The organism is Tardibacter chloracetimidivorans, assembly GCF_001890385.1.
Lineage (GTDB): Bacteria > Pseudomonadota > Alphaproteobacteria > Sphingomonadales > Sphingomonadaceae > Tardibacter > Tardibacter chloracetimidivorans.
This window is the reverse complement of the sequence record NZ_CP018221.1, coordinates 391,851-504,451: the sequence shown is the minus strand read 5'-3', so window position 1 is coordinate 504,451 and position 112,601 is coordinate 391,851. Positions and strand designations below refer to the sequence as shown.

General features: G+C 63.0%; 121 protein-coding genes, 1 tRNA gene, 2 pseudogenes and 1 riboswitch (2 of these 125 cut by a window edge). Of the genes and pseudogenes, 85 read left to right on the top strand and 39 right to left on the bottom strand.

The features are described from left to right. On the top strand, positions 1–30 hold the 3' portion of the coding sequence (locus BSL82_RS02605; protein ID WP_072595907.1) for a methyltransferase domain-containing protein. The gene continues 738 nt to the left of window position 1, outside the view; only the last 30 of its 768 coding nucleotides appear in the window; its start codon lies off the left edge, out of view; the stop codon is at positions 28–30. A 9-nt stretch (positions 31–39) separates the two neighbouring features. Further along, positions 40–726, top strand: a complete 687-nt coding sequence (bioD, locus tag BSL82_RS02600; RefSeq protein WP_072595906.1) for a dethiobiotin synthase — start codon at positions 40–42, stop codon at positions 724–726. Between the two features lie 31 nt (positions 727–757). Here bioD and BSL82_RS02595 read toward each other — a convergent pair whose 3' ends face one another. The 4 genes from BSL82_RS02595 to glmU all read right to left on the bottom strand — a co-directional run bounded on the left by BSL82_RS02595 (position 758) and on the right by glmU (position 5,598). Beyond that, on the bottom strand, positions 758–2,002 hold the full coding sequence (locus BSL82_RS02595) for an adenosylmethionine--8-amino-7-oxononanoate transaminase (protein WP_072595905.1): 1,245 nt from the start codon (positions 2,000–2,002) through the stop codon (positions 758–760). Beyond that, positions 1,999–2,319: a heme-degrading protein HmuQ gene (gene hmuQ, locus BSL82_RS02590; RefSeq protein ID WP_072595904.1), complete on the bottom strand. Its 321-nt coding sequence runs from the start codon at positions 2,317–2,319 to the stop codon at positions 1,999–2,001. Before hmuQ ends, BSL82_RS02595 begins: the two co-directional genes overlap by 4 nt. Before the next feature lie 5 nt (positions 2,320–2,324). Next, positions 2,325–4,148 (bottom strand): glutamine--fructose-6-phosphate transaminase (isomerizing), encoded by a 1,824-nt coding sequence (gene glmS / locus BSL82_RS02585; RefSeq protein ID WP_072595903.1) that lies wholly within the window; start codon positions 4,146–4,148, stop codon positions 2,325–2,327. 91 nt (positions 4,149–4,239) lie between these two features. Further along, a complete protein-coding gene (glmU, locus tag BSL82_RS02580) occupies positions 4,240–5,598 on the bottom strand; it encodes a bifunctional UDP-N-acetylglucosamine diphosphorylase/glucosamine-1-phosphate N-acetyltransferase GlmU (protein ID WP_072595902.1) in 1,359 nt (452 codons plus the stop codon). An 88-nt stretch (positions 5,599–5,686) separates the two neighbouring features. Between glmU and BSL82_RS02575 the strand changes: the two genes are divergently transcribed. The 8 genes from BSL82_RS02575 to phoB all read left to right on the top strand — a co-directional run bounded on the left by BSL82_RS02575 (position 5,687) and on the right by phoB (position 13,777). Continuing rightward, entirely contained in the window at positions 5,687–6,385 is a 699-nt protein-coding gene (locus BSL82_RS02575; protein WP_072595901.1) for an HAD family hydrolase, read from the top strand. Continuing rightward, positions 6,366–7,598, top strand: coding sequence for a sensor histidine kinase (locus BSL82_RS02570; protein ID WP_226998592.1), 1,233 nt, complete (start codon positions 6,366–6,368; stop codon positions 7,596–7,598). Before BSL82_RS02575 ends, BSL82_RS02570 begins: the two co-directional genes overlap by 20 nt. Positions 7,599–7,733: 135 nt before the next feature. Continuing rightward, positions 7,734–8,780: a substrate-binding domain-containing protein gene (locus tag BSL82_RS02565; protein WP_072595900.1), complete on the top strand. Its 1,047-nt coding sequence runs from the start codon at positions 7,734–7,736 to the stop codon at positions 8,778–8,780. A 72-nt stretch (positions 8,781–8,852) separates the two neighbouring features. Then, complete coding sequence (gene pstC / locus BSL82_RS02560; protein WP_072595899.1) at positions 8,853–10,241, top strand: phosphate ABC transporter permease subunit PstC; 1,389 nt, start codon at positions 8,853–8,855, stop codon at positions 10,239–10,241. 73 nt (positions 10,242–10,314) lie between these two features. Continuing rightward, positions 10,315–11,541 carry a phosphate ABC transporter permease PstA gene (pstA, locus tag BSL82_RS02555; protein WP_193408602.1) on the top strand — a complete coding sequence of 409 codons (1,227 nt, stop codon included), beginning with the start codon at positions 10,315–10,317 and terminating at the stop codon, positions 11,539–11,541. A 14-nt stretch (positions 11,542–11,555) separates the two neighbouring features. Then, positions 11,556–12,350, top strand: a complete 795-nt coding sequence (gene pstB, locus BSL82_RS02550) for a phosphate ABC transporter ATP-binding protein PstB (RefSeq protein ID WP_072595897.1) — start codon at positions 11,556–11,558, stop codon at positions 12,348–12,350. 16 nt (positions 12,351–12,366) lie between these two features. After that, on the top strand, positions 12,367–13,077 hold the full coding sequence (gene phoU / locus BSL82_RS02545; RefSeq protein ID WP_072595896.1) for a phosphate signaling complex protein PhoU: 711 nt from the start codon (positions 12,367–12,369) through the stop codon (positions 13,075–13,077). A 7-nt stretch (positions 13,078–13,084) separates the two neighbouring features. Then, on the top strand, positions 13,085–13,777 hold the full coding sequence (gene phoB / locus BSL82_RS02540) for a phosphate regulon transcriptional regulator PhoB (RefSeq protein WP_072595895.1): 693 nt from the start codon (positions 13,085–13,087) through the stop codon (positions 13,775–13,777). A gap of 36 nt (positions 13,778–13,813) precedes the next feature. On the opposite strand, the gene ychF is transcribed toward phoB, so the two are convergent. The 4 genes from ychF to BSL82_RS02520 all read right to left on the bottom strand — a co-directional run bounded on the left by ychF (position 13,814) and on the right by BSL82_RS02520 (position 17,173). Beyond that, the gene (gene ychF, locus BSL82_RS02535; protein ID WP_072595894.1) at positions 13,814–14,914 is read right to left on the bottom strand and encodes a redox-regulated ATPase YchF; all 1,101 of its coding nucleotides are present in this window, start codon (positions 14,912–14,914) and stop codon (positions 13,814–13,816) included. 1 nt (position 14,915) lies between these two features. Then, a complete protein-coding gene (gene pth, locus BSL82_RS02530; protein WP_072595893.1) occupies positions 14,916–15,494 on the bottom strand; it encodes an aminoacyl-tRNA hydrolase in 579 nt (192 codons plus the stop codon). A 43-nt stretch (positions 15,495–15,537) separates the two neighbouring features. Continuing rightward, complete coding sequence (locus BSL82_RS02525; protein ID WP_072595892.1) at positions 15,538–16,167, bottom strand: 50S ribosomal protein L25/general stress protein Ctc; 630 nt, start codon at positions 16,165–16,167, stop codon at positions 15,538–15,540. Between the two features lie 118 nt (positions 16,168–16,285). Beyond that, a complete protein-coding gene (locus BSL82_RS02520) occupies positions 16,286–17,173 on the bottom strand; it encodes a TraB/GumN family protein (RefSeq protein WP_072595891.1) in 888 nt (295 codons plus the stop codon). A gap of 153 nt (positions 17,174–17,326) precedes the next feature. Here BSL82_RS02520 and BSL82_RS02515 point away from each other — a divergent pair, with 153 nt between their 5' ends. From BSL82_RS02515 to ppdK, 3 genes are all read left to right on the top strand, one after another. Further along, the gene (locus tag BSL82_RS02515) at positions 17,327–18,211 is read left to right on the top strand and encodes a glycine--tRNA ligase subunit alpha (protein WP_193408592.1); all 885 of its coding nucleotides are present in this window, start codon (positions 17,327–17,329) and stop codon (positions 18,209–18,211) included. Continuing rightward, the gene (glyS, locus tag BSL82_RS02510; RefSeq protein ID WP_072595890.1) at positions 18,204–20,525 is read left to right on the top strand and encodes a glycine--tRNA ligase subunit beta; all 2,322 of its coding nucleotides are present in this window, start codon (positions 18,204–18,206) and stop codon (positions 20,523–20,525) included. The genes BSL82_RS02515 and glyS overlap by 8 nt, the downstream gene beginning before the upstream one ends. 94 nt (positions 20,526–20,619) lie before the next feature. Beyond that, complete coding sequence (ppdK, locus tag BSL82_RS02505; RefSeq protein ID WP_072595889.1) at positions 20,620–23,283, top strand: pyruvate, phosphate dikinase; 2,664 nt, start codon at positions 20,620–20,622, stop codon at positions 23,281–23,283. Positions 23,284–23,293: 10 nt separating this feature from the next. On the opposite strand, the gene BSL82_RS02500 is transcribed toward ppdK, so the two are convergent. Then, positions 23,294–23,809 carry a helix-hairpin-helix domain-containing protein gene (locus BSL82_RS02500; RefSeq protein WP_072595888.1) on the bottom strand — a complete coding sequence of 172 codons (516 nt, stop codon included), beginning with the start codon at positions 23,807–23,809 and terminating at the stop codon, positions 23,294–23,296. Positions 23,810–23,963: 154 nt separating this feature from the next. Here BSL82_RS02500 and BSL82_RS02495 point away from each other — a divergent pair, with 154 nt between their 5' ends. The 4 genes from BSL82_RS02495 (at position 23,964) to BSL82_RS02480 (ending at position 29,058) form a co-directional block, all read left to right on the top strand. Continuing rightward, entirely contained in the window at positions 23,964–24,503 is a 540-nt protein-coding gene (locus BSL82_RS02495) for a superoxide dismutase family protein (protein WP_072595887.1), read from the top strand. Positions 24,504–24,598: 95 nt separating this feature from the next. Further along, positions 24,599–26,155, top strand: coding sequence for an OpgD/OpgG family glucan biosynthesis protein (locus BSL82_RS02490; RefSeq protein WP_226998589.1), 1,557 nt, complete (start codon positions 24,599–24,601; stop codon positions 26,153–26,155). Continuing rightward, positions 26,152–28,095, top strand: a complete 1,944-nt coding sequence (gene mdoH / locus BSL82_RS02485; protein ID WP_072595885.1) for a glucans biosynthesis glucosyltransferase MdoH — start codon at positions 26,152–26,154, stop codon at positions 28,093–28,095. Before BSL82_RS02490 ends, mdoH begins: the two co-directional genes overlap by 4 nt. Positions 28,096–28,188: 93 nt before the next feature. Then, positions 28,189–29,058 carry a 3-hydroxybutyryl-CoA dehydrogenase gene (locus tag BSL82_RS02480; protein WP_072595884.1) on the top strand — a complete coding sequence of 290 codons (870 nt, stop codon included), beginning with the start codon at positions 28,189–28,191 and terminating at the stop codon, positions 29,056–29,058. Positions 29,059–29,101: 43 nt separating this feature from the next. Here the strand turns inward: BSL82_RS02480 and BSL82_RS02475 are convergent, their stop codons facing one another. Together BSL82_RS02475 and BSL82_RS02470 are read right to left on the bottom strand one after the other, a co-directional pair. Then, the gene (locus BSL82_RS02475) at positions 29,102–29,515 is read right to left on the bottom strand and encodes a DUF3775 domain-containing protein (RefSeq protein WP_072595883.1); all 414 of its coding nucleotides are present in this window, start codon (positions 29,513–29,515) and stop codon (positions 29,102–29,104) included. A gap of 75 nt (positions 29,516–29,590) precedes the next feature. Next, complete coding sequence (locus BSL82_RS02470; RefSeq protein ID WP_072595882.1) at positions 29,591–30,820, bottom strand: NAD(P)/FAD-dependent oxidoreductase; 1,230 nt, start codon at positions 30,818–30,820, stop codon at positions 29,591–29,593. A gap of 115 nt (positions 30,821–30,935) precedes the next feature. On the opposite strand from BSL82_RS02470, the gene BSL82_RS02465 reads away from it, so the two are divergent. Next, positions 30,936–31,012, top strand: a tRNA-Met gene (locus BSL82_RS02465). Here the strand turns inward: BSL82_RS02465 and BSL82_RS21685 are convergent. The 12 genes from BSL82_RS21685 to BSL82_RS02420 form a co-directional block, all read right to left on the bottom strand. After that, a complete protein-coding gene (locus BSL82_RS21685) occupies positions 30,969–32,609 on the bottom strand; it encodes a recombinase family protein (protein ID WP_072598555.1) in 1,641 nt (546 codons plus the stop codon). The two genes, BSL82_RS02465 and BSL82_RS21685, sit on opposite strands and share 44 nt — an antisense overlap. 105 nt (positions 32,610–32,714) lie before the next feature. Further along, positions 32,715–33,182: a DUF4326 domain-containing protein gene (locus BSL82_RS02455; protein ID WP_072595881.1), complete on the bottom strand. Its 468-nt coding sequence runs from the start codon at positions 33,180–33,182 to the stop codon at positions 32,715–32,717. Further along, positions 33,179–33,505 carry a hypothetical protein gene (locus tag BSL82_RS02450; protein WP_072595880.1) on the bottom strand — a complete coding sequence of 109 codons (327 nt, stop codon included), beginning with the start codon at positions 33,503–33,505 and terminating at the stop codon, positions 33,179–33,181. Before BSL82_RS02450 ends, BSL82_RS02455 begins: the two co-directional genes overlap by 4 nt. Next, a complete protein-coding gene (locus tag BSL82_RS02445; protein WP_072595879.1) occupies positions 33,502–34,488 on the bottom strand; it encodes a DUF5131 family protein in 987 nt (328 codons plus the stop codon). Before BSL82_RS02445 ends, BSL82_RS02450 begins: the two co-directional genes overlap by 4 nt. Beyond that, complete coding sequence (locus BSL82_RS02440; RefSeq protein ID WP_072595878.1) at positions 34,481–34,714, bottom strand: hypothetical protein; 234 nt, start codon at positions 34,712–34,714, stop codon at positions 34,481–34,483. The genes BSL82_RS02445 and BSL82_RS02440 overlap by 8 nt, the downstream gene beginning before the upstream one ends. Next, positions 34,711–34,863 (bottom strand): hypothetical protein, encoded by a 153-nt coding sequence (locus BSL82_RS20270; RefSeq protein WP_158010632.1) that lies wholly within the window; start codon positions 34,861–34,863, stop codon positions 34,711–34,713. The genes BSL82_RS02440 and BSL82_RS20270 overlap by 4 nt, the downstream gene beginning before the upstream one ends. 11 nt (positions 34,864–34,874) lie before the next feature. Further along, positions 34,875–35,042: a hypothetical protein gene (locus BSL82_RS20265; protein WP_158010631.1), complete on the bottom strand. Its 168-nt coding sequence runs from the start codon at positions 35,040–35,042 to the stop codon at positions 34,875–34,877. Between the two features lie 2 nt (positions 35,043–35,044). Beyond that, positions 35,045–36,226, bottom strand: a complete 1,182-nt coding sequence (dnaN, locus tag BSL82_RS02435) for a DNA polymerase III subunit beta (protein WP_072595877.1) — start codon at positions 36,224–36,226, stop codon at positions 35,045–35,047. Positions 36,227–36,229: 3 nt separating this feature from the next. Continuing rightward, positions 36,230–36,703 carry a hypothetical protein gene (locus BSL82_RS02430; RefSeq protein ID WP_072595876.1) on the bottom strand — a complete coding sequence of 158 codons (474 nt, stop codon included), beginning with the start codon at positions 36,701–36,703 and terminating at the stop codon, positions 36,230–36,232. Next, positions 36,703–37,137, bottom strand: coding sequence for a hypothetical protein (locus BSL82_RS02425; RefSeq protein WP_226998586.1), 435 nt, complete (start codon positions 37,135–37,137; stop codon positions 36,703–36,705). The genes BSL82_RS02430 and BSL82_RS02425 overlap by 1 nt, the downstream gene beginning before the upstream one ends. Positions 37,138–37,172: 35 nt before the next feature. Then, positions 37,173–37,325 (bottom strand): hypothetical protein, encoded by a 153-nt coding sequence (locus tag BSL82_RS20260; protein ID WP_158010630.1) that lies wholly within the window; start codon positions 37,323–37,325, stop codon positions 37,173–37,175. After that, on the bottom strand, positions 37,322–37,534 hold the full coding sequence (locus BSL82_RS02420) for a hypothetical protein (RefSeq protein WP_158010629.1): 213 nt from the start codon (positions 37,532–37,534) through the stop codon (positions 37,322–37,324). Before BSL82_RS02420 ends, BSL82_RS20260 begins: the two co-directional genes overlap by 4 nt. Positions 37,535–37,553: 19 nt before the next feature. On the opposite strand from BSL82_RS02420, the gene BSL82_RS20255 reads away from it, so the two are divergent. After that, on the top strand, positions 37,554–38,303 hold the full coding sequence (locus BSL82_RS20255) for a hypothetical protein (RefSeq protein ID WP_158010628.1): 750 nt from the start codon (positions 37,554–37,556) through the stop codon (positions 38,301–38,303). Here BSL82_RS20255 and BSL82_RS02415 read toward each other — a convergent pair. After that, the gene (locus tag BSL82_RS02415) at positions 38,261–38,830 is read right to left on the bottom strand and encodes a LexA family protein (protein ID WP_158010627.1); all 570 of its coding nucleotides are present in this window, start codon (positions 38,828–38,830) and stop codon (positions 38,261–38,263) included. The two genes, BSL82_RS20255 and BSL82_RS02415, sit on opposite strands and share 43 nt — an antisense overlap. A gap of 96 nt (positions 38,831–38,926) precedes the next feature. Here BSL82_RS02415 and BSL82_RS21680 point away from each other — a divergent pair, with 96 nt between their 5' ends. Both BSL82_RS21680 and BSL82_RS02410 read left to right on the top strand, forming a co-directional pair. Next, complete coding sequence (locus tag BSL82_RS21680; RefSeq protein ID WP_418361269.1) at positions 38,927–39,190, top strand: carph-isopro domain-containing protein; 264 nt, start codon at positions 38,927–38,929, stop codon at positions 39,188–39,190. Beyond that, positions 39,187–39,654 carry a hypothetical protein gene (locus BSL82_RS02410; protein WP_072595872.1) on the top strand — a complete coding sequence of 156 codons (468 nt, stop codon included), beginning with the start codon at positions 39,187–39,189 and terminating at the stop codon, positions 39,652–39,654. Before BSL82_RS21680 ends, BSL82_RS02410 begins: the two co-directional genes overlap by 4 nt. On the opposite strand, the gene BSL82_RS20250 is transcribed toward BSL82_RS02410, so the two are convergent. Beyond that, complete coding sequence (locus BSL82_RS20250) at positions 39,614–39,823, bottom strand: hypothetical protein (RefSeq protein ID WP_158010626.1); 210 nt, start codon at positions 39,821–39,823, stop codon at positions 39,614–39,616. The genes BSL82_RS02410 and BSL82_RS20250 overlap by 41 nt on opposite strands. 86 nt (positions 39,824–39,909) lie before the next feature. Here BSL82_RS20250 and BSL82_RS02405 point away from each other — a divergent pair, with 86 nt between their 5' ends. The 37 genes and pseudogenes from BSL82_RS02405 (at position 39,910) to BSL82_RS02250 (ending at position 73,337) form a co-directional block, all read left to right on the top strand. After that, positions 39,910–40,398 (top strand): hypothetical protein, encoded by a 489-nt coding sequence (locus tag BSL82_RS02405; RefSeq protein ID WP_072595871.1) that lies wholly within the window; start codon positions 39,910–39,912, stop codon positions 40,396–40,398. A 65-nt stretch (positions 40,399–40,463) separates the two neighbouring features. Next, complete coding sequence (locus tag BSL82_RS02400) at positions 40,464–40,970, top strand: hypothetical protein (RefSeq protein WP_072595870.1); 507 nt, start codon at positions 40,464–40,466, stop codon at positions 40,968–40,970. Further along, on the top strand, positions 40,967–41,131 hold the full coding sequence (locus BSL82_RS20245) for a hypothetical protein (RefSeq protein WP_158010625.1): 165 nt from the start codon (positions 40,967–40,969) through the stop codon (positions 41,129–41,131). The genes BSL82_RS02400 and BSL82_RS20245 overlap by 4 nt, the downstream gene beginning before the upstream one ends. Then, positions 41,128–41,622 (top strand): annotated as a pseudogene (locus BSL82_RS21675) (DNA cytosine methyltransferase); the annotation flags it as partial. The gene BSL82_RS20245 and the pseudogene BSL82_RS21675, both read left to right, overlap by 4 nt. Before the next feature lie 121 nt (positions 41,623–41,743). Next, a complete protein-coding gene (locus BSL82_RS20885) occupies positions 41,744–42,304 on the top strand; it encodes a hypothetical protein (protein WP_226998725.1) in 561 nt (186 codons plus the stop codon). Between the two features lie 43 nt (positions 42,305–42,347). Next, on the top strand, positions 42,348–42,968 hold the full coding sequence (locus BSL82_RS02390; RefSeq protein ID WP_072595868.1) for a hypothetical protein: 621 nt from the start codon (positions 42,348–42,350) through the stop codon (positions 42,966–42,968). Next, positions 42,965–43,255, top strand: coding sequence for a DUF4031 domain-containing protein (locus BSL82_RS02385; RefSeq protein WP_072595867.1), 291 nt, complete (start codon positions 42,965–42,967; stop codon positions 43,253–43,255). The genes BSL82_RS02390 and BSL82_RS02385 overlap by 4 nt, the downstream gene beginning before the upstream one ends. Next, positions 43,252–43,422 carry a hypothetical protein gene (locus tag BSL82_RS20240; protein ID WP_158010624.1) on the top strand — a complete coding sequence of 57 codons (171 nt, stop codon included), beginning with the start codon at positions 43,252–43,254 and terminating at the stop codon, positions 43,420–43,422. Before BSL82_RS02385 ends, BSL82_RS20240 begins: the two co-directional genes overlap by 4 nt. After that, the gene (ssb, locus tag BSL82_RS02380; protein ID WP_072595866.1) at positions 43,401–43,868 is read left to right on the top strand and encodes a single-stranded DNA-binding protein; all 468 of its coding nucleotides are present in this window, start codon (positions 43,401–43,403) and stop codon (positions 43,866–43,868) included. The genes BSL82_RS20240 and ssb overlap by 22 nt, the downstream gene beginning before the upstream one ends. Positions 43,869–43,880: 12 nt before the next feature. Continuing rightward, positions 43,881–46,571 (top strand): phage/plasmid primase, P4 family, encoded by a 2,691-nt coding sequence (locus BSL82_RS02375; RefSeq protein WP_072595865.1) that lies wholly within the window; start codon positions 43,881–43,883, stop codon positions 46,569–46,571. A gap of 274 nt (positions 46,572–46,845) precedes the next feature. Continuing rightward, positions 46,846–47,310, top strand: coding sequence for a DUF6362 family protein (locus tag BSL82_RS02370; RefSeq protein ID WP_158010623.1), 465 nt, complete (start codon positions 46,846–46,848; stop codon positions 47,308–47,310). 368 nt (positions 47,311–47,678) lie between these two features. After that, positions 47,679–48,239, top strand: a complete 561-nt coding sequence (locus BSL82_RS02365; RefSeq protein WP_158010622.1) for a DUF1441 family protein — start codon at positions 47,679–47,681, stop codon at positions 48,237–48,239. Between the two features lie 63 nt (positions 48,240–48,302). Further along, entirely contained in the window at positions 48,303–48,704 is a 402-nt protein-coding gene (locus BSL82_RS02360; protein WP_072595862.1) for a hypothetical protein, read from the top strand. A gap of 15 nt (positions 48,705–48,719) precedes the next feature. Continuing rightward, positions 48,720–51,368: a hypothetical protein gene (locus tag BSL82_RS02355; RefSeq protein WP_072595861.1), complete on the top strand. Its 2,649-nt coding sequence runs from the start codon at positions 48,720–48,722 to the stop codon at positions 51,366–51,368. A gap of 13 nt (positions 51,369–51,381) precedes the next feature. Further along, the gene (locus BSL82_RS02350) at positions 51,382–51,678 is read left to right on the top strand and encodes a hypothetical protein (RefSeq protein WP_072595860.1); all 297 of its coding nucleotides are present in this window, start codon (positions 51,382–51,384) and stop codon (positions 51,676–51,678) included. Position 51,679: 1 nt separating this feature from the next. Then, positions 51,680–53,692 carry a terminase gpA endonuclease subunit gene (locus BSL82_RS02345; protein ID WP_072595859.1) on the top strand — a complete coding sequence of 671 codons (2,013 nt, stop codon included), beginning with the start codon at positions 51,680–51,682 and terminating at the stop codon, positions 53,690–53,692. 10 nt (positions 53,693–53,702) lie between these two features. Then, the gene (locus tag BSL82_RS02340; protein ID WP_072595858.1) at positions 53,703–54,290 is read left to right on the top strand and encodes an ABC transporter ATP-binding protein/permease; all 588 of its coding nucleotides are present in this window, start codon (positions 53,703–53,705) and stop codon (positions 54,288–54,290) included. 4 nt (positions 54,291–54,294) lie between these two features. Continuing rightward, a complete protein-coding gene (locus BSL82_RS02335; protein WP_083578997.1) occupies positions 54,295–55,854 on the top strand; it encodes a phage portal protein in 1,560 nt (519 codons plus the stop codon). Positions 55,855–55,883: 29 nt separating this feature from the next. Beyond that, positions 55,884–57,884: a phage major capsid protein gene (locus BSL82_RS02330; protein WP_226998583.1), complete on the top strand. Its 2,001-nt coding sequence runs from the start codon at positions 55,884–55,886 to the stop codon at positions 57,882–57,884. 72 nt (positions 57,885–57,956) lie between these two features. Beyond that, entirely contained in the window at positions 57,957–58,220 is a 264-nt protein-coding gene (locus tag BSL82_RS02325; protein WP_072595856.1) for a hypothetical protein, read from the top strand. Positions 58,221–58,224: 4 nt separating this feature from the next. Further along, positions 58,225–58,536, top strand: coding sequence for a hypothetical protein (locus BSL82_RS02320; RefSeq protein WP_158010621.1), 312 nt, complete (start codon positions 58,225–58,227; stop codon positions 58,534–58,536). After that, a complete protein-coding gene (locus tag BSL82_RS02315; protein ID WP_072595854.1) occupies positions 58,533–58,961 on the top strand; it encodes a hypothetical protein in 429 nt (142 codons plus the stop codon). The genes BSL82_RS02320 and BSL82_RS02315 overlap by 4 nt, the downstream gene beginning before the upstream one ends. Before the next feature lie 30 nt (positions 58,962–58,991). Beyond that, positions 58,992–60,227, top strand: a complete 1,236-nt coding sequence (locus tag BSL82_RS02310; RefSeq protein WP_072595853.1) for a hypothetical protein — start codon at positions 58,992–58,994, stop codon at positions 60,225–60,227. A gap of 11 nt (positions 60,228–60,238) precedes the next feature. Next, positions 60,239–60,916, top strand: a complete 678-nt coding sequence (locus BSL82_RS02305; RefSeq protein WP_072595852.1) for a hypothetical protein — start codon at positions 60,239–60,241, stop codon at positions 60,914–60,916. Between the two features lie 158 nt (positions 60,917–61,074). Then, positions 61,075–61,770: a DUF6441 family protein gene (locus tag BSL82_RS02300; RefSeq protein ID WP_072595851.1), complete on the top strand. Its 696-nt coding sequence runs from the start codon at positions 61,075–61,077 to the stop codon at positions 61,768–61,770. 21 nt (positions 61,771–61,791) lie between these two features. Then, positions 61,792–64,995 carry a tape measure protein gene (locus BSL82_RS02295; protein ID WP_072595850.1) on the top strand — a complete coding sequence of 1,068 codons (3,204 nt, stop codon included), beginning with the start codon at positions 61,792–61,794 and terminating at the stop codon, positions 64,993–64,995. Further along, positions 64,992–65,141, top strand: a complete 150-nt coding sequence (locus BSL82_RS20235; RefSeq protein WP_158010620.1) for a hypothetical protein — start codon at positions 64,992–64,994, stop codon at positions 65,139–65,141. Before BSL82_RS02295 ends, BSL82_RS20235 begins: the two co-directional genes overlap by 4 nt. Then, a complete protein-coding gene (locus tag BSL82_RS02290; protein ID WP_072595849.1) occupies positions 65,128–65,502 on the top strand; it encodes a hypothetical protein in 375 nt (124 codons plus the stop codon). Before BSL82_RS20235 ends, BSL82_RS02290 begins: the two co-directional genes overlap by 14 nt. 3 nt (positions 65,503–65,505) lie before the next feature. After that, the gene (locus BSL82_RS02285; protein WP_072595848.1) at positions 65,506–66,294 is read left to right on the top strand and encodes a hypothetical protein; all 789 of its coding nucleotides are present in this window, start codon (positions 65,506–65,508) and stop codon (positions 66,292–66,294) included. Further along, complete coding sequence (locus BSL82_RS02280) at positions 66,291–68,690, top strand: hypothetical protein (RefSeq protein ID WP_072595847.1); 2,400 nt, start codon at positions 66,291–66,293, stop codon at positions 68,688–68,690. The genes BSL82_RS02285 and BSL82_RS02280 overlap by 4 nt, the downstream gene beginning before the upstream one ends. Continuing rightward, positions 68,687–69,934, top strand: a complete 1,248-nt coding sequence (locus BSL82_RS02275) for a hypothetical protein (protein WP_072595846.1) — start codon at positions 68,687–68,689, stop codon at positions 69,932–69,934. Before BSL82_RS02280 ends, BSL82_RS02275 begins: the two co-directional genes overlap by 4 nt. Positions 69,935–70,003: 69 nt before the next feature. Beyond that, positions 70,004–71,392 carry a right-handed parallel beta-helix repeat-containing protein gene (locus BSL82_RS02270; protein ID WP_072595845.1) on the top strand — a complete coding sequence of 463 codons (1,389 nt, stop codon included), beginning with the start codon at positions 70,004–70,006 and terminating at the stop codon, positions 71,390–71,392. A gap of 26 nt (positions 71,393–71,418) precedes the next feature. Next, positions 71,419–71,778 carry a hypothetical protein gene (locus BSL82_RS02265; RefSeq protein ID WP_158010619.1) on the top strand — a complete coding sequence of 120 codons (360 nt, stop codon included), beginning with the start codon at positions 71,419–71,421 and terminating at the stop codon, positions 71,776–71,778. Next, entirely contained in the window at positions 71,771–71,899 is a 129-nt protein-coding gene (locus tag BSL82_RS21520) for a hypothetical protein (RefSeq protein ID WP_257786816.1), read from the top strand. Before BSL82_RS02265 ends, BSL82_RS21520 begins: the two co-directional genes overlap by 8 nt. Next, positions 71,883–72,434, top strand: a complete 552-nt coding sequence (locus BSL82_RS02260) for a glycoside hydrolase family 108 protein (RefSeq protein ID WP_072595843.1) — start codon at positions 71,883–71,885, stop codon at positions 72,432–72,434. Before BSL82_RS21520 ends, BSL82_RS02260 begins: the two co-directional genes overlap by 17 nt. Further along, on the top strand, positions 72,431–72,895 hold the full coding sequence (locus BSL82_RS02255) for a hypothetical protein (RefSeq protein WP_072595842.1): 465 nt from the start codon (positions 72,431–72,433) through the stop codon (positions 72,893–72,895). The genes BSL82_RS02260 and BSL82_RS02255 overlap by 4 nt, the downstream gene beginning before the upstream one ends. Before the next feature lie 94 nt (positions 72,896–72,989). Further along, on the top strand, positions 72,990–73,337 hold the full coding sequence (locus BSL82_RS02250; protein ID WP_158010618.1) for a hypothetical protein: 348 nt from the start codon (positions 72,990–72,992) through the stop codon (positions 73,335–73,337). Positions 73,338–73,618: 281 nt separating this feature from the next. Here BSL82_RS02250 and BSL82_RS02245 read toward each other — a convergent pair whose 3' ends face one another. Beyond that, positions 73,619–74,344 carry a TetR/AcrR family transcriptional regulator gene (locus tag BSL82_RS02245; RefSeq protein ID WP_072595840.1) on the bottom strand — a complete coding sequence of 242 codons (726 nt, stop codon included), beginning with the start codon at positions 74,342–74,344 and terminating at the stop codon, positions 73,619–73,621. Between the two features lie 337 nt (positions 74,345–74,681). On the opposite strand from BSL82_RS02245, the gene BSL82_RS02240 reads away from it, so the two are divergent. The 10 genes from BSL82_RS02240 to BSL82_RS02195 all read left to right on the top strand — a co-directional run bounded on the left by BSL82_RS02240 (position 74,682) and on the right by BSL82_RS02195 (position 86,645). Beyond that, positions 74,682–75,680, top strand: a complete 999-nt coding sequence (locus BSL82_RS02240; RefSeq protein WP_072595839.1) for an alpha/beta fold hydrolase — start codon at positions 74,682–74,684, stop codon at positions 75,678–75,680. 106 nt (positions 75,681–75,786) lie between these two features. Continuing rightward, positions 75,787–76,407 carry a nuclear transport factor 2 family protein gene (locus tag BSL82_RS02235; protein ID WP_072595838.1) on the top strand — a complete coding sequence of 207 codons (621 nt, stop codon included), beginning with the start codon at positions 75,787–75,789 and terminating at the stop codon, positions 76,405–76,407. Between the two features lie 110 nt (positions 76,408–76,517). After that, entirely contained in the window at positions 76,518–78,848 is a 2,331-nt protein-coding gene (locus BSL82_RS02230) for a TonB-dependent receptor (RefSeq protein ID WP_072595837.1), read from the top strand. A gap of 129 nt (positions 78,849–78,977) precedes the next feature. Next, the gene (locus BSL82_RS02225) at positions 78,978–80,153 is read left to right on the top strand and encodes a cytochrome P450 (protein ID WP_226998581.1); all 1,176 of its coding nucleotides are present in this window, start codon (positions 78,978–78,980) and stop codon (positions 80,151–80,153) included. A 27-nt stretch (positions 80,154–80,180) separates the two neighbouring features. Continuing rightward, entirely contained in the window at positions 80,181–81,200 is a 1,020-nt protein-coding gene (locus BSL82_RS02220) for a Rieske 2Fe-2S domain-containing protein (RefSeq protein ID WP_072595835.1), read from the top strand. 75 nt (positions 81,201–81,275) lie between these two features. Continuing rightward, complete coding sequence (gene kce, locus BSL82_RS02215) at positions 81,276–82,205, top strand: 3,5-dioxohexanoate:acetyl-CoA acetone transferase (protein ID WP_072595834.1); 930 nt, start codon at positions 81,276–81,278, stop codon at positions 82,203–82,205. A 57-nt stretch (positions 82,206–82,262) separates the two neighbouring features. Then, entirely contained in the window at positions 82,263–83,141 is an 879-nt protein-coding gene (locus BSL82_RS02210) for a fumarylacetoacetate hydrolase family protein (protein ID WP_072595833.1), read from the top strand. A gap of 55 nt (positions 83,142–83,196) precedes the next feature. Then, positions 83,197–84,081 carry a VOC family protein gene (locus BSL82_RS02205; RefSeq protein ID WP_158010617.1) on the top strand — a complete coding sequence of 295 codons (885 nt, stop codon included), beginning with the start codon at positions 83,197–83,199 and terminating at the stop codon, positions 84,079–84,081. An 85-nt stretch (positions 84,082–84,166) separates the two neighbouring features. Continuing rightward, complete coding sequence (locus BSL82_RS02200; RefSeq protein ID WP_083578994.1) at positions 84,167–85,600, top strand: sulfatase-like hydrolase/transferase; 1,434 nt, start codon at positions 84,167–84,169, stop codon at positions 85,598–85,600. A 190-nt stretch (positions 85,601–85,790) separates the two neighbouring features. Beyond that, positions 85,791–86,645, top strand: coding sequence for an alpha/beta fold hydrolase (locus BSL82_RS02195; RefSeq protein WP_158010616.1), 855 nt, complete (start codon positions 85,791–85,793; stop codon positions 86,643–86,645). A gap of 9 nt (positions 86,646–86,654) precedes the next feature. Here the strand turns inward: BSL82_RS02195 and BSL82_RS02190 are convergent, their stop codons facing one another. The 3 genes from BSL82_RS02190 to BSL82_RS20230 form a co-directional block, all read right to left on the bottom strand. Next, positions 86,655–87,230 (bottom strand): helix-turn-helix domain-containing protein, encoded by a 576-nt coding sequence (locus BSL82_RS02190; RefSeq protein ID WP_083578993.1) that lies wholly within the window; start codon positions 87,228–87,230, stop codon positions 86,655–86,657. A 66-nt stretch (positions 87,231–87,296) separates the two neighbouring features. After that, positions 87,297–88,319 carry an IS1595 family transposase gene (locus BSL82_RS02185; RefSeq protein ID WP_048575010.1) on the bottom strand — a complete coding sequence of 341 codons (1,023 nt, stop codon included), beginning with the start codon at positions 88,317–88,319 and terminating at the stop codon, positions 87,297–87,299. Between the two features lie 75 nt (positions 88,320–88,394). Then, positions 88,395–88,703 (bottom strand): cupin domain-containing protein, encoded by a 309-nt coding sequence (locus BSL82_RS20230; protein ID WP_226998577.1) that lies wholly within the window; start codon positions 88,701–88,703, stop codon positions 88,395–88,397. Between the two features lie 206 nt (positions 88,704–88,909). On the opposite strand from BSL82_RS20230, the gene BSL82_RS02180 reads away from it, so the two are divergent. Next, positions 88,910–89,458: a Rieske 2Fe-2S domain-containing protein gene (locus BSL82_RS02180; RefSeq protein WP_072595828.1), complete on the top strand. Its 549-nt coding sequence runs from the start codon at positions 88,910–88,912 to the stop codon at positions 89,456–89,458. Positions 89,459–89,493: 35 nt separating this feature from the next. Continuing rightward, positions 89,494–90,251: pseudogene (locus tag BSL82_RS21670) on the top strand (IS5 family transposase). Positions 90,252–90,485: 234 nt separating this feature from the next. Here the strand turns inward: BSL82_RS21670 and BSL82_RS02165 are convergent. Beyond that, entirely contained in the window at positions 90,486–91,211 is a 726-nt protein-coding gene (locus BSL82_RS02165) for a TetR/AcrR family transcriptional regulator (RefSeq protein ID WP_072595827.1), read from the bottom strand. Positions 91,212–91,541: 330 nt separating this feature from the next. Between BSL82_RS02165 and BSL82_RS02160 the strand changes: the two genes are divergently transcribed. Further along, the gene (locus BSL82_RS02160) at positions 91,542–92,864 is read left to right on the top strand and encodes an MFS transporter (protein WP_072595826.1); all 1,323 of its coding nucleotides are present in this window, start codon (positions 91,542–91,544) and stop codon (positions 92,862–92,864) included. 116 nt (positions 92,865–92,980) lie between these two features. Here the strand turns inward: BSL82_RS02160 and BSL82_RS02155 are convergent, their stop codons facing one another. Next, complete coding sequence (locus BSL82_RS02155; RefSeq protein WP_072595825.1) at positions 92,981–93,475, bottom strand: hypothetical protein; 495 nt, start codon at positions 93,473–93,475, stop codon at positions 92,981–92,983. Between the two features lie 87 nt (positions 93,476–93,562). On the opposite strand from BSL82_RS02155, the gene BSL82_RS02150 reads away from it, so the two are divergent. Next, a complete protein-coding gene (locus BSL82_RS02150; RefSeq protein WP_226998575.1) occupies positions 93,563–93,739 on the top strand; it encodes a type II toxin-antitoxin system RelE family toxin in 177 nt (58 codons plus the stop codon). Positions 93,740–93,800: 61 nt separating this feature from the next. On the opposite strand, the gene BSL82_RS02145 is transcribed toward BSL82_RS02150, so the two are convergent. The 6 genes from BSL82_RS02145 to BSL82_RS02120 form a co-directional block, all read right to left on the bottom strand. Next, a complete protein-coding gene (locus tag BSL82_RS02145; protein WP_072595824.1) occupies positions 93,801–94,565 on the bottom strand; it encodes a DUF5131 family protein in 765 nt (254 codons plus the stop codon). Then, a complete protein-coding gene (locus BSL82_RS20225; protein WP_158010612.1) occupies positions 94,565–94,972 on the bottom strand; it encodes a hypothetical protein in 408 nt (135 codons plus the stop codon). Before BSL82_RS20225 ends, BSL82_RS02145 begins: the two co-directional genes overlap by 1 nt. A 49-nt stretch (positions 94,973–95,021) precedes the next feature. Continuing rightward, a protein-coding gene (locus BSL82_RS19855; RefSeq protein ID WP_193408578.1) for an IS5 family transposase occupies positions 95,022–95,779 on the bottom strand; the annotation gives its coding sequence in 2 pieces (ribosomal slippage) (positions 95,022–95,446 and positions 95,446–95,779; 759 coding nt in all). Between the two features lie 35 nt (positions 95,780–95,814). Beyond that, positions 95,815–96,318 (bottom strand): three-Cys-motif partner protein TcmP, encoded by a 504-nt coding sequence (gene tcmP, locus BSL82_RS21665; protein WP_072595823.1) that lies wholly within the window; start codon positions 96,316–96,318, stop codon positions 95,815–95,817. Positions 96,319–96,376: 58 nt separating this feature from the next. Continuing rightward, the gene (thiC, locus tag BSL82_RS02125) at positions 96,377–98,299 is read right to left on the bottom strand and encodes a phosphomethylpyrimidine synthase ThiC (protein ID WP_072595822.1); all 1,923 of its coding nucleotides are present in this window, start codon (positions 98,297–98,299) and stop codon (positions 96,377–96,379) included. A gap of 48 nt (positions 98,300–98,347) precedes the next feature. Further along, a riboswitch (TPP riboswitch) is annotated at positions 98,348–98,460 on the bottom strand. 118 nt (positions 98,461–98,578) lie between these two features. Next, positions 98,579–98,815 carry a hypothetical protein gene (locus tag BSL82_RS02120; RefSeq protein ID WP_072595821.1) on the bottom strand — a complete coding sequence of 79 codons (237 nt, stop codon included), beginning with the start codon at positions 98,813–98,815 and terminating at the stop codon, positions 98,579–98,581. A gap of 244 nt (positions 98,816–99,059) precedes the next feature. On the opposite strand from BSL82_RS02120, the gene BSL82_RS02115 reads away from it, so the two are divergent. The 3 genes from BSL82_RS02115 to BSL82_RS02105 all read left to right on the top strand — a co-directional run bounded on the left by BSL82_RS02115 (position 99,060) and on the right by BSL82_RS02105 (position 103,019). Further along, positions 99,060–101,339 (top strand): glycosyltransferase family 4 protein, encoded by a 2,280-nt coding sequence (locus tag BSL82_RS02115; protein WP_072595820.1) that lies wholly within the window; start codon positions 99,060–99,062, stop codon positions 101,337–101,339. A 54-nt stretch (positions 101,340–101,393) separates the two neighbouring features. After that, the gene (locus tag BSL82_RS02110) at positions 101,394–102,647 is read left to right on the top strand and encodes a glycoside hydrolase family 130 protein (protein ID WP_418361268.1); all 1,254 of its coding nucleotides are present in this window, start codon (positions 101,394–101,396) and stop codon (positions 102,645–102,647) included. A gap of 174 nt (positions 102,648–102,821) precedes the next feature. Beyond that, positions 102,822–103,019 carry a hypothetical protein gene (locus BSL82_RS02105; RefSeq protein WP_072595818.1) on the top strand — a complete coding sequence of 66 codons (198 nt, stop codon included), beginning with the start codon at positions 102,822–102,824 and terminating at the stop codon, positions 103,017–103,019. Between the two features lie 34 nt (positions 103,020–103,053). On the opposite strand, the gene BSL82_RS02100 is transcribed toward BSL82_RS02105, so the two are convergent. Further along, on the bottom strand, positions 103,054–103,458 hold the full coding sequence (locus tag BSL82_RS02100; RefSeq protein ID WP_072595817.1) for a MerR family transcriptional regulator: 405 nt from the start codon (positions 103,456–103,458) through the stop codon (positions 103,054–103,056). 47 nt (positions 103,459–103,505) lie between these two features. On the opposite strand from BSL82_RS02100, the gene BSL82_RS02095 reads away from it, so the two are divergent. From BSL82_RS02095 to BSL82_RS02050, 10 genes are all read left to right on the top strand, one after another. Beyond that, positions 103,506–104,270, top strand: a complete 765-nt coding sequence (locus BSL82_RS02095) for a MauE/DoxX family redox-associated membrane protein (RefSeq protein ID WP_083578992.1) — start codon at positions 103,506–103,508, stop codon at positions 104,268–104,270. An 85-nt stretch (positions 104,271–104,355) separates the two neighbouring features. Next, on the top strand, positions 104,356–106,038 hold the full coding sequence (ettA, locus tag BSL82_RS02090; protein ID WP_072595816.1) for an energy-dependent translational throttle protein EttA: 1,683 nt from the start codon (positions 104,356–104,358) through the stop codon (positions 106,036–106,038). Between the two features lie 89 nt (positions 106,039–106,127). Then, positions 106,128–107,933, top strand: coding sequence for a TadE/TadG family type IV pilus assembly protein (locus tag BSL82_RS02085; protein WP_072595815.1), 1,806 nt, complete (start codon positions 106,128–106,130; stop codon positions 107,931–107,933). A gap of 10 nt (positions 107,934–107,943) precedes the next feature. Next, the gene (locus BSL82_RS02080; RefSeq protein ID WP_072595814.1) at positions 107,944–108,447 is read left to right on the top strand and encodes a TadE/TadG family type IV pilus assembly protein; all 504 of its coding nucleotides are present in this window, start codon (positions 107,944–107,946) and stop codon (positions 108,445–108,447) included. Further along, on the top strand, positions 108,444–108,875 hold the full coding sequence (locus BSL82_RS02075; RefSeq protein WP_083578989.1) for a TadE/TadG family type IV pilus assembly protein: 432 nt from the start codon (positions 108,444–108,446) through the stop codon (positions 108,873–108,875). Before BSL82_RS02080 ends, BSL82_RS02075 begins: the two co-directional genes overlap by 4 nt. Before the next feature lie 89 nt (positions 108,876–108,964). Next, a complete protein-coding gene (locus BSL82_RS02070) occupies positions 108,965–110,236 on the top strand; it encodes a pilus assembly protein TadG-related protein (protein ID WP_072595812.1) in 1,272 nt (423 codons plus the stop codon). Beyond that, the gene (locus tag BSL82_RS02065; protein WP_072595811.1) at positions 110,226–110,675 is read left to right on the top strand and encodes a TadE/TadG family type IV pilus assembly protein; all 450 of its coding nucleotides are present in this window, start codon (positions 110,226–110,228) and stop codon (positions 110,673–110,675) included. The genes BSL82_RS02070 and BSL82_RS02065 overlap by 11 nt, the downstream gene beginning before the upstream one ends. Then, positions 110,672–111,109, top strand: coding sequence for a TadE/TadG family type IV pilus assembly protein (locus BSL82_RS02060; protein WP_072595810.1), 438 nt, complete (start codon positions 110,672–110,674; stop codon positions 111,107–111,109). Before BSL82_RS02065 ends, BSL82_RS02060 begins: the two co-directional genes overlap by 4 nt. 175 nt (positions 111,110–111,284) lie before the next feature. Next, a complete protein-coding gene (locus BSL82_RS02055) occupies positions 111,285–111,965 on the top strand; it encodes a squalene/phytoene synthase family protein (RefSeq protein WP_158010610.1) in 681 nt (226 codons plus the stop codon). Between the two features lie 18 nt (positions 111,966–111,983). Continuing rightward, positions 111,984–112,457: an EF-hand domain-containing protein gene (locus tag BSL82_RS02050; protein ID WP_418361267.1), complete on the top strand. Its 474-nt coding sequence runs from the start codon at positions 111,984–111,986 to the stop codon at positions 112,455–112,457. Positions 112,458–112,479: 22 nt separating this feature from the next. On the opposite strand, the gene trmFO is transcribed toward BSL82_RS02050, so the two are convergent. After that, positions 112,480–112,601, bottom strand: partial view of a methylenetetrahydrofolate--tRNA-(uracil(54)-C(5))-methyltransferase (FADH(2)-oxidizing) TrmFO gene (trmFO, locus tag BSL82_RS02045; RefSeq protein WP_072595809.1) — the 3' portion only. 1,222 nt of this gene lie beyond the right edge of the window; only the last 122 of its 1,344 coding nucleotides appear in the window; its start codon lies off the right edge, out of view; the stop codon is at positions 112,480–112,482.

Here is a 112,601-nt window from a genome sequence, read left to right as displayed (position 1 = left end):
GCGGTTTGCACCTTCCGCAAGCTGGCGTAAGCCGTGCCGATGGCAGGGCTGTTTATCACCGCAAGCGGAACCGACATCGGCAAGACCGTAGTCACCGCCCTGCTTGCGCGCCAGTTGAGGGCGAGGGGCCAGACACCGGATGTGCTGAAGCCCGTGCTGAGCGGTTTTGATCCGGCGACGCCCGCAACCAGCGACGCAGGCGTGTTGCTCAGCGCACTGGACCTGCCGGTGACAGCGACCGCGCTTGATCGCATCTCGCCGTGGCGCTTCCGCGCCCCGCTCTCGCCCGACATGGCGGCGGCGAGGGAGGGGCGGACGGTGCCTTTCGATGATCTTGTCGATCATTGCCGCGATAGGTTGGCGGCGGCGGCCGGGCCGCTGCTGATCGAGGGCGTCGGGGGTGCGATGGTGCCGCTTGACGACTGCCACACCGTGCTTGACTGGATGGCGGCGCTCGCCTTGCCCGCGCTCCTCGTGTCGGGCACCTATCTGGGCGCGATCAGCCACACGCTGACGGCGCTGGCAGCACTTGATGCGCGCGGCATCAGCGTGAGCGGGATCGTTCTCAGTACCTCGGCGGGAAGTTCGGTCGATGCGGGTGAGACCCGGGAACCGATCGCGCGGTTCGCGGCCGTGCCGGTTATCGTCCTGCCACGTCTTGCGATCGGCGCGGACGGTGTGCCCTCCTCGGTTGAAGCGCCCGATCTAACGGGGTTGGTTACATGAACCGAACGGCTCTGGATCAGACTCTCTCGGCCTACTCTCGCGTCACCCTCACCATAACGTCGGCTATTCGTGCAACGTCGTCCAGATCGGTCGTGAGCGGCGGCGTGGTGTAGATGATGTTGCCGAACGGGCGCAGCCATATGCCTTCTTCGATAAACCGCGCCTTCAGCCAGTCGGAATCGCGCATCCGCGTCAGCTCTATGACGCCGAGCGCGCCCTTGGTACGCACATCGGCGACTCCCGGCGTGCCCCGCACGGCCTCAAGCCGCTCCGCCAACAGCGCCCCGATGGCGCGGGCTTGATCCAGACGCGGTTCCTGCTCGAACAGATCGAGCGAGGCATTGGCGGCGGCGCAGGCCAGCGCATTGCCCATATAGGTGGGGCCGTGCATCAGCGCCTTTGCCGGATCGTCGGACAGGAATGCGTCGAACACCCGGTCGCGGGCGATGGTGGCCGATAGCGGCAGCGTGCCGCCGGTCAACGCCTTTGAAAGCGTGATGATATCTGGTGTTACGCCTGCTTCCTCGCACGCAAACAAAGCCTCGCCCAGCCGCCCGAAGCCGACGAATATTTCATCGAATATGAGGAGCGCGCCGTGCCGGTCGCACGCCGCCCGCAGATGGCGGAGCATCTCGGCGTCGTGAAACCGCATGCCGCCCGCACCCTGCACCAGCGGCTCCACCAGCACGGCGGCAATCTCAGCGCCATGCTTCTCAAGCGCGGCATCCACGGAGTCAGGGGTCAGATCGACGACGAACTGATCGGGCACCACGCCGCGAAACATGCCGTGCATGCCCTCGTCGGGGTCGCACACGCTCATCGTCGCCAGCGTGTCGCCATGATAGCCGCCGGTAAAGCTCAGGAAGCGGGTGCGCCGTTCCCCCTGGTTCAGCCAATATTGCACCGCCATCTTCATCGCGATTTCGACGGCGACCGAGCCGGATTCGGAAAAGAACACATGGTCGAGATCGGCCGGCAGAAGCGCCGCCAGCCGTGTCGCCAGCCTGTAGGCCTGCTCATGCGCGAGCCCGCCCAGCATCACATGGGGCAGGGTCTTCAACTGCCGTTCGACGGTCGTTTCGATATGGGGATGGCGATAGCCGTGCGCCGCAGTCCACCAGCTCGCGATGCCGTCCACCAGCTCGCGCCCGTCGGCCAGTTTCAGCCGCGATCCGCTGGCAGATACCACGGGCAATTGCGCCCCGGCAGTCTTCATCTGCGTATAGGGCAGCCAGACATGCCGCTGCCCCGCCGCCAGCCAGTCGGGCGTCGTCACGCGCCGGACTTGACGGTCTGGATCACCTCGAAGCCTTCAAAACGGGGGTGCCCCAGATAGAGCGGCTTGTTGTCGCCCGCATTGCGATGGGCCTGACGGAAGGCATCGGAACGGGTCCACTCTTCGAAGTCCTCGCGCGAGCGCCAAATGGTATGCGACGAATAGAGCGTGTGGTCGTCGGCGCTTGGCCCCCGCAACAGGTGGAACTCGACGAAGCCCGGCACGCCTTCCAGAAAGGTGTCGCGGGAAAGCCAGACATTCTCGAAGGCCTTTTCCTCGCCCGGCAGCACCTGAAAGCGGTTCATGGCGATAAACATAAGGGTCACTCCACGGTAACGCTCTTCGCCAGATTGCGTGGCTGGTCCACGTCCGTGCCTTTTGCGACGGCGACATGATAGGCGAGAAGCTGAACCGGGATAGCATAGACCATCGGCGCGATGAATGCGTCCACATGCGGCATTTCGATGGTGGCGAGACAGTCTTCGGCGGCGGCGCGAAGCCCCTCCGGGTCCGAGATCAGCACCACCTGGCCGCCGCGCGCCTGCACCTCCTGCATGTTCGACACGGTCTTTTCAAACAGCGGGCCGGAAGGTGCCATGACGATCACCGGCACATTCTCGTCGATCAGGGCGATTGGGCCGTGCTTCAGCTCGCCCGCCGCATAGCCTTCGGCATGGATATAGCTGATTTCCTTCAGCTTCAGCGCGCCTTCCAGCGCCAGCGGATAGTCCGGACCGCGCCCCATGTAGAGGACGTCACGCGCCTTGGCGATCACCGGGGCCATTTCCTCGATGGCCGCGTCATGGGCAAGCGCGGCGTTCATGGCGGCGGGAACTTCGGCCAGCAGATTGACGATGCGCTTTTCCTCGGCGGCGTCCAGACGCCCCCTGGCGCGCGCAAGATTGGCTGCAAAGGCGGCAAGCACGCCAAGCTGGCAGGTAAAGGCCTTGGTGGAGGCGACGCCGATTTCCGGCCCCGCATGGGTTGGCAGCACCAGATCGGCCTCGCGCGCCATGGAGGAGGAGGCGACGTTCACCACCACCGCCGTCTTCTGCCCGTTTTCCGCTGCGTGGCGGAGCGCGGCCAGCGTATCGGCCGTCTCGCCCGACTGGCTGATGAAGAGCGCCATGCCGCCTTCCTCAAGCACGGGCGCGCGGTAGCGGAACTCCGAGGCGATATCCAGTTCCACCGGCACCCGTGCGAGCTGCTCGATCCAGTATTTGGCGACCATTCCGGCATAATAGCTCGTGCCGCATGCAACGATGCTGATGCGCCGGATCTCCGCCAGATCGAACGGGAGCGCGGGCAGGGCGACCTGCTCCTCCAGCGGGCGGAGATAGGCGCCAAGCGTCTGCGCGACGACCACAGGCTGCTCGAAAATCTCCTTCTGCATGAAGTGGCGGTGATTGCCCTTGTCGATCAGCGCGCCGGTGACGCCCGACACGGTGATCGGCCGGTCCACCGGCTTGTCGTTGCGGTCATAGATGGACACCTTGTCGCGGGTGATCACCACCCAGTCGCCTTCTTCCAGATAGGCGATGCGCTGGGTGAGCGGGGCAAGTGCGATGGCGTCCGATCCGAGATAGGTTTCGCCGTCGCCATAGCCGATCACCAGCGGCGAGCCGAGCCGCGCGCCGATCAGCAGGTCGGGGTGCTGGCGGAACAATATGGCGAGCGCAAAGGCACCGCGCAGGCGCTTCAACGAACGGCTGACCGCCTGTTCCGGTGTCGCGCCCGCCTCGATCTCGCGGCTGATGAGATGGGCGGCCACTTCGGTATCGGTCTGCGATTCAAAGCTGCGCCCGCTGGCCTGAAGCTCTTCCCGCAATTCCTTGAAGTTTTCGATGATGCCGTTGTGGACCAGCGATACCTCAAGCGTTGCGTGCGGGTGGGCGTTGCTGGTGGTGGGCGCGCCGTGCGTCGCCCAGCGGGTATGTGCGATTCCGACCCGTCCGGTCAGCGGATCGGCGGAAAGCGTCTTCGCCAGATTATCGAGCTTTCCTTCGGCGCGCCGCCGTTCGATATGCCCGTCGACGATGGTCGAGACGCCCGCCGAGTCATAGCCGCGATATTCCAGCCGCCTCAGCCCTTCGACCAGCCGGTCGGTTACCTCGTCCTTGCCCAGAATGCCGATGATGCCGCACATGATTATTCCGTATCCGTTCGTGTCGAGCGAAGTCGAGACATGCTTGCTCCCGTCCCTCGACTTCGCTCGGGACGAACGGGAGCGGCCAACATCAACCCTTGGCCTTTTTCCGTTCCGCCATCGTTGCGCGGAACTTCGCGGCCCAGCCAGGCATATTCGCCTGCCGCGCGCGCGCGACGGCAAGCGCGTCGGCCTCCACGTCCATCGTGACGACCGATCCCGCGCCGACAACCGCGCCGTCGCCGATCTTGACGGGCGCGACCAGCGCGCTGTTGGAGCCGATGAATGCGCCTGCGCCTATTTCCGTGCGATATTTCAGGAAGCCGTCATAGTTGCAGGTGATGGTCCCCGCGCCGATGTTGGCGTTGGCGCCGACGCTGGCGTCGCCGATATAGCTCAGGTGATTGGCCTTTGCGCCCGCGCCGAGCGTTGCGGCCTTCACCTCCACGAAATTGCCGACGCGCGCCTTCTCGCCGATTACCGCGCCCGGCCTCAGGCGGGCATAAGGGCCGACCTTCGCGCCGGATTTCACCGTCGCGCCTTCCAGATGGCTGAATGCGTGGATCACCACGCCGTCTTCCACCTGCACACCGGGGCCGAACACCACATTGGGTTCCACAACAACATCTCGTCCGACAGCCGTATCATGGGAAAACCAGACCGTCTCTGGCGCGATCAGCGTAACCCCATCGGTCATGGCGGCGAGCCGGCGGCGGCGCTGCCATTCGGCTTCGACCAGCGCCAGTTCGGAACGGCTGTTGACGCCCGCCACTTCGTCCGCGCCGGTTTCCACGACCGCGCTTCGCCTGCCGTCGGCAGCGGCCAGCATCACGATGTCGGGCAGATAATATTCACCGGCAGCATTGCTGTTGCCCACGCGCGCGAGCAGGCCGAACAGATCGGTCGACCGCACCGCCATCAGGCCCGAGTTGCACAGATCGACCGCACGTTCGGCATCGGTCGCGTCCTTGTACTCGACCATCTTTTCGATGATGCCGTCTGGCCCTGCGATGACGCGGCCATAGGCCAGCGGATCGGTGGGGCGGAAGCCAAGCACCACCGCCGCAGGGCTGTCCGCCTCGTGCAGCCGGTCCAGCATCCGCCGCATGGTGGCCGTGGTCACCAGCGGAACATCGCCATAGAGGATCAGGACATCACCGTCGAACCCGGCCAGCACACCCTTTGCCTGAAGCACGGCATGGCCGGTGCCAAGCTGCGGCTCCTGTGTCACCAATTTGACATCCAGCCCGGCTAGCGCCGATTCCACCTGTTCGCGGCGCGCGCCCGCAACCACGACCTGGCGTTCGGGGTCCAGCGCCGCCACGCTGTCGAGCAGGTGAAACAGCATCGGCCGCCCGGCGAGGGGGTGGAGCACTTTATGAAGGTCCGACTTCATCCGTGTTCCCATTCCGGCGGCGAGTACGACGGCGGCGATCGGAGTGGACGGCATGAGTTTTCCCGTTGATGAAGCCCGTTCGAGGCGGCGATGCCACAGAAACCTTGCCAAAGCCATAGGATCACCGGCACAGCTGGCGCCCATGAGCGCATTTCCATTTGATCTCGTCGTTTTCGATCTCGACGGTACGTTGGTGGACACCGGACCCGATCTCACGGCGGCCCTCAACCATGTGCTTCATCGCATGGGTCGCCAGACTGTGACCGAAGCCGCCGTGCGCGATATGGTTGGCCTTGGCGCGGCGAAGCTGCTGGAACGGGGGCTGGACGCCACCGGCGGCGGCACGCCGGAGATGGTGCAGGCAGGGCTTGCGGATTTTCTGAACTTTTACGGCGATAACATCTGCGTCCACTCGCGCCCCTATGCCGGCGTGGAACAGGCGATGGACCATCTGGAGACGCTGGGCTGCCGCCTTGCGATCTGCACCAACAAGCCCGAACGGATGAGCGCCGCGCTGATCTCATCGCTTGGGTGGGACGGCCGCTTTGCCGCCAATCTCGGCGGTGACAGCCTGCCTGTGCGCAAGCCCGATCCGCTGCACCTGACCGAAACCATCGCCAGGGCAGGGGGCGGCAGGGTCGCCTTTATCGGGGACTCGATTGTGGATGTGCTCACCGCAAGGGCAGCGGCCGTGCCGGTGATCACGGTCGCTTTCGGCTTTGCGGATCGTCCCGCCGATGAACTGGGCGGGGATGTGCTCATCCACCATTTCGACGAACTGGTTCCGGCGTTGCGCGAAATACGCCTGCCGGACGAATTGAATGACAGACGCGGTGCGTGACGCCAGCCGATTCTGGCTTGGCCGGATGGCGGTCGCGGGGCTTGCGGTCGCGACCGCCGCGATCGCCATCGGATTCGGTCTCGCGCCCTGGTGGGCGGTCATCATTCCCGCGGTTCTGTCAGCCGTCGCCGGCGCCTTGCTGGTGCAGGACCCGCCGTCCTATTCCGCAGCCGAGGCGAATGTGCCGTCGAGGGACAGCTATGATCCCCCGGCGCATGAACTGATCGAACGGATCGAGCATCCCTTCATCGTCGTCGATGCAAAGCGCCGGGTGGAGCTTGCCAATGCGATGGCGCGCAAACTGCTGGGCGAACATATCGTGGGGCAGGACGTGCGACTGGCGCTCCGCAACCCGGCAGCGGCGGCGCTGCTGACGGAGGGCGCGCCGCCCGGCTCCAGAACCGAACTCCTCGATCTGGGCGGACAGGATCAGCGGTGGGAACTGCTTGCCGACCCCATCGGAAACGACAAGCAGGCGGTACGCATCGTCGATCGCACGGCCCTGCGCGCGGCCGAAAAGATGCGCGTCGATTTCGTCGCCAACGCAAGCCATGAACTTCGCACCCCGCTGGCGACGCTGATCGGCTTTATTGAGACGCTTGAAGGTCCGGCGGTAGAGGATGCCGATGCCAGGCGGCGCTTCCTCGCCATCATGCGCGGCGAGGCGCAGCGCATGATCCGGCTGGTGGACGATCTGATGTCGCTGTCGCGAATCGAGGCCGACAAGCACCGGCAGCCGACGGCCCCCGTCGCGCTCATCCCGCTGGCAGAGGAGGTGCGCGACGCGCTGGGCCACCGGCTGGCCAAGGGAGAGCGGAAGATGCTGATCGACGCCGAGCCGGGGCTGCCGCCGGTCGCGGGCGACAGGGATCAGCTTCTCCAGCTTCTGCACAATCTGGTCGGCAACGCGATCAAATATGGGCGGCCGGGCACGACGGTCAAAGTCCGTCTGCGGCGCGACGGCGCGTCGATGGTGCGGCTGACGGTAGAGGATGAGGGGGAGGGAATTGCGGCCGAGCATCTCCCCCGGCTGACCGAGCGATTCTATCGAGTCGATCCCGGAAGGTCGCGTTCGGTCGGCGGCACGGGACTGGGGCTGGCGATCGTCAAGCATATCGTCGAGCGGCATCGCGGACAGCTGTTGATCGACAGTGAAATCGGCGTCGGAACCCGCGTCACCGCACTGCTACCGACCGCCGCTTCGCTGGGCTGAACGCCCGCTTTGTCATCATAGTGTAATAAAGCTGTCACAGAAGCATAACTGCGGCGTCATCAGACGCACATGTTAAGTCTTTAGCGGAGCACTTGCGTGAAAGAAGCGCTGTTCAGCCCCTCAAGGGAGGTAATTTTGGCAAGCAAGCTCCTCGCGGCATCCGCCGCTATCGCCGCTATCGCGGCATGTCAGGGCGTAGGCGGTTCCGCCGAAGCTCGTACTCAGATCCGGGCGGTTGGTTCCTCCACCGTCTATCCGTTCACCACGGCTGTTGCTGAGCAGTTCGTTCAGAAGAATCCGAAGTTCAAGCCGCCGATCGTCGAATCGACCGGCACCGGCGGCGGGTTCAAGCTGTTCTGCGGCGGCGTCGGCGCACAGCACCCGGACGTGTCGAACGCCTCGCGTCGCATCAAGGCTTCCGAAGTCGCCCAGTGCTCCGCCAATGGCGTGACCAACATCATCGAGCTGAAGGTCGGCGTCGATGGCCTGGCGGTTGCGACCGGCAAGGCCACGCAGTTCCCCGGCCTGACCACGGCCGACATCTACAAGGCGCTGGCCGCCAACCCGTTCGGCAAGCCGCAGACCGCGAAGACCTGGAAGGACGTCAACCCGGCGCTTCCGGCCGTCGCCATCCGCGTCTATGGCCCGCCGCCCACGTCCGGCACCCGCGACTCGCTGCATGAGCTCCACCTGATTCCGGGCTGCAACTCCAACCCGGCTATGAAGGCGCTCGCCAAGTCGGACAAGAAGAAGCACGAGGAAGTCTGCACGAAGATTCGTGAGGACGGCGCCTTTATCGAAGCCGGTGAGAACGACAACCTCATCGTCCAGAAGCTGGCCGCCAATCCCAACACGCTCGGCTTCTTCGGCTACAGCTTCCTTGAGGAAAACGGCGACAAGGTGAAGGGCATCGCCATCAACGGCGTGGAGCCTTCGATGGAAAGCATCGCGAGCTTCAAATATCCGGCTGCCCGTCCGCTGTTCGTCTACATCAAGGGCGCGCACCTGAAGGCCGTTCCCGGCCTGAAGGAATTCGTGGCTGAATATACCCGCGAGTCCACCTGGGGCCCGCAGGGTTATCTGGTCCGTCGCGGGCTGGTTCCGATGGATACCGCGGAGCGTCAGCGCTACGCGAAGATCGCCGGTTCGCTCGCTCCGCTGGATCTCGCCAGCGTGAAGTAAGCTGTTGTGAGGCTTCCCGGCTTCGGCCGGGAAGTCTTCATCTGGTTCATAGGCTATCGATAGGTCCGGCCGGTGTCATTGCTCGTCATTGCGGTTCTCATCCTCGGGCTCGGCGCGATCGGCTGGATCACCGCTCGTATCCGCGCCACGGCCTTTGCCGGTCCAGGCAGGAAGACGCGGCCCAATTCCCTGCCCAACTATCATGGCTGGTATGTCGCGATCTGGGCTGCGGGACCTGCGTTGCTGCTTCTGGCGGCGTGGAGCTTTGTCCAGCCCTCGCTCGTCACCGCCGACATCCTTTCCTCCTATTCCGCCGCCGAGCGGCCGCAGACGGACATAGAACGTCAGGCGCTGCTCGCCGAGATAAACGGCCTTGTTTCCGGGAGCATCGAGGCCGCGTTCGATCCGCGGGCCGATCAGGGCGTGGAAGTTTACGAGGCGTCGTCCGCCCGCTGGGGCTGGATCGCCTTTGTCGTCGCGGCGCTGGTCGGCCTTGCTGGCGCGGCCTGGGCATTCTCGCGCGTCCGCCCCGATTTTCGCGCCCGCACCCGCGTCGAACGCGTGGTCATGGGGACGCTTCTGGTCGCCTCGCTGATCGCGATTGTCACCACCTTCGGCATCGTTGCGTCGCTGCTGCTGGAATCGATCCGCTTCTTCCAGTCCGTCTCGCCATTCGAGTTCCTGTTCGGGACGAACTGGAGCCCGCAGACCGCGATCCGCGCCGATCAGGTCGGGTCAAGCGGGGCATTCGGCGCGGTGCCGCTGTTCTGGGGCACGATATTCATCGGCGCCATCATTGCGATGATCGTCGCCATCCCGCTGGGGCTGATGAGCGCGATCTATCTCACCCAGTACGCCCGCCCAAAGGTGCGCAGCGTGCTGAAGCCGGTGCTTGAGGTGCTGGCCGGCGTGCCGACCGTGGTCTACGGCTATTTCGCCGCTCTCACCGTCGCCCCGGCCGTTCGCGAGTTCGCGGTCAGCATCGGCATAAGCAACGCCTCGTCCGAATCCGCGCTTGCGGCCGGCATGGTGATGGGCGTGATGATCATCCCGTTCGTTTCCTCCATGGCCGATGACTCGATCAACGCCGTGCCGCAGGCGATGCGCGATGGTTCGCTCGCCATGGGTGCGACGACATCCGAGACGATCCGCCGCGTGCTGGTGCCCGCAGCGCTTCCCGGCATCGTCGGCGGCGTGCTGCTGGCGGTAAGCCGCGCGATCGGCGAGACGATGATCGTGGTGATGGCCGCCGGTCTTGCCGCGCGCATGACCGCCAATCCCTTTGCTTCGGTGACCACGGTCACGACCCAGATCGTCCAGCTGCTGACGGGCGATCAGGAGTTCGATTCGCCCAAGACGCTGTCGGCTTTCGCGCTGGGCCTGGTCCTGTTCATCGTCACCCTGACCCTCAACATCATCGCGCTTCGCGTGGTGAGAAAATATCGCGAGGCTTATGAGTAAAGTGGCAAGTCTGAACGTGCCCTCGGACATCGTCGCCGCCGACCGCAAGCCGACCGACTGGTCGAGCGACGCGATGCGGTCACGTGTTCGCCGCCGTTACCGGTCCGAGCGGATCTTCCGGACGACGGGGTTCCTTGCGGTAAGCCTGTCGGTGCTGTTCCTCGCGTTCCTTCTGTTCGACATGCTGTCGAAGGGCGCGTCCGGCTTCCAGCAGGCGGAGATCGCCGTCCCGGTGACGCTGGACAGCGGGGAGCTGATGCTGACCAAGGCCCAGTTGCAGGGGCCTGAAGCGGACGCTGCCCTCGCCGCGGCCGACATTCAGGGCGCGGTGGTCCGTGGCGCGACCCAAGCCTATGGCGACAAGGGCATCCGCCTGCTGTCGGAAGGCGCATGGGTGCGCGTCCGCAACATGCTGGAGGATGATCCGTCGCTGCTCGGCAAGACGACCACCATGTGGCTGTCGGCCGAAAGCAATCTGGATCTCATCGCCAAGGGCAAGATGCCCGAATCCGCCGCGCCCGAAGCCGCTGCCTCCTATCAGCGGCTGATGGCGCAGGACCAGGTCCGCGTCGCCTTCAACTGGACCTTCCTGACGGGCGCTGATTCCACCGATCCGACCCTGGCGGGCATCTGGGGCGCGTTCAAGGGATCGCTGATCACGATGTTCGTGACCCTACTGATCAGCTTCCCCGTCGGTGTGCTGTCGGCGCTTTATCTTGAGGAATATGCCCCGAGGAATCGCTGGACCGACATGATCGAGGTTTCGATCAACAATCTGGCGGCGGTGCCTTCGATCATCTTCGGCCTGCTCGGCCTGGCCGTGTTCCTCAACTTCATGCACATGCCGCGATCGGCCCCGCTCGTGGGCGGCCTCACGCTGGCCCTGATGACGCTGCCGGTCATCGTCATCGCGGGGCGCAACGCCATCAAATCGGTGCCGCCGTCCATTCGCGACGCCGCGCTGGGCGTTGGCGCATCGCCGGTGCAGGTCGTGTTCCATCACGTCCTTCCGCTGGCTCTGCCGGGCATATTGACCGGCACGATCATCGGCATGGCCCGCGCGCTTGGCGAAACCGCGCCGCTGCTGATGATCGGCATGCGCGCCTTCATATCCGCGCCGCCGACCGGAATCACCGAACCGGCAACCGTGCTGCCCGTCCAGATCTTTCTCTGGTCCGACGAGGTAAGCCGCGGGTTCGTCGAGAAAACCTCTGCCGCAATCATTGTGCTGCTGGTCTTCCTGCTCGCGATGAACGGCCTGGCCATCTATCTCCGCAACAAATTCGAGAGGCGCTGGTGAGCGAGCAATTGACAATGGATGCCCCCGCGCATCGCACGGCGGGTGGTACGTCCCCGCTGAAGATGACCGCCCGCAACGTCAACGTCTTCTATGGCGACAAGCAGGCGATCAAGGATGTCTCGATCGACGTCGATCAGGACCATGTGACCGCTTTCATCGGTCCGTCGGGATGTGGCAAGTCCACCTTCCTGCGGACGCTGAACCGGATGAACGACACCGTTGAAAGCGCGCGTGTCGAAGGCGACATCACGCTGGACGGCGAGGATATCTACGGGTCCAGCATGGACGTGGTGCAGCTTCGCGCCCGTGTGGGCATGGTGTTCCAGAAGCCCAACCCGTTCCCGAAGTCGATCTATGAGAACGTCGCCTATGGGCCGCGCATCCATGGCCTTGCGTCCACCAAGGCGGATCTGGACCGCATGGTCGAAAAGTCGCTGCGGCGCGCCGGTCTGTGGGAAGAGGTGAAGGATCGCCTGCTTGACAGCGGGACCGCGCTTTCGGGCGGCCAGCAGCAGCGCCTTTGCATCGCCCGCGCCATCGCGGTCGATCCCGAGGTAATCCTGATGGACGAGCCATGCTCGGCGCTGGACCCGATCGCCACCGCCAAGATCGAGGAACTGATCCACGAATTGCGCGGGCGCTATGCGATCGTGATCGTCACCCACAATATGCAGCAGGCTGCGCGCGTCAGCCAGAAGACGGCGTTTTTCCATCTCGGCAATCTGGTCGAATATGGCGACACGTCGGAAATCTTCACCAACCCGCGCGAAACCCGTACCAAGGATTACATCACCGGCCGCTACGGCTGAGTGTGGAGGAAGGTTCATGGCCACCACGACCGGACATACAGTCAAGGCATTCGACGACGATCTCGACGAACTGCGGGCGCTCATCAGCCAGATGGGCGGCCTAGCGGAAGCCGCGATCGCCGATGCGGTGCAAGCCCTTGCCCGCAAGGACACCGACCTCGCGCTTCGCGTGATCGAGGGCGACAAGAAGATCGACCAGATCGAAGTCGATGTGGAACGTCTGGCGGTGCGGCTCATCGCGCTGCGCGCGCCGATGGCGGACGATCTTCGCGAAGTCGTCGCCGCGCTGAAGACGGCGGGCGTCATCGAGCGGATCGGCGACTATGCCAAGAACATCGCGAAGCGTGTCGCGATCTTCGCCGAATCCAATCCCATCGCGCCGATGACGATCGTGCCGGAAATGGCCCGGGTCGTGGCGCAGATGGTGAAATCGGCGCTCGACGCCTTCGTCGCCCGCGACGCTGAACTGGCCGCGCGGGTCCGCGAACGCGACAAGACGGTGGACGATTTCTACAACAGCCTGTTCCGCACGCTGCTGACCTATATGATGGAAAATCCGAACAACATCACCGCGTCGGCCCACCTTCTGTTCATCGCCAAGAATCTGGAGCGGATCGGCGATCACGCCACCAACGTCGCCGAGATGGTCTATTACAGCGCGACGGGCGTCTATCTGGACGAACGTGAAAAGGGCGGGGACTCGATCACCCCGGTGAAGGCGGGATAATCCGGCCATGGCCGCACGTCCCCGCATCCTCCTTGTCGAGGATGATCCCAATCTCGCCGAGCTGGTGCGCTACAATCTGGAGCGCGAGGACTTCGAGGTCGAGACCACGCCCGACGGGGAGGAGGCGCTGCTGCTTGCGCGGGAAACGCCTCCCGATCTGGTGGTGCTTGACTGGATGATCGAGAGCCTGTCCGGCATAGAGGTCTGCCGAAGGCTGCGCCGCTTGCCGGAAACTGCCAATGTGCCGATCATCATGCTGACGGCGCGGGTCGAGGAAGAAGATCGAATCCGTGGCCTGGAGACGGGCGCGGACGATTATATCACCAAGCCCTTTTCCCCGCGCGAGCTTGCAGCGCGCGTCTCGGCCGTGCTTCGCCGCGTGCGTCCCGCGCTTGCGGGCGGCAGCCTGAGCTATGCCGATATCGAAATGGATACGGCCGCGCACCGCGTCCGCAGGGGCGGAAAGGCGGTTCCCCTGGGGCCGACAGAGTTTCGCCTGCTCCGCCATTTCCTGGAACACCCCGGCCGCGTCTTCTCGCGCGAGCGGCTGCTCGACGCCGTGTGGGGGCAGGACACCGACATAGAGCTTCGCACCGTGGATGTGCACATCCGCCGCCTGCGCAAGGCGATCAACGACAATGGCGGGGCGGACGTGATCCGTACCGTCCGGTCGGCGGGATATGCGCTCGACGCGGATTAGGGACGGCTGAGACCGTCCTGACGAACGGCGGCCGCTCTATACGTTGAACCGGAATAGCATGATGTCGCCGTCATGGACGACATAGTCCTTGCCCTCCGAGCGAAGCCGCCCGGCGTCACGCGCGGCCGCTTCTCCGCCCAGCGTCACATAATCCTGATAGGACATGGTTTCCGCCCGGATGAAGCCGCGCTCGAAATCGGTGTGGATGGCGCCGGCCGCCTGCGGCGCCCTTGCGCCTTTTTCCACCGTCCAGGCGCGCGCTTCCTTGGGGCCGACGGTGAAGAAGGTGATCAGATCCAGCAATTCATAGCCCGCGCGGATAATGCGGGCGAGGCCGGTTTCCGACAGGCCCAGTTCGGCAAGGAACTCCGGCCGGTCCGCCGCGTCCATCTGCACGATCTCGGCCTCTATGGCGGCGGAAATGACGACAGCCTTTGCGCCTTCCGCCCCTGCCTTATCGAACACGCGCGCGCTGTGTGCGTTGCCCGAAGCGGCGGACGCTTCCTCGACATTGCAGACGTAGAGCACGGGCTTTGAGGTGAGGAGTTGCGCCTGGGCGAACAGCCGGGCTTCCTCATCGTCCTTTGGCCGGGTGAGGCGGGCGGGCTTTCCCTCCCGGAGCAGGTCAAGCGCCTGGCCGAGCACCGACGCCGCAGCCTTTGCCTCCTTGTCGCCCTGCTGGCCCTTTTTGAAGAGGTTCGGGACGCGCTTCTCAAGGCTGTCGAGGTCGGCGAGCATCAGTTCGGTCTCTACCGTCTCGGCATCGGCGATGGGATCGACGCGGCCCTCGACATGGGTCACGTCGCCATCCTCGAAGCACCGCAGTACATGAACGATGGCGTCCACTTCGCGGATATTGGCGAGGAACTGGTTGCCCAGCCCTTCGCCCTTGGAAGCGCCCCGCACCAGGCCGGCAATGTCCACAAAGCCAAGCTGTGTCTCGATGATCTTGGCCGAACCGCCGATCTTCGCGATCTCGTAAAGCCGGGGATCGGGCACGGCGACCTGGCCGACATTGGGTTCGATCGTGCAGAATGGATAATTCGCCGCCTGCGCCGCCGCCGTCTCCGTCAGCGCGTTGAAAAGCGTCGATTTGCCCACATTGGGCAGGCCCACGATGCCGCAGCGAAAACCCATCTCAGTCTCCCGGCGCCGCCAGCCGGCGCGCAATCTCGTTCATGAAGCGGGCGTCGTCGCCCGCCGCCAGCAACGGCGCTTCGGCCGCGATTGCCCCCAGCATGTCGGCCAGCGGATCGATCTCGGCCTTGGCGTAATTGCCCAGCACATAGGGGCTGACGCGATCCTTGTGGCCCGGATGGCCGATGCCGATCCGCACCCGGCGGAAATCATTGCCGATGTGCGCGCCCGTCGATTTCAGCCCATTGTGTCCCGCCGTGCCGCCGCCGGTCTTCACCTTCACGCGGAAGGGCGCGAGGTCCAGCTCGTCGTGAAAGGCGGTGACATCGCCCGGCTCCAGCTTGAAGAAGCGCATGGCCTCGCCCACCGAGCGTCCGCTTTCGTTCATATAGGTGGACGGCTTCAGCAGCAGGATCTTGTGAGCGCCGAGGCGGCCCTCGCTCGTCCAGCCCTGAAAGCGGCTGCGCCACGGATCGAAGCCGTGAACCTCGGCGATGGCGTCCACGGCCATGAAGCCGACATTGTGCCGGTTGAGCGCATATTGCGCGCCCGGATTACCAAGGCCGACCCAAAGCTGCATGGAAAGGAAATGGCCCCGAAGACGTGCTTCGGGGCCGGATCCGTCAGGCTTCGCCTTCGGCGGCTTCCTCGCCGGCGGCGGCTTCCTCGCCTTCGCTCGACTTCAGCGCCGAAGGCGCGACGATCGTCGCGATGGTGAAGTCGCGGTCGGTGATGCCGCTTTCCGCGCCCTGCGGCAGCGTCACATTGGAAATGTGGATCGACGCGCCGACATCGAGGCCGGCCAGCGAAATCACGACTTCTTCCGGAATGTTCGCCGCGTCGACGACCAGGTCGAGGTCGTGACGGACGATGTTGAGCACGCCGCCGCGCTTGATGCCGGGCGAGGTCTCTTCATCGACGAAACGGACCGGGATGTTGACATGGATGGTCGCATGCTCGCTGATGCGCAGGAAATCCACGTGAAGCGGGCGATCGCTCACCGGGTGGAACTGCACGTCCTTGGGCAGGGTGCGGACGGATGAGCCGCCGACATCGATCATCACCACCGTGTTCATGAAGTGGCCGGTGTTCAGCGCCCTCATCAGCACTTTTTCCTCAACGTGGATGCCCTGCGGCTCCTCGTTGTTGCCATAGATCACGGCGGGTACGCGGCCTTCACGACGCAGTGCACGGGAGGCTCCCTTGCCAGCCCGGTCGCGCGTCTCGGCCGTCAGCGTCAGCGCATCGCTCATCGCATTTCTCCAAAATCGCTTGGGTTAAACATTCGCCCTTTCCACGCCTCCAGGGATGACCATGAAAAAGGATGCGCGCGTGTAGCGGAGGGCTGCCGGGAAAGCAAGGCTCGCCGGGTTATTGCACCCGTTCAACGTCCAGCTTTTTGAGGCCGAGCATGTGCTGGACGGAATCGTCGCCCGCCAGATGCCCGGCCCCAACCGCGACGAACACGGTTCCGGGCGTATCCATCCGCTCGGCGATCCAGTCCGCCCAGCGGGCGTTGCGGCTCGTCAGGAGCACTTTGCGGACATTGGGGTTCGCCTTCAATTCATCATCGGCGAGTTCTTCCAGCGCAGCCACGTCGCCCCGCGCCCAGGCGGCGATCAATTGCTGGAATTGCTTCTTCATCGACCCTTCTTCCTCGATCACGGCGGAAAGGAGGGAGCGTTGATCGGCTTCGGGCAGCTTGTCGAAATAGCCGAGCTGCTCCTCGGTCGTCTCAAGGCCTACGACAGCGATGCCGCGCTTTTGCGCGGAGGCCATCAGCACGCGATCCGCGCCCGTCGCCGGGTCCAGCCCTGCGTCGGCAAGCGTCGGCGCGACGAGGAAAAGGGCGGCGAGCCATGTTTCGAACCTGTCCATCGCCTGTGGCGGGAAGGGCGTGCGCGCGATGAGGGCTTTCAGCGCCTCACGCTCTTTTTCGGGAACGCGCTCACTCAGCGGCGTCACGCTGCCCGGCTCGGCGAGTCCCAGCTTCAGCATGGGGGCGAGCGACGCCGCGTCCTTGTCATCCGCGACTTCCACCACCAGCGTTCCGGCGGAATCGAACGCATCGCGAACCGCGCCCGTATTCCAGGCAAGTTCCCTAGGCAGCGCATGGACGGTGCCGAACAGATAGATGGTGGTGTCCTCGTCCGCCAGCTTCCACAGCGCGGGTCGTGCCTCCGGCGCGCGCGCGCAGGCGGCGGTGGGCACAAGAGCGGCAAGGGCGAGGAGGAGGGAGCCGATCGTTTTCCTGAACATGGCAGGTATCTAGCCCATTGCGCGCCCGCGCCAAATCATTTCCGCCTGCCTCGCTGCACGGCGGCGGCGGCGGTGCAGCTATCCTTGCTTGACCAGCGGGCTACCGAACCGCTAACGCCCGCGTTCAGTTTTGCACGCGCGAAGGACATTGCGTTGAGCGACCCTCAACCGCTTAGTTTTCAGGATCTGATCCTCACGCTTCAGCATTACTGGAGCGAGCGGGGCTGCGTGATCCTGCAACCCTATGACCTTGAAATGGGGGCGGGCACCTTCCACCCGGCGACCACCCTGCGCGCGCTTGGACCGAACCACTGGAAGGCCGCCTATGTCCAGCCGTCGCGCCGCCCGTCCGACGGGCGCTATGGCGAAAACCCCAACCGGCTCCAGCATTATTACCAGTTTCAGGTGATATTGAAGCCAAGCCCGCCCGACATTCAGGACCTGTATCTGGGTTCGTTGCGGGCGATCGGCATCGACACCGCCAATCACGACATCCGCTTTGTGGAAGACGACTGGGAAAGCCCGACGCTTGGCGCATGGGGCCTTGGCTGGGAAGTCTGGTGCGACGGCATGGAGGTGACGCAGTTCACCTATTTCCAGCAGGTCGGCGGGTTCGATTGCACGCCTGTTGCGGGCGAGATCACCTACGGGCTGGAACGGCTGGCCATGTATATCCAGGGCGTGGACCGGGTGTACGACCTCAAGTTCAACAATGAAGGCGTCAGCTATGGCGATGTCTTTCTTGAAAGCGAGCGCCAGTTCTCCGCCTATAATTTCGAGCATGCGAAGACCGATTTCCTGTTCGACCAGTTCAGGGAAGCGCAGGAGCAGTGCAAGGAACTGCTGACGGCAAAGCTGCCGCTTCCGGCCTATGACCATGCGATCAAGGCGAGCCATCTGTTCAACCTGCTGAACGCGCGGGGGGTGATCTCGGTCGCAGAGCGTCAGGCCTATATCGCCCGCGTGCGGGAGTTGGCGAAGGGCTGCTGCGAAGGCTGGATGGAAAAGAACGGGTGGAAGGATGTCGCCAATGGCTGACTTCCTGCTTGAACTTTTCTCCGAGGAAATCCCCGCCCGGATGCAGGCGAGGGCATGCGACGATCTGGCGCGCCTGTTCAACGAGCAGATGGCCGACGCCGGGCTGAAGGCAGGCGCTGTCGAAACCTATGCGACGCCGCGCCGTCTTGCGCTGATCGCGCGCGCCCTGCCGACGGAGACCGAGGCGGTGCGCGAGGAACGCCGGGGGCCACGTGCCGATGCGCCGGAGCAGGCGCTTGCCGGCTTCCTCAAATCGACCGGCCTCACCCGCGATCAGCTGGAGGAGCGGGACGACCCCAAGGGGCGGTTCCTTTATGCGGTGATCGAAAAGCCGGGCCGCAGGACGGCCGACGTGCTTGCCGAAGCCGTGCCCGAGATCGTCCGCGCATTTCCCTGGCCCAAGTCGATGCGTTGGGGGCGGGCGTCTCAGTCCACCGCTTCGATGCGCTGGGTGCGCCCGCTGAAATCGGTGATCGCGCTTCTGGACGGCGAGGAAGTGAATGTCGCGATCGACGGTGTTCCGGCAGGCAGCACGACGCTGGGCCATCGCTTCCATCATCCCGATCAGGTGACGATCGGCTCGGCCGACGATTATGCGGCAAAGCTGCGCGCCTGCCATGTCATCCTTGATCCGGCCGAGCGCAGGCGGATCATCGCTGAAAAGGCGGAGGCGCTTGCGAGCGCGGCCGGGCTGGAGCTTGTGCCGGACGAAGGGCTTCTGGCCGAAAACGCGGGGCTCACCGAATGGCCGGTGCCGCTGCTCGGGTCGTTCGATCCGGCCTTTCTGGAGGTGCCGCCTGAGGTGATCCAGCTCACCATGCGGGTGAATCAGAAATATTTTGCTTTAATAGACGTTTCCACCGGAAAGCTCGCACCCAATTTCATCTGTGTCGCCAACATCGATGCAAAGGATGGCGGCAAGGCGATCGTCGCGGGTAATGAGAAGGTGCTTGCCGCGCGGCTTGCCGACGCGAAGTTCTTCTGGGAGCAGGACAGGAAGACGAAGCTGGCGGATTTCGCCGGCAAGCTGGACCAGATCGTCTTTCACGAAAAGCTGGGTACCGTCGCGGACAAGGTGGAGCGGGTGGCGAAGCTCGCCCGCTGGCTGGTGGAGGAGGGGGTTGTCCAGTCTTCCGTCACCCCCGCGCAGGCGGGGGGCCATGAACACGGCGGTTCCGGTTCTGAAAACGCGGTGTCCATGGATTCCCGCCTTCGCGGGAATGACGGGGAGAGGGCGCGCCTCGCCGACATGGCCGAACAGGCCGCGCGGCTGGCGAAGGCCGATCTCGTCACCGGCATGGTGGGAGAGTTTCCGGAACTTCAAGGCGTTATGGGCGGCTATTACGCCCGTGCGGAAGGTCTGCCGGACGAAGTGGCCGATGCCATCCGCGATCACTACAAGCCGGTGGGGCAGGGCGATGAAGTCCCCACCGCCCCCGTGACCGTGGCGGTAAGCCTGGCCGACAAACTGGATGCGTTGCTAGGTTTCTTTATCGAACAGATGCCACCAACGGGCTCGAAAGATCCGTTTGCCCTACGGCGGGCAGCTTTGGCGGTCCTCCAAATTACGATGGAGGGAGGGCTGCGTTATTCATTGGAGGATGTGCTTCTAGGATCAGGCTATCAATATTATCTGCAAACTCGCCAAAAGAAAGGGCAAGCGATTTTTGCGGAGGTATATCATGGGCTGGCTGAGGCCTACGGCACAACTCCGTCGAAAAGCAAGCTGGACGACCTAATTGAGCTACGAGCTTTGGAAATAAATGATAGCCCAATCTTGGAAACGCACTTCGAAGCGATAACAACGTTGGTCGACTTCTTCGCCGACCGCCTCAAGGTGCAGCAGCGAGAAGCCGGTGTCCGCCACGACCTGATCGACGCCGTGTTCGCGCTTGGCGGGGAGGACGATCTCGTCCGGCTGCTGGCGCGGGTGAAGGCGCTTCAGAGCTTTATCGCCACTGATGACGGCGCAAATCTGCTCGCCGGATACAAGCGCGCGGCGAACATCCTGAAGATCGAGGAGAAGAAGGGCGGCCTCGAGGAGACGGGCGAATACAGGCTCGAACCCGCCGAGGACACGCTGATCGACGCGCTGGACCTTGCCGAAACCGAAGCGCGCGCGGCTGTGGAGGCGGAGGATTTCGAGCGGGCGATGGCAGCGCTCTCCCGCCTTCGCGCGCCTATCGATGCATTTTTCGATGAGGTTACGGTGAACGATGAGCGGCCGCATGTGCGCGCTGCCCGCCTGCGGTTGCTTGGCCGCATCCGCGAGGCGGTTCATGCCGTTGCGGATTTCTCGCGGATTGAAGGTTAGCTAATGGCAATTGACCTGAAACCGTCACCCTGAACCTGTTTCAGCATGACGATATGGATCGATGATACGCGCTTGAGCGAACAGGGATGGTGAAATGACGCAATACGTCTACCGCTTCGGCGGCGGTGTTTCGGAAGGCAAGGCGGGCGACAAGAACCTGCTTGGCGGCAAGGGCGCGAACCTGGCTGAAATGGCGAGCATCGGCCTTCCGGTGCCGCCGGGCCTCACCATCTCCACCGAAATGTGCATCCGCTATTATGAGGAAGGCGAGCGCTTTCCCGATGAACTGCGGCAGCAGGTGGCCGCCGGTATTGCGCATATCGAGGGCGTGACCGGCAAGAAGTTCGGCGACGCTTCCGACCCGCTTCTGGTGTCGGTGCGCTCCGGCGCGCGCGTATCCATGCCCGGCATGATGGACACGGTGCTGAACCTGGGCCTCAACGACCAGACGGTCGAGGGGCTTGCGGCGGCGTCGGGCGATGCCCGTTTCGCCTGGGACAGCTATCGCCGTTTCATCCAGATGTATTCGGACGTGGTGCTTGGCGTCGACCACTATCTGTTCGAGGAAGCGCTTGAAATCCGCAAGGAAGACAAGGGCCTGCTGCTCGACACCGAGCTTGCGGCCGAAGACTGGCAGGCGCTGGTCGGCGTCTACAAGAAAAAGGTGGAGGAGGCGCTCGGCCACCCGTTCCCGCAGGATGTGAACGACCAGCTTTGGGGCGCTGTCGGCGCTGTGTTCGGCTCGTGGCAGTCGGAGCGCGCGAAGGTCTATCGCCGCATCAACGACATTTCCGACGCCTGGGGCACGGCGGTCAACGTGCAGGCGATGGTGTTCGGCAATATGGGTGATACGTCCGCCACCGGCGTCGCCTTCACCCGCGATCCGTCGAAGGGCGACCGCGCCTATTATGGCGAGTTCCTCATCAACGCGCAGGGCGAGGATGTCGTCGCGGGCATCCGCACGCCGCAATATCTGACGAAGGCGGCGCGGGAAGCCGCGGGCGCCAAGCCGCTGTCGATGGAAGAGGCGATGCCGGACGTCTATGCCGAGCTTGCCCGCGTGTTCGATCTGCTGGAAACGCATTATCGCGACATGCAGGACATCGAGTTCACGGTGCAGCAGGGCAAGCTCTGGATGCTCCAGACCCGGAGCGGCAAGCGCACCGCCAAGGCCGCGCTCAAGATCGCGATCGACATGGCGAACGAGGGGCTGATCACTGAGGAGGAGGCGATTGCGCGCGTCGACCCGGCGGCGCTCGACCAGCTTCTGCACCCGACGCTGGACCCGGCGGCGCAGCGCGACGTGATCGCCAAGGGTCTGCCCGCCTCGCCGGGCGCTGCCTCGGGCGTGGTGGTCTTCGATGCCGATCATGCCGAAAAGCGGGCGGCTGCGGGCGAGGACGTCATCCTGGTGCGCGTCGAGACTTCGCCCGAGGACATTCACGGCATGCACGCGGCGCGCGGCATTCTGACGGCCCGTGGCGGCATGACGTCACACGCCGCCGTGGTAGCGCGCGGCATGGGGCGGCCGTGCGTTTCGGGCGCTGGAAGCCTTGCGATCGACGGCAAGGCGGGCGTGATGCGCGTGGCCGGCCGCGAGGTGAGGGAAGGCGACGTCATCACCATCGACGGCGCGAGCGGCGAAGTGATGATGGGGCGGGTGCCGACGGTGCAGCCCGAACTGGCGGGCGATTTCGGAACGCTGATGGTCTGGGCCGACAAGGTCCGCCGCCTCAAGGTGCGCGCCAATGCGGAGACGCCGCTGGATGCGAGAACCGCGCGCGATTTCGGGGCCGAAGGGATCGGCCTTTGCCGCACGGAACACATGTTCTTCGATGCGAACCGGATCACCGCCGTTCGCCAGATGATTTTGGCGGAAGACGAAGCCGGACGCCGCGCGGCGCTGGACCGGCTGTTGCCCGAACAGCGCAAGGATTTCACCGAACTGTTCGACATCATGGCGGGCCTGCCGGTCACGATCCGCTTGCTCGATCCGCCGCTGCACGAGTTCCTCCCGCATGAGGAGGAGGAGTTCGCCGAAGTGGCCGCGGCAGCGGGGGTCGCCGTCGACGTGCTGAAACGTCGTGCCGCCGAGCTTCACGAGGTCAATCCGATGCTGGGCCATCGCGGCTGCCGCCTGGGCGTGACCTATCCTGAAATCTACGAGATGCAGGCGCGGGCGATCTTCGAGGCCGCCGTGGACGTGGCCGAAAAATCCGGGGCCGCGCCGCTGCCGGAAGTGATGGTGCCGCTGGTCGCGACAAGGCGCGAGCTTGAACTGATGAAGGCGGTGATCGACCGGACGGCGGAAGCGGTTTTTGCCGAAAAGGGACGGCGGGTCGATTATCTCGTCGGTACGATGATCGAGCTTCCGCGCGCCGCGCTGATGGCGGGCGAGATCGCAGAAGTGGGCGCGTTCTTCAGCTTCGGCACCAACGACCTGACCCAGACCGCGCTTGGCGTCTCGCGCGATGACGCAAGCCGGTTCCTGACGTCCTATGTCGAACAGGGCATCTATCCCAAGGACCCGTTCGTCAGCCTGGATGTCGAAGGTGTGGGCGAGCTTATCTCGATCGCCAAGGAGCGTGGCCGCAAGACGCGCGCCGACCTGAAGCTCGGCATCTGCGGGGAACATGGCGGGGATCCGGCCTCCATCGCCTTCTGCCAGGCGACGGGGCTGGATTATGTGTCATGCTCGCCCTATCGGGTGCCGATCGCACGGCTTGCCGCCGCTCAGGCGGCGCTGAAGCGGAGTTAGAAGGGACGTCTCACGGGTGAAACCGGCTCCGGTGGTCCTCATGGTCGCCGTGAGCCAGCATCCGCGCCTGTTCGCGCCACTCCTCCCGTTCGATCGTGCCGGCGGGCGCACCCAGCCGCGATTCCAGATCGGCCTCGTCTCGAGCGCTTAGTTCGGCGATCTGGTGATAGCTGAAAATGCCGACTTCATGCAGCCGCGCCTCGCCGGACGCGCCGACGCCGCGTATCAGCGACAGATCGTCTCGCCCCTCCGTGCCGCCATTGGCGATGGCGCTTGCCGAGGCAGCTTTTCTGCCGGTGGCTGTCTTGGCCGGGCGGGCAGGGGCCGCGGGCGGCCGCCGTTTCTCTATCTCGTGAAGCCTGGCCTCGGCCTCGGCCGCGCGCGCCTCGGCCGCTTTTCGCCGCCCTTCCTCGTCATGATAGGCGTGCCGCCATTTCGCGCCTGAACGGGTCAGCAACCCCAGCAGCCAGCCAAGCAGCAGGACCAGCAGCAGAATGATCCATTGATCGGTCGAGAACGTCTCCATCTTTCAGGCTCCTTCCATGACCGGATCAATGTCCGGGCTGCGGAGACGTTCCACCGTTGCACGCAATTGTGCCGAGCGGCTAAGGCTGGCCGCAACTTACCGGCGGCTTTTCCGTTAAGCCCTGGACGCACCCGATGAACGATGGAGAGTTGTGATGGCATTCAGGAAGACGGGACTGGTTCTGAGCCTGGTGGCAGCCGGAGCGCTTGGCGCAGCCGCGGCCAATGCGGGCGGAGCCGGAAAGAGCGCCGGGACGACGTTGATGGATGCTGACGGCAAATCGATCGGCCAGGTCTCGATCAAGAAGGAGGACGACGGGCTTCTCGTGAAGACCACCGTCACCGGGTTGAAGCCGGGCAACTACGCTTTCCATCTCCACACCGTCGGCAAGTGCGAGGCTCCGGGCTTCACCAGCGCGGAAGGCCACTGGAACCCCACGGGCAAGGAGCATGGCAAGGATAACCCGCAGGGCAAGCACATGGGCGACCTGCCGAACATCGAAGTGGCGGCGTCGGGTTCTGGTTCGCTGGAGCAGAAGATTTCGGCCGCCACGCTCACCAAGGGCGAGAATGCGCTGCTCGATGCCGATGGGGCGGCGGCGGTCCTGCACGCCGGACCGGACGACTACAAGACCAACCCCTCCGGCGACAGCGGCGCCCGAATCGCCTGCGGGGTCATCGCGCCGTCCAAGTAAAGTGATGCGATAGAACGACTTCCGTGCGGGACGAGTCATGCTGCGGCCGCGAAGTGGCGATTTCATGACGGCGCTTTAACGGCTATTGGTTAATCGTGACGTTACTGAAGGACAGCCGTCTGGGCAGACGGGAACTGATGCTTGGAATGGCTTCGCTGGGCGTTGCAGGGCAGGCGTTGTTGCGCGCCGCGCCCGCCGCAGGCCAGTCCGCGCCCTTCGGGCCAGGCACGGTCGAAGCGATCGCCAGAAGGCTGGCGCGCAAGCCCTTCAATCCGCCCGATCGTTCCTTGCCGCCTGCAATCGCGAATCTGGATTACGACCAGTATCGCAGCATCCGCTTTGATCGCAGCAAGGCTTTCTGGGCGGGAGAGAACGGCCGGTTCATCGGCGATCTGCTGATGCGCGGCTGGCTAGCGCGCGACCATGTCGAGGTTTTTGAGGTGGAAGGGGGGAAGGCGAGAGCCGTTCCCTATTCCCCCAGGCTGTTCAGCTTTCCCGATGACGTGTCGCCGGTGGAAGACCCCTCGCTCGGCTTTTCGGGGGTGCGGCTGCTGTCGCCCATTAACAATCCCGACGTGTTCGACGAGATCGCGGTGTTTCAGGGCGCGAGCTATTTCCGCAGCCTGGGGCGGGGCAATCTGTACGGGATTTCCGCGCGCGGCCTTTCGATCGGCACCGGCGGACCGCAGGAGGAGTTTCCGCTCTTCCGGACCTTCTGGCTCGAAAAGCCCAAGCCGGGTGCGGAGGCCGTTCAGGTCCATGCGCTGCTCGACAGCCAGAGCGTGACCGGCGCCTATCACATGACGATCGACCCCGGCGAAACGACGGTGATCGATGTCCGGTCTAGGCTCTTTCCCCGCACAACCGTCCAGACGCCGGGCGTTGCGCCGATGAGCAGCATGTTCTTCCTCGGTCCGGCAGGGCGGCGGCGCTTCGACGATTTTCGCGGGGCCGTCCATGATTCGGACGGGCTGAAGATGTGGACGGGCGCGGGCGAACACCTCTGGCGTCCGCTGTCCAACCCCTCCACCGTGCAGATCAGCGCCTTTCAGGACCATGATCCGAAGGGCTTCGGCCTGATGCAGCGGAGCAGGGCGCTTGAAGCCTATAATGATCTCGAAGCGCGGTACGAACGCCGTCCCAGCCTGTGGGTGGAGCCGGTGGGCCGCTGGGGCGCGGGCAGCGTCCAATTGCTCGAGATTCCGACCGACGACGAAACCGCCGATAACATCGCGGCCTTCTGGCGGCCGAAGGCGGCGTGGCGGGCAGGCCGCCCGGTGGACCTCGCCTATCGGCTGCATTGGGGCGATGGCAGCCCCACGCCGACGCCTGCCGCACGCGTTGTCGCGACACGGGTGGGCGAGACGCGGATCGGCACGCGCGTCGACGGCCGCAGACATTTCGCCGTGGATTATGAAGGACTGGGCCTGCGAGAAGGGCTGGATCGTCTGAGTGTTCATCTAAGCGCAAGCTTGGGGTCTTTATCGCCCGTTCGACTTGACCCTTATCCGGCCGCGCCGGGGGAGTCCGATCGCGTGAGAGTGAGCTTTGACCTTACGCCGCCACCGGCGGGAACTGTTGATCTCCGCTTGGAGCTACGCCGCGATGGCAGCCCCATCGGCGAGATTTGGGTGAACCGTTACAGCGTATGAAACCAGTCATTTCCTCCCTTGAGGCCGACCGTTGGGCCAGCCTGTTCCACAGGCTGCCCGCCGACCTTCCGGCCGAAAAGCCGCTGGCGATGCCTCTTCAGGCGTTCGGCGAATGCCCCGGTCGTTTCACCGTCCCCCCGACCGCGCCGCTCAACATCACCGACCGGCGACTGCTTCTCTTCACCACAGTTCTGGCGCTGACCTGCGTTTCCTTCGGGGAACTGCTCCGCGTCAGCATCCCGGATGGCGTCGATGTGATCGAAGGCGCAATCCTGGCGCTGTTCCTGCCTTTGTTCGCCTGGATCGCTTTTTCCTTCGGCAGCGCGCTGGCCGGCTTCTGTGTGCTGATGTCGCGCCGCCCCGGCGCAGCCCTGCTGTCCGAATCCCCCAGTCGTCCGATGTCGCGAACGGCCATTCTTGTTCCCGTCTATAATGAGGATGTCGACGCCGTTTTCCGCCGGGTCCGCGTGATGGCCGATTCATTGCAGTCGGTGACCATGGCGGGCGCTTTCGACATATTCATCCTGAGCGACAGCACCGATCCGGAAATCCACGACGCAGAACGATTGGCGTTCGAGCGCCTACGCGAACACTGCCCGGTGCGGCTCTACTACCGCCGCCGCGCGGAGAATATCGAACGCAAGCCTGGTAATATCGCCGAATGGGTGCGCCGGTTCGGCGGGGCCTATGCCTATATGATCGTGCTGGACGCCGACAGCCTGATGAGCGGCCGCGCGATGCTGCGACTGGCTCATGCGATGGAAAGCCATCCCAAGGTCGGCCTCATCCAGACGGTGCCGGTGGTTGCTGGCTGCTCGACCCTGTTCGGCCGGTGGCAGCAGTTCGCCGCGCGGCTTTACGGCCCCGTCGCGACGGCGGGCCTGCTCTGGTGGTCTGGCGCGGAGGGCAGCTTCTGGGGTCATAATGCGATCATCCGCGTTCGCGCCTTCGCCGAAAGCTGCGGTCTGCCGCCGTTGAAGGGCCCTGCGCCCTTCGGCGGCGCGATCATGAGCCATGACATGGTGGAGGCGGCGCTACTGCGGCGGCGCGGATGGGGCGTTCATATGGTGACGCTCGACGAGGGCAGTTACGAGGAATATCCGCCGACGCTGATCGATTTCGCCATTCGCGACCGCCGCTGGTGCCAGGGCAATCTCCAGCATCTGAAGCTGCTGGCGAGCCGCCGGATGCATTGGGTCAGCCGGCTGCACCTGCTGATGGGAGCATTCGCCTATCTCACTTCGCCGCTCTGGGCGTTGCTGATCGGCGTCAGTCTGGTTCAGGCAGGTCTTGCGGGGGGCGGAGAAATAAGCGCAGCGCTTGGCGCAATGTCGGGCTGGCTGTTCCTGCTCACCACCGCGCTGCTGTTTGGACCGAAGCTGATGTCGCTCGCCTGGACGCTGATCGACAGGGACCGTCGGGCGGAATTCGGCGGATCGCGAAAGCTGGCGATGAGCGTCCTCACCGATATTCCGCTGGCCGCGCTCATGGCGCCTGCGATGATGGTCACCCAGATCGGGATTTTGATCGGCCTTCTCAGCGGCAAGCCCAGCGGCTGGGCGGCGCAGCGCCGCGACGTGGCCGCGATCTCCGCCCGTGAGGCGCTTGACTGCTATCGCCCTCACATGGTCACGGGGCTGGTTCTGGCAGCGGCCTGCGTTGCAGTGCCTTCCATGCTGTTGTGGCTGCTGCCGGTGGTCATCGGCCTGCTGCTTTCGCCCTGGCTCGTCATGCTCACCTCAAGGCGCGACCTGGGCGTATGGACCCGCCGGGCGGGTCTTTTCGCGACGCCCGAAGAGCTGCGTCCCTCCCAGCTTCTGCTGGAAGGCGGGACCGAATGGGACAATGTGGTGCAGATCGCGCCCGCGCAGATCGGCAGGAAGGAACGGGCGGCGCCCGGCTCCTGGAGCGGCGACGGGGAACTCATTCCACTCCACTGACTTGTCACATCGTGGCGATTGGTCCATCCGTGGCGGCGGAGGCGAGCCTCTGGGCCGCCCCTGTGACGCATTGGAAAAAGCAGGGAAGAAGCGATGAACAAGGTCGGCGTGATCGGCGCGGGATTGATGGGCAACGGCATTGCGCATGTGGCGGCCGCTGCGGGCTATGACGTCATCCTGTCCGATGTCTCGATTGAGCGTGCGGAGGCAGGCAAGGCGAATATCGAGAAAAATCTCGGCCGCCAGCTTGCCAAGGGCGGGATTTCCGAAGCGGACTTCAAGGCGACGCTCGATCGCGTGCGGCTGACCACCGACACCGCCGAGTTCAGGGACGCCGGACTGGTGATCGAAGCCGCCACCGAAAATGAGGAGATCAAGAACCGCATCTTCGCTGATCTTGGGCCGAAACTGTCCGCCGACACCGTCATCGCGACCAACACCTCGTCCATTTCGATAACGCGCCTCGGGGCAAAGACCGACCGTCCGGATCGCTTCGTCGGGCTGCACTTCTTCAACCCCGTTCCGATGATGGCGCTTGTCGAGATTATTCGCGGACTCGCCACCTCCGACAAGACGGCGGCGCTGGCCGCCGAGTTCGTGAAGCGCATCGGAAAGACGGCGCTCGATGCCGAGGATGCTCCCGGATTCATCGTCAACCGGATCCTCTGCCCTATGATCAACGAGGCGATATTTGCGCTCGGCGAGGGAATTGGAACGGTCGAGAGCATCGATGCGGGCATGAAGCTTGGCGCCAATCACCCGATGGGGCCGCTGACGCTGGCGGATTTCGTCGGGCTCGACACGTTGCTGGCGGCGATGCGCGTGATTCAGCACGGCACGGGCGATTCCAAATACCGGCCGGCACCGCTGCTGATCAAATATGTGGAAGCAGGCTGGTATGGCAGAAAGACCGGGCGCGGCTTCTACGACTATTCGGGCGATACACCCGTGCCGACCCGTTAAGACTCATCCATCGCCGGGCTCGGGCTGCATCTGGCAGCCGAGCCTAGCTGATCTGCCCGAACCCGTCGCAGCTTAGATCGAAGGCCGCGAGGCCTGCCTCGATATAGGATGCGCCCATCGGCAGCTCCATGACGACGGCGGCTGCGTGGCCATCCATGCTCGCGATCTCCTCGGCCGCGGCTTCCAGCGCCTCGTCCCATTCGGATGCATCGAAGCTGCCCCTGCCGACCAGCGAAAGCGCAATCATTTCGACCGCCTCATCCTCGGCCAGATCGCCTATGGCGGCGATCAGCTCCTGCTCGACGGACTCGTTCGATTCATCTTCCAGAACGGAGACATCCTTGTCGTCGGTGGGATTTGATCCATCGTCAGGGTCCACGGCTGGAACCTGCGCCTCATATTCGCGGAGCCGGAGGACAATCCGGCAAAGTTCCTCAAGCGAAACCGAAAGCTCCATTTGTGCCTCCTTGCTGCCGCCTATCAACAACCGAGGATAGCACAGGTTGCGCTGTCGCAGGATCGGAAGAAAGGATCAGGCGGCGAGTTCCTTCAACGGCACGCCGGCATCCGCCAGTCGGGCCTTGTCGGGACGCGCCTTTGCGATCACCAGCGCGCGGCCCTGGACATAGTCCTTCACCGCATTGACGCAATCGAGCGCGATCACCTGTCCGCCGCGAAGATAGACGACCGAGAAGGAGCGGTCTTCCGGCCGGCCCCGTACGATGGTTTCGTCATATCCGATTGAAAGCCCCACGGTCTGGAGGCGAAGGTCGTACTGGTTGGACCAGAACCACGGGATCGCAGTGTAGGGCGCTGGCGCTCCGGTGATGTATTTGGCGACGGTGGTCGCCTGGTCATTGGCGTTCTGTACCGATTCCAACCTGATCCGCTGGCCGTCGGCAAAGCCGTTTACATGATTGGCGAGATCGCCGATGGCGAACACGTCGGGCAGCGAGGTGCGGCAGAACTCGTCCACCTCCACGCCGTTGGAGCAGACCGCGCCCGCATCCTTCAACACGTCGATCGCAGGGATGATGCCAATGCCGACGATCACGCACTGGGCGGGCAGTATCTCGCCGTCTTCCATGCGGACACCTGAGGCCTCGCCGTTGCTTTCCTCGATGCAGTCGATGCGGGCGTTGAGACGCACGTTGACGCCATGGGCGCGGTGTTCCGCCTCGTAAAAGCGCGACAGCGTCTCCCCGGCGACGCGGGCGAGGACGCGGTCCAGCGCTTCCAGCACCGTCACCTTCTTGCCCAGCTTTGAAAGGACGGCAGCAGCTTCCAGTCCGATATAGCCGCCGCCGATGACAACGACCTCGTTGATCGTCGGAAGCTCCGACATGAGCCGGTCGACATCGGCGCGGGTCCGCACTGCATGGACGCGCTGCAACGCCGATCCGCTACAGGTGAGCCGGCGCGGGCTGCCGCCGGCCGCCCAGATCAGCTTGCCGTAGGAGATCGTCCGCCCGTCCGCCAGGGTCGCGGTGTGGGCGACCGCGTCAATCCCGGTCACGCGCGCATTCAGCACCAGATCGATGTCGCGCTCTTCATAGAAGCTGCGCGGGCGGATCAAAATGCGGTCGAAGGTCTTTTCCTGCGACAGATATTCCTTGGACAGGGGAGGCCGCTCATAAGGGATTTCGGGTTCGTCGCCGACGATGGCGATCGACCCCTCGAACTTGTGCTGACGAAGCGCCACCGCCGCCTGAGCACCGCCATGGCCCGCGCCGACGATAAGCACATCAACCTTGTCCGACATTCCTTCCGACTCCCGGTTTTCCTTTGGTTGGCATCCCCTAGCGGAAAGCTTTTTGCAGCGCTAGTTGACCCTTGATGCGAGTCCTGCTTATAGCGCCTGCGCGTCAGCCTTTCGGGGCGGAGTAGCTCAGCTGGTTAGAGCAGCGGAATCATAATCCGCGTGTCGGGGGTTCAAGTCCCTCCTCCGCTACCATCACCCCCCCCGACACGGCTGTGTGGCGGCTGTTGGGGTAGGCGACGGGGCCAAGCAAAGCGTTGAGACGTCCTTCGATATCGATTGCTATGCCGCCGTCGGTGGCGCGGGCGAGTGTGATGCTGCTGACCAGGTCGCGCACCGCGTCGGCGGCTTCCTGTACGCCGTGCTCCAGCGCGCGGCCGAGCGCGCTGTGCAATTCACCGAGTTGCTGCTCGTAGCGTTTAAGCGCCTGCGGATGCAGGGTTACGATGTTCGGGGCTTCGCCAGACGACGCCAGTTGCTCGCGCAGCGCGGATTCTTCGACCATCAGTTCCTTTGCCCGCCGATCGAGGCGGTCGACGTCGCCCACGCCCTTCACCAGCCAATCGGTAACGCGTTCGGCTTCCTTGTCGATCGCGGCGAGCCGCCGTTCGATATCCGCCCGTCGCGAGATGGTGTCAGCCGCCAGTCGCTGCCGTTCGGCGTGGTACTCGCGAACGTATTCGGTCATGATGGTCGGGTGAACAAGCTCGCCGCGCAGCCCGTCGAGCACCGCCTTCTCGACGGTGTCGAGATAGAAGGTCGCCGGATCGGGGCAGTCGCCGCGCTCGGCCTGGGCCGTGCACCTGATGCGGGTACGTCCGGATTTGTCCTTTCCCATCGTGGACATGCCCGCACCGCATGCGCCGCACCTGAGCAGCCCGGAAAGGATGCGGCGCGGGCGACGCTTTTCCCATGGCCGCGCGCCGCCCCGCGCCAACAGCCGCGCCTGGGCGGCAGCGAAGGTGTCGCTGTCAACGATCGCCAGCGCCGGCACATCGGTGATCGTCCATTCTTCGGGTAGATTCTCGCGCGATACACGTTTGCCGGTGTCGGGGTCGCGGACCATGCGCACGCGGTTCCAGACCTGCCTGCCGGCATAGAGTTGATTGTGCAGAATGCCGTTCTGCCGCGCCCGCGAACCAACGATGGTGCTGGCGTTCCAGCGCGCCCCGAAGGGTGCCGGAACCGCGTCTTTGGTGAGGCCGCAAGCGATATCGCGCGGGGTCCTTCCGGCCAGATATTCGGCATAGATGCGCCGGACGATCGCCGCTTCCTCTTCCACGATCACACGCTCGCCCGGCTTACCCGGCAACGGCCGGTAGCCATAGGCGCGCCCGCCGGCGGAACGGCCGTCGCGCGCAATGCCCGCCATGGTGCGCCTGATCTTGTGAACATTGTCCTCGCGGTAGAGCTGGCCGATCAGGCCGCGCAGGCCCACCAGAACAGTGTTCACCGCGCCTTCGTGCACCGCGCGGATCTGCACGCCCTGGAAGGTGAGCCGCTTATGGATGCCGGCGAGATCCTCCATGTCGCGCGAGAGACGATCGAGCGCCTCGACGATGACCACGCCCACCCGCCCGGCGCGTGCGTCTTCCATCAGCGCATCGAGCCCTTCGCGACCGAAACGCGAGCCGCCGGAGCGCGCGCGATCGGAATGGACGGCCGTGATTTCCAGACCTTCGCGCTCGGCAAAGGCCCGGCACAGCGCAACCTGATCGTCGATCGAGCGGTCGCTCTGGAGTTCGGTTGAAAACCGGGCGTAGATCGCCGCCTTAGTGCTGATCGCGTTCATCCTGAAGCCGTCTGTGATCCTCTCTCGCCGCTGCGCGTGCGAGCGCCCTGGCGAGGCGGAGAATGGCCTCGTCCGGCTGGCGCTGCAAGGGGGCGGCGGCGGGCTTCACCGGTTTGCGATTTCCAGCAGCACGTCGGCATGACACGGCGCACATTGATCGCATTGGACGCCAAGCGGGAGGCCGTCCTGGTGCGCCTCGCACAGCTTGCACCAGCAGGCGAGATTCCTGCCGCGCAGTTCGGCCTGGATGTCTTCGATCGCAGGTGGCTGGGGCGCGGTGATCGCGGGAGACGTTGCAAAGGCGACGCGCTCGCCTTCCCGTTCAGCATAGAGGCCGCAGTCCTGGATCCGGCACGCCGCCGCGTTATTGATCCATTCGCGAAACAGGATCACCGATGCGCGCTGGCGGCCGGCAGGGTCGCCCTTGCAGCCGCAGGCGAGCGCCGTCCAGCAGTGTTCGGACGCTTTCAGGTTGAAGGGGTTGCCCCATTTGGTGCGACGGTCGACCGTGACCGTGTTCTCCGGCATGCGCCAGCCCAGGGTGCGGCCCCGCTTGATGCGCCTTGGTGTCACGCGGCTTTCTCCTGCGGCTCCTGAAAGGTGAGCGGATCGATGCCGGCGTCGAGGCAACGCCTGCGCCGCTCCAGCTCCTGGGCCGCGCCGCCGATCTGGATGGTGAGCAGCTTGTCCCAATAATCGGACAGGATCGCCTCCATCGCGGCGATCTCTTCGTCCACGTCGGCCTGGCTGGCCTTGCCGCTTTCGACGATAGCCGGATAGACGCGGCGGCGGCGCTCCACCTCGCGCACCAGCGCCTTGATCTTGCGCTCATAGCCGACGCTTTCGAGGATGCGGCATTCCGAACGGACATAGCCGAAGCTGTCGAGCAGGCTCATGCCCGCACCTGCGGGAATGCGCTGTGCAGCACGCCATCGAGCAGGCGACCGGCGCGCTTTTTGCCGACGCGGTAGAGATCTGGTTCGTCGTCGACGTGACCATCGGGATATGACCACCTCTCTTCCCAGCGGCCATCCCAAAGGCTGATCCCCTTGGCGACCCGCTCCGGGTCGAGATAGTCGCCCGCGATTTCGCCCGGCGCATATTCACCCCATTGCTTGAAGAAATACGCCATGTCGTTTGCGGCGCAGAAATCACGCGCGGCGCGGTGCCAATCCGGATGCGATGGCCGTGCGGCTGAGCCGGATTCGCCACCGCTGATGATCTGGTCGATGAAATCCCATCCCTCCCAGTCCACGGGACCGAGCGCGGGTTCGTAGCTGACGAACTTGATCGCGGCCGGGGTGTTCGCGAAGTCTTCCCGGCGCTGATCAGCGCGCGCCTGATCCTCGACCGACACGCCCAGCCATACGTTGGGGAGGGGCCAGTCGCGCTGCCCGGCAGGGTGGCAGATCGCCCCCGTCACATAGGGAAGTTCGTCTGCGATAACGGTCCCGCCGCACTGTGCGGCCTGCGCGAGCCCCACGGCGCGGCTGACCCATTTGCGCATCCGGTCTGGCCGCTTGGTGAGCACCTGGAAAATGTGCTGCGGGCAGAGCGCCATGACAGCGAAGACCCGGTCGATCCATTCGTCGGGTACGTTCTCGTGAAACAGGTCGCCATGCGCGCAGACGAATATCTTGCGCGGGCGCTTCCATCGCAGCGGCTGGTCCAGCCATTCGGCGTTGAAGCGCACCTCGCCGTTCCAGACCGGCCCGGCTTTGCTGCCGACCGTCAGTCCATAGCGCGACTTGTGGTGCTGCAGCCGCGTGCCCGCCAGCTTCATCGCATAGCAATTGGTGCAGCCCGGCGAGACGACGCTGCAGCCGGTGACCGGATTCCACGTCGCGTCGGTCCATTCGATATGGGTGTGATCAGCCATGGATGGTGATCCCTTTCGGTGATGCGGGCTGGTCGCCCAGATGGGCGATGGCACGATTGACCAAGTGCAGGCCGATGATGCGCCGATGCACGGGCGGCACGGCCGAGAGGATGGTGGCGAAGATGCCGATCGCCATTTCCTGCGCGGCGCGCGGATCCTCGATAATGTCCGAGGCCTCGCGCACCATGTGGCGGATCTCGCGTGAGAGGTCCTGATCGCCGCTCATTTGCCAAGCACCTCGCCCTTGGCGGGGAAGGCGAAGACTTTCCCCCGGATGAGCCGGATCGGCGGGTTGCGGTCGCCCGCCAGATGGACGCGCCGCCAGCGGTCGGCGTCGGCGCGCTCAGGGCAATCGGTGGATGCTTGCTGCTGCATGTCGATCCTTTTCAGAACGGGTTGCAGTGGATGCAGGAGGCGCTGTCGCAGCCGCCGCAGGGCGGTGGCGCATCCGGATCGTGATCCCAGAACGCGACGACGATGAGCGTGGCGATGATGGCGACGATCACCGTGAGGCCGATCAGCTCCAGCGTCTCGGGCGTGAGCAGGGCGGCCATGCTCAGATCCTCATCGGCATCAGGATGATGGTGAGGCCCGGGTGCGCGGGGCAGCTGAGGCGTGCCTGGCTGCCGGCGTCCGACAGCTCTATCGTCGCCCGCTCGCCGCCGAACAGCTGCAGCGCGGATTTCAGCAGCCGCGCGTTGAAGCCGATGGCGATCTCATCGGCCATGCGCAGCTGGGCGTCGTCGATCGGCTCGATCGCCTCGCCGCCTTCGGCCGTGGTGATGCAGACCGAAGACGTGGCGGTGCCGAGCTGGAGGCGGACGGCGCGGGTCTTTTCGGTCGCGACCGGTTCCACCGCGGCGATGGCGCGGACCAGCTCGGCCGCCGGGCATTCGAACTGGATCGGCAGGCTGCCGGGCACGATGCGGCGATAATCGGGGAATGTCCCGTCGATCAGCCTTGACCAGAGCGTTACGTCTCCGACGGTGAACCGGCAGTGGCGCGCCGAGATCTCCATGCCGATATCGGTCACATCCTCGCCTGCGGCTTTCAGCAGGCCGATCAATGTGGTGATCACGCGGGTGGGAAGGATCGCGCTGTCGGGCCATGCCTCATCGTCGAATTCGGCGAGTTCCACACGATCCAGGTGAAGGCGCGATCCATCGGTCGCGACAAGGCGCAGATCCTGCCCGCCCTGGCCCGGCTCCGGGTGGATGTGGATGCCGTTCAGATAATAGCGCGTCTCTTCGGCGGACTGGGCCGGAGCGACATTGCCGAGCGCCTTTGCAAGCAGGTCGCGCGGCATGGTGACGGCATTGTCCGGCGTCGCCAGGCTGATGTCGGGGAAATCCTCGACCGGCATGGTCCAGAGCCGCCGCTTGCCGCCGTTGCGGGCGGTGATCACCAGCTTGCCGTCATCAAGGGCAAGGCTCGCCTGATCGCCCGCCAGCGTCTTTGCGACATCGCGGAGCATTGCGGCGCTGACGATCACCGGCGCGTTCAGCACGCCGTCGCAATCGATCGCGGTGGTGATGCGCGTATCGAGATCGGTGCAGGTGAGCCGCAGCCGGGCATTGCCGGTCTCGATCAGCACGCCTTCCAGCACCGGAATGGTCGCGCGCCTGGGTGCCACGCTGGCGACAAGGCTGAGCGCATCGGCCAGATCGTGGCGCTTGACGGTGGCGGTGGTGATCGGCGGCGCTTCGGGCGCGGATTTCTTCGCGGCGGTTCGTGCCATGGATTATTTCCCCAGGAGCATGGATGCGATGGCGATGACGCCAAGGCAGATGAGGCACAGCATCGCGAAGCGCTGAAAGCGCAGCTCGACGGGCGAGGCGGCGGGCGGCGCCGGGTGCTGCACGCGAGGAGCCTTGGGCGCATCGGGCCGGATGGCGCGCGACCAGAGCCGGGTCGGGCGGCTCGGATCGGGGCCGCGCGTCTGCATGAAGCTGATCCGCGCGACGGCGATCCAGCGCCCGCTTTCGGCGTGCTGGGGCGCGGCGTTGGCCTTTGCATAGGCCTCGCCAAAGCTGGCGGCGGTGCCGATCAGCTCGCCGGTGTCGTTGGCGTCGTCGATCGCGACGATCATCCAGTCGTCGACCATCACGGGCCGGTCTTCGTCCTGGCCGGGGGTGATCAGGCCGGGCGCGGCCTTTCGCGGCAGGCGATCGGGGCGGGGGCCGTCATCGACAGGCCAGAGATAGGGCGTGTTCATTATTCGCATCCCTTTCCTACGACTTCGCCGTTCGCGCCGGCGGTGAAATCCCGCCAGTGCCGCCACCCGGCATCGGGACAGTGAAAACCCCATTCGCGAATGCGGGGGCCGGTGATGAACAGGGTGAGCGCGGACGTGCCGGGGCGGATCTCGAGCCTGTGCGGGGAACGGGCGCTCCGGAACTTGAAGTCTCCGCCCGTCCTGAGGCGACGGTGATGAATGCCGCCGGCGTCGATCGTGTGTTCGACGTATTCGCCCGCGAGCAGCCAGCTGACATTCCACCAGGGATGATCGTGGAGCGCGCGATCATCGTCCGAGCGCAGCACCTGGTGCAGGTAGATGTTGAACAGCGGATTGCGCGGGATGACGTACCAGCGCTTCAGATATGGACGCGCGGGGTCACCGATCACCAGATCCGGCAAACGGCTGGTCATGGTGCGGAGCGCACGATGGGCGATGGCGTGGCGGATCACCATGACAGCAGCCCTTTCTCCCAGAGAAGGGCGAGTGCGATGGCGAGGCCGAACGCGGCGCCGATGCCCATGCAGACCAGGCCCTCGCGAAGTGACACGCCGCCGTGCGGGGCGACCCTGCCGGTGAGCTCGATGCCGTGCGGCTTCATGCCGCGCCCCGGCTGAGCTGGGCGCTGCCGCGCGTCATGGCGCTGCCGATCGGCAGCAGTTCGTCCAGGCGAACCGTCTTGGTGGTGTTGCCGCCGCTGACCAGCAGCGTGCCGTCAGCGTTGCGCTGGGTGATGCGGACGCGCTTGCGCCCGGCCTTCAGCAGCGCGTGGCTGCCGACCTGGGGAAATTCGGTTGAAGTCTTGAGCATGGTCGCCTCCCATCGGGTGATGGGCCATATTCCGATAATCGGAATGCAATTGTCAATCCGAAAATCGGAAATGACAGCGCGACGCCGTTTTCGCATTGTTTCCGATCACGGATCGGGGGCGTTCATGGAATATCTTGTACTGGGGGCGCTTGTGCTGGTGGGTTTTGCTTTGGCCGGGGCATTGAACCAAGATTCCGGGGGTTCCGGTGCCACCCGGTCAACGTCAGCAAGAGGGCCGGAGCGGCGGAACAAGCGGGCGAGAAACCCCTTGAACGGCGCGGCGCGGCGCGAGGCAGAGCGGTTCAACGAACGGGCGCGGGCGAAAGCAAGAAGCGACGGGAATTGGGATGATCGAGGCTGGATACATCCCGACGATTGGGTTCGCATGCGAAGCCCTGTGTTGGTCTTGAAATATCTCGCGCGAGCTGATGGCGTAATATCTGAATACGAGAGCGATGCTATCGCTGCTTGGAACCAATGGAGGCTGGAAAATTCACATTGGGGAGGGGTGTATACTGAGCCAAAGCGTGTTGCCATTGCGGATTTGTGTTCTGAACTGCACGCGACGGAGCATGAGTTCTCTCTGGCGCTACAGGCAATTTCTTCGGATTTTTCAACGAAGCAGAAGAAAAAGTTTCAGGAGGTGGTAACTCAGATGGCACAACACTGCGGCTCCAAAGGACATGCTGTGTTGAATGATATTCGGGCGGCGTTCGCCGCGTCCGATCAAAGCGGCGAGGCTTTCCAAACGACTCGGCCTACGACCTGAAACTGGTCTGTGCCAAGCATGATCGTGTGATGGCTCTCATTGGTTGACATGGGCTCAAGTCGGGCGGGATCGGTGCGGAAGCACTTTACGGTCGTTTCGCCATCTCCATTCATGACGGCATAGATACGGCCGGAAACCAACGCCTTATCGTCGGGGTCAATCGCGATATAGCCCCCTTCTTCGATGACAAGATTCATGCTGTCGCCCTCAACCCGAAGAGCGAACGTGTTCGGCCCGCCATTCTCGCACCAAACCCAGCCTTGCGGGTCTTGGACGGCCTCGCTCCAGTTTCCGGCAGTTATCTTGCCAGCTATTGGCACCCGTCGAATAGGCGGTGCTCCGGAATCATTATCGTCGGTGATACCGAGCCACTTGAACAGCAGATCGCGTTCAGCGGCGCGCAATGGCCGGCGGCCATGATAGACTTGATGCCCGACGGTGGTGCTTCGACCCAACGCAGTTCCGAGGTCGGCGTGGGTAAGACCCTTCGCCTTCATCGCCTCCCGTATAAGGTCCAGATCGGTCATGAAGAACGGCATGCGACGTTCGGAAATTGCCGTCGATTGCGAAGTTCGGAAAATCATGGTTGACAATGACGTTCCGAATATCGGAATGTCCCACCTATGGTTGCAGATATCATCCTCGCCTTGGGCGGCATCAGTGAGGTCTCACGTCGCATTGATGTGCCAACGAGCACCATCCATTCGTGGACGGCCAAAAATCGCATTCCCCGTTGGCGGCTGCCTCAGCTTGAAGAGGCGGCGCGGGCCTTGGGTGCGGAGTCTCTTGATGAGTTGGTGAGGCGTCATAGAGCCTCAGTTACCCCCGCCGCCACTGGCCCGTCATCCGGTAACGGACGCGAAACTACCGCAGAGGCGCGGGCATGAGCGCGCTTTGGTCATGTATCTGGCTGATCGGGGCGGCGGTGGCGGTGATCGATCGTCGGTTGCGTCGTATCGAGCGGCGGGCGGCATGTGCCGACCGATCCGACGAATTGTTCGAAGAAATGAAGATCCTTGCGCTGGACGGCCTGAAGGGGTTCAGCCGTAGCGGCGGGGAAGTTGAGCGCGCACCTTTCACCCCCGAGCAGGAGGAGCGCATCCGCGAGATGGTGCGCGAGGCGCTGCGGGCGCACGATCAGGCGTCCGCCGAGGCGATCCGCGCGACGATCCGTGAGTGCACTATCCCCGATGGGATACGTTTCACTCCCATGGATGATGAGGCGGGCGACCGGATGATGGATGCCGTGTTCGCCAATATGGTGGATCAACACCGACATGCGCGGGAGGAAAGGCGTTGGCCCAACCGGATCAAGCGCTTCCTGCGGCGTCTTTCGGGTTTCCGAGCATGACGGTGGTGAGCGCATCGTATGCGGCGGCAATGGCTGCTGCGTCATTGCCATCGACCGGTTTCACGCTTGAAATGCTCTTTTGCATGCGTGCGAGATCGGCCTGGTCGATCATGCCTTTGCGCACAAGCGTTGATATAAGGGCGCGTAGCAGCAATTCAGCGACGGACAAAGCCAGTTCCTTTCGTGATGGTTTCGACGACGTCACGATAGTCGATGGGGGTGGGGCCGCAAGTCCCGCCCCCGAAGGGCGCGCCAATGGCTGAGCGTCTCAATTCCGAAAAGCAGGGGCTGAAGCTGGCGGCGCGCGATCTGGTGCGAAGCGTCGGCGGGCAGGAGGCGGCGGCGGGGTTCTGCCGCGTGAGCCAGCAGCGGCTTTCCGAATATGGATCGGTGAACGCCGATCTGTTCATGCCCGCCGATGTGGTGATGGACCTGGAGGCCGTGACCCGGGGCGAACCCGGCGCGCCGCATGTCACCCGCTATCTGGCGCGCGCGGCCGGCTTCGGCCTGGTGGCGCTGCCAGAGCTGGGGGCGGTTTCTGCGAACTGGCACGATCATATCGGCGGGCTTGCCGAAGAGGCGGGCGACATCACCCGCAAGATCTGCGTCGCGCTGGCCGATGACGGCAAGGTGACGGGGCGCGAAGTGAAGGCGCACGGGCTGATTGCCGATGCCGAGCAGCTGCTGGAGATCGCGGTCAACCTGCGCGCGGCGCTGGCCCAGGCGATCGACGATCCCGGCTGACGGCGGGCGAGGGATGCCCGGCGGGGGCCGGGGTGGCGAGTGACGGTTTTCCAGGGGGGTCTTCCATGCAGGCAATGACGCAATCGGTGTCGACGTTCCGCCAGTGGATGGCAAAGGCCAGCGGCGGGGAAAGCTTCACCTATGCCCGCGCGCAGCGCTGCCCACGGGCCGATATCACCGACGAAGTGCGGCTGCTGCACGACACCGGCCTGCTGACCCTGAAGCAACGCAAGGTCGGGCCGGGGCTTTACGATTACATCGCCGAGCGGCGCGCCCATCCGCGCCCGCCCGCGACCGGATTTCACGATATGGAGCGCCGGGGGCGCGACCGGGGCGGGTTGGACGGCGCGGTGCATCGCGTCGCCACTCAGATCGCCCGCGCGCACGGATTTGGCGAGCCGATGCCCGACCGGCGCAGCATCGCGCTTGCCTCGCGCGAAGCGCCGCAGGCGATCAGCCGGGCGTTGAAGGCGCTCGCCGCCGCAGGGCAGGTCCGTTACCTGCCGCCGATCCGCAAGACCATCAAGGTCAAGCGGCGGTCGCGGGGCGTGCTGCGGGAGGCGCGGGCGTGAGCCGCTGGTTTCACATCGGGCTGCAGCTGCAGAGCATCTGCGATGAGCGCGACCGCACATTCGACGGGCGGGTGCTGGTGGTGCGCATCGGCCAATTCCAGCTGGAGATCGGCCTGTCGCGCTGGTGCAAATATGAGCGGATGCGGGAGAGGGCGCGGTGAGATTGCGGGTTCTCGACCTGTTCAGTGCCGCCGCAGGCGGGTGGTCGCTTGGCCTGCACCGCGCCGGGTTCCGCACTATGGCCGCTTGTGAGGCCGTGGAGTGGCGGCGCGTCATCTATGCGCAGAACAATCCCGATGTCAGGATCTATGATGATGTCCGAACCCTCACGGCAGAGCGGCTTCTGGGAGATTTCGGATACCTTCCCGACTTCATCGCCGGAAGCCCGCCGTGTCAGGACATCAGCAGCGCCAACACCAAGGGCAAAGGCGTCGACGGCGAGAGGTCCGGCCTCTATTTCGAAGCCGTCCGCCTTGTCGGAGAGTGCCGACCTCGTTGGTTCGCTTTTGAGAACAGCGCTAATCTCAGAACTCGGGGCGCTGACGCCGTGCTCGCCGCACTGGAAGCGCTCGACTACGCCTGCTGGCCGCTCGTGGTACGTGCTCGGGACATCGGCGCCAATCACGAACGGCCCCGGAGCTGGCTCATCGGATGCGACCTTGAGCAAGTTGCCGACGCAAATGGCGATGGATGGGCAGCGCAATGGAGCGGGAGGCGGCGCGGGTTCGACGTACCCTTTTCGGATGATCCTCTCCACGCCTCGCGCATCGGACATGAAGGCTGGCGGTCATGGCGACACGGGCCGGATGGGAACGGTGCGGCATCAGTTGACGCAGGCGATGCTTGGCACCCCCACCGCCAACGCGGCCCCGCGCGGTTCTGTTCTGAGAAGATCGAAGGGGATGGAAACTTCGCCGGAGGACTCATTCGACCGGACGCCATCGGCAGCGGAAATGGTGCATTTCCTGATAGACGGGAAACTCCCGACCCCGACCAAGCGCGACAAGCGCATGGATGCATGGTCTCCGGCATACGACAAGCGGAAGTCGCCGACGATGGACGCCGTGCTGGATGGAGCGATGACGGATCGCGCGCCGGACAAATGGGCCTATGCCCGCCAGATCGCGGCAATGCTGACGGAAGCGGGACTCTCTGGAGCCTCGATGACCTTGCCCGCCACCTACAACTGGATGATGGGCTTTCCGCCAGGCTGGCTGGGACGCGCGTTGGAATCGGCGGTCCGAAAGGGACTGCTGCCGCTTCCCTCATCGTCGAAGCGTTCGGGGATGCCGTCGTCCCCCAAATCCCGGAAGCGATCGGGCGCGCAATCCTGAAGACTGAGGCGGCGCTTGCTGCCGTGTACGGGAGGATGGCGGCATGACAGCTGCGCGCGTGCGATCGTCCAGCCCTGATGCTGCTGCCGCAAAGGTGAAGCGGCATCCCGATGACTGGTATCCGACGCCGGAGCCGGTCACGCGCGCGCTGCTCCATCACTGGACGTTCTGGGCGGGACCGGACGTGTTGTCGCCCGTGTGGGAGCCCGCCTGCGGCGATTGCCGGATGGCGAATGTCATCGCCGACAAGGGATATGCGGTCATCGGGACCGATCTGGTCTTTCGCGGCGGCATTGGGCAAGGCGGGATCGATTTCCTTCTGGAACAGCGACCGCTGGCGCCGACGATCATCACCAATCCGCCGTTCAAACTTGCGTCCGCCTTCGCGCGTCACGCGCTGAGCCTTCGACCGCAGCACGTCGCCATGCTGCTGCCGATCGGCTTTCTGGGCGGGCAGTGGCGCGGGCGCAATCTGTGGACCGCCTTTCCGGAATTTGGCGCGCCGCAGTTGCTGGTCAGCCTTCGCCGCTTTTCGATGTGGCCGGGCGACGCCGAGATCCCGGTTGATGCCGGCAGCACCAACATGGATTTCGCCTGGTTCATCTGGTCGCGCATGGCGATGGCCGGGCCGCCGCGCTGGTTCGACTGGAAGGATTTCCAGTGAGCGTCTACGTCGACAGCGAGCGTAATCGCTTCGGTCGCATGGTGATGTGCCACATGTTCGCCGATACGGCGGATGAGCTTCACGCCATGGCTGCGAGAATCGGCATGCGGCGCTCATGGTATCAGCCGTTCAGCTTCCCTCACTACGATGTGTGCCTCACCCGTCGCGGCAAAGCGATCGAGCATGGCGCGCTCGTGGTTGATCGGCGGCAGGGATACCTGATCCGAAAAGCGATCCGGGTGCGCATTCTTGAAGATGAGCCTTTTGCTCGAGAGTGGCGGGCATGAGCCGCGCCTGGGCACAATTCGAGGTGCATTACCGCCAGCTGGGCCGCGCGCTGCTGGTCGATATCGCCGAAAAGGTCGGAATGCCGATCGAGCTTGCCGAGGCGCGCGCCGGGCAGATTGACAGGGAAATGGAGGGGAAGGCGCAATGCTTAACCGAGCGACGCTGATCGGCCATCTTGGGCGCGACCCAGAGGCGCGGACAATGCAGAACGGCGGCGAGGTGGTGACGCTGAACGTCGCCACGTCCGAACATTGGAAAGACCAGTCCGGGCAGCGCCAGGAGCGCACCGAATGGCACAAGGTGGTGATCTTCAACGAAAACCTGGTCGATGTGGCGAAGAAATATCTGCGCAAGGGGAGCCGGGTCTTCGCCGAAGGCCAGATCCAGACCCGCAAATGGACCGATAATGCCGGGATCGAGCGCTATTCGACCGAGATCGTGCTGCAGCGATTCCGCGGTGCTTTGACCCTGCTCGACAAGCGCGAAAGCGACCCGGGGCGCAACGACTATTCCAGCCACCAGACGCGGGAGGCGCAGGGGGCATCCGCTGGCGGAGGGGCAGGGGCGTCCGCGCCCTTCGATAGCGATCTAGACGACGACGTTCCTTTCTAGGGGCAAGTGACAGTGCCGAGTGACAACACGCTGCTTTCTGCGGCGCAGGATTTTGCCGCCCGTGGCTGGCCGGTTTTCCCTTGTTCTCCCGAGAACAAGCAGCCGCTGGTCGCGGCCCGGCGCGACGGCGAGGGCAAGCCGATCCGGGGCACGGGCGGCGTGTCGGCGGCGAGCTGCGACGCGAACCAGGTGCAGGCGTGGTGGACGAAATGGCCGAACGCGATGATCGGCCTCGCCATGGGCCGGAACGGGCTGTTCGCGCTCGATTTCGACCCGCGCATCGATGACGAAACCGGCGAGGTCTTCACGCTCGATACGCTGAAAGCAGAGCTGGAAACCCAGATGGGCTGCGCGCTGCCGGCGTCGCTGGCGGTGGTGACTCCATCGGGCGGGGTGCATGTCTATCTGCGCCAGCCCGAAGGTGAGCCGATCCGCAACCGGGGCAATCTGCCGCGCCATGTCGATGTGCGTGGCGAGGGCGGCTATGTGATCGCGCCGCCATCGTCACGCGCCGACGGCATCGGCTATCGCTGGCTGCGGGGGGAGGACCAGGCCGAAGCGGCCGAAGCGCCGCCGGTGCTGGTCGAGATCCTGCGAACCAAGGGCAAAGGCGAACGCAAGCCATCCGGTGATGTGAAGCGCGCCGCCCAGCCCGATGTGCAGGGCCAGGTGGATGATGCCGTGCGCAAATATGCGATGGCGGCGCTGGACGGCGAGATCCGCACGGTGCAGGGCGCGCCCGACGGCACCCGCAACAATCAGCTGAACGCTTCGGCCTATGCGCTGGGCCAGCTGGTGGGCGCGGGTGCGCTGCCGATCTCATTGGTGCGTGCGGCGCTGCAGGACGCCGCCAGGGCGTGGCCGGACTATCCCAAATCGGAAGGGACGATCGAAAGCGGTCTGACGGCCGGAATCGAACAACCGCGCGATCTCAGCGAGATCGCGTCCGCTGCTGCTGCGCGCGGGCAACGTCGTGGTGGAAGGACGGGAGCTGGCCTCAGCCCGGTGCAAAGGCCCGAGCCGCCGCCGCCCGACAGCGCGGACGATTTCGGCTTCTCCCCCGCACCCCCTCCCGATGGGGATGGCCAACCGGCAAGCTTCCAAATGGAAGGGCCACCGCCTTCTCCACCAGCTGGGGGGCGGGGGGACGATGAACTTGACCGCAAGTTGGCGTTCTATCCGCTCACCGACCTGGGCAATGCCGAGCGGTTCCGCGACCGGTTTGGCGGGCGATTCCTGTGGTGCCCGGCGATCGGCTGGTTCGCCTGGGACGGCAAACGCTGGAACAGCCATGCCGCCGAGGCGCTGGTGCAGCGCGCCGTCTATGACACGGTGCGGGCGATCGGCGATGAAGCCGAGCTGGTGAAGGCATCCGGCCACCGCGATGATGGCGGGCTGGATTTCATCGTGAAGGTGGCCCGCGACGGGACCATCACCTGGTATTCCGACAAGATAGCGCAATGGGGCCGGGTGTCCGAAGGCGCGGGGCATCTGGCTTGCATCGCAAGGCTGGCCCAGCCATTTCTTGAAGTGGACGTCGACGATTTCGACGTCGATCCGTTCGCGATCAACGTGCTGAACGGCACCATCCGCGTCGGCAAGGGCGATGACGGCAAGCCCAGGGTGCGCTTCACGCGGCACGATCCCGCCGACAGGATCACCAAGATTGCGCGGGTGATCTATGATCCGCAGGCAGCAAGCCCGGACTATGACGCATTCATGGAGCGGGTGCAGCCCAATGAGGCGACGCGGCGATTCCTGCATGCATGGGGCGGTCTGAGCCTGACCGACGATGTGAGCGACCAGAAGCTGGTGTTCGGATATGGCACCGGGCGGAACGGCAAATCGACCTGGGTGGAAGCGCTGGCATGGCTGGCGGGCGACTATTCCGACACGGTGCCGATCAATTCGCTGATGGACCAGGGCCGCCAGCGCAAGGGCGGCGACGCGACGCCCGATCTCGCCAAGCTGACCGGCGTGCGCCTGCTGCGCGCATCGGAGCCGGAAAAGGGCGCGAAGCTGGCCGAAGCGCTGATCAAGCTGGTGACGGGCGGCGAGCCGGTGGACGTGCGCCACCTGAACAAGGATTTCTTCAAGCTCATCATCAAGTTCAAGCTGACGATCTCGGGCAATTACCGCCCGAAGATCGACGGCACGGACGAAGGCATCTGGCGGCGCATGCTGCTGGTGCCGTGGCAGGTGACGATCCCGAAGGAAGAGGTGGACCGCGACCTGCCCAAAAAGCTGCAGGCCGAAGGCGCGGGCATATTGAACCGGCTGCTGGCCGGGCTGCTCGACTGGATGGAACATGGGCTGAAGCCGCCTGAAGAGGTGGATGAGGCGACATCGCGCTATCGGGCGGACAGTGACCCGCTGGGGCAGTTCCTCGGCCTGTGCGTCGTCGAGGAGCGCGATCAGCGGATCGGCGCGTCGGCGCTGCACGCGGTCTTCTCCGCCTGGTGCAAGTCCGCCGGCGAAAAGGAATGGTCGCCCAAGGGCCTGTCGTCGGCGCTGCTCGATCGAGGCTGGCGGAAGCTCAGGTCGAACGGGATGCAGTGGAAAGACGTGAAGCTCATCAAGCAGGTGAGCGACTTCGTCGACGAACATGGACGGCCGCTGGAGGATCGCAGGCCCGACGATGGCCCGGACGATTACAGCGGGGGCGGCACATTCAGACCCGATGATGTGGGGGATGAATGGTGACGATCCTTCCAAGCTTCCAAAAATGGAAGGTTAGAGGCTTCTCGAAAGTCGCGAATTTCTGCGGCTTTGGAAGGTTGTGGAAACATAGGAAGGGTTTTGTCTGCCCGCCGCTCCTAGCGTGTGTGCGCAGGCGCGCATGCGTAAAGCACGGGTCACATATAACCTTCCTATCTTTCCATAACCTTCCAACCTTCAATGAAAACAATGGTTTGATCGTGGAAGGATCGCGCCTTTCGCGGAAGCTTTGCGCCAAATGTGGAAGGATGGCTGCGATATGAAGGGGGAATGGACGCCCGATGCCGTGCAGGAAGGCTTCATCCAGGCATGGGAGAGCCTGCGGCGCATGCCCGACCGAGAAAAGGGATGGATGCGATCGGGCACGTCGTCGCTCTGGCGTCAGGTGCAGCGGGAGTGGGGCGCCTATTCGCAGGACGCCGAGGATGTGCGCCTGACGCTGGGGCTGCGCGCCGTCGAGGTGGATCAGATGGAAGAGGCACTTCAATGGCTGGAGCTGCTGCGTCCCGAAGACCGCAAGCTGGTTGGCGCCGTGCTGCCCGTGCTGGCGAAGGGCTATTCCCGCATCCCATGGGGCCGGATCAAGGCGCGACGGGGGCTGGAGGGCAAGCCGGACACGCTGAAGAAGCGATATCGCCGCGCGCTGGATATGATCGCGGCAGCATTAAATACCGGAATTGATTTGACGAATTCGAAGTCAAGACAAGAAATCGTACAAGGCTGAAATATCGTGTGTCCCCCTGGCGCAAAAAATCCGTATGTTTGGTGTCAGCGTTGCGAGACGCTCGCGCATTGGCGGGGGCAGATCGAAGCGTTGGCCTTCTGGGCATCCTCTCCTAATCACTTGGCCCGCGTGGCCGCCGTCATCTTCGAGCGCGTCGGGGGTGTGTGCGGTTGCGCGGGCCGTTTTGCGAGGGATGCCCTGGCGCGCTGCAGGATGGGGGGCGATCATGTGACGCACTGCGCGGGGTCGGGGCGGCTTGGGTCCTTCCTGGCGCTCCGACCCTATGCGGGGCGCGAAGGCGCATGTTGTGCGAAGTTCCTGATTTTTCAGGGCTTCTCTTGTTGTTTTTTGGGTTTCGGTTCACGGCGATGAACTGTTCGCTGTCCGAATTCGTCGCGATGCCGGGGGTTCCTTCGGAGCCCACGCTGCGCAAGCTGATCGACGAAAACCCGGATTTCCCGGTGGTCAGCCGGGGCAAGAATGGCCAGGCCTATGAGATCGACGCCGAAGCCGGGCTGAAATGGCTGAAGGCCCGGCGCGAAGCGGAAGAGCAGGCCCGGCGCGAGCGGCAGGATCGTTTGAACCAGCTGTCGCTGAACCTGCTGGGCAGCGACGCGGCGGCGCGGCCCGGTAACAGCGGCTTGAGCCCGCGCGAGATCAGCGAGGCCCTGCAGGCCGAGGTCGATGCGATCAAGCTGGCGCAGCTGCGCGGCGAGCTGGTCCGCAAAGTTGAGGTGGAAGCGGCGCTGAGCCAGTTCATGGTGGCGCTGCGGCAGCAGCTGCGGACAATGCCACAGCGCCTGGGCAAGCGCGTTGAGGTGCGCAGGGAAATCCTGATCGCGCTCGATGCGTTGATCGACGGCGATCTGCACCTGATCGCTGACCGGCTCAAACGCATGGGCGCGCAGGTGCCTGCGGAAGAGAAATAGTTCGCTCGTTTTGGTCCGGGGCCGTCCTTCGTGGCGGCCCTTTTCATATGATGAGGTTTTGACATGCAGCTATCGGTGTCGGTGCGCAACGCGCGCCTGGATGCATTCGAATCCGCCATTGGCGCGGACGCGATCATGAAGATCAGGACAGGCGCTGCGCCTGCCAGCTGTGCAACGGCCGACAGCGGTACGGTGCTGGCGACGCTGAACCTGCCTTCGGACTGGATGGCAGCGGCTTCCGGCGGCACGAAGGCCAAATCCGGCACATGGGAAGACGCGGAGGCGGACGCAGCGGGCGTTGCGGCCCATTTCCGCATCTATGCTTCCGATGGCACCACCTGCCATGCGCAGGGGACGATCACCGCGACCGGCGGCGGCGGGGAGCTGACGCTGAACAACACCAACATTGCCCTGGGGCAGCCGATTGAGATCACCGGCTTTACACTCACCGAACCCGGCGCCTGATAGGATCTGAGGCCCGTGGCTGCGCTAAACGACACCTTTACGGCGGCCGATGGTACGCTGCTGACGGCGCATGCCGCAGACAGCGGTGAAGCATGGACGGCGCTGACCGGCAATTTCGTTGTCCGCAGCAACCGCATCAGGGCAAACGCCACCACCGTCGTTGTCCAGTCGGAGTGGACGCCCGCCGGTGCAGAATACGATATCGAAGCCGATTTCCACGTTCACACCACGATATCGCAAAGCACCTTCATCGCCGCCCGCATCCAGAGCAGCAATACCTACGTCGTTTTCGGGTGGCTGAACGGCACTGGCTGGACGATAGGCCACACGGTCAGCGGTTCGTTCACGAACAACAATTCGTCGGCCTTTACGCTGGTGGCAGGCACTACCTATCACCTGAGGGTGGAGGTCCGGAACGGCACCAAGCGGCTGTACGTCGATGATGTTCTGACATGTTCGACAACGGCCAACACCATTACCGATGCCGGAAAGGTCGGCTTCCGCAATTCGGGCGGAGCGCCCACCGATTCGACGGGTTATCACTGGGATAATCTGACGGTCACCGATTACGCATCGGCCACGCTCATCATGCCGCAGCTGCCCGATCTGCGGATCTTTCAGCGGTCGACGAAGACCGGCGGGGCGAACGGCAAGGGCACTGGCACCGTGCCCGTGCCTGTCACCGTCAATGCCCCGATCACGTCCAGCGTCAAATACCGGCTGCGCGACGCGGAGACGGGCGGCAATCCGGTGGTGCAGGATTGGACCGTTGCCCATAGCGGCGCGCTTTCGGTGGGTGCGGCAACGATCAGCTGCCCGGATGTTCCGGCGGGCACGGGGTGGTATTATCTCGACCTGATGCCGGATGACGACACCGGCCAGATCGTGCTTGGCACGTCCCGGATCATGGTCGGGCGGATTATCTCGCTGCAAGGGCAGAGCCAGGCCGCGCGCCAGTTTGGCAAGATGCCTGCATATACGGGCACGAATGCCAGCCTTGGCGTGACGATCAGCCCCTATTGCTCAATCTATGCGCGGTGCGGCGAAACCGGCATCAGCGTCGCGTCGCCTGCCTGGGAGGCCCCGGCAGACGGCGGGAATTGGGGCAGCACCTTCGCCTCGGAATTCCTGCGGCGACAGGTGGCCGCGTCCGGCGTCAACTGCGCCATGACCGGCCATTCGCAGGGGTCGACCGCGACGGGAGACTGGCTGCCGGATACCACGCTGAACAACCAGCTGCGCGGCGTGTGGGATGCTGTCGGCGGCTTTGAGACGTGGATGATCCACCAGGGCGGCAATGACGCCGGGGATGGCGTCAGCCAGGCCACGTTCGAAAGCAATCTGGACGCGATCGTGGCGGATGCCGCCGCACATAATGCCGTGCTTGGCGCAGCCTTTGATACCATCGTCTGCGCGATGGGAACCCGCACCTCGGGTGCGGCGGGAACGATCGCGCAGATCCATGAGATACGCCGCGCGGGCAGGAACTGGGCGACCGTCAACGGCGGGCAATATGTCGAGCCGCATGACGTGACGCTGGAAGATGCCGTGCATCAGGGGCAGCCAGGCAATATCACGCTGGCACATCATTTCCATCGTGCGGCGCTGCCGGGCCTGGGCCTGTCGGGTAGCAACGCGGGACCGGCGATCACTGGCGCGCGGCGCGCACCGGGCAGCACGGATATCGTGCTGTCGGTTGCATTGCCCAGCGGTGCAAGCGCGCTGGTGGCGGTCGGATCGCCCGCGCCGCGCTTTGTGGTGTATCCGGAAGGCGCGCTCAGCGGTGCGCTATCGCTGGACGGATCGACGCCGATCACGGTCGGCACCGATACGATCACGCTGAGGCTCGCGAGCGATCCCGGCAATGTCGTCGTGGACGTATATGCGCTGGGTCATCCTGACCCCAGTGGGACGACGGCCGATCAGAACATGATCTATGACGATCATGTCGACGGCGACGGCATAACGAACGGGCGCCAGATCGCACCGACGATCGATGCGGTGGCGGCGCTGGTCGCTTATTCAGGATCGGCGGCGGTCACCATGGAGGCCATGACGGCGTCGGGGGCTGGTGGATCAAGCGTTGACGGTTCAGCCACAATCGCGATGGGCGCGATGGAGATCGCGGCATCGGGGGTTCAGCCCGCCCAGGGCGCGGCATCGATCGAGATGGGCGGGCTTGTCGTCGCTGGCGCCGGTAACGTGCAGGTCAGCGGAGCGGCGGAAATCGGCATGGGCGAAATGCTCGTGTCCGGAGGTAGCGAAACGGGCATTCAGGGATCGGGCTCGATCACGCTTGGGACGCTGACCTGCGCCGGCGCGGGCTCTGCGCAATTGACCGGCGCGGTGGCGATCACGCTGGGGGCGGTGACGGAGGGTGGCACCGGCTCTGTGAGGGTTCAAGGCGCGCTCGCCATCACGTTTGGGCCGCTGCAGGTATCGGGGGAAAGCTCCGGCGGGATCGCTGGGGCGGTCATTGTGCAGCTGCCCGCACCGGTGCTGGTGGCGTCGGGATCAGCACGGATTTCAGGCCTGGCGGCGATCAGTCCCCCCGCCATGGCCCTGGTGGCTGTCGGGAGCGGACCAACGACGACGCCGCCGACGCCGATCAAGCGGCTGCAACTGCCGGCAAGGAATCGCACGCTCGATCTGCGCGCGGCGTGATGAGGCAAGTGGAATGAACGGCTTTTATCGCGATCGTGTGGATGGGTTCTGGACCATGGATCTTGACCCGCGCGCCGACGTCAATGTGTCGATCGAGCACAGCTTTCCGGCTCCGGTCGACGTTGAGCTGCTGACGATCGTTGCGGAAGGCGGCGACGTAACGGCGAGCAAGGTTTCGGTGAGCGAAAGCGAGATCGTGCTGCGCGTGATCGGCTCCGGCGGGCTGGTGCCGCTGAAGGTCATCTTCGGCACGCGCGATCCGCAGGAATTCGATATCGTCACGCTCAGGTTCCGCGCCCGCGCCAGCTGACATGACCGTGCATCAGGTGATGGTGCATGGGCGGGCGTTGCCGCCCGTGCCGCCTTTTGAGACGGGCATGGAGCTGGTCGCCCGCATCGCCCAGATGGTGCGGCCACCCGAGCATCTGACGGTGTCGCAATGGGCGCAGCGCCACCTTGGCTATGACCCGAGCGTCATGCCCTGGCAGGTTGTCGTCATGGACGCGCTCAGCGATCCGGAAACGGCCGAAGTCGGACTGCTGGGTCCGGCGCAGCAGGGCAAGTCGGAAATCGGCCTGTCGTGGCTGGGCTGGTCGATCGAGCACGATCCGGCGGATCTGCTGATCTGCCAGCCAGACAAGACGATGATGCAGGATTTCGTCGTCCGGCGGATCCAGCCAATGGTGGACCGGACGGCCGCGCTGAAAGAGCGGCTGCTGGTCGACAATATCTTCCTGAAGCAATTCAGGGGATCGCTGCTGGCGAGCGTCTGGCCGGTGGCATCGCAGTTCACGGCGCGGCCGATTCCGCGTGGCTGGCTCGACGATTACGACCAGCTGCCGGACGATATCGACGGGCAGGGCTCGGCGGTAAAGCTGCTCGACGGCAGGCAAACGCAGTTTGAAGGAAGGGACACCAAGTTCGTCAGTTCGTCGCCGGCGCGCGAGGATGGCGGCGGCATAGAGGCGTTCTGCGCCGGCGGATCGGATGAAAGCCTGCACCCGCGCTGCCCCAGCTGCGGCGACCGGTGGCAGATCGATATCCGGACGGACCTGAAGTTTGAGGGCAAGGGCTCGCCAGACGAAGCCGAAGCGTCGGCACATGTGGTCTGCGGGGCAAATGGCTGCATTCTGGAGCCGATCGAACGGCTGAAGATGATCCAGGATCTGGCGAACCTGCCCGATGCGGGGTTCGTCGCCAAGCATCCGGAGATCCGCAGGCGGCGGGGCTTCAGCGTAGACGGGCTGATGGGCTTCACCAGCTGGGGCAAGCTCGCGCGCGAATGGCGGCAGGCGCAGCTCGCCTGGGAAAGTCGCCAGGATGAAAGCGAGCTGCGCGCGTTCATGAACACGCGCGGCGGCCATAATTTCCGGTCGCAGATGGCCGGTGCCCGCGCCCTGAAGGCGGAGGATTTCGCCGACCGGCGTGAAAAATGGCGGCTCGGCACCGTCCCGCCCGGGGCAAAGGTGCTGGTGGCCTCGGTAGACAACCAGATCGACCGGTTCGAGGTGGCGGTCTGGGGTTATGGCGACGGGCTGGAGTGCTGGGCGATCGACCGGTTTGCGATCACCGTGCTGGAGGATGGGCTGACCCAGATCGACCCTGGCCACAGGGCTGAACATTGGCTGACGCTGATCAGCCAGGTGCTGAACCGGACCTATCCGCTGGCGATGGACGGCGGCCAGCGGGTGCCGATCCTCACCATGGCGGTGGATACGGGCGGCATCGACGGCGCTTCGGACAATGCGGCGAAGATGTTTCGGGCCGCCGTCGAAATGGGCGTGCATCCGAACCGGATCACGCTGATCAAGGGTGGCAACAATCCGAAAGGTCAGCCGCTTCCGCCGCCGACCTATCTGGACCGGAAGGCGAAAGGGCAGGCGATCCGTACCGGCCCGGCTTTGTTCGTGCCGAATGTGCATCTGTTCAAGGATGTGATCGCGCAGCGGCTGCGAAGAGAGGCGTCCGGACCCGGATTTTATCACTTTCCGGAGGATTTCGACGCCGTCTGGTTCCAGGAGCTGACGGCGGAAGAGCGCAAGAACGGCAAATGGGAAAAGATCAGGGCGCGTAACGAGACATGGGACCTGGCCGTCTATGGCTATGTCGCCATTTATCGCCCGCCCTATGCCGGGTCGCGCACCCACATGCGCTGGGTGCCGCAAGGGTTCAGGGTTCCGGAGCCGCGCGAAGGCGCGGAGCCCGCGCCGATCGACGCTGCCGAGGAATCGCAATCGCTACGGCCGCCTGCGGCCAAGCCGGGAAAACGCAAGATGCCGGTCCGTCCGCGCCGCTCCGGCGGATGGATGGGCCGTCTCAAATAGGGATTTCTGCATGGGCAATCTGCTTTCCGCCCCACTGACCGTGGAGCCGGACACAATCACCGCTGGCGATACGGTAAGGATCCGCCGCGATGATCTGAGTTCGCTCTATCCGCAGGGCGAGGGCTATGCGCTGGTCTATCATTTTCAGCGCACCGGCGGCGCGATCGACGCCGTTGACGCGACCTGGGATGCCGAAGGCTGGCTGATCACGGTCGCGGCGAGCGGATGGGAACCCGGCCCGCGCAGCTGGTCGGCGGTTGTCACGCACGGCAGCTATGGGCGGCGCACGATCGCGTCGGGATCCCTGACCGTGCTGCCGGACCCGACCGTGGTTGATGCAAGCTTCGATCCGCGCAGCCATGCCCGAAAGGTCCTGGACGCGATCGAGGCGGTGATCGAGCGGCGCGCTTCGAAAACGCACGAGGAAACGACGCTGTCGGACGGGCGGCAGGTCAAATCCATTCCTCATGCGGAATTGATGCGGCTGCGCGGCCATTATGCGGCGCTTGTTGCGGCTGAGCAGCGCCAGTCCGACCAGCGCCGGGGCCTGCGGCGGGGCCTGCGGCGGGGCGGCGGTACGTTGAAAGCGAGGTTCTAGGCGCATGGCCCTTAGAGATCTGTTGCCATGGGCGCGGCGATCCGCGCCGGCGGCCGAGCCGGTTGCTGCCCCTGTGACCAGGCCGCGATTCCGCAGTTCGATCCCGCCGCAGCGCCGTTCGTTTCAGGCTGGCATCACCGACAGGCTCACCAGCAGCTGGACGTCGTCGGACATGACGGTGAACCAGTCGCTGATCGGCAAGCTGAAGCCGATGCGCGCGCGGAGCCGGGATTTTGCGCGCAACAGTGAATATGGGCGCAAATTCTTCTCGCTGATCCAGACCAATATGGTCGGCCATGCGGGATTTTCGCTGAAGTTCGATTGTCGGCGCCCTGACGGCACGGTGGACAAGGTCGACAGCGCGCGCGTGCTGGAGGCGTTCAAGCGCTGGGCCAAGCGCGGGCAGTGCGAGGTGACCGGCAAATTGAGCTGGGTGCAGATCCAGAAGCTGATCGCCACCATGACGGCGCGCGATGGGGAGATGCTGATCCAGTTCGTCGAAGGCCCGACCCGAGGCATTCATCGCTTTCAGCTGAAGCTGATCCCTGGCCATCTGCTCGATGAGGATCTGCATCGCGAATTGCCCGGCGGCGGCGTGATCCGCATGGGCGTGGAATTCGACCCGGACATGAAGCCGGTGGCCTATCATATCAAGGATGGCGGGCCGCGCAGCGACATCGACGGGCCGACCGCCGCCCAAAAGCACATTCGCGTGCCGGCGCGGGAGATATTGCACCTGTTCGTGCCGGAGGAGCTGAACCAGTGGCGCGGCGTCCCCTGGGCCTTTGCGGGCCTGCGCGGGGCGCGTCATCTGGATCAGTTCGAGGAATCAGCACTGGTCGCCGCCAACGCCGGCGCTTCGAAAATGGGCTTTTTCTTCAAAAAGGAAATGGACGGCATGCCGTCCAACCCGGCTGACCTGGCCGATGAAGCTTCGGGCGACGAACAGCCGGAATTCCTGTCCGATTTCGAGCCGGGCACGTTCGGCGTGCTGCCGGACGGCTATGACATGAAGGCTTTCGACCCGGCCTATCCCAATGACGTGTTCGATCCGTTCACCAAGGCGGTCGCGCGCAAAATGGCGACGGGACTGCTCACCAGCTATCATTCGCTGACCGGCGATCTGACCCAGGTGAACTTTTCTTCGATCCGATCCGGCACGCTGGACGATCGGGAGCACTGGAAGCTGCTGCAGGGTTGGGAAGTCGGCGATGCGCTTGAGCCCATCGTCGAGGCATGGCTGGCGCGGGCGCTGCTCTACGATACGGATCTGCGGCAGCTGCCCTTTACCAAGTTCGACAAGTTCAACGCGCCGGTCTTCCAGGGGCGGCGCTGGGACTGGGTTGATCCGAAGGCCGATATGGCGGCCGAGAAAGAGGCAGTCGCCTTGAAGATCAAGAGCCGCGCGCAGGTGATCCGGGAGCGCGGCGGTGATCCTGAACAGGTGTGGACAGAGATCGAGGCCGAAGAGCAGCGACTTGGCCCGGTCGCGCAACCGCCGCCGCAACCCGGTCAGCAGCCATCCGCTGCCGACGATGACGATGATGACGACGAAGCCGCCTGAGGGGCGGCTTTTTTGATGGGAGGAAGCCCATGATGCAGAGAATCCTGACCACGGCCAGCGCAGCTGCGCTGATCGCCCGGCGTGACGCCGAGCTGCCCGAACAAATGCTTCGGCGCGACCTGATGATCGAGGTACGCGCTGAATCGATCAACGAAGAAAGCCGCACCGTCGAGCTCAGCTTCTCATCCGAGGAGCCCTATGAGCGGTGGTGGGGTGTCGAAATCCTGGATCACGGCAGAAAAGCCGTTCGCCTTGGCAGGCTGAACGGTGGCGCCGCGCTCCTGGTGAACCACGATCCCGATGACCAGGTGGGCGTGGTGGAGAAGGCCTGGCTCGACGGCAAAAAGGGCCGTGCGCTGGTGCGATTTGGCCGATCGCCCCGCGCCGAGGAGGTCTATCAGGATGTCAAGGATGGCATCCGCAAACTGGTGAGCGTCGGCTACCGCATCGCGGGCATCAAGCTGGAATCGTCGGAAAACAACCAGGAGACGTACCGCGTCACTGATTGGGAGCCGTATGAAGTCAGCCTTGTCGCGGTGCCGGCAGACGCAACCGTGGGCGTCGGCCGCGACGGCGAAGCGCCCGCATTTGATCCACGCACGCTTGTTTCCCCAGAGGAGGAAGACGACATGAATTTTCAACGCCGTGACGGCGCTTCGCCGTCTGCCGCACCCGCCGGCACCACCGCAGCTGCCCCGGTCGCACCCGCGCCGGTTCCGGCTGCCCCCACCGTTGACGTTGCCGCCGCGACCCGCGCCGCAACCGATGCAGAGCGCGCCCGCGTCCAGACCATCACCGCGATGGGCGGACGGCTCAATTGCGGCGAGCTCGCGCGCGATGCGATCGCCGATGGGCGCTCGCTGGAGCAGTTCATCGCTGATTATGAACAGCGCGCGGGCAACCAGATCCAGATCCGCGTCGCCGAGGATCCCGCGATCGGTCTGACCGAGCGCGAGACGCGGCAGTTCAGCTTTGTGAGGCTGATGAACGCGCTCGCCAATCCGAATGACCGGCGGGCGAACGAAGCCGCCGCGTTCGAAATCGAGTGCTCGCAGGCCGCCCAGGTCCGCACCGGCCAGACGGAAGCACGGGGCTTTCGTGTGCCGGTCGACGTGCTGCGCGCCCCGCTTATCCCGCAGCAGCGCGACCTTTCGGTCGGCACGGCGACGGCGGGCGGCCATACGGTGGCAACCGACCTGCTGGCGGGATCGTTCATCGACATGCTCCGCAATGCGCTGGCGCTGACCGGCCTTGGCGTGCGCATGCTGACCGATCTCAACGGCAATATCGCGATCCCGCGCCAGACCGGCGGGGCGACCGCCTATTGGGTGGGGGAAGCGGTGGCGCTGACCGAAAGCCAGCAGGCGTTCGACCAGGTGGCCATGTCGCCCAAGACGCTGGGTGCGTTCACCGACTATGGCCGTCAGCTGCTGATGCAGTCCTCGATCGATATCGAGAGCTTCGTTCGCAGCGATATCGCCAAGGTGATCGCGCTTGCGATCGACCTGGCCGGCGTCAACGGCTCGGGCACGTCCAATCAGCCGCGCGGCATCATGCAGACCGCCGGAATCGGATCGGTCGCGGGCGGCACCAATGGCGCTGCGCCGACCTGGGATCACATGGTGGATCTGGAAACCGCCGTGTCGGTCGCCAATGCCGATCTCGGCAGCCTTGGCTATCTCACCAACTCCAAGGTGCGCGGCAAGCTGAAGAAAACCCAGAAGTTCTCCAGCACCAATGGCGATCCGGTCTGGGAGCGCGGCAATGAAGTGAACGGCTACCGGGCGGCGGTTTCCAACCAGGTGCCCGCGACCCTCACCAAGGGCACCGCCGACGGCGTCTGCTCGGCCATCATCTACGGCAATTGGGCCGATATGCTGATCGGCCTCTGGGGCGGGCTCGACCTGATGGTCAATCCCTACATCCTGTCGCCGACCGGCTCGGTTCGCGTCGAGGCGTTCCAGTCGCTGGACGTCAATGTCCGGCATCCGGAGAGCTTCTCGGCGATGCTGGATGCGCTGACCGCATAAGCAGCTGGTCGAATTGTCGAAACGACGTGGGGCGGCTCTGGGAGCCGCCCTTCGTCATTCTGGGGAAATGCAATGATCTACGCGAAGGAAGCCATCCTGGTTGATGGCAAGCACCATGACGTCGGTGACAAAATCAACACCGACAAGGCGACGGCGGACATGCTGGTGCGCCTGCGGCGCGCATCGAATGACGCGCCCGTCAAGAAGGGCGGAGGCAAGAAGGCCGCCGCCGGATCGGGCGAAGGCTCCGGGCAGGGTGCTGGCGAGGGTTCCGGCCCCGGCGAAGGTGCCGGCGCTGGCGAAGGCACCGGCCAGGGCGCAGGCGCGGGCGCCTGATCCGATGATCGACCTGACGGACGATCTTGACGCGCTCCGCGACGACTGGGGTGTTGAGATCACCTTCATTCCCAAGGTCGGATCGTCCGTCACGATATCGGACGCGATCCGCCACGATGAGCCTGCCGACCTGATGGAAGGCCGCTCGATGAGGCGCATCGCGTTCGAACTGCCCGCATCAAGCCTCTCGCGGGATCCAGCCAAGGAAGATGCTATCCGCGACGCGGCGGGCACCGTCTGGCTGGTCACCCAGGTGAAGCGGCTCGATGAGGCCGGTGCCTGGTATCTGGACGTGGAAAGGTCCACCCGCACATGACGGAAGCCATCCGCGACCGGATATTCGGTGCAGTCGTTGCCTGTCTTCAGGCGCTCCAAGGCGTCACAGTCGAAGATACGCCCGTGGGCGACCCGGACACCTTTCCCTGGCTTGGGGTCGAGGATCGGGGGCAACGTGTGATCCAGGAGGGGCCGCAGGTCACGCTCTATGCCATGAACATTCTGATCGAGGGCCATGTTCAGGGCGATGGCGGGGCCGATGCGCGAAAGGCGCTGACCGCGCTTTATTCGCGCACGATCTCCGCGTTGACGGCCGATCACAGCTTTGGCGGGATCGCCGACGATCTCAACGAGGGCGATCTTACCATCCAGCCAGCTCAATTCGCCGAGGTTCGCACGCTCGGCTTCGTGCTCATGGCTGAAATCCAGTTCTTCGCGCGCCGGACGGACCCGGCGCTTCAATAATCGTCACCATCACAGGAAGGAAATCAGGCGATGGCAGATCCCGTCATCCGCCCGCGCAATGTCGCGGTGCTGGTCAAGCTGGAATCAACCGAAGGGGAGGATGCATCCCCCGTAGGCAACACCGATGCAATCCCGGTCGAGGCCGACAGCGTCGGCTGGAATTCGCCCTATCGCGAGGAGAATTCGAACGAAGCGACCGGCAGCCTGGTCGCCGGCGCGCCGCTGATCGTCGGCCAGCCCGCCACCATCCGCTTCCGCTCGCGCCTGAAGGGCGCAGGCCTCGGCGTCACCTATACGTCGGTGGTCAAGCCGCCGCTTCATGCGCCCTATTCGGCCTGCGGCAAGCGCGGGTTCTTCCAGGCCGCCGTTTCGGCTGCGGTGCTGGCGGCGGGCGGCGCAAGCGAGGCCACGCTGGAGGCGAGCTTTGCCGCCACGGCGCAGCTCTATCGCGGCATGCCGCTGGTGATCGGCGCGGGCGTGGGCGACGGCGCAATTCCCTTTGTCTCCGACTATACCGTCGGCAGGGTGGCGACGCTGACCGACAGCTTCTCGCCGGTGCTCGACACCACCACCAGCGTGAGCATCCCCGACAACTGGACCTATGCGGGCACCAGCCCGGCGGACAATGCCGCCCGCGCGACCGACCATCCTTCAGCGACCATCTACGTCTATGAGGACGGGCTGCTGCGGAAGTTCCTCGGTTGCCGTGGCCAGGTGACGCTTGAGGGCAATGCGGCAGGCGCCGGGTTCGAGAGCTTTGAATTCACCGGCGTCTATGCCGGGCTTTCGGATGCCGGGATCCCGACGAACCTGACCGTCGCCAACCACAGCGGCCCGCTGCTGCTGCAGGGCTCGGCCCTGTCGGAAGCATTCCACATCAATCGCAAGGCGCTTCCGATCAGCCAGTTCTCGATCAGTGACGGGGCGGAGCTGGAAAGCCCCGACGATCCGAACACCACCAACGGCTTCGGGCCGGGCCAGATCGGCGGGCGCACGCCCCGCGTCACCTGCGATCCGCTTGCAACGCTGGTCGCGACCCGCAACACGCTGGCCGAAATCGCGGCGGGGAGCGTCTATCCGGGCATCATCCGCTTTGGCTATGCCGCCGGCAACCGCATCGGCATCACCCTGCCGCAGCTGCAGCCGGTCGCGGCCGATCCTGGCACGCGCGGCAGCTTCCGCTCCGAACAGGTCAACTTCCGCGCGATCAATCCGGGCAGGGATTCGAACACGCGCGACGGCGACGTGATCCGCTGCTTTTACTGAGGAGTCCAATCGTGACCGACATTGCACTTTCAACCGCGCTGGTTGCCTTCACGTCGCCCATCAAGGGCTATGACGGCAAGGCGGCGACGTTCCAGATCAAGCCCGGCGGCGTCGTCGAGCGCGAGCTGTTCGAGGCCGAGCTGGCGGCCCGCTGGCGGGCGCCCAAGGTCTATCATTTCCAGCTGTGCGACGCGCTGGCGGACGGCGTCCGCGCGCTCGCCGAGAAGGAAGATCAGCCGCGGCTGCTGGAGGTGATCCGTCTCTCCCGCGCGGCCGAAAAACTGAGCAAGGAAGACGAAGCGCTGCTGGTCGAGACCGAGCGCCTGATGGCCAATGCCTGGCCCGAATTCCGGATCCTGCAGGAACGGCAGGTCCAGCGCGGGAGCATTTTGCCGTTGGTGGCCTTCATGTGGTTCGTGAAGGGCTGGGACGATGCGGTGCCCGGCAAGATAGCGTTCACCGCCGATGAAAAGGTTGCCGAAGCGGCGCTGGCGCATGTTCATCCGCTCGACATCCGCACCGTCGGAAACGAGGCCTATGCCATGCTCTATGGCGGGGGCCACGCAAAAAACTCCGCTGCGCTGTCCGGGTCCGGCGAAAGCCAAGAGACTTCGAATTCGGACAGCGCGTCCCCCGCGGATGGGAAATCGACGGGGAAGTCTGGCCGGAAAACCCCCGCTACGTCCTGAGCCCTCGCTACTTCGCGATCGTCGATCTCTGGCTGCAATGCCAGTCGGGCGGCTTTGGCGGTCGCCTGCTGCCGGCAGCGGGCGGCGTCGGCGATCAGCCTGCCGGGCTGATGGACGCATTCGCCATCGTCGCGCAGGCATTTGCCGAGGATATGTGAATGGCGCGTCGTTCGACGATCAGCCGGCCCGGCTTCTCGATGCTGTTCGAGACCGAAAGGTTCCGGCGGCACATGGCGCTGGTCGATCAATATGTGCTGGAGGCCGCCTATCGCGCCGTGCGTGAAACCACGCGCGAGGCGGAAAAGGCGCTTGAGCAGGTGACGGCCAGCGCCGGGCTGGGCCGTCTTTCCCGGGCATGGGCGAGCGAGATCTATCCCGAGCGCGGACGTGCGCGGGAGCCTGTCGGTTCGATCTATGTCAAGGGGCGCAAGCGGTCGCAGGGGGCGATGGCCGCCTATGCCCGTGGTGCGCGGATCTCGGGCAGCTATGGGCAGTATCTGGCGATCCCGCTGCCGGCGGCAGGGCCGCGTCGGCGGGGCCAGGATCTGACGCCCGGCGAATGGGAGCGGCGGACGGGCATTCGCCTGCAGTTCGTCTATCGCCGGGGAAAGCCCGCACTGCTGGTCGCCCCCGGCGCGATCAACATGCGCAGCGGCCGATTCCGCAAGGCGACCGCGCGGCGGATCGAGCAGGGACGCCATGCGTCCGTGCCGATCTTCGTATTGCTGCCGCTGGTCGACGTGCAGCAGCGCTTTTCGATCAAACAGACGCTGGCGCCCTTTTCCGGGCGTCTGGCGTCACGATTCACCGGCTATGCCCGTCTCGCCGCGCAACGCGCCGAGCGCGAGCTCTGACAGCCGGTCTGGAGGCTTCATTTGTCCGACGCCGACATCACAGCACGGCTGAAGCTCAACGCGCAGCAGTTTTCGAGCGAGCTCAACCGCGAGCTGGGCACCGTCGAAACGCGTGTCGAGCGCACCGCAAGCCAGATCAACAGCGCCTTCAGCCGGATCAAGACGTTCGCTGGCGGCCTGGGGCTTGCGATCGGCGCGCGTGAGCTCGGGCAGCTTGCCGATGAATATGCGACGATCACGTCGCGCCTGCGGCTGGCGACGGCCGAAAGCGGATCGTTCAGCAAGGCGCAGGCCGATGTGCGGCGGATCGCCGGCGAGACGCGCACCTCGCTGAGCGCAACGGCTGAGCTCTATGCCTCCATGGCGCGCAACGGCCAGGAGCTGGGGATCAGCCAGGACCAGATCGCGCGGGCGACGGAAACGGTCAACAAGGCGATCCGCGTCAGTGGCGGGTCGGCCGCATCCGCCGCCGCCGGCGTCACCCAGCTGGGGCAGGCGCTCGCCTCGGGCGTGCTGCGCGGCGACGAATTCAATTCCATGATGGAGAATTCGCCGCGCCTCGCAAAGCTGCTGGCAGACAGCCTGGGCGTGCCGATCGGCCGGTTGCGCAAAATGGCCGAGGATGGCGAGTTGACGGCCGACAAGCTGGTGGCCGCGTTTACGGAAAGAAAATTCACCGCCGGACTCGACCAAGAATTCAAGCAGCTGCCGGTGGCCTTCAGCGAGGCGGCGACGAAGATCTACAATGCGGCGCTGACCGTCTTCGGCGAATTCGATCAGGGCGGCCAATTCAGTTCATCGATCGCGAACTTCGTCTCGGATGGGTCGGACGGCTTCGAGCAGCTCGCCGTCGACGCGCGGGAAGCCGGCGTTGAAGTCCGGGCCAGCTTTGAAGGGCTCGCCGACGCATTCGAGCCGCTGCTGGCCGGTGCGCAGTGGGTGTTCTCACAGATCGGCACCAGCGCCGCATCGCTTAGCGACGCGATCAGCCGCGAACTTGGCACGATTGACGCGCTGCTCAATTTCGCGGACGCGCCATATCGGGCGGCGAAGCGCGAATATAATCGCGTTGTCGAAGGCTTGGGTCTGGGGGGCGTGCTGCCGCGTGTTGACGATTCCGAATATGATCTCAAGGGGCGTTTCGACAGAGGTGTGGAGGCGTCGAAGGCCGAGGCGCGGAAGCGCGACGCAGCCGCGGCTCTCAACGATAAAGCTGCCTCCGATAATTCTCTACCGAAGCGCAGACCGGGCGCGGCCGCCGATGAAGACGAAAAGGCCGCCAAGGCCGCCGAGCGCGCGGCGGAGGCCGCAGAGAAAGAACGCCGCGCCCGGGATGAAAGCTTCCGCCGCCAGGAGGAGGCCAACGCCGCCGAACTGCATGCGCTTGACCTGAAATTGCAGGGCCAGGAGGCGCAGGCCGAGCTTGAACATCGGCTCTTCCAGGTCCGGCAGTCCAACAAGGATCTATCGGCCGAGCAGCTGGCCGTGCTCGAACGTCAGACGATCGAGATCGTCAAGCAGGAACAGGCGCTTGAGGCCAAAAAGAAGGCTGATGCCGACGCGAAGCGCGAAGCCGAGGAACAGGCGCGGGCGGCCGAGGCCGCGCTGGAGGAGCAGCGGCGCCACGCCGAGGACGTGTTCCGCGACCTGGGCGATATCTATTACGACATATTCTCAGGCCAGGGCGGCAACATCTGGGACAATTTCAAGCGCCGGGGCCTGAGCGCGCTTGCCGATCTCGCCGCGCAATGGACGCTGAGCTTCCTGTCGGGCAATGCCGTCGGGATGCCGCAGGGGGCCGGCCCGACCGGGCTGATGTCCGTGCTGTTCGGCGGCGGCGCTGGCGGTCTGGGCGGGCTGGGCGAATTCGATGGCGGCATCAACATTGGACGCAGCCTCGACCGCGTCTTTGGCGTCAGTGACAACAATGCGCTTGCCGCCATCACCAACACGCTTCCTGACGGGACGGTCTTCGGCACGCCGGGTATTGCCTCGACCGGTGCGATCTCCAGCGTGCTGGGATCGCTGGGGGCCGGGCTGGGCGCGGCGGCGATCGGCACCAGCCTGCCGGGCATGTTCGGCCTGAAGACCAGCAGCACCGGCGGGGCGATCGGCGGGATCGGCGGGTTCATCGCAGGAGGCCCGATCGGCGCCGGAATCGGCGCGGCGCTTGGTTCGGTGCTGGGTGGCCTGCTCAAGGGCAATCGCACCGCCCGCGCGCAGGTGACGGGGCTTGACGGGCTGAACGTCGCCGGCGCCGACAAGGGCAATTACGGTGCGGCGTCCGGCCTTGGCGGATCGGTGCAGGAGGGACTCGCCCGGATCATCGATGCGCTGGGCGGCGAGGCGGGCGCGTTCAACGTCACCATCGGCACACGCGGCGACGATTTTCGCGTCAACACCCGTGGCACGTCGCTGAAGATGAAAAATGGCGCGGTCAGCTTTGAAGGCGATCAGCAGGCCGCCATAGAATTCGCCATCCGCGACGCCATCGCCGACGGGGCGATCAAGGGGATATCGGCGGCGGCCGAGCGGATCCTGCGGTCATCGGATGACCTGGAAGCGGCGATCACCAAGGCGTCGCTGATCGAATCGATCCCGAAGCGGCTGAAGGCGATCGACGATCCGCTGGGTGCGGCGATGGACGGGCTGGTGGATGAATTCCGCAAGATCAAAAAGGCGCTGGATGAGGGCGGCGCGACCGCGAAGCAATATGCCGATGCCGAAAAGCTGTTCAATAAAGAACGCGAGGCGCTGGTTGAACGCATGGGCAGCAATGCGCAGACGCTGAAGGATTTTCAGGAGAGCCTAAAAATCGGGTCCAATTCGCCGTTGTCGTTGCGTGACCAGGAAGCGGCGGCGCGGGCAGCATTCGATCCGTTCGCAAAGGCGATCAGGGCCGGAAAATCGATCGACCAGGATGCGTTCAGCGAAGCGGCGCAGCAATATCTGGATGTCAGCCGGGGCCTTCACGGTTCGACCGATGCGTTCTTTAAGGATTATGAGCGCGTCCAGAGCCTTCTGGGACTGGCGATATCGACCGCCGAGAACAATCCGAAGACCTTTGAAAACCCCTTTGCCGAGGCCACGGCCAACGCCGCCCAGGCAACGGCGACCAACACCGCACAGATGGTGGGAGCCCTTCAGCAGAACACGGCAATGCTGGCTGATTTTCTACGCCGCTTCGGGGGCCTGAGCGCGCTTAATCTAAGTTTCGTGAAATGACCTATGGCCTGTTCATCGGGGTCGGCACCGGCACCGGCAAGGCGACCGGGCTGATGATCACCCGCTCGTGCGGCAGGGTTCGGCAGCGGCCATGGCTGCGCTATCATTATCGGCAATATGTGGGGGTGAACGATGCCCGCCCTTGATTCCGACATCGGCGCCGCCACGCGTGACGCCCAGATCGACACGCAATCGTCCAGCCTGATCAAGTCCTGGCATCCCAATGCCCGCGACACCGGCCCGAGCCCGCGCGAAGGCTGGTTCGACGATCCGGCGGACACTGCGGCAATGAACGCCGAAGCCTTCGCGCTGCTGGGCACCGAGCGCCGGCTCTTCCTGGTGCCGGTGATGGGGGTGCAGAACGTCACCCATCTGCTCGCGAGCCTGAATGTGACGCCAACCGTGCGCCTGGTGGACGAAGAGCAGCAGGCGGACGGCATGTTCATGGTCACCAATATCGAGATCGACCTGGAAAGCGACTCGGCCATCCTCGAACTGTTCGGGTAAATCATGGGAAATGCGATCATCGTCAGGCCGCTGTCGCTGGGCACAGTGACGGCGGAAGGATCGGCCACGGGCACCAGCCCGTCCTATCTCGACAACGACCATATCGGCGTCGTCCATCGCGGCACCGGCACGTCAACGGCCTGGGTGCAGCTGGACCTTGGCGCCGCAGCCGCGCTCAATTTTGGGGCGTTCCTGTCAACCAATCTGGCGTCCGGCGCAACGATCAGGGTACGCGGCGCAACCGCTGCGGCCGATCTGACAACCGCGCCCGGCTATGACAGCGGCGTCATCACGCCCGCGCTCGCGGGCAGCGCAACGCCCGTCAGCGGTCGCAAGCACAGCTGGTGGGAGCCTGCGGCGGCCGAGACGTTCCGCTACTGGCGGTTCGATCTCGCAAGCCTGGGCGGCACTGCCTTCGACGCGGGGCGGCTTGTCATCGGCCGGAAGATCCAGCTCGCCCGCAATTTCAGCTATGGGCTGGTGCGCGGCGTGCGCGACACGTCTACCGCCGATTTTTCGGCCAATGGCGTGCCGCTGATCCGGCGGGGACGGAAGCTGCGCACGCTCTCGCTTTTGTTCGAGAGCGCCTATCGCGATGAAGCCGAAGAGGCGATCCTTCCGCTGATCGAGCTGATCGGGGCGACCGAGCCGGTGCTGGTGGTGACCGATCCCGCCGCCGATGCCCAGCGCCAGAACCGCATGTATTTCGGGCGGATCGCGGGCGATCTGGGCGTGATCAACACCGGCCCCGGCAAATGGCGCTGGCAGGCCGATCTGGTGAGCCTGATATGACGCTGGCCGTTCTGGTGGAGCTGGAGCCGTTCGACCCGTCGGCCGCATCCAGCGTGACGCTTCGTGCGTGCAGTCATGACAATGCGGCGCTCACCGCGCTGAACGCCGTCACCTGGTGGCCCGGAATCGCCCGGCTGCCGCGCCTGTCGCTGCGCCTGTTCGACGGCGGCTTTTCAGGCCGGATGACGCCCGGCGGCGGCGACATGGAACTGTCGCTCGACGTGTTCCCCGACGCCGCCAGCTATACCTGGGGCGACAGGCCCGCCCGGATCTGGATCGGCGAGCTTGGCGCGGCCTGGGGCGGGTTCACCCAGATCTTCGACGGGCTGGTGCGCACCGCCCGGGTGGAAGGGGGGCGGATCGCCCTGCAGCTTCGCGTCAATGACGACTGGCTGGATGGGCCGCTGCTGACGGAAAGCTATGAAGGCACCACCGGCGCGGAAGGTCCTGCTGAAAAGAAGGGCGTGGCAAAGCCGCTTGCGATCGGCGCGCCGCGCTATGTCGAGGGGCAGCTGATCGACAGCGTCAACACGGTGGTGCAGCTCCACGGCTATGGCGCGATCAACGCCGTTCCGGTGGCGATGGACCGACTGGTGCGCTTCGGCGCGCCGATCGCCGATCATGCAAGCTATGCTGCGCTGGTCGCCGCCACCATCGCGCCCGGCCAATATGCAACGGCAAAGGCCGTCGGCATGGTCCGGCACGGCGCGCCGCCCGAAGGCGTGCTGAGCTATATGGTGGAAGGCGACAGCGGCGGTTCCGGCGGCTTCGTGCGCACGCCCGGCGCCGTCATCAAGCGGCTTGCCGAGATCGCCGGCGCTTCGGCCGGGCAGATCGACAGCGCCTCGCTCACCGCGCTCGATACGGCGGTGCCGCGCAACCTGTCGCGCTATTTCGGGGAGCAGACGACGCCGCGCGATGCGATCGGTGAAATCGCCGGATCGGCCAACGCCGTCGCCGGCGTCAGCCTGATGGGCAAGCTGTTCGCCTGCCGCGTGATGCTGAGCAATTCGGCGTCGCTGACCCTGAAGACGGACGGCAGCGCCCTGCCGATCGCGGGCGAGCCCGCCCAGCTGGAGGTCGCCCCGCCGTTCTGGCGGATGCAGATGAAGGGAACGCGCACCGCGCGGATCCACGCCTATTCGGAAATCGCGGTCACCGCCACGCTCCAGGATCTGGGCGATTATGACGCGACGCGGATCTACCGCGAGGGCAGCATCGTGCGCCAGCCCAGCGACGGCCGCCGCTATCGCTACATCAATCCGGTGGCAAGCGCCGGCAATGCCCCGCCGAACAGCACCTATTGGACGGTGCACGAGGAAGCACCGGGATCGCTGATCACGGTCGACACGCCGCCCGATATCGAGGAATTCGGCGTCAACGTGCTTGGCAACACCGCCCATTTCAGCCTGAAGCCCGTTTCGGGCAACGGGCTGAGCCACTATCTGGTCAAATATCAGCCGGTGGTGACCGGGGCGGAATGGCCCAACGCAGTCACGCTGCTGCCGCGCCTGTCGATCGACACCGTCGGATTCTCGCTGCCCGCGATGAACGGCAGCTTCCTGATCAAGGCGGTGAACCGCGACGGCGGCGAGGCGGTGAATGCGACGATCGTCAGCGTCAATGTGCTGACGCTCAATGCCCTGAACCTGGTGGCGACCGTCGGCGAGGATCCTGCCTTCGCGGGCGTCTGGGATGATGTGATCGAGGGCGAGCTTGGGCTGATCCTCTCCGGCGGGCAGAGCTGGGACAATTGGAGCGATTTCGACGCCGTCGAGGATGTGGATTTCGGCGACGGCTCTCCCTTTGTCGAGGAGGGCTATTACTATTTCGACAATGATCTGGACCTTGGCGCGGTCTACACGAGCCGCCTGACCGCGCTGATCGAGGCGACGGGGGTGGACACGCGCACCAGCTTTGACCTGGTGCCCGATGTCGACGCGCTGGAATCATGGGACGGCGCCGATCCGACCGCGTGGAATGTGGAGCTGCAGGTTCGCACCAGCGATGACGGCCTGGCCTTTGGCGACTGGCGGACCTTCACCATCGGCGATTACACGGCGCGCGCCTTTCAGTGGCGGGTGCGGCTGCGGTCGAGCGATCCCTATGTCACGCCGGTGTTGGTCGCGGTTTCAGTGACCGTCGACATGCCCGACCGGACGCTTGGCGGCAACGACATCGTCTGCCCGGCGGGCGGCATGACGGTGAGCTTTGCGACGCCGTTCCGCGCCGTGCCGGCGGTAGCGATCACCGGTCAGAATTTGGCGACCGGCGATTATGCAAGCGTCACCAGCAAGACGGCATCGGGCTTTTTCATCAGGTTTTTCAATGCAGCCGGGTCGGGGGTGAGCCGCACCTTCGACTGGCTCGCCAAGGGCTATGGAGTAGAGGCATGACGCAATCGGCAAACTGGCCAAGGGGCAATGGCGGCGGCGCAGTGGTGCGCGCAGCGATGAATGAGAACGACAAGGCGAACGCGACCGTTCACAAGGGGCCGACGCCACCCACCTATGCCGATGCGGCGGGCTGGAAGTGGCTCGATGACAGCGCCGACCCGGTCTGGGCGCTCAGGGTCTATGTCGGCGGGACGGTGAGCGACACCGCCAATTGGCCGGTGGTGTGGTACTTCAATCGGTCGACCGGAGGCTTTGGGCTGGGGACCGCGCCCGGCGCGCCATTTCAGGTCGCTCATCCGGGCGAGGTGTCGGCAGGTGCGCTCGCCGACACGATCAACAACGCAACCGCGCTGTTCAAAACGCACAAGACAAACACCCAGGTCACCAGCATCGGCGGATTTTCCAGCGGACATGGCTATATCCAGCGGGTGAACGGTGCGGGAATCACCGCCTATGACCTGATGCTCAATCCCTATGGCGGCAACGTCATCCTCGGAACTTCGGCTGGACCGAACCACCGCGTCCACAAAAATGTCGCTCAGGGTGTGGGCGTTCTAGACGTAGATAATGGCGTCAGTGGCGCGTTCTTCTTCTCGCATACCTCCGGCGGCCAGTCATCGGCCGCCACCGCTCTCGCCATCGGCAGAAACTCTGTCACATCAAGATCAATCAATGCCGGTGGTACTATCAACGCATCGGGCGCGGACTATGCCGAATATGTGAAAAAGGCGCTTGGCTGCGGCACCATAATGGCCGGGCAGGTCTGCGGCATCAACGCCGATGGCGAGCTGGTCGACCAGTTCGACCTGGCGCACAGCTTCGTCATCAAATCGACCGATCCCGCCTATGTCGGCGGCGACACCTGGGGCAGCGAGGAACTGATCGGCGCGCGCCCGGTCGCACCGTTGCCGCCGCCGGAAAACCATCCGCTCTATGACCTGAAGCTGGTCGAACATGCCGATCTGATGGACGCCTACAATGCGGACCTTGCTGCATGGGAAGCGGCGCTGGAAGCCGAGCGGGTGAAATATGACCGGATTGCCTTTTCCGGCCAGGTGCCGGTCAATCACATTGGCGCGATCGTTGGCGATTATATCGTGGCCATCCGCAACCCTGACGGCTCGATCGGTACGGAAGCCTGGGCGCTCGCCGATATGAGCATGGCTCAATACGCCGCCGCCGTCGGCAAGGTGTGGAAGATCCTCGACGATGGGCGCGCCTGGGTGGCCGTCAAGGTCGGCTGACCGATCACATTCCATCATTCGTCCGGGCCGCCTCGCGCGGCTTTTTTCATGCCCGCAGGAGATTTTACCGTGAACGGATCGCTCAAAAACTGGCTGATACACGCCGCGCTTGCGCTCATCATCATGCTGGTGTTCGGCCTCATCTTCGGATCGGCCGTGGCCGGCGCGGTGATCGCGACCGCCATTTTCTGGGCAAGGGAGGCGGGCGAGAAGTCCAAGCAGCTCGACGGCCGCCCGGAAGGCTGGCGCGCCGTGGTGTCCGACCTGAACCCGTTCGGCCCGCGCTGGAAGAAAGACGATCGGCTAGACTTGGCGTTTCCGGTCGCGGCCGTGTGGCTGGTGCTGGCGCTGCTGCCCGCGTCCGCCCATGCGGCCAGCTATCAGGCGGCGACGTCCGTCGAAGTGAAGGCGCTGCTGCCGAAGCTTGCCGACGGCGATGTGGTGGAGCTGGGCGACGCGCCGATGGGTGTGGTGCGCTGGGGCGGGTTGAAGGCCGTCACGATCAAGGGCGGCGTGTTCGACCAGATCACGCTCGACAAGCCCGCTGGGCCGATCTTCGACGGCTTGCGGGTGAAGATGCCCGCAACGGCCGCGACGCCCGCCTATCAGCGCGCGGTGCAGCTTTATGGCGGCCATGCCACGATCCGCAATTTTGAGATCTCGGCGACGGCTTATGACCCTGCGCAGCCGCGAAAAGGCGTGGGCCTGATGTTCGACGGCCGGGCCGGGGCCAATGGCCAGATCACCGTCGAGAATGGCGTGCTGCATAATCTGGACCAGGGCCTTGGCTGGCTGGAGCAGCCGATGGGCGTGACGGTGCGCAACGTGACGGTTCGCGACTTATCGACCGATGGAATCCAGTTCGGCGGCGCGGACAATGTGCTGATCGAGAATTTCACCTGCGGCGCGCGGGTGGCGACCTATGCCGGCGCGCACCCGGACTGCATCCAGATCGCGTCGACCGGCGGGCCGGTGAACAACCTCACCATCCGCAATGTCGCCATCGATGGCTGGATGTCCACCCAAGGCGTGTTCCTGGTCAACAATCCGACCGCGCGCGGGCGCAACTGGACGATCAGCGGCGTGCGCATGCTGGGCTATTTCTATCGCGGCCTCACGGTGATGAACGCCGATGATGTGAAGATCAGCGACGTGGTGCTGACGACGCCGATCAACGCCGTGCATTTCTCGATGCTGACGCTCGATAATGTCGATGGGGCGGAGATCCGCGACACCATCGCCTGCAGCCATGCGCGCAACAATGTGACGCGCCTTGTCGAGAGCGGCCGGGTGACGATCCCGTGCCGCAAGCCAGCTGCTTACGTCGGGGTCGGCGGCGGCGGCAATGGCGCGGCGCTGCCCGACACCTCGGCGCTGGATGCGACGATCGCCGTGTTGAAGGCGGAGGTGGACCGGCAGGGGCAGGTGATCGCGGCCGTTCGCGCCGCGGTGCAGTGAGTTTCCGGGAAAAGGGGGTGTCATCGGTGGACTGGAAAGATGTTGTGCTCTGGCTGCTGGCCTGGGGCGGCGGGCTGGCGATCTGCGGGGCGAAGCTCGCCTATATGCTGTTCGGCATATCATCGGAGCCGCCCGACGATCCGACCGCGCTTCGCGCATGGGTGCGCAAGCGCAAATGGTTGGTGATCAGCGAGCTGGCGGCGCTGCCCGCCTTCGCCTCGATCGCCGTCATCATCGGCAAGCTGCGCGCCTGGCCGTTGGAAGGCGTGGTGCTGTTCTCCATGCTGCTCGGCGCGCTGGGCTTTGCCTTCTTCCTGGACGCGCTGCGCACATTGGTGAGCCGCCGCCTTGGGCTGAACCAGGGGCAGGGAGGCGCGAATGGTTGAGCTGCTGATCGTGCTGGTGGTGGGCTTCGGCCTGGTGTCGGCGGGCGCGCTTGGCAAGGCGTGGAAACATGGGGCCGAATGCGATCGGGCGAAGGGGGTGTGCAATGACAAGCGTGACTGACGTCGAGCAGCTGCTGGACGAACTGCTGCGGCGCGAGGGCGGCTATGTCGACGATCCGCGCGATGCCGGCGGCGAGACGCACTGGGGAATCACCATCGGGGTGGCGCGCGCCGACGGATATTCCGGGCCGATGCGCGACCTGCCGCGCGAGCGGGCGAAGGCGATCTATCGCAAGCGCTATTGGACCCGGCCAAACTTCGATGCGGTGGCGCGCCTTTCGCCGACGATCGCGGCCGAGCTGTTCGACACCGGGGTCAACATGGGGCCATCGGTGCCTTCGGCATGGCTGCAGCGCTGGCTTAATGTGCTCAATCGCGGCGGGCGCGACTATCGCGACATGGCGATCGACGGCGCGATCGGGCCGATGACGCTGTCTTGCCTGCAGACCTTCCTTCAAATTCGCGGTGACCTGGGCGAGGTGGTGCTACTGCGCGGGCTCAATTGTTCGCAAGGCCATCGCTATCTGGAACTGGCCGAAGCGCGGCCGGCGAACGAAGCCTTTCTGTTCGGCTGGATGAACGGGAGGGTGGATTGATCGGCCAACCGTATCTTGCGCTGGGCGGCGTGCTTGCGCTGGTCTCCGCCTATGGCGCGGGCCGGTGCGACGCCCACAAGATCGAGGCGGGCAAGCAGGCGGCCGTCGATCGCGCCGAGGCTGCGGCCGAGGCGAAATACCAGCGCGCCAGCGCCGATCGGGCGCGACAGGAATTGGAAAGGGAAGCGCGCGATGAAACCGCCAGCAACACCATCACCCGCACGATCGAGCGGATCGTCACCCAGCCTGGCCCTACTGTCTATCGCAATGTGTGCTGGGATGGCGACGGCGTGCGGGCCTATAACCAAGCGGTCGAACTTGCGAACGACCGTCCAGGAATCGTTCCTGCGGCCGTGCCCGGAGCTGGAGATGCTGCCGCCGGGCGAGAAGACCGGGGGAATGACGCTGCCGCCCGCGACGGAGGTGGTGCGGCTTTACGGCATCTGCGCCAAACGCAATGACGCGCTAATCGGCGAGGTGCGGAAGGCGCAGGCGGACTGACTGCGGCGAGCGCAACATTTCACAAGCGTTTTGTTCCCTTGATGTTCCGTATCCATGGCAGATGCTGGCGGCATGGGACCACCGCCGATTCGCACAATCAAGGATCTGGACGACGCCGGGCACGATCTCCGGCTCTGGTGCTATGCGTGCGAGCGGGAAGGGCTGATCGACAGCATCATCTGGGAGGCGTTCGTCGCCAAGGGCTGGCCGATCGAGGTGGACCAGGCGCGCCGGCGGTTCAAATGCAAGCGGTGCCGATCATCGCGTGACGTGCTGCTGGTGGCAGCGACGCGGCCGAAGCCCGATCGGGAAATCACCTGGTCGAATGTCGTTCACGCGTGGTTCTTCAGCCGGAAATCGAAGCGGCTGTTCAAGGGTGCGGTGGAAGAGCGGCGGCGCTAGAGCGGCGTCAGGCCGTCAGCCGCATTGCCCACGGAATTGGTCGGGGGGATTGCTTGAGTCCTGCCTCCGCTACCATCCTTCATTTTCCACCCACGGCCCATTGTGGTCACCGTCGGATTGCGGACCAGGATACTGCGGCCAACGTCCCGCCCGAGGCGGCTTCACGACTAAGTCCAGGCGAGCGCGACCTGATCGAGCGCTTCTTCTGAAGCTCGAGCGTTTCGGCCGCGCGGTCCTTCGCTACGACGAGCTGGCGGCCCGGGCGCTCGAAAGACAAGATCCTAACTTGCGCCGTGCAGATTCTTCCACCAGTTGAGCTGGGTCGGGGCGATCCTGGTCAGCCGTTCGAAACTTTGTGCGACGACATGGTCGGCCTCGGCGCTGTCGACGCCCAGGGCATGAAGCACCATCTCGGCGATATCGCGGATATAGCGGGTTGATCGATGTCCCTGGTTGATCCGGAGGATGGCTTCGACCACGGTTCCGAAGATCATGTCGCTGGCAGCGAGCGCGTTTCGGACGGAATATTGTCCGGCTTCGACCCCTCGCGCGATATCGGCGCGGATGTCCTGGCTCAGGGGGTTTTCCTCGCGCAGCAAGCCTGCCCGAACGATGAACCCGCCCCAGTGCTCATCGAAGAGCGCGCGCGTAAGGAAAAGCAATATGCCGGTCGCGGTGCGCGCCATGGCGCTTTCCAGTCCTTCGAACACCAGCCTGGCGTCGCCGACCATTTCGTCGGCGAGCATTGATCCGGCTTCGGCGACGATCTGCTCAACGGTATCGAAATGTGTGTAGAACGTACCGCGTGACACTCCGGCATGTTTGACGATGTCATCGATCATCGTCGGGGCGCTCGAAGTTTCGCTGGAGTACATGACGAGGACGGAATCGAGCAGTTGCCGCCGCGTGCGTGCGCTCCGTTCCCGGCCCACCCGTACCCTGTGATTTTCTTCTCCGCGGCGCTTTGGGCTTGCGGCTTTTCCTGCCCCGGTCAGCATCTTCGCCATCTAACGACTCAAATCCCTGTTTCCCGTCCTGGCGCAGGCGACCACCATAGCCTGATCAGGCTCCAGCGACAGCATCTGTAGCTGATGCGGCCCTGATCAGGCAATTTGAGACAAACATCAAATCATCACGACAGTCAACTTGACATACATGGTGATTCGAGATTATGTGGGATCAACAAGCAATATGGAGAGAGAGCCGCACGCTTCGATAGCGTGACACCGTGATCACCAATCAATCTCCACACTCCCAGGCGCGCCTGCGCCAGAGAAGTGGAGCGCGCCCGAGCGATAAACCGACGGGCCACGTAATTCCGATGATTTTGAGGAGAGTGACGAGATGAGCGGCCCTGAATACACGGAGCTACCCGAGCGTGCTGCCAAGATACTCGAGAATTTCCTGCCTCCCGACGAAAAGATTGGAGAGCGCATGCAGTATTTCGCTCATGTTCAGCCGCGCGCGGGCGATCAAGAGGGCGATACTGAAATTATCGACGGCGTCACATTCACACATCATTTCGTTGACGCGCCGGGCGATTACGAGACTGTGCGCTGGCACTATGTCGAATGCGGAAATAAAGACGCGGAGAAGATCGTGTTCCTGCACGGCATCCCGGACTCCTGGTATGAGTGGTGCCACCAAATGGCGGCCTTCGCACGTGAATATCACTGCATCGGCGTCGATCTGAAGGGATACGGCCAGTCCGACAAGAAGGGCGGCAATTATCAGCACGAAGCCGTTTCTGAACAGCTATGGGCCATGCTCCAGCAAATTGGCGTTAAGCAGTTCAACGTCATCACTCATGACCGCGGTACGGTGCAGGCCGATTTCATTGCCGCAAACCATCCCGAAAGTGTTCTTCGCTATGGCCGGGGAGAACAGCACCTCTACAACTTCCATCCAGCACTCGCTCCTCAAGGCGATCTATTCATGGACGCTCCGTATAACGGGATGCTCGATGACCCTAAATACACTGTTCTTTGGGGTTACACCTGGCTGACTGTTCGGCCGATCCCCGACGCCGAGATGGAGCGAGTCATCCAAGAATTCTCCTATGAAGGAATTCGAAAGGCCGTGCCTCGCTATTTCAGCTCGTCTACTTTCCGCCAGGAATGGCTTGCGCGCCGGAACCGATTGCTTGGCGCTTGGAAGTGCCCCGTGATGATCTTGCAAGGGTATGACAGCAAGACCCAGCCGCGCGAATTCTATGAGGGTGTTGAGCAGCATATCCCCAATGCCCGGTCGGTAGAGGTTCGATACATTCCCGGCGGCCATTTCTGGACGAAGGAAAGCCCGAAGGAGTCGATTGAGGCCATCCGCGAGTTGCTGAAGATGTAGGATGGCTGCGAGGTAGAGGATGTGGGTCGAGCACCGTTTTGTCCATACGTCAAAACCGGAGGCAAGCCGGAGTGTCGCGGTAGTATCGGGTGAAGGAGCAGTCAGCATGGCGAACATAAAGGATCACGCGATTAACGCGGAGCAGTCCGTCGCGATCCAGAATCTCGTGCAGCGCGAACGCAGGGCGCGCGATTTCCAAGCCTGGGACGAGATGGCCGACTGTTATCATCCGGATGCAGAAGTCGAAATTTCCTGGTTTCGCGGCAGCGCCGCTGACTTTGTGGAGGGGAGCAAAAGAATAGCTGCAGCCGGGACCCGGTCGATCCATCAGATGGCACCTTCGGTGATCACTGTCCGGGGAAACCGTGCCCTTTCCGACACCGGGTGCGAGATTCACGTCCTCGCCGCGCTGGATGGGGTCGATATGATCGTCTCAAGTCAGGCCCGTCTTCTGTCGCGCGTCGAACGGCGCAACGAGCTATGGCGGCTGTCGGGCTTCCGCACGCTTTATGTGTGGGACACGCTGATGCCCGTGAGGCCTTCCCGCGTACCGGATCTCGACGAAGCGGAACTGCAGCGACTGCGGCCATCATACCGGCATCTTTCCTATGTCATGGGTCGGCTGGGCCACGCGTTTCCTGACGATCTGCCGGGAGTTGACGATCCGGAAACCGAACGGCTGCTGAGGTTCAAAGAAGAAGCATGGCTTGGCGAAACGCAGCAATGAATTTGCGTCAGAAATACGCGCGTCAATGCCAGCAAGCGGCAAGATGCTCGCGTGAATAGGATTTTGCGAAGATCTCTAACGGAGCAATGACTCCAATTTGGGAGGGATAAATGAAACATATACTTCTTTTGGGAGCGTCGATAGCAACGCTCGGCAGCGCCAGCGCGGCAATGGCACAACAAGACCAGACGGCGGATAGTCCGGAATCGGCGGCCGATGCCAGCAACATAGGCGAAATTATCGTGACTGCACAGAAGCGTGCGGAGCGAGCGCAAGATGTTCCGATATCGATTTCTGCTTTTGGAGGCGAAGCACTCGCCAAGGCGAATGTCACGCAGATTTCTGATCTTACGCGGCTGGTACCGACGTTTAATTTCGGGTCAGGCCCTGGCTCGGTCAGCGCGCGCTATACTATCCGTGGGCTCGGAACGTACGGCAACAGCGCGGTCGAACCTTCGGTAGCGACTTTTCTTGATGGAGTGTACATCCCACGGCCAGGAAGCCTTAATTCCGGCCTTTTGGATATCCAGTCACTTGAAGTCCTGTCGGGCCCACAAGGCACCTTGTTCGGCCGCAACGCATCGGTGGGCGCGATAAACATCACCACCAACGTGCCCACGGACAGGATAGAAGGAAGCGCGGCGATCGAGGGCGGCACGGGCGAACGCTACCGTGGTGAATTTATTGCCAATCTACCATTTTCTGAAAAGGTCGCAATCCGGTTCGTTGGTTTGGCCGAGCAATTTGGCGGCTATTGGCATTATCGCCCGACAGGCGAACGCTTCGGCGGCGTTGACACAATGAGTTTCCGACTGTCAGGCCGCTTCGACCTGAGCGAGAATATCAGCTGGATCGTGCGTGGCGATTACCAGAGCCAGACAGGTGACGGATACACCAACGTCTCGTTGCTTCCAGAATCGCTGACACCTGCAATTCTGGCGAATTTTGGCGCCAGACTCGGCGGTCGGCTTCCCGTCGTCGGCATCACCAGTAACAGTTCGCTGAACGATCCTGCGACTGCAAACGTGGATGATTACCATTGGGGCGCATCCAGCACGCTGACCTTCACCACCGATTCAGATTTTTCTTTCAAACTGATAAATGGGTATCGCCATTGGCGCGCAGAGGAACAGGATGGAGAGGTGTCCTTCACACCTGTTTCGCTCTTCAACCGCAAATATCTGTTCGAAAGCCGCAGCCAAAACCACGAATTTCAGATCGTATCGCCAAAAGACAGCCTGTTAGATGGAAGGCTCAGCTTTGTAGCGGGCCTGTATTATCTGCATGAAGATCTCGACATCAACTATGATTACAATCTCGGTTCTGAATGGTGCTCGACAGTCATAGCCGCTGTCGCGCCACCCGCCCTGCCAGCCTGTAATGCAGGTCAGGCAACTCCAGGCTTTTACAACCTGTTCCCGCAGACCACTGAAAGTTACGCGGGATATGGGCAGCTTACGTTCAAGATCGTGCCGACCCTGGCCCTTACGCTGGGCGGCCGCTATACGCATGAGGACAAGGAAGCCAACTATACGGCCGTTCGTGTCAATCCGGCCGCCGTATTCGGCACCGACGAAAACACAGATCTCAGCTACTCCGATGAACGCTTCACCTCGCGCGTCAATCTCAGCTGGACACCAAACCGCGATCTGCTGCTCTTTGCAACTTACTCAACTGGTTTCAAGGCGGGGGGTTTCAACAACGGTGCGAGCAGCAGCGTTCTGGGCCAAAGTCGTGAATTTGGGCCTGAAACAGTCAAAAGTTATGAAGTCGGTCTGAAATCGCAATTTTTGGACAGGCGCCTTACCTTTAACGTGACTGCCTATCGTATGGATGTATCGGGCTTCCAAGAGCGTGCGCTCATCAATGCAGTGTCGGTCGTTCAGAATGTGGGCAATATTCGCAGCCAAGGAGTCGAGGCAAACGCCTTGGTACGGCCCACATCCTGGCTCCAGTTCAATGGTTCGGTCGCCTATCTGGATGCAAAGTTCACGAGCTATCCCAATGCGCCGGCCCTGCCTTGGCAAACTGGCGTTCAAGATCTGAGCGGCAAACGTCCAACCTTTGCCCCGAAATGGACGACCAATTTCGGTGCCGAAGCTCAGACGGGGATCGGTGGAGGATATAGTGCGACGCTGCGCGCCGATATCAGCACGACGGGCAAGCAGAATCGCAATTCGATCAACGACGCCAGCCCTACGACCGATCGGCCGGCCTATGCACTGCTTTCGGCACGACTGACGCTCTTCAGTCCCGGAGATCGCTGGTGGCTCGCCTTTTTCGGCCAAAACCTGACTGACAAGCATTATTGTGTCGCGAATGGCTATCAGGTTCTGGCTCCTCAACTCGGGGCGATCGACGTTGCGGGACAGAACGCTGCGACAACCTGTTTCCACGGAAACCCTCGCACGCTTGGGGCGCGGATCGGTTTCAAGTGGTGAAAAGGCCGTTGGGGGCCGGACGTCGTTTCTGAAACGACGTCCGGCCTACCGATAAATTATATTTGGGAACGACCATTCGGACAGTGGAAGGCCAAGCGCTTTATGACAGCTGGACAAACTCATAAGGTCGTGACTGACAGCGGCGCGCCTTCGCTCGATATCGACCTGTTTTCCGAAGCGAGTCTCCGGAATCCGTTCGATGACTACAGAAGGCTACGTGACACGGGTCCGGTGGTCTGGCTCAGCAAGATCGGCATCTATGCCATCGGACGATTTGCCGATGCTCAAAAGGCTCTGCGGGCAAGCGACGAACTGATCAGCGGGGAAGGGGTTGGCTTCAACGACGTATTCAATGCGCCCAAGGGAATGAATGTCATTCAATCTGACGGCGATATCCACAACCGAATGCGCAATACAGTCATGAAGCCACTGACTCCGGCTGCATTAAGGGAGGTTCGCCCGCGACTGAAAGCAATGATTGTCGACCAGCTCCAACGTTTTTCAAAGGACGTGTCATTTGACGCGATGAAGGATATCGCACCTGTCTTACCGGTAGGAGCGATATCTCACCTTGTCGGCATTCCCGATGAGGGACGTGAGCGCATGCTTGAATGGGCTGCTGCTGCGTTCAACGCCATCGGACCCACGCCGGATGCCGATGACGCAGCGCTATTGCGCGAAGCGTTCGCGTTTATTTCTTCCATGGACGAGAACAAGGTTGCTGAAGGGAGCTGGTCTGCCGGTCTTTTTGCCGCCGCGGACAAGGGAAAAATCTCGCGGCAGGAAGCGGTGGCAGCGATGAGCGCCTATGTGGTGCCTAGTCTTGACACCACAATTCTCGCGTCCGGGCATCTGCTTTATAATCTCGCTACCCATGGTGACCAATGGGACATGGTGCGCGAAAATCCCGACCTGATACCTTCCGCTGTGCTTGAAAACATGCGTCATAGCGCTCCTGCGAGATGGTTCTCCCGTGTGGCCGCGAAAGAATATGCGGTCGACGGGATGTCCATCCCTAAAGGCGCGCGGGTCATGATCCTGTACGGATGCGCCAATCGCGATGAACGCCGGTTCGAAAACCCGGACAGATTTGACGTGACCCGCGACGCTCGCGATCATCTGGGATGGGGAACGGGACCCCATATGTGCGCTGGAATGCATTTGGCGCGGATGGAGATGGAAGTTCTTTTGGAAGCGCTCGTAGAAGCGGACGTGCGTCTCGAGGCAGGGGAGCCGGTATTAGCAGCCAATGCGGGGCTGTACGGCTTCGCGGAGCTTCCGCTGCGCTTGATACGCAATGGATGATCTGAGCGAGGATATGAGAGACGCGAAATGACATATCTGCGCAACTGCTGGTACATGGCGGCCTGGAGCGACGAAGTCAGCAACCAGCCACTTGCCCGAACGTTACTCGATGAGCCCGTGGTCCTATACAGGGACGCGGAGGGTGAGCCACATGCATTGTTCGATCGTTGCCCTCATCGATTTGCACCTTTGAGCGCCGGCAGGGTTGAAAACGGCATATTGCTGTGCGGCTATCACGGTCTGGGCTTTGGCGGCGATGGCGCATGCGCTCGCAATCCCCATGGACCGATCACAAAGGCATTGCGCGTCACAAGCTACCCAGTGGTCGAAGCTCATCGTGCAATATGGATCTGGATGGGCGATGCCGGCCGTGCCGATCCGGCTTTGATACGTGATCTCTCTTTTGTCGATGATGCGCCCGATACGGCCTTTAACAAAGGTTATCTCAACGGCACCGGCAACTATCAGTTGTTTGTCGACAACATCCTAGATCTGTCTCATGCTGATTATCTCCATCCCGATACATTGGGCGGCGGAGCGGTCACCCGGACACCAGCGGAGATCGAGGAGCGCATCGACGGAATCATCGCGATTGCCTGGCGGCCGAAAAACGAAGTACCGATGCCGCTGATGGCCGATCGCCTTCCACCCGGCGTGGATTGGGTGGACAGCTGGACCGAGGTGGAGTGGAGCGCCCCCGGTGTGATGACGCTGGTAAACGGCGCGGTTCCCGCAGGCACACCGCGTTCAAACGGCGGAAATGTTTTCAACCTCCATATTCTTACCCCCGAGACGTCGTCCACCTCTCATTATTTCTTCGCGTCTACGCGGGACTATGCGATGGACGACGCCAAGCTGAACGAAGCCACGCGAAAGCTGCGTGAGCAAATCTTCTCGACCGAAGACGAGCCAATGATCGCTGGGCAGCAAAAACGCATTGGGGATCAGGACTTCTGGTCGCTGTCACCCGCATTGCTCAAGATCGACAAAGGAGCGGCGCTTGTACGCCGCCGTATGGATGCGCTCATTCAGGCCGAAGCGAAATAGCGGTTTCCATTTGGCGAACCCAACGAAACTTCCAGTTAGGCCGAGCGGCGTCAAAACATTCAAGTGGAACGAAAAATGGCTTCGAGAAAGATCATCATTACCTGCGCGGTGACCGGCTCGATCCATACGCCATCCATGTCCGACCATCTGCCGGTGACATCTCGCGAAATCGCCGACGCTGCGGTTGGCGCAGCAGAGGCCGGAGCCGCCGTGGTTCACCTGCATGCGCGACGCCCCTATGACGGGCGACCTGACCAGTCACCCGAAGCATTTGCGCCGATCCTCCAGTCCATCAAACAGCGCAGTGATGTCGTCGTGAATCTAACGACGGGAGGCTCACCCTTCATGTCGATAGAAGAAAGGGTCGCGCCTGCGGCTACATACGGGCCTGAGCTGGCGAGCCTCAATATGGGATCGATGAATTTCGGGCTGTTCCCCATGCTCAAGCGATTCAAGCGCTTCAAGCATGACTGGGAACCGGCAGCGCTTGAAGCGAGCCGCAACGTGGTTTTCCGAAACACCTATCAAGACATCCAGTTTGTCATTGAAACGCTCCGCCGTTCCGGCACCCGTTATGAATTTGAATGTTATGACACTTCGCACCTCCACAACCTCCATTATTTCTGGCGCGAGGGGTTGGTGGAAGGGCCGTTGTTTATTCAGACCATCTTTGGTTTGCTGGGTGGCATCGGATCTCATCCCGATGAAGTGATGCACATGAAACGCACCGCCGATCGCTTGTTTGGGGACAATTACGTGTGGTCGGTGTTGGGTGCCGGCTCCGCCCAGATGAAAATCGCGGCTATGGCAGCCGCGATAGGCGGCAATGTGCGGGTTGGGCTGGAGGACTCCCTCTGGATAGGTCCCGGGCAGCTGGCGCAGTCGAACGCGCAGCAGGTGCTTCAGGTTCGTAAGATCATCGAGGGGCTGGGGCTCGAAGTGGCGAGCGCGGTAGATGCACGCGAAATATTGATGCTCAAGGGCGGTGACAAAGTTGGGTTTTAAGTTCGCGGCTGAAGGACGCCTCTCGCGCTCAACGCAAGAATTTATGGAGATATTTTTATGAAGCTACTGCGTTTCAGACAGGGCGACCTGGTCCGGCTGGGCGTGATGGATGGTGATGACATCGTCCCACTCGACATGATCCAGGACAGATACCCTACTATGTTGTCGGTCATCGCCGGAGGCGAGGCTGCCTTGGCCGATGTGCGGTCCGCCGCTTCTCAATGTGATGAGCGCATTTCGCTAAGTTCAGTCCACCTTCTCGCGCCGATCGAGCGTCCCGGCAAGTTCCTGGCGATCGGGATGAACTACAGAAAGCACGCAGAGGAAGCTAAAAAGCTAGGCATTAAGGTTCCCGAGCAACAGTTCTGGTTCAACAAACAGACCAGTTGCATCACCGGTCCTTATGACGACATCAATCCCGGCGTTACGGAGAAACTTGATTATGAAGTCGAGCTGGGCGTGGTTATCGGAAAGCCTGCTAAAGGCGTAAGCGAAGCGGACGCGCACAATCATGTCTTCGGTTATCTGGTCAGCAACGACGTGTCCGCGCGCGACTGGCAGCAGCATTCCCCGACCTTCACCATCGGCAAGTCGTTCGACACCCATGGACCGATCGGACCGTGGATCGTCACCGCTGATGAGATCGAAAATCCGCACGCACTTGGTATTCGCTGCTTCATCAACGGCGAAGTGCGTCAGCAGAGCGACACCAGCGAACTGATCCACAATATCTGGGCGCAAATAGCCTATCTTTCGACCGCCTTCACCCTGGAATCTGGCGATCTGCTTGCGACCGGCACGCCTGAGGGCGTGGGTGTAGCGCGCAATCCGCCGGTCTTCATGAAGCCAGGCGATATCGTTCGCTGCGAAATCGACAAGATTGGTGCGATTGAGAATACCGTAATCGAATCTGCGACATCAGTTGCGACCGAATAGGAGACGCGACATGCCCGTACTCGGACCATTGTCCTACACCCTTGAAGTGCCCTCATTGGACGATGGTATCCGGTTTTATACCGATGCCGGGCTGGAGGCAGAAAGTGATGGCAAGGTCGCCCGCTTCCGTTGCACCGGTCAAGAGCGCGATTCCATTATATTGATCAGTGGTGCAAGTAAGAAACGGCTTCACCATGTAGCCCTGCGTGCAAATGGGCTCGACAAGATTGCAGCGGACACGGCGACTGCCGGCGGCAGTGTGATCACCGCTCCGGACGGCTTCGAGGAGGACGGTCTCTGGGTGCGCGATCCCCACGGCGTCGTCTATCATCTTGTCGAACGTCCGGCGGATGCCGCGCCCGCGGCGGGCGAATCATTTGAGATTAATGGCCCCTGTCGGATAATCCGCACGCGCCGGTCGGCCATAAAGCCGTCAGGCCAATATCCCCCGGTACGGCCCATCAAGCTTGGCCATGTTCTGCTTTTCACGCCGGACGTGATGGCCAGCGTCCGCTTCGTCACTGAAGCCCTCGGGATGGGCCTGACCGATCACGCACAGGATGTCGTTGCCTTCACCTGTGCGCGAAAAGACAGCGATCATCATGTTATCGCCTTCGCCAAATCCGCAGGTTCCGGCTTTCACCATGCCAGCTTCCAGGTCAACGATCCTGATGAGGTTGGGCGGGGTGGCGCCGCGTTGGTCGCCAAGTCGGGGCGAGGCGATTGGGGTTTTGGGCGACATACCGTCGGCTCCAATTTTTTTCACTATATTCAGGATCCATGGGGAAGCTGGTTCGAATATTATGCCGACATGGACTATATCGACGACTATGCACTCTGGAGCCCTACCAATTACGGGCCAGAGGACAGCATGGCCAACTGGGGCCCGAAGCTGCCGCCCGACTTCATTCATAATTATGAGGTCGATCCCGGCTGCTAATTGACGAAGACCGCATTCATCAAAGGCGGACGGCGTTATCTGATCGACGAGCCATAATGCATCATTGTGTTGAGTAGCCTGAGATATGACGAAAAATGCAATGGATGATTCAGGAAGAGGCATTTCTCGTCGAACATTTATCGGCAGCGCCATACTGTCGACTGCGGCAATGTCAGGCCATTCGATTTCGGCGGTTGCGCAACGTAGCGGCGTGAGCAAGCGCCGGCCGAATTTCGTCTTCATCATGGCTGATGACATGGGGGCATTCGATTTATCATGCTATGGCCGCCTTGATTACAAAACGCCGAATATCGACAGTCTTGCGCGCGATGGAATGAAGTTCGATTTTGGTTATGCGAATTCCAGCACCTGTACACCAACGCGTACAGCCCTGATTTCTGGTCGCTATCAGAATCGGTTGCTTGTTGGTTCGGGCCTTGGCGGCGGCTATACCAGCGACGTCATCGGATATCCGGCAGGATTGCCTTCGTTACCGAGCATACTGAAAACGGCCGGATATCGCACGGCGCTCGTTGGCAAATGGGATCTCGGGGAGTTGCCCACCTTCAGCCCGAATCTAAGCGGCTATGACGAATTCTTCGGCCTCATGGGTGGAGCATTCGATTACTGGACGCACGATATGCAGGATTTGAACAATCCGTCGCGGCGATTGGCTACCTTTTATGAAAACGACCAGCCTATTCAGGTTGAAGGATATGCTACCGACTTGTTTTCCGATCGCGCATGCAACTTCATAGCGCGAAATGCAGCCCACCCGTTTTTGCTGTCCCTGCATTACAACGCTCCGCACTGGCCGTGGCAAACCCGCACTGACCGTGGGTTATCTCGCATGACGGACCTTCATTTTAGTGGCGGGTCGCCGGCAATCTATCGCGACATGGTCTTGGCGATGGATGAGGGCGTTGGAAAGGTGCTCGATACATTACGAAAGCTTGATCTCACGCGAGACACCCTTGTCGTTTTCACCAGCGACAATGGCGGAGAGCGATTTTCGAAGATGTGGCCATTGCGAGGAGGGAAAGGTGATCTCTGGGAGGGCGGAACCCGCGTTCCCCTTATCGCGAGTTGGCCGGGCCGAATACCAGCCGGTTCGAAATCAATTCAGGTCGCAATGTCGATGGATTTTCTTCCGACCTTTGCGTCGATGGCTGGCGCCAAGACTGATCCAGAGTATATGCCAGATGGCATCGATCTCTCTCCTCAGCTATATGGCGCTGATCCCGTAGAGCGTACCGTGTTTTGGAAAACCCCGGCTGACATGCTGTCAGCATTGACCTACCCTTGGAAATATTTGAGGATCGATCGAAGGGATTTTCTCTACAACATCGAGGAAGATCCCACTGAGCACGCCAATTACAAGCTCCGCAATTCCGATATGTTTGCGCAGCTGAAGACGGAAGCGGATACATGGTCGGCATCGATGATGAAGAACCTGCCGAGTCATCGGCCTTCAATTATTGAAGCCTTGGAAGCGCTTGATCCGTTGCCTCGCAAATGATCGACGGATGCACCTCCGTCGCTGCAACCGCCCCAATCGCTAGTGCATTTGACGCAAAATATACCGATCAGCCTTGCTATTCGTGCAGGACAGAAGCCACCGCCATATTTAGGTTACGTCGGTCCCAAGAATATTGGTCCCTTCAATAACCGGGTGCCGATGTCAGGTGGAACGATATAGAGAAGAAATGATGTCGCAGACAGCATTGTTGAACGGCAGGAAATTTTCATTTCGTGCAAACCGGGCATTTTCCACCAGATCCGATATTCCTATGATCGTGGCGCTCCACGGCGGCGCCCATTCCTCGGCATATTTCGATATTAAGGGCTTTTCACTTCTGGAACGCGCCGCCGCACTCGGTATCTTGGCCATTGCATTGGACCGGCCCGGCTATGGCGACAGTGAATTTCGCGATGAAGCCGAACTTTCTCATAGTGCCAACGCCGCAATCCTGGACGCTGCCATTGGACAAATCCTTGCGAAATTGGGGCAAAGAAATCGTGGAGTGGTCTTGATCGGCCATTCAATCGGCGGAGCAATCGCATTGATGATTGCCGGGGGCAAGCCGGCATGGCCGTTGCTCGGTGTAGCGGTCTCGGGCGTTGGCCTGCGGCCTCACGATGAAGACATCGAAGCCTGGCAAGCGCTTCCGCCTGACCTCTTCATCGACCTTCCGGTTGCTCTCCGTAATATCAAGATGTTCGGCGAAGGCGGCACCTATAGCGAGGAGGGGCAGCGCAGCATTGCGCTGGCATCCGTACCGGCCCCACGCCAAGAGTTGATCGATATCGTCATGTCCTGGCCGTCTGCCGCGCCGGACATTCTCACGCGAATAGATGCTCCGATACATTATCGGCAGGGAGAAGCGGATGCGTTGTGGACGGTCAATGACCAGGAAATCAGAAGATTTGCCCAAGCCTGCAAATCCGCTGCGATGATTGATGCGTGCTTGTTAAAAAACAGTGGCCACGCCATCGATTTCCATGATCTTGGCCCGGAATTTCAGTTAGAGCAGTTGGCGTTTGCGCTCAAATGCGCGACCTAACTGAAGTCGCTAATCCTTTGGCGCCACAAGTCCAGCTTGTTCTCGCCGGTAGCGACCGGGCGTGATCTTATGATGTTTGCGAAATGCCCGCGTCATGTGCTCCTGATTGCAGAACCCGGTTACGAGTGCGATGTCGGCCAGCTGTGCCGATGAAAACAATGCATTGCGCACCGCTGCGACGCGCTTTTCAAGAAGATATTGATAGGGCGGAATTCCCATGGTTTCCCGGAACAAACGGCTGAAATAGATGGGGCTATAACCAGCCGCTTTCGCGAGATCCCTTACGCCAATATCAAAGGCAAGGTGGGCGTCGATATAGTCGTCGATTGCTCGGAGCCTCTCGGCAGGTATCTTTCCGGAAACACTGTTCTGTGAAACCTGCTTTTTACAACAGATCCTGACAAGGTGCGCGGCGAGGGCCCAGGAAAGATGATCGATATATGCCTGGGCAGGCATTTCAGTTTCGTGCATCGCTGCCGCACACGCCTGTACCAAACCTGCCAGCAGCTGATCATGCAGCACTAACTGCGGTTCAAGAATCAAGTCATGATCGCACCGGTACTCTTCGAGTACGTCGTCTATCATGCTCGCGCTTGCGTAAAGCTGGTAGGTATCGAGAGACCCTTCGATCTTCGTTTCGTGCCTATCCGCTTAAGGCATACACCCACTAGATATGGTATGGTGGGTCCATTGGCCTGAGTAGAGTTCGGCAAAGGTCGGCGCCTCGATATCACTGGCGATCCCGAGGAGGGATCGGAAGGCGTTGAACGGGTAGAAGCGGCGATTGAAGCGGAAAGTGAACTCGTTGAGGTAGGCTTGCAGATGCTTGGTGCTGACGCCGTGGTGGATGCCGTTGAGCCACGCTTTGAGGTTTGAGAACACCAGATGGACGATGGGCAGGAACTCTTCGGACACCTCCGGGTCGCCACACTGGGCGATGGCGTGATGGTCGTAACCGCCGCCCTGCAACCCGCTATAGCCGCTCCAATCATCGGTGATGACCAGCGTTCCCGGCTCGACCGCGCTCTGTACAAAGCCACCAAGGGCACCGGCACTGCGGTCTGCACCGATGGCCAATCGAACCCTTCCGGCATAGCGTCCGTTCCGGCGGCGGTCCTGGCCAGTGCCAGGCTCCCGGTGACGAACTTCGACGGCGGCGACCACCAGCGTTTTGTGGTGGGTTCCCCGGCCTTCGCCGCGCGTTCGCCCGCCGATCCAGGTCTCATCGACCTCGACATGCTGACCGCTCTGCCCGCCGATCCGATCCTGATCGGGGCGCACCATCGCGGCGCGCAGTTTATGGAGCAGGCCAAAGGCCGTCTCGTACCGGGTCAGGCCAAGCTGGCGCTGCAACTGGACGGCAGATATGCCGGTCGTCTGACTCGCAACCAGGTAAGCGGCCCAGAACCACACGCTGAGCGGGATGTGGCTTCGTTCCATGGCCGTGCCGACCATCAGGCCGGTCTGACGGCGACACGAGCGGCACATCAGGATGACAGGCCGAGTGGTGAAACGAAACGGATCGCCGACGACGCCACAGCGTGGGCACGCAAATCCATCAGGCCAGCGAGCTTTTTCAAGCCAGGACGCGCAAGCGCCATCATCCGGGAAAAGCCGCTGGAACTCGGGGAGGGATTTCGGGAACGGCAGCTTGTCGCGGTCAAGAACGTCCACAATCCCCACCCTTTACAACCGCTTTGGGTGGCACCAAGCCGCAGGAAAAGTCAGGCGCGCGCCACAAGGCAGCCACTAGATGTAGTGGGTGTATGCGTCAAGCGGATAGGCACGCTTCGTTTCCACTCCAGTTCCGGCGGGAATGAAGTTCATATGTCCGGGATACACCGTTTTACTGATCCGGCGACCGCCGACAGTGCAGGTCATTCGAGCGGAGCCGCGTTGCATGAACAACAGCAGATGATCTCGTGCTGGTGCGAATGTAGCTGAAAATGATGGGGAGTGATAATCAAGCATTAACAGATGCCGCCATCCCTTCAGCCGGCTATCGGCGCGCAAAACATGCCCACACTCGTAGAGCCGGTGAGTTTCGTTGAGCGCCACTACGTCGCGGGCATTTGTCGAGCAGCGCATTTGCTCTCTGCAGGTTGGTTCCATCATCTTTCAGACCCTCCGTGTTCGGTCTCGTTGCCGACGGCCCAGTAGGTCGCAAATGTGCATGCGAATCCACTGTTTATTGCAGGATTATTGCACACTTTAGCACATAAGTTCGGCCTGAGCCCGTCAAGAAGATCAAAGGGGATCTCCGAATGCCGTACCTGAGGAACTGCTGGTATCTTGCCGCGTGGAGTGACGAAGTCGGCGACGAATTTCTGGAGCGCCGCTTGCTCGGCGATTCCGTCTTGATGTACCGGCTTTCCGATGGCTCCGTCGCGGCGCTGTCCAATCGATGCCCGCATCGATTTGCTCCACTTCATCTCGGCAAGCGTGTTGGTGATGCCATCCAGTGCCCCTATCATGGCCTGCAGTACGCAAGTGATGGCAGTTGCATCGCCAATCCCCAAGGCAATCGCGCAACCCCGGCTGCGGCACGGCTTCATCGTTACCCCGTGAACGAACGTTTTGGCGCTATATGGTACTGGCCTGGCGATCCTTCTTTGGCTGATCCCTCAGCTATACCCGACCTGTCGTTTCTTACAGACGCTCGCTCCGTCGGCGTCCATGGATACCTTCACACCGAGGCCAACTATGAACTTCTGAGCGACAACATCCTGGATCTGGGCCACGCGGATTACTTGCATCCGACTTCGTTAGGGTCCAAACTCAATCAGCCTCTTGAAAATCGTTGGTCTCATTGATTCAAGGCGTTTTCGCTGAAGAGGAGGCCTTGGGGATGTCGCGTTCGTTGTTCTGGCTATCGGATGAAGCGTGGACAGCAATCGAGCTCCACTTGCCCAAGAACCAGCCAGGAGCACGACGTGTTGATGACCGGCGGGTGATCTCCGGCATCGTTCACATGCTCAAGTGCGGCGGTCGCTGGGCAGATTGCCCCGCCGAATACGGGCCGGCGACGACGGTCTACAACCGATGGAACAGGTGGAGCCGGCGGGGCATCTGGACACGCATCCTGGCTGCACTGACCGAAGAAGGCTGGATCGCCGAGACCGGGCAGATCGATAGCAGCTACATCAAGGCTCACCGTAGCGCCGGTGGGGCAAAGGGGGGGCGCGAGCCAATGCCATTGGGATCTCGCGTGGCGGCCGGACAACAAAGATCCACGCCCTTGTCGACGTCCTCGGACGGCCGCTTCGTCTCGTCCTGACGCCCGGCAACACATCGGACGTGAAGGGCGCCGACCTGCTCATCAACGAAACAGCGGGAATGAAGCGGGTGATCGCCGACCGCGGCTACGACGCCAATCGCATTAGGACCATCCTGCGCGAACAGGGCACGACCCCGGTGATCCCCGGCCGCCGCAACCGCAAGCGCCCGATCCAATATGACAAACGCCGCTACAAAGATCGCTGGCGGGTCGAGGCTATGTTCTGCCGCCTCAAGGATTTCCGCCGGATCGCTACTCGCTACGACAAGCTTGCACGAAACTTCCTCTCAGCCGTAAGCCTCGCTGCCGCTGTGGCTTTCTGGCTCTGATTGAGTCTCAACCCTAATAAGCGCATCATTTCTTCGGCAACTAACGTCCCGTCTGTCGGCACGCAGGCTTTTCTTTATGGGCAGCCGCGAACCTACGGTCTGACTGCGGGAGTAAAGTTTTGAGAATGGATAGAGGGGTGTCACGCGGCATTGAGGCGGAGGCGCAGATCATTGTCTCCGCCGCTCGTCCTTCGCTACGACAAGCCGGCGGCCGGGCGCTCGAAAGACAAGATCCTAACTTGCGCCGTCCGGATTCTTCCACCAGTTGAGCTGGGTCGGAGCGATCCTGGTCAGCCGTTCGAAACTTTGTGCGACGACATGGTCGGCCTCGGCGCTGTCGACGCCAAGGGCATGAAGCACCATCTCGGTGATATCGCGGATATAGCGGGTTGATCGATGTCCCTGGTTGATCCGGAGGATGGCTTCGACCACGGTTCCGAAGATCATGTCGCTGGCAGCGAGCGCGTTTCGGACGGAATATTGTCCGGCTTCGACCCCTCGCGCGATATCGGCGCGGATGTCCTGGCTCAGGGGGTTTTCCTCGCGCAGCAAGCCTGCCCGAACGATGAACCCGCCCCAGTGCTCATCGAAGAGCGCGCGCGTAAGGAAAAGCAATATGCCGGTCGCGGTGCGCGCCATGGCGCTTTCCAGTCCTTCGAACACCAGCCTGGCGTCGCCGACCATTTCGTCGGCGAGCATTGATCCGGCTTCGGCGACGATCTGCTCAACGGTATCGAAATGTGTGTAGAACGTACCGCGTGACACTCCGGCATGTTTGACGATGTCATCGATCATCGTCGGGGCGCTCGAAGTTTCGCTGGAGTACATGACGAGGACGGAATCGAGCAGTTGCCGCCGCGTGCGTGCGCTCCGTTCCCGGCCCACCCGTACCCTGTGATTTTCTTCTCCGCGGCGCTTTGGGCTTGCGGCTTTTCCTGCCCCGGTCAGCATCTTCGCCATCTAACGACTCAAATCCCTGTTCCCATTCTGGCAGGCGACAGCATCTGTAGCTGATGCAGCCCTGTTCAGGCAATTTGCGACAAACATCAAATCGTCACGATAGTCAACTTGACATATATGGTGATTCGAGTTTATGTCGGGATCAACAAGCAATATGGAGAGAGAGCCACACGCGCCGATAGCGCGACACCGTGATCAGCAATCAATCTCCACAGGCCCAGGCCCGCCTGCGCCGATTTCCATGTCGACAATCCTGATGAGGTGGTCACCAAGTCGGAACGAGGCGATTGGGGTTTGGCCTACATATCATCGGCTCCAATTTTTTCCACTATGTTCAGGATCCATGGTGACCGTATGAACCCCGTCCGCGCGCGCCTCGACGCCTCTCCAATGGGCTCCACCCAGATCATCGCGGTCGCGTTGGCGGCCATTCTTTCCGCGCTCGATGGCTATGATGTCCTTTCGGTTACCTTCGTCGCCCCGGCGATCGTGACGGACTGGGGCATCGGCAAGGCGATGATAGGCGTCGTGCTCTCGGCTGGGCTCATGGGCATGGCGCTTGGCTCCTTCCTGCTCGCACCGATTGCCGACGTTGTCGGGCGCCGGAAAATGATTCTCGTCAGCCTTGGGTTGATGGCGATTGGCATGCTCGCCTGCGGTTTCGCCGGGTCTATCCAAAGCCTCGCGTTCTGGCGCCTGATCACCGGACTTGGCATCGGTGCGTGCGTCGCAATCATCAACCCGATATCGGCCGAGTTCGCCAATGCGCGTCGGCGGCCGCTGACAGTCGCGATCATGGCGATCGGTTACCCGGTCGGCGGCGTCGGGGGCGGCCTGCTCGCCGCCTTTCTGCTTCAGCACCATGGATGGCCCTCGGTATTCTTTGCAGGCTTTGTGGCGGCGGCGATCCTGCTGCCGGTCGTCGCGTGGTTGTTGCCGGAGTCGCCTGCCTGGCTGCTCAGTCGCCGGGGGCCTGATCGCCTGGCCCGAGTCAATGCGTTTCTGATCCGCTGCGGCCATGCGCCGGTCGATGCCCTGCCGGACTCGCCGGTAGAGACGCGTCGAGGTTATGCGGCGGTGTTCGCGCCGCGACAGATCGGCGCCACCTTCTGGATGGTCGCGATCAACGGGTTTGCCGTCGCCACGATCTATTATGTGCTGAGCTGGTTGCCCCAGATGGTGGCCGATGCCGGCTTCCCGCCCTCTGTCGCCAGCACCGTCTCGGCAACGGCGAGTCTCATGGGCGTCGTCGGCGGGCTGCTCTTGGGCTGGCTTGCCCAGCGGGGCGGGCTGCGGTGGCTTGTCGGTTTCACGATCCTTGGCCTTGGCGTCTCGACAATTGCCTTCGGGGTGGCGCCGCCCTCGCTGCCGCTCCTCATCGCTGCCGCCGGGGTCTGCGGATTCTTTCTGTTCGGCACCGGGACGGGTATCTACGTTACGCTCGCCGGCACCTTTGGCGACGAGGCTCGCGCCGCCGGTTCGGGTTTCGTTATCGGCACGGGCCGCATCATCAGCGCGATCGCGCCGGCAGTGGCGGGCGGGCTGTTCGCGAGCGGCTTTGGACGAAACGAGGTGTGCTTCTTCTTCGGGATGTCGTCCTTATTATCAGCGCTGATCCTGCTGCTCGGCTGGCGGAGGTTTCGCCGCGCATGACACAGGCGGTCGTCCGCACCTAACCCACATTGCCGGACACTGTCCCGATATGGAGCGAAAGTGACGAAAGTTGCGCCAATGGCGTTTTTCGTCACCGGCCGGACGCGCGCGCGTTCCTATTCCGGATCAATCCCGTCCAGCGCGTCCAATATGGGAAGGGTAGGGGGCGGATCGTCGTCCATGCCGCGATACCGATCCACCCGCGCATAGCGCAGCGGATAATGGGCGCGGAGCAGGAACATCAGGAGCCGGTCGTTATGGCTGCGGCGGGTGCGGACGACCTGGCCGTCGCCGTCAAGCTCGATCGATTCCGTGCCGTTCACCGCCCGATCAAACGCGATGTCGATAAGGCGCTTCGACGCTTCGTCCACGGCGGAATCCCATGCGGCGGCGAAATCTTCCGCGCCCGCCGCGCGGCGCAGGCGATAGCAGCTTGCGGTGGATTTGCCCGCCGCCCGCGCGGCATGGGTGACGGAGCCGCTGTCGGCCAGCGCCTCTATGAAGCGGCGCTGCGCGTCCGCCGTCCAGCCATCGGCGCGCTGCTGACGCGGAACGGGCAGGAAATGGCGGTCATGCGGGTGCCGAGGATCATGCCCGTGATCATCGCCCACGAGCGGCGGCTGGGGAGTGGGATTGTGCCTGGTCATACGGTGAGCCTAACCGATATGGTTAGTTGTAGGACAGGGGCAAGACAAATCTTGAACACGGGCGCCCGGCGCTACGAGCCACGCGCGCTGGGCGGGGCGCTGGTGGGCGACCACGCAGGATATTGGCGGTGGCGGATCGGCGACTGTCGCGTGGTTGCGAAAATAGAGGATGTGCGGATCACCATCCTGATCGTCCGCGTGGTGCACCGGCGGGAGGTGTATCGGTGATGTCTTTCAAATTTTCCGGCGGTGGCTGGTATTGACGCTGAACGGGTCTATGCCGACTGCCTTAAGCACACGTCTCTAGCGTCAGCGGAAACTCATCGTAGGTGCGCCCGTGTAGGTGTCGGCCTGTTGCTTTCTTGTTGCGCCCACCCCATTGCTTGAAAAAGAACGCTACGTCATCGCGGCGGCACATTTCAAAGAGCCTTTCAACCCAAGCCTCCTCCATGGGCCGCGCGCGCGGGCCGGACTCTCCCCCGACGATGGCCCAATGAATGCCGCGCAAATTTAGATCAGTGATCGGTCCGACCAGAGGTTCGAATGAAATAAACAATGTCGAATTCTTTATTCTGCTGAGATGCTTCACCCGATCAGCGACATCTGCATTCTCAACCGACGTTCCAAGCCAGATGTTGGCACTCGTTTTCAGTATACCTGAATCGAACATTGTAGACATACGCTCTGGTCGTTTCGTAAGTATTTGGAAATGGTGATGCGTGCTTTGCAGCATTACTTCCCAAACCCGACGGATAAAATCCGAAGGCACGTCAGGGTGAAAAAGGTCCGACATTGAGTTAACGAAAATCCGTTTTGGTTTGCGCCACTCCAAGGGTGCAGAAAGGCTGGCCTCGTCGATGTTGACCTTGCCCGTCCAGACGTATCGATCACCGCTCTTTCGCGTCGTGCCCAAGTATTTTAGGTGGCCCATCGCCTGTAAACGGGCCGCCATCCGCATCGCATAGCAATTAGAGCAGCCACTTGACGCGAGTGTGCATCCAGCCACCGGATTCCAAGTGACATCTGTCCATTCAATTTCGGAAGGTCCGGCCACTATTCAAGCACCGCCTTTGCCAGTTTTGGCGCTAGTTTTGCCTTCTCACTCGGATTGGCCCAAGCAAACATGAGCGAAAACTCTTGAATGCCGTTTCGGCCGAGTGGTAGCGTTTCATCTAGGATGCGGCCGCCAAATGCCTCACCTATGCGTTCTTTGGCGATTTTCTCGAACCATGCGACATCAACAGCTCTTTTCGATCGATGCCGAGGTTGGTCAAACAGGTCTGAAGGCTGAGGTTCTTCAATTACGGCAACGTCACGCCACGAAGTCGTTCCAAGCGCAGCATCAACGCGGGGGCCCCCATCTTCATTGATTTGACCGTCGCCTGAAACTTGTCTGTACATCGCAAAAACTGGAACCAAGTACCAAACGTCCACCGCTTGTGTTTCTGCCAGCGCCTTCAAAGTATCGTAATTAATCTGAAGTCCGAAAGGATCTAGGGTTGAGACTCAATCAGAGCCAGAAAGCCACAGCGGCAGCGAGGCTTACGGCTGAGAGGAAGTTTCGTGCAAGCTTGTCGTAGCGAGTAGCGATCCGGCGGAAATCCTTGAGGCGGCAGAACATAGCCTCGACCCGCCAGCGATCTTTGTAGCGGCGTTTGTCATATTGGATCGGGCGCTTGCGGTTGCGGCGGCCGGGGATCACCGGGGTCGTGCCCTGTTCGCGCAGGATGGTCCTAATGCGATTGGCGTCGTAGCCGCGGTCGGCGATCACCCGCTTCATTCCCGCTGTTTCGTTGATGAGCAGGTCGGCGCCCTTCACGTCCGATGTGTTGCCGGGCGTCAGGACGAGACGAAGCGGCCGTCCGAGGACGTCGACAAGGGCGTGGATCTTTGTTGTCCGGCCGCCACGCGAGATCCCAATGGCATTGGCTCGCGCCCCCCCTTTGCCCCACCGGCGCTACGGTGAGCCTTGATGTAGCTGCTATCGATCTGCCCGGTCTCGGCGATCCAGCCTTCTTCGGTCAGTGCAGCCAGGATGCGTGTCCAGATGCCCCGCCGGCTCCACCTGTTCCATCGGTTGTAGACCGTCGTCGCCGGCCCGTATTCGGCGGGGCAATCTGCCCAGCGACCGCCGCACTTGAGCATGTGAACGATGCCGGAGATCACCCGCCGGTCATCAACACGTCGTGCTCCTGGCTGGTTCTTGGGCAAGTGGAGCTCGATTGCTGTCCACGCTTCATCCGATAGCCAGAACAACGAACGCGACATCCCCAAGGCCTCCTCTTCAGCGAAAACGCCTTGAATCAATGAGACCAACGATTTTCAAGAGGCTGATTGAGTTTGGACCCTAAGAATACGACTGCTCTGGTCTTCCTCCAGTTATAGGAGGAACATAGTTGGCGAAGCATTGAATTAGCATCTAAACGAGTGATTTCGACCCGATCAGCCAGATGTGAAAATCTACCTTCGATTGACTGTCGTAAGGCCTTTACGTTCGAGGGTTTCACGTCGTTGAAAAGGTACCGGTGGAAAGGAGGGTCGACACCTAGCGCACGTACTGCTGACCCAACAATAATTTCGTCAGTATCAGCAACGGGAGTGGCAAAACCGGAAAGGGCGTGCTGCTTCTCATCTTCTGCCGCCCTGAATGCCGCTCTTGGAACAGATGATCCTGACCCAGCACAAGCATCGACATAGAGTAACTCAAACGGCTGGTTTTTTAGCGCAGTTACATACATTTGGAGATATCTCTCCACAGTCTCCAACTTGCTTACCGTATGTCTATCGCCAAAAGACTGCACGCTCATGCCCACGCTCACATTGGAACATTTTAGGAACGCTAGGGCACGAGCTCACGGAATTCAACTAGTTATCGGCGGGTACGTAGAGATCGCCGCCGTTCCGATATTTTTCCGCCATCTCCGCCATGCCAGCCTCTGCATCGGCTGAAGGCGTTTTCCCCTCACCCAATTCTCTCCCCAAGGGGGAGGGGGCTTCGGCGGTGGCGGCGGCAAGGAACTGGTCGCTCGGCTGGTTCTGCTTCGCGGCAAAGTCGCGCACCTCTTGGGTAATCTTCATCGAGCAGAACTTCGGCCCGCACATGGAGCAGAAATGCGCGGTCTTTGCGCCTTCTGCGGGCAGGGTCTGGTCGTGGTACTGCTCGGCCGTGTCGGGATCGAGCGAGAGGTTGAACTGGTCACGCCAGCGGAACTCGAACCGCGCCCGGCTGAGCGCATCGTCGCGCAGCTTCGCGGCCGGGTGGCCCTTGGCGAGATCGGCTGCGTGGGCGGCCAGCTTGTAGGTGACGACGCCGACCTTCACATCGTCGCGGTCGGGCAGGCCCAGATGCTCCTTGGGCGTGACGTAGCAGAGCATCGCCGTGCCGTACCAGCCGATCATCGCCGCGCCGATGCCGCTGGTGATATGATCATAGCCGGGTGCGATGTCGGTCGTCAGCGGCCCAAGCGTGTAGAAGGGGGCTTCACCGCACGCCTCCAGCTGCTTGTCCATATTCTCCTTGATCTTGTGCATCGGCACATGGCCGGGGCCTTCGATCATCACCTGCACGTCCTGCGCCCAGGCGCGCTTCGTGAGCTCGCCCAGCGTGTAAAGCTCGGCGAACTGCGCCTCGTCATTGGCGTCGGCGATGGAGCCGGGGCGAAGGCCATCGCCCAGCGAATAGGCGATGTCATAGGCCTTCATGATCTCGGTGATCTCGTCGAAATGCTCGTAGAGGAAGCTCTCCTTGTGGTGGGAGAGGCACCATTTCGCCATGATCGAGCCGCCGCGCGAGACGATGCCGGTGACGCGCTTCGCCGTCATCGGGATATAGGGCAGGCGCACGCCCGCATGGATGGTGAAATAGTCGACGCCCTGTTCGGCCTGCTCGATCAGCGTGTCGCGGAAGATCTCCCACGTCAGGTCCTCGGCGACTCCGCCCACCTTCTCCAGCGCCTGATAGATGGGCACGGTGCCGATTGGGACGGGCGAGTTGCGCAATATCCATTCGCGCGTGTCGTGGATGTTGCGGCCGGTCGACAGGTCCATGACGGTGTCCGCGCCCCAGCGGATCGACCAGACCATCTTTTCCACTTCCTCCGCCACGGAGGAGGCGACGGCCGAGTTGCCGATGTTGGCGTTGATCTTCACCAGGAAATTGCGGCCGATGGCCATCGGCTCCGATTCCGGGTGGTTGATGTTGTTGGGGATGATCGCGCGGCCGCGGGCCACCTCGTCGCGTACGAACTCCGGCGTGACGAAATCGGGGATGGAGGCGCCCCAATCCTGCCCGTCGCGGACAAGCTTTTCCTTCAGCTGCGCGCGGCCCATGTTCTCGCGGATGGCGACATATTCCATCTCGGCCGTGATGATGCCGCGGCGGGCGTAATGCATCTGGCTGACGTTCATGCCAGGCTTTGCGCGCAGGGGACGCTGCACGACATTGGGGAAGGGCTCGACTCCCCGCGCGCGGTCCGGCCCGGTCAGGCCGTTGTCCTCGGGCCTGAGCGCCCGACCCTGATATTCCTCCACATCGCCGCGCGCCATGATCCAGTCGCGGCGAAGCGCGGGGAGGCCCGCCATGATGTCTATCCGGGCAGCAGGATCGGTATAGGGGCCGGTGGTGTCGTAGACGCGAAGCGGCGGCTCGCCCGAAGATGGCTCAAGGTCGATCTCGCGCATCGCGACGCGCACTGAAGGGTGGCCGGGCGCGGGGACATGCACCTTGCGGCTGCCGCGAATGGGGCCGGTGGTTACCTTCAGTTCGGCAGGTGCAGCTATGTCGGCCATCGTCCATCTCCAGCTATGGGGTTCGTGGACGAAGGGCGAAGAAAGCCTGATGAGTGGCCAGTCCCGTCCCTCCGCCGGTGTGAACCGGATCAGGTTCAAAGGGTCAGGGCGCGTGTCAGCCCTATCTCAGCCGCTTTGGCGCGGCCCCCCTGGAACGGGGAGGACTATGGAACCGAACGCCAGTGATTTCCAGTGGGGCGCACAAAAAAATAGAGCGTCCCGAAGGACGCCCTATTCCGAAACGTTTTCGCAACCGGAAGAACCGGCGGCGAAAGCCGATTACATGGCGTTGTCGGCAGCTTCCACCGCGTTGGCGGCGGCTGCATCGGCAGCGTCAACGGCGTTGTCGGCAGCGGCAGCCAGATTGTCTGCAGCCATGTCGACAGCGTCGGTTGCGTTTTCAACGGCCATAGCCGTATCTTCGACGGTATTCTCGGTGGCAGCTTCCTGCGATCCACCGCAAGCCGCGAGCGTCATCAGGCCAGCCGCAGCAATTACGAACGTCAGCTTCTTCACCCAAACCTCCCAACCTTGTTGGCAAGATGGCGGTTGCCACCTTCAGCGGCAGAACCTAGCCGGAATTGTCCACCAGTCAACAGGTCTTTCGCTTTGGCGTTCGGTTCGCCGCGCCTATACGGTCGTTCGGGCGATTTTTGTTGCTGCATTGCACAAAATGGAGCAACTTTATCCGTCAGGTGTTGTTATGGCTTGGATGCGACCTGCATCCGTTTGCAACTCATGTCGCCACGAGGGGAGCTCCATGACCCGATCGGACAACCGCGTCCCGCAGACGTCAAAAATAGCCCTGATCGGTAATTACCTGCCGCGCAAGTGCGGTATCGCCACCTTCACCACCGACACCCGGAACGGCCTTATCGAGCGTTTTCCGGCGGTTGACGTCGACGTCTATGCGATGGAGGACCTGGGCGAGCGGCGCGACTATCCGCCGGAGGTGGCGGGCGTGATCCGGCAGAACGAAATCTCCGATTATTTCGCAGCCGCACAGCAGATCAACGACAGCGGCGCGGATGTCGTCTGGCTCCAGCATGAGTATGGAATCTTCGGCGGTTCGGCAGGTGGGATGATTCTCCAGATGCTGGACCGGGTGGCCGCCCCGCTGGTGGTGACGCTTCACACCATATTGTCGCATCCGGACGCCGACCAGCGCCGGGTCATGGAAGCGATCCTGCGCCGCGCGTCGCGCATCATCGTGATGACGGAGAAGGGCCGGACGCTGCTGGAGCAGGTGCATGGCGTCAATCCGTCGCGGGTGGCGGTGATCCCGCACGGAATCCCGGACCGCCCGCTCACCGACCCGGAAGAGTACAAGGCGCGATTCGGCTTTGCCGGGCGCAAGGTGCTGCTCACCTTCGGCCTGCTGTCGCCCAACAAGGGCATCGAGACGGTGATCGAGGCGCTGCCCGCGGTCGCCGAGCGCCATCCGGATGTGCTGTATGTGATCTTGGGCGCAACCCACCCGCACCTTGTGGCGAATGAGGGCGAATCCTATCGCGACCGGCTGGCGGCGCGCGCTGCCGAGCTTGGCGTGTCGGAGAACGTCTGCTTCATCAACGCCTTTGTCGAGACCGGGACGCTGCTGGACTATCTGGCGGCGGCCGATGTCTATGTGACGCCTTATCTGAACGAGGCGCAGATCACCTCCGGCACGCTGTCCTACGCGATGGGCGTCGGCAAGCCGGTGATCTCCACGCCTTATTGGCACGCGGCGGAACTGCTCGCCGACGACCATGGCCGGCTCGTGCCGTTTGGCGACACCGCTGGTTTTGCGGCGGCGATCACCAGCCTGTTCGACCATCCCTCGCTTCGTGAAATCCTCAGAAGCCGGGCCTATGCGCGCGGGAGGACGATGATCTGGCCGCGCGTTTCCGAACGGGTGATGGTGGAGCTGGACCATGCGGCCGGGGAAAAGCCCGCGCAGCTTCGGCCGTTTCCGCCAATGGAACGCGAAGAGGTGCTGCCGCCGAATCTGGCGGCCGTCCGTCGCCTGAGCGACGGCTGCGGCATATTGCAGCACGGCCTGTATCGCGTGCCGAACCGTGACCATGGCTATTGCGTGGACGACAATGCGCGCGCGCTGATCCTGATGCACCAGATAAGCGGTGAGATGGCGGCCGAAGCCGATGCGCTTGCCACCACCTATGCCAGCTTTGTCCAATATGCCTGGAACGGCGAGACGCAGCGCTTCCGCAACTTCATGGGGTTCGATCGCCTGTGGTGCGAGGAGGTCGGGTCCGAGGACAGTGGCGGGCGCGCCCTGTGGGCGATCGGCGTCACGGCGGCGCAGGCGCGGCAGCTTGACCTCCGCATCTGGGCGTCGTCGCTCTACGACCAGGCGGCCGGCATGGCGCTGGAACTGAACTATCCCCGCGCGCGGGGCTTTGCGATGCTGGGCGCGGCGTCGATGCTGGCTGCGCACCCCGACCATGAGCTTTCGCTCAGAATCCTGCGCGAGTTCGGGGATTATCTGCGGGGGCTTCTGGTCCAGAACCGCCGCGAGGGCTGGTACTGGTTCGAGGACAATCTGTCCTATGACAACGCCCGGCTGCCCGAGGCGCTGCTTCGCGCCGGAATGGCGCTCGGCAGTGACGGCATGATCGCCGATGGGCTGGCCACGCTGGAATGGCTGAAGGAGATGCAGACCGCGCCCGCGGGTCATTTCCGTGCGGTGGGCACTGCGAGCTTCGGCCGGACTATGCGCAAGCCGATGCCGTTCGACCAGCAGCCGCTTGAAGCCGCAGCGATGATCGACGCCGCATCTGCCGCGTTCGAAGCCACCGGGGAAAAACGGTGGGTGGACGAGGCGGCGCATGTCTATGCCTGGTATCTTGGCGAGAACGACCTTCGCCTGCCGATCTGCACCCGTGACGACGGCGGCTGCTATGACGGACTGATGCCCGACAGGGTGAACCTGAACCAGGGCGCGGAATCCGTGATTTCCTTCCAGCTTGCCTGTTGCGCGATGCAGCGTCTCAAGGCAGGGTTCCGCGCTGTGCCTGCCGAAAGGCTGGCAGCGGAATAACTGGGATAATCGCGGGGGTCGTCATTGCTTGAAGTCCGGCATCATCCGCTGCGCTTGCAGGCGGATCCTTCGCGTGTCGTGGTGCGCCCTTTCCATGTCGGGACGGAGCCGGTCGGCGCCGCGCCGAGCCGCATGGAGCGGATCGTGCGAGCGGTCATGGACATGGACAGGGCCACCATGCTCGCCGAGCTGGAGCTGGTGTTTCGCGATTTCGAAACCCGTCACTGGCAGACGCGAAGCATCTTTCGCCAGCGCTATGCCGAAATCGAACAGTTGCTTGGGCTGGACCCGTCGCAGACGAGCGACGAGAAGAAGGAACTGATCGGCGCCTATTTCTGCCATGAATACAGCTATGCGGCCGCCGCCCTGATGAACCCCAGCGTCGTGCCGCATCCCGACCAGAGCGGCCTGCGCCCCGGCTGCCAGCGAATCATCATCTCGCTGCGGGCGGTGGGAGAGGGGCATATCTCCTCCATCGCGTTCCGCGAGGCGATTCTGACGCCCCGCGGCGGATTCGACCTTGCGCCCGAGCCCCCGTTCGCGACGGCCGTCAATTCGATCGACGACGAAGCGACCAGCACCGATGGGCCGGTGGAGGTGTTCCGCCATGTCGAGGCCAATCTGTCGGGCACGGTCATCTTTCCGATGACGCCTGCGCAACGGAACGGGCTGGAAGACCTGCGGCTCGTCCGGTTCGAGCACGAGGACGGCGAACTGGAATGGCTGGGCACCTATACCGCCTATAGCGGCCGGGAAATCCAGTCGGAGATGCTGCGCACCAGGGATTTCCGGGCGTTCATGCTTGCGCCGATGACCGGCACGGCCGCGCGCAACAAGGGCATGGCGCTGTTTCCCCGGATGGTGGGCGGCCGCTATGCGATGATCGGGCGCCAGGACGGCGAGAATCTTTTCCTCATCCGCTCCGACCGGATCGACCATTGGGATGAGGGCGAGCTTTTGCTGGCCCCGAAATATCCCTGGGAAATGGTGCAGATCGGCAATTGCGGCGCGCCGATCGAGCTGGACGAAGGCTGGCTGCTGCTTACCCATGGCGTGGGCGCGATGCGCAAATATTCGATCGGCGCGGTGCTGCTGGACAAGAACAATCCGTCCAAGGTGCTGGGGCGAAGCGTGCAGCCGCTGCTCTCCGCCGCCGACGAGGACCGCGAAGGCTATGTTCCCAACGTGGTCTACACCTGCGGGGCGCTGAAGCACGGCAAGCAGCTTTTCCTGCCCTATGGCGTGGCCGACAGTTCGGTGACCTTCGCCTTTGTGGAAATCGCCGATCTGCTGGCCGACCTGGGATAACGCCCGACCGCTCTTCAGGAACGATTTGCCGCTATTTGGCGGTTAACAATATGTGAACTTTGAATCCGCCTTTCCCCCTCCGATGCACCTTCTATTATCCGCGCGCAAGAATCCGGTAGAAGGACCAAGCCGGACTTCACGGTCGTACCCTCATGTTGTGTTTAGGAGGTTGCGGTGAACAAAGTCGAAGTTGCCAGACTGACCGACTGTCTTGCCTGCTTTGAAAGCGGGACCGAGTGCAAGGTGATCCATCGCGCCCATGACGGCTCAAGCGTCGTGGAGTTCGAAAATCCGCGCGCGCTGATGAAGCTGGCGGGCAAGTATATCTCCTTCTCCGGCCCGACGGCGGCGGGAGCGAACGACGAAAGCTAGAGCGGCGGAGCGGCAAACGGCCGGGTCCGTCCCCTCACATGTCGAATGAAGCGAGGATCGGGCAGGGCTGGCCATCCTCGACCCGGCAGCGCGCCGCCAGCCGCCGGAGCGCGTCGCGCGCGCGCTCAAGCTCCGCGATCTTCTCATCCAGCGCGGCGATGCGCGTTTCCGCCAGTGTGCGCGCACGGGCACGATCCGCGCCTGCATCAAGCTCCAGAAGCTCGCGGATCTGCTCAAGGGTGAAGCCGGACGCCTGCGCCTGGCGGATGAACCGCAGGCGGCGCAAATCTTCAGACCCATAGCGCCGAACGCCATGGGCGCGCGTTGGTGTGTCGAGAAGGCCCCGGCGCTGGTAGAAGCGCACGGTTTCCACGCCCACATCGCCCGCCTGGGCAAGTTTTCCGATCGTGAGCGACCGGCCCTCTTGATTCCGTACCATGGTACGGAACCTATATCGGCAGCGGACCGAACACAATGGAGACTGAGATGGCGGACATGGCGAACCAGCCGGCAGGCACGAAAAAGGCAGTTCTCTACCGCATGGTCATGCCGGACCATGTCTGCCCTTATGGGCTGAAGGCGAAACATCTGCTGAAGCGTGCAGGCTATGAGGTGGAGGATCATCACCTCGCCACGCGCGAGGCGACCGACGCCTTCAAGGCCGAGCACGGTGTCCGGACCACGCCGCAGGTGTTCATCGGCGGCAAAAGGATCGGCGGGCATGACGATCTGCGCCGCTTCCTGGGCAAGCGGGTCATCGATCCCGAGGCGACGAGCTATCGCCCGGTGATCGCGCTGTTCGCCATGACCGCGCTGATGGCGATGGCGGCGAGCCACGCCGAATATGGGAGCGCGCTCACCGTTCGCGCCGCCGAATGGTTGATCGCCTTTTCGATGGTGGTGCTGTCACTTCTGAAGCTCCAGAACGTCGGGAGCTTCGCGACCATGTTCCTGAACTATGACCTGCTCGCTCGGCGCTGGCCGCCTTACAGCTATGTTTATCCCTTTGCCGAAGGACTGGCGGGCGTGCTGATGGTGGCGGGCGCGATGAACTGGATTTCCGTGCCGGTGGCGCTGTTCATAGGCACGGTGGGGGCGGCATCCGTCTTCAAGGCCGTCTATATCGACAGGCGGGAGCTGAAATGCGCGTGCGTGGGCGGATCGAGCAATGTCCCGCTCGGCTTCGTCTCGCTGACCGAAAACCTGATGATGATCGCCATGGCGATCTGGATGACGGCGGGGCACGGCTGAGCCCCCTCCAACATGTTTGCCAATGCGGGCGGGCTTCGCTAAAGCCCCGGGCAATTCCACAGACCAGAATTCCGACGGAGCACGCATGGCCGGCTATCAATATTCTTATGTGATGAAGGGGCTGACAAAGACCTTCCCCGGCGCGCCCAAGCCGGTGCTGAACAACATCCACCTCCAGTTCCTGCCCGGAACCAAGATCGCGATCATCGGCGTGAACGGCGCGGGCAAATCGACCCTGATGAAGATCATGGCCGGTTTCGACAAGGATTACAGCGGCGAAGCCTGGGCGGCCGAGGGCGTGCGCGTCGGCTATCTGGCGCAGGAGCCGCAGCTCGACCCGAAAAAGACGGTGCGCGAAAACGTCATGGACGGCGTGCGGCCCGTCGCCGACATGATCGAGCGGTTCAACGCGATTTCCGCCGAAATGGGCGACCCGAAGGACGACACCGATTTCGACGCGCTGCTTGCCGAAATGGGCGAACTGCAGGAAAAGATCGACGCGGCTGACGGCTGGTCGCTGGACAGCCAGCTGGAACAGGCGATGGACGCGCTGCGCTGCCCGCCGGGCGACTGGTCGGTCGAAAGCCTGTCCGGCGGTGAAAAGCGCCGCATCGCGCTGTGCCGCCTGCTGCTGGAAAAGCCGGAAGTGCTGCTGCTGGACGAGCCGACCAACCATCTGGACGCCGAAAGCGTGCAATGGCTTGAAAAGCATCTGATCGATTATGCCGGCAACGTCATTCTCGTCACCCACGACCGCTACTTCCTGGACAATGTGGTGGGCTGGGTGCTGGAGCTGGACCGCGGCCGGGGCATTCCCTTCGAGGGCAACTACTCCAAATGGCTTGAAGGCAAGGCCAAGCGCATGGAGCAGGAAGAGCGCGAGGAAGAGGGCCGCCAGAAGGCGATCAAGGAGGAGCTGGAGTGGATCCGGCAGAGCCCCAAGGCCCGGCAGTCCAAATCAAAGGCGCGTATCAAGGCGTTCGACGAGCTGGTCGACCGGCAGAACGACCGTCGCCCCGGCAGCGCACAGATCCTCATCCAGGTGCCCGAGCGGCTTGGCGGGACGGTGATCGAGGCGAAGAACCTCAGCAAGGCCTATGGCGACAAGCTGCTGTTCGAGAACCTGAGCTTCAGCCTTCCGCCGGGCGGCATCGTCGGCGTGATCGGGCCGAACGGCGCGGGCAAGACCACGCTGTTCAAGCTCATCACCGGGGCGGAAAAGCCGGACAGCGGCGAAATCCGCGTCGGCGAGACGGTGAAGCTGGGCTATGTCGACCAGAGCCGCGACGCGCTGGACCCCAACAAAAATGTCTGGGAGGAAGTGTCGGGCGGCAACGAGCGCTTCTACTTCGGCAAGAACGAGGTGGCGACGCGGGCCTATGTCGGCGCGTTCAACTTCAAGGGCGGCGATCAGCAGAAGAAAGTCGGCCAGCTTTCAGGCGGTGAGCGCAACCGCGTCCACATGGCCAAGATGCTGGCGGAGGGCGGCAATGTGCTGCTGCTGGACGAGCCGACCAACGACCTTGATGTGGAGACGCTGCGCGCGCTGGAGGAGGCGCTTGAGAACTTCGCGGGCTGCGCGGTGGTGATCAGCCACGACCGCTTCTTCCTGGACCGGCTGGCGACGCACATCCTGGCGTTTGAGGGCAACAGCCATGTCGAATGGTTCGAAGGCAATTTCGAATCCTATGAGGAAGACAAGCGCCGCCGCCTGGGCGACGAGGCCGACCGGCCGCACCGGATGACGTACAAGAAATTGACGCGTTAAGGATGTTGATAGCCGTTCGCAGTTATACGATCCGTTAAGATTGTCGTGAGATATGGTCCCCAACTCCCTTGGCGGAGGAAGGGGACCCATTGTTCAGAAAACTCGCACAGGACGAACGCGGCAATGTGAGCCTGCTGGGCGCAGCAAGCCTCATCGCCATCGTCGGGCTTGCAGCCTTTGCCGTGGAGCTGGGGCAGGGCTATTCCGCGCGCGTGGAAAACCAGCGCGTCGCCGATACCGCGGCGCTGGGCGCGGCGCTCGCCTATAGCGGCAGTGAGGACGTGGCGGTGCTGACCGCAACGGCGCAGTCGATCGCAGCCGCGCAGGGCATCCTCGCCTCGCAGGTGGCGGCCGCGCTGATCGCCTCGCCGACCGGTGACGGCAGCCAGGCCGTGCAGGTGACGGTCACGACTCCGCTGGCGCTGCGGCTGGCCCGGGTATTCACCAGCACCGCATCCATGAACATTTCGGCGCGTTCCATCGCCTCGCTCTCAGGCGGCGGACCGGCCTGTATTCTTGCATTGTCCAACACCGCATCGAACGGCATTTCGGCCAATGGTGGAACCAGCGTGACAGCCACTGAATGCGGTATGGCGGCCAATATGAACATCAATACGGTCGGCAGCGCAAAACTGATTGCTAAAACCGTACGGACAGGTGGCAGCGTCAGTTCTTCAGGCGGGAGCAGTGTCACCACGGCTCCAACACCCAACAAGATCACGCAGAATGTAGCAAACGCCGCTGTCGATCCGCTTGCGGGAAGCTCGGATGTATCGAGCGCCATCGCGCAAATCGGAACCTACACAAATGTTCTGAGCGGCGTGGCCGCCACCGGCTCTGACTATACGCTCGACTACAATCCACCTAACTCCTTGAAGCCATTTTGGAATAGCGGGACGAGCACTTACACTTTCCCGGCGGGCATCTACACGATCAAAAAGCTCAAGCTGAGCGGCGGCATCAAGGCCGTGTTCCAAGGCTACAGCACGATAACCATTAGCGGAGGCATCGATCACGGTGGTGCATCGCTGACCTTTGGAGATGGACCCCTTACTGTCGTGGGTGAAACCAAGATAGGTGGCGGCACGACCCTTACCATCGGCGCTGGGCGTCACTATTTCGGGCAGATCACTGTCGGTGGGGGCTCGATCATGACAGTGGGCGCAGGCGACGTCGACATCGACGGCGCGATCGACCTTGCGGGCGGTTCGACACTCACGTTCGGAGACGGGAATGTCGCTATCGGCACTGGCAGTGGATCGACCAAGGATAAGTCGATCTTCATGTCGGGCACCAGCACACTCAGCTTCGGCGACGGCACATTCAGCGCCGAGGGTAGCATCACCACCCAAGGTGGCAGCAAGATTACATTCGGCAAGACGTCGAACCACTACATCAACGGGAATCTTGATATCAAAGGCGCGGCCAAGCTGGGTGAGGGACGGTACACGGTGAATGGAGATTTCACCGATGGTACCGGCGGTACGACTTGGCCAACTGGAACCATGCTGGGAGGAAAGGATGTCGGTGGCTATGACGTAGCCGGCATCAACGTGACCCTGGTGATTTCCGGCAAGCTTGATCTTGGAGGCGGAGCAAAAGTCTATCTGACAGCGCCCGGCGATTCTTCATCTGGAGGCATCAGCAACGTGCTGGTGGCAAATACGGATGGTGACGCGTTCAGTTTCGGTGGTGGTTCGGCCAGCATCATGTCCGGCATGCTCTATGCGCCCAACTCAACGATGACCATGAGCGGCGGAGCGACATTAAGTTCTGGCGGGGGCTGTTTCATGCTGGTTGCGGATACGATCTCGATGAAGGGTGGCAGCGCCGGAGCGACGATCTGCCCCGGCATGGGCGGCGGCAGCAGCGCCGAAGTGATGCTGCTCCAATAGGGCGATGAAGATGAAGAAGCTTTTCATAAAGCGGCTGAAGTCGGACGACAAAGGCAGCGCCACCATCGAGTTCGCGGTCTTTGCCTCGATGTTCTTCATGGTGATGATGGTTGCGCTCGATTTCGGCATGTACCTGACCTACCAGCTTCGCCTCAATGCGGCAGTGGAGCAGGGCAGCATGCTGGCCTTCAACAACCGCAAGGCTTTCGATAAACAGCAGATTGAAAATTATGTCGCGGCCGCAAGCCGCCTGCCCGGCGGGACGGTAACGGTGGATGTGGAATGCAACGGATCGAGCGACTGTACCGGCGCAATCGGTCAGTGCGTCTGCCTTTCCCCAGACGGACAGAGCTTCACCGCCGCCGACTCCTGCGGAAAGGAATGCACAGGCGGTTCCACCTCGGGCTTTTACCTAAGCATTGATGCGAGCTATCCCTATTCGGCTGTGGTCGTTCCCAACAAATATCTTGAAGGGACGAACATCCGCCAGACCGCGATGGTGAGGCTGCAATGATGGCGCGGCGAAGCTGGAGCCGCCTGCGTATCGACCAGCGGGGCGCGGCGGTCATCGAACTGGCGCTGGTGCTGCCGATGGTGATCATGTTCATCTTCGGCCTGATCGAAGGTGCGCGCGCGATCTGGACGTTCCAGACGCTGCAGGAGACCGCGTTCAAAGCGGCGCGCTGCATGGTGATCGGCCGCACGCCGTGCGAAAGCACCGATGATGCGCGAAACTATGCAGTCGCGATTGCAGGTCAATCAAACATCACCGTGCCGCTTGACGGAGTGACCGCCGAGGCCGCAGCCACCTGCGACGGGCTGGGCGGGCAGGGGCGGGTGCAGATCGTCATGCCCTATGAAGTGGTGATCGGCAGCTTCCTCAATATGGATATCAGCAATCTGACCGTCACCGCATGCATGCCGGTGCCGCCTTCAAGCTGATAACACGCGGTTAACCCTGTTCCTGAAGCCCGTATTAAGCCCGTTTCGCTATGCCGCAGATGGGGACAACCATCTTGGTGGGACAACAGATGTTCGCGCGCATCCTGAACAAGGCACGTCATCCGCTCCGCTCTGTCGGTAAAGACAGGCGCGGCAATGTGCTGGTGCTGACCGCCGCCGCCCTTCCGGTGATGATCGGGGGGGCCGGGCTGGGGGTGGACGTCACCCAGTGGTATCTCTGGCAGCGCGAATTGCAGATGTCCGTCGATACGGCCGCGCTTGCAGGGGCCTATTCAAAGGTACAGGGCAAGGATTACAACGTCAGCGCCAATGCCGCGCTGACCGACAACAAGCAGGTTCTGGACTATCTCGGCACGCCAAGCGTGACGGTGGTGAGTTGGAGCGGCGGCACCAACAATGCAGTCCGCGTGTCGGCGCAGACCCAGCGCGACCTGCCGTTCTCCAGCCTATTCCTGCCTGCCGGCCCCACCATCACCGCCACCGCGACTGCGGCGGTGATCGATTCCGGCGAGTTCTGCATGCTTGCGACCAACGAGACTGCACAGGCGGCCGTCAGCATCGGCGGCAATGCGCTGCTTCAACTCGGCTGCGGGATCGCGACCAATTCGAACCACTCCGAGGCGATCAAGATCTTCGGTTCATCGCAGGTGGACGCAGATCCGCTGACTGCGATGGGCGGCATAACCGCCGGATCGAACAACCTGATCGGCGATACGACAACGCGGCCCTATTCGGTGAAGCAGACCGATCCGCTGGCGCATCTCACCACGCCGCCCGCCGGCACGTCGCGGACCTATGACAAGAACAACGCGACTTTGCAGCCGGGGACCTATTCCGACATGCAAATCAAGGGCAGCCACACTCTGGCGCCCGGCGTCTACACGATCGACGGCGGCTCGCTGAAAGTGGCCGCCCAATATAATCTGTCGGGCTCCGGCGTGATCTTTGTGCTGAAAAACGGCGCCACGATCGACATCAACGGCGGTTCGAATATCAGCTTTACCGCGCCCACGTCAGACCAGATCACGGCTTCTCCGGGGACATACAACAACATCTCGTCAGAGTTTGGCGGCGTGCTGATCTTCGAGGACAAGGCGACATCCGTCGCAGGCAAGGACAGTCGCATCAACGGCAATGCGACGCTGCACCTGGGCGGGGCGATCTACATGCCCAATCAGGACATGGAAATGACCGGCAATGCTTCGCCCAGCACCCAGTGCCTGCTCCTGATCGCCAATACCATTGGCATCAGCGGCAATCCCATCATCCCCAACTCCTGTCCGCCGGGTTCGTCCCCTCCCGGCAATTTCGGTGCAAAGGTGGTGCGTCTTGTCAGCTAGGAACATCATCCGGTCGCTCTCCGGCGCGCTGCCCGACCGACGCGGCGTTGCGGCGATCGAGCTTGCCTTCACGCTGCCGGTGCTGACTTTCCTGTCGCTTGGCGCGTTCGACGTCGCGCGCATGCTGTCGGCACAGATCGATTATCAGCAGGCGGCCGCCGAAGTGGCGAGCCTGGCGCTGGCACGGCCGCCGCAGAGCGACACCGCTTATCTGAAGCAGGCGGCGATGTCCGCGTCCGGCCTGACCGAAGACAAGGTAACGGTCGCCACATCGCTGACCTGCAACGGGACCGCATCGAACAGCAGCTGCGCATCGGGGCAGGAGCAGGCACGCTATGTGATCGTCACGTTGAACGGGCAATATGCGCCGCTCTGGACTCATTTCGGTGTCAGCCAGACGATCAATCTCGATGTCGTCCGCAAGGTGCGTTACCAGTGAGGAACGCACAGATCCTGAAACTGTGGCGTGATACGCGCGGCACCACGCTGGTGGAGTTTGCGCTCGCAAGCCCGATACTCATAATGTTCATCCTTGCGGTCATGCAGATCGGCATGACGATGCAGGCCTATAGCGCGCTGCGCGAGGTGATCGGCTCCGGCGGGCGCGCGGCGATGGTAGCCTATCAGGACAAGAGCGATGGCGTCATGACCGAAACCCAGGTGGAGGACATGATAAAGACCCGCGCATCCGCCGCGGGACACAGGCTGAGGGCCGATGACCTGACGGTGGATGTAACGATCACCGATGACAATGTGCTGCTCGCCAAGAAGATACAGATCGATCTCGACTATGACGTCGAGCTGGTGATCCCCTTCTGGAAGACGAGTGCCCTCACGCTCAGCGAAAGCCGGATGTTCTACGTGCCCCAATAGGCGCGACCGGCCATCCGGCGGCAGATTTCAGCCGCAAACGCTTGACCCGACAGCGTATATTTGTAGGTAATTGCCGATCCACCCGCCGGTATAGTCCGGCCCTGATCGTTCCTGAACAGAATTTGCGGCGCATATGGATCGGCCGGCCCAAGGATCAGAGTCCCGCAATCGGCAGGTGATCGCCGATCTCGTGGCGGCGGGCGATCCGGAACGCTGGCTGGCCGCAACCTATGCGCGCAGGCAGGCGCGCCCCGGCCTGGCGGCGCTGTTCGCGCTCGACATATCGCTGGGACGGCTCGTCGCCTCAACCAACGAACCGATGATCGGCGCGATCCGCATCGCCTGGTGGCGGGAGGCGCTGGAAAAACTGCACCAGCCGCCGGTCCCGGGCGAGCCGGTGTTGCAGGCGCTGGCCCATGAGGTGACGGGCGGAGACGCGGCGAAATGCGCTGCGCTGGCAGCGCTGACGGATGGCTGGCTTACGCTGATCGAAGCGGAGACGGTGGATGCGCCGACGCTGGAGGCGCATGCGGAGCAGCGCGGCGCGCGGCTGTTCGCGCTTGCCGCCGAGTTGCTTGGCGCGGACGATACCGAAGGATCGCTGCGGCAGATGGGGCGGGGCTGGGCGCTGGTGGATCTCGCGAGCCGGCTTTCGCTCCAGAAGGAACGGGCCGAGGCGGTGGCGATGGCGGCCGACATATTTGCAGAAGCCCCGCCGCGAGTGCGCGGGGCGCGTCCGTTGCTTGCACTGGGGGCGCTTGCCCGCCGCGATGCGCTGTCGCAGTTGAAGGACCGGCGGATAGGGTCGCCCGGACGGCAGCTTCGCATGTTGCGGGCGTTGCTTACCGGACGATGAGCGTTTGAAGGGGGACAGATGATCTGGCGTTGGGTAGCGGGCGGGCTTGCGCTGGCCCTTGGAGTGCTTGCGGTGCTGTTCTGGCGGGACGAAAGCGCGCGCGCGAGCGACAGCGTAATTCCGCCAAGGCCGGCGGCCGTACTCAGCCAAGGGATCGCCGCTCCGCCTCCCGCCGCGCCTGAGGCGAGCGAGCAGAAGCGCGAGGAGCGCCGCTTCAACCGCTATGACAAAGACCGCGACGAGGCGATCACCCGCGAGGAATATCTTGCGAGCCGCCGCAAGGCGTTCGCCAAGCTCGATGTCAATGGCGACGGCAGGCTTTCCTTCGAGGAATGGGCGATCAGGACGACGGACAAGTTCGCCAAGGCGGACGCCGATGGATCGAAAGTGCTGACACGCGCCGAGTTCGCGACGACGCGGGTGAAGCGCAAGGCCCCGGCAAGGCCGGAGTGCGCCCCGGTCGCGGCAGCCGCTGGAGACGAGGAGAGCTGACGGAAAGGCCGGGAGGGCGCGCTTACGCCGCCGGTTCGACCGCCTGCGCTTCCTCCACCCATTCGCCGAGCGCGGTCCGGGCACGGGCGACCATCGCCACCTTGCGTTCATTCTTGCGGGTGCGTCCGTCGAGCGGCGGGAACA

Coding starts and splice junctions, on each gene's coding strand:
- bioD (WP_072595906.1), top strand. CDS start 40: ATGGCAGGGCTGTTTATCACCGCAAGCGGAACCGACATCGGCAAGACC.
- hmuQ (WP_072595904.1), bottom strand. CDS start 2,319: ATGTTTATCGCCATGAACCGCTTTCAGGTGCTGCCGGGCGAGGAAAAG.
- glmS (WP_072595903.1), bottom strand. CDS start 4,148: ATGTGCGGCATCATCGGCATTCTGGGCAAGGACGAGGTAACCGACCGG.
- glmU (WP_072595902.1), bottom strand. CDS start 5,598: ATGCCGTCCACTCCGATCGCCGCCGTCGTACTCGCCGCCGGAATGGGA.
- BSL82_RS02575 (WP_072595901.1), top strand. CDS start 5,687: ATGAGCGCATTTCCATTTGATCTCGTCGTTTTCGATCTCGACGGTACG.
- BSL82_RS02570 (WP_226998592.1), top strand. CDS start 6,366: ATGACAGACGCGGTGCGTGACGCCAGCCGATTCTGGCTTGGCCGGATG.
- pstA (WP_193408602.1), top strand. CDS start 10,315: ATGCGGTCACGTGTTCGCCGCCGTTACCGGTCCGAGCGGATCTTCCGG.
- pstB (WP_072595897.1), top strand. CDS start 11,556: ATGGATGCCCCCGCGCATCGCACGGCGGGTGGTACGTCCCCGCTGAAG.
- phoU (WP_072595896.1), top strand. CDS start 12,367: ATGGCCACCACGACCGGACATACAGTCAAGGCATTCGACGACGATCTC.
- phoB (WP_072595895.1), top strand. CDS start 13,085: ATGGCCGCACGTCCCCGCATCCTCCTTGTCGAGGATGATCCCAATCTC.
- ychF (WP_072595894.1), bottom strand. CDS start 14,914: ATGGGTTTTCGCTGCGGCATCGTGGGCCTGCCCAATGTGGGCAAATCG.
- pth (WP_072595893.1), bottom strand. CDS start 15,494: ATGCAGCTTTGGGTCGGCCTTGGTAATCCGGGCGCGCAATATGCGCTC.
- BSL82_RS02525 (WP_072595892.1), bottom strand. CDS start 16,167: ATGAGCGATGCGCTGACGCTGACGGCCGAGACGCGCGACCGGGCTGGC.
- BSL82_RS02520 (WP_072595891.1), bottom strand. CDS start 17,173: ATGTTCAGGAAAACGATCGGCTCCCTCCTCCTCGCCCTTGCCGCTCTT.
- glyS (WP_072595890.1), top strand. CDS start 18,204: ATGGCTGACTTCCTGCTTGAACTTTTCTCCGAGGAAATCCCCGCCCGG.
- ppdK (WP_072595889.1), top strand. CDS start 20,620: ATGACGCAATACGTCTACCGCTTCGGCGGCGGTGTTTCGGAAGGCAAG.
- BSL82_RS02500 (WP_072595888.1), bottom strand. CDS start 23,809: ATGGAGACGTTCTCGACCGATCAATGGATCATTCTGCTGCTGGTCCTG.
- BSL82_RS02495 (WP_072595887.1), top strand. CDS start 23,964: ATGGCATTCAGGAAGACGGGACTGGTTCTGAGCCTGGTGGCAGCCGGA.
- mdoH (WP_072595885.1), top strand. CDS start 26,152: ATGAAACCAGTCATTTCCTCCCTTGAGGCCGACCGTTGGGCCAGCCTG.
- BSL82_RS02480 (WP_072595884.1), top strand. CDS start 28,189: ATGAACAAGGTCGGCGTGATCGGCGCGGGATTGATGGGCAACGGCATT.
- BSL82_RS02475 (WP_072595883.1), bottom strand. CDS start 29,515: ATGGAGCTTTCGGTTTCGCTTGAGGAACTTTGCCGGATTGTCCTCCGG.
- BSL82_RS02470 (WP_072595882.1), bottom strand. CDS start 30,820: ATGTCGGACAAGGTTGATGTGCTTATCGTCGGCGCGGGCCATGGCGGT.
- BSL82_RS21685 (WP_072598555.1), bottom strand. CDS start 32,609: ATGAACGCGATCAGCACTAAGGCGGCGATCTACGCCCGGTTTTCAACC.
- BSL82_RS02450 (WP_072595880.1), bottom strand. CDS start 33,505: ATGAGCCTGCTCGACAGCTTCGGCTATGTCCGTTCGGAATGCCGCATC.
- BSL82_RS02445 (WP_072595879.1), bottom strand. CDS start 34,488: ATGGCTGATCACACCCATATCGAATGGACCGACGCGACGTGGAATCCG.
- BSL82_RS02440 (WP_072595878.1), bottom strand. CDS start 34,714: ATGAGCGGCGATCAGGACCTCTCACGCGAGATCCGCCACATGGTGCGC.
- BSL82_RS20270 (WP_158010632.1), bottom strand. CDS start 34,863: ATGCAGCAGCAAGCATCCACCGATTGCCCTGAGCGCGCCGACGCCGAC.
- BSL82_RS20265 (WP_158010631.1), bottom strand. CDS start 35,042: ATGGCCGCCCTGCTCACGCCCGAGACGCTGGAGCTGATCGGCCTCACG.
- dnaN (WP_072595877.1), bottom strand. CDS start 36,226: ATGGCACGAACCGCCGCGAAGAAATCCGCGCCCGAAGCGCCGCCGATC.
- BSL82_RS02430 (WP_072595876.1), bottom strand. CDS start 36,703: ATGAACACGCCCTATCTCTGGCCTGTCGATGACGGCCCCCGCCCCGAT.
- BSL82_RS02425 (WP_226998586.1), bottom strand. CDS start 37,137: ATGACCAGCCGTTTGCCGGATCTGGTGATCGGTGACCCCGCGCGTCCA.
- BSL82_RS20260 (WP_158010630.1), bottom strand. CDS start 37,325: ATGAAGCCGCACGGCATCGAGCTCACCGGCAGGGTCGCCCCGCACGGC.
- BSL82_RS02420 (WP_158010629.1), bottom strand. CDS start 37,534: ATGCTCAAGACTTCAACCGAATTTCCCCAGGTCGGCAGCCACGCGCTG.
- BSL82_RS20255 (WP_158010628.1), top strand. CDS start 37,554: ATGGGCCATATTCCGATAATCGGAATGCAATTGTCAATCCGAAAATCG.
- BSL82_RS02415 (WP_158010627.1), bottom strand. CDS start 38,830: ATGACCGATCTGGACCTTATACGGGAGGCGATGAAGGCGAAGGGTCTT.
- BSL82_RS21680 (WP_418361269.1), top strand. CDS start 38,927: ATGGTTGCAGATATCATCCTCGCCTTGGGCGGCATCAGTGAGGTCTCA.
- BSL82_RS02410 (WP_072595872.1), top strand. CDS start 39,187: ATGAGCGCGCTTTGGTCATGTATCTGGCTGATCGGGGCGGCGGTGGCG.
- BSL82_RS02405 (WP_072595871.1), top strand. CDS start 39,910: ATGGCTGAGCGTCTCAATTCCGAAAAGCAGGGGCTGAAGCTGGCGGCG.
- BSL82_RS02400 (WP_072595870.1), top strand. CDS start 40,464: ATGCAGGCAATGACGCAATCGGTGTCGACGTTCCGCCAGTGGATGGCA.
- BSL82_RS20885 (WP_226998725.1), top strand. CDS start 41,744: ATGAAGGCTGGCGGTCATGGCGACACGGGCCGGATGGGAACGGTGCGG.
- BSL82_RS02390 (WP_072595868.1), top strand. CDS start 42,348: ATGACAGCTGCGCGCGTGCGATCGTCCAGCCCTGATGCTGCTGCCGCA.
- BSL82_RS20240 (WP_158010624.1), top strand. CDS start 43,252: ATGAGCCGCGCCTGGGCACAATTCGAGGTGCATTACCGCCAGCTGGGC.
- ssb (WP_072595866.1), top strand. CDS start 43,401: ATGCTTAACCGAGCGACGCTGATCGGCCATCTTGGGCGCGACCCAGAG.
- BSL82_RS02370 (WP_158010623.1), top strand. CDS start 46,846: ATGAAGGGGGAATGGACGCCCGATGCCGTGCAGGAAGGCTTCATCCAG.
- BSL82_RS02365 (WP_158010622.1), top strand. CDS start 47,679: ATGAACTGTTCGCTGTCCGAATTCGTCGCGATGCCGGGGGTTCCTTCG.
- BSL82_RS02360 (WP_072595862.1), top strand. CDS start 48,303: ATGCAGCTATCGGTGTCGGTGCGCAACGCGCGCCTGGATGCATTCGAA.
- BSL82_RS02350 (WP_072595860.1), top strand. CDS start 51,382: ATGAACGGCTTTTATCGCGATCGTGTGGATGGGTTCTGGACCATGGAT.
- BSL82_RS02345 (WP_072595859.1), top strand. CDS start 51,680: ATGACCGTGCATCAGGTGATGGTGCATGGGCGGGCGTTGCCGCCCGTG.
- BSL82_RS02340 (WP_072595858.1), top strand. CDS start 53,703: ATGGGCAATCTGCTTTCCGCCCCACTGACCGTGGAGCCGGACACAATC.
- BSL82_RS02335 (WP_083578997.1), top strand. CDS start 54,295: ATGGCCCTTAGAGATCTGTTGCCATGGGCGCGGCGATCCGCGCCGGCG.
- BSL82_RS02330 (WP_226998583.1), top strand. CDS start 55,884: ATGATGCAGAGAATCCTGACCACGGCCAGCGCAGCTGCGCTGATCGCC.
- BSL82_RS02325 (WP_072595856.1), top strand. CDS start 57,957: ATGATCTACGCGAAGGAAGCCATCCTGGTTGATGGCAAGCACCATGAC.
- BSL82_RS02320 (WP_158010621.1), top strand. CDS start 58,225: ATGATCGACCTGACGGACGATCTTGACGCGCTCCGCGACGACTGGGGT.
- BSL82_RS02315 (WP_072595854.1), top strand. CDS start 58,533: ATGACGGAAGCCATCCGCGACCGGATATTCGGTGCAGTCGTTGCCTGT.
- BSL82_RS02310 (WP_072595853.1), top strand. CDS start 58,992: ATGGCAGATCCCGTCATCCGCCCGCGCAATGTCGCGGTGCTGGTCAAG.
- BSL82_RS02300 (WP_072595851.1), top strand. CDS start 61,075: ATGGCGCGTCGTTCGACGATCAGCCGGCCCGGCTTCTCGATGCTGTTC.
- BSL82_RS20235 (WP_158010620.1), top strand. CDS start 64,992: ATGACCTATGGCCTGTTCATCGGGGTCGGCACCGGCACCGGCAAGGCG.
- BSL82_RS02290 (WP_072595849.1), top strand. CDS start 65,128: ATGCCCGCCCTTGATTCCGACATCGGCGCCGCCACGCGTGACGCCCAG.
- BSL82_RS02285 (WP_072595848.1), top strand. CDS start 65,506: ATGGGAAATGCGATCATCGTCAGGCCGCTGTCGCTGGGCACAGTGACG.
- BSL82_RS02280 (WP_072595847.1), top strand. CDS start 66,291: ATGACGCTGGCCGTTCTGGTGGAGCTGGAGCCGTTCGACCCGTCGGCC.
- BSL82_RS02275 (WP_072595846.1), top strand. CDS start 68,687: ATGACGCAATCGGCAAACTGGCCAAGGGGCAATGGCGGCGGCGCAGTG.
- BSL82_RS21520 (WP_257786816.1), top strand. CDS start 71,771: ATGGTTGAGCTGCTGATCGTGCTGGTGGTGGGCTTCGGCCTGGTGTCG.
- BSL82_RS02260 (WP_072595843.1), top strand. CDS start 71,883: ATGACAAGCGTGACTGACGTCGAGCAGCTGCTGGACGAACTGCTGCGG.
- BSL82_RS02250 (WP_158010618.1), top strand. CDS start 72,990: ATGGCAGATGCTGGCGGCATGGGACCACCGCCGATTCGCACAATCAAG.
- BSL82_RS02245 (WP_072595840.1), bottom strand. CDS start 74,344: ATGGCGAAGATGCTGACCGGGGCAGGAAAAGCCGCAAGCCCAAAGCGC.
- BSL82_RS02240 (WP_072595839.1), top strand. CDS start 74,682: ATGAGCGGCCCTGAATACACGGAGCTACCCGAGCGTGCTGCCAAGATA.
- BSL82_RS02235 (WP_072595838.1), top strand. CDS start 75,787: ATGGCGAACATAAAGGATCACGCGATTAACGCGGAGCAGTCCGTCGCG.
- BSL82_RS02230 (WP_072595837.1), top strand. CDS start 76,518: ATGAAACATATACTTCTTTTGGGAGCGTCGATAGCAACGCTCGGCAGC.
- BSL82_RS02220 (WP_072595835.1), top strand. CDS start 80,181: ATGACATATCTGCGCAACTGCTGGTACATGGCGGCCTGGAGCGACGAA.
- kce (WP_072595834.1), top strand. CDS start 81,276: ATGGCTTCGAGAAAGATCATCATTACCTGCGCGGTGACCGGCTCGATC.
- BSL82_RS02210 (WP_072595833.1), top strand. CDS start 82,263: ATGAAGCTACTGCGTTTCAGACAGGGCGACCTGGTCCGGCTGGGCGTG.
- BSL82_RS02200 (WP_083578994.1), top strand. CDS start 84,167: ATGACGAAAAATGCAATGGATGATTCAGGAAGAGGCATTTCTCGTCGA.
- BSL82_RS02195 (WP_158010616.1), top strand. CDS start 85,791: ATGTCGCAGACAGCATTGTTGAACGGCAGGAAATTTTCATTTCGTGCA.
- BSL82_RS02190 (WP_083578993.1), bottom strand. CDS start 87,230: ATGATAGACGACGTACTCGAAGAGTACCGGTGCGATCATGACTTGATT.
- BSL82_RS02180 (WP_072595828.1), top strand. CDS start 88,910: ATGCCGTACCTGAGGAACTGCTGGTATCTTGCCGCGTGGAGTGACGAA.
- BSL82_RS02165 (WP_072595827.1), bottom strand. CDS start 91,211: ATGGCGAAGATGCTGACCGGGGCAGGAAAAGCCGCAAGCCCAAAGCGC.
- BSL82_RS02160 (WP_072595826.1), top strand. CDS start 91,542: ATGTTCAGGATCCATGGTGACCGTATGAACCCCGTCCGCGCGCGCCTC.
- tcmP (WP_072595823.1), bottom strand. CDS start 96,318: ATGAGCGTGCAGTCTTTTGGCGATAGACATACGGTAAGCAAGTTGGAG.
- thiC (WP_072595822.1), bottom strand. CDS start 98,299: ATGGCCGACATAGCTGCACCTGCCGAACTGAAGGTAACCACCGGCCCC.
- BSL82_RS02115 (WP_072595820.1), top strand. CDS start 99,060: ATGACCCGATCGGACAACCGCGTCCCGCAGACGTCAAAAATAGCCCTG.
- BSL82_RS02100 (WP_072595817.1), bottom strand. CDS start 103,458: ATGGTACGGAATCAAGAGGGCCGGTCGCTCACGATCGGAAAACTTGCC.
- BSL82_RS02095 (WP_083578992.1), top strand. CDS start 103,506: ATGGCGGACATGGCGAACCAGCCGGCAGGCACGAAAAAGGCAGTTCTC.
- ettA (WP_072595816.1), top strand. CDS start 104,356: ATGGCCGGCTATCAATATTCTTATGTGATGAAGGGGCTGACAAAGACC.
- BSL82_RS02080 (WP_072595814.1), top strand. CDS start 107,944: ATGAAGAAGCTTTTCATAAAGCGGCTGAAGTCGGACGACAAAGGCAGC.
- BSL82_RS02075 (WP_083578989.1), top strand. CDS start 108,444: ATGATGGCGCGGCGAAGCTGGAGCCGCCTGCGTATCGACCAGCGGGGC.
- BSL82_RS02070 (WP_072595812.1), top strand. CDS start 108,965: ATGTTCGCGCGCATCCTGAACAAGGCACGTCATCCGCTCCGCTCTGTC.
- BSL82_RS02050 (WP_418361267.1), top strand. CDS start 111,984: ATGATCTGGCGTTGGGTAGCGGGCGGGCTTGCGCTGGCCCTTGGAGTG.